The organism is Paenibacillus sp. FSL R5-0636 (genome assembly GCF_037974255.1).
Classification (GTDB): Bacteria; Bacillota; Bacilli; order Paenibacillales; family Paenibacillaceae; genus Paenibacillus_AQ; species Paenibacillus_AQ odorifer.
The window spans coordinates 4,152,343-4,267,685 of sequence record NZ_CP150232.1 but is presented as its reverse complement, the minus strand read 5'-3'; the positions used below and the strand labels follow the sequence as shown (position 1 = coordinate 4,267,685).

Annotated in this window: 99 protein-coding genes and 1 other annotated feature (2 of these 100 only partly in view); of the genes, 78 read left to right on the top strand and 21 right to left on the bottom strand. The window is 43.6% G+C overall.

Annotated elements, in window-relative coordinates; translation table 11 throughout:
• From MKX34_RS19355 to MKX34_RS19230, 26 genes are all read left to right on the top strand, one after another.
• A protein-coding gene (locus tag MKX34_RS19355; protein ID WP_076106343.1) for a 1-deoxy-D-xylulose-5-phosphate reductoisomerase crosses the window boundary here: on the top strand, positions 1 to 265 show its 3' portion. Its footprint begins 875 nt before the window's first position; 265 of the gene's 1,140 nt are visible here — the last part of the coding sequence; its start codon lies off the left edge, out of view; it ends in the stop codon at positions 263 to 265.
• A 247-nt stretch (positions 266 to 512) separates the two neighbouring features.
• Entirely contained in the window at positions 513 to 1,787 is a 1,275-nt protein-coding gene (rseP, locus tag MKX34_RS19350; protein WP_036688480.1) for an RIP metalloprotease RseP, read from the top strand.
• A gap of 25 nt (positions 1,788 to 1,812) precedes the next feature.
• The gene (gene proS, locus MKX34_RS19345; protein ID WP_036688477.1) at positions 1,813 to 3,261 is read left to right on the top strand and encodes a proline--tRNA ligase; all 1,449 of its coding nucleotides are present in this window, start codon (positions 1,813 to 1,815) and stop codon (positions 3,259 to 3,261) included.
• A 269-nt stretch (positions 3,262 to 3,530) separates the two neighbouring features.
• On the top strand, positions 3,531 to 7,859 hold the full coding sequence (locus MKX34_RS19340; protein ID WP_038571931.1) for a PolC-type DNA polymerase III: 4,329 nt from the start codon (positions 3,531 to 3,533) through the stop codon (positions 7,857 to 7,859).
• Positions 7,860 to 8,058: 199 nt separating this feature from the next.
• Positions 8,059 to 8,526 carry a ribosome maturation factor RimP gene (gene rimP, locus MKX34_RS19335; protein WP_036688473.1) on the top strand — a complete coding sequence of 156 codons (468 nt, stop codon included), beginning with the start codon at positions 8,059 to 8,061 and terminating at the stop codon, positions 8,524 to 8,526.
• 26 nt (positions 8,527 to 8,552) lie between these two features.
• A complete protein-coding gene (nusA, locus tag MKX34_RS19330; protein WP_036688470.1) occupies positions 8,553 to 9,650 on the top strand; it encodes a transcription termination factor NusA in 1,098 nt (365 codons plus the stop codon).
• A gap of 28 nt (positions 9,651 to 9,678) precedes the next feature.
• The gene (locus tag MKX34_RS19325) at positions 9,679 to 9,987 is read left to right on the top strand and encodes a YlxR family protein (protein WP_036688467.1); all 309 of its coding nucleotides are present in this window, start codon (positions 9,679 to 9,681) and stop codon (positions 9,985 to 9,987) included.
• Positions 9,980 to 10,303 (top strand): YlxQ family RNA-binding protein, encoded by a 324-nt coding sequence (locus MKX34_RS19320; protein WP_036688466.1) that lies wholly within the window; start codon positions 9,980 to 9,982, stop codon positions 10,301 to 10,303. Before MKX34_RS19325 ends, MKX34_RS19320 begins: the two co-directional genes overlap by 8 nt.
• The gene (gene infB, locus MKX34_RS19315) at positions 10,296 to 12,956 is read left to right on the top strand and encodes a translation initiation factor IF-2 (protein WP_036688463.1); all 2,661 of its coding nucleotides are present in this window, start codon (positions 10,296 to 10,298) and stop codon (positions 12,954 to 12,956) included. The genes MKX34_RS19320 and infB overlap by 8 nt, the downstream gene beginning before the upstream one ends.
• Before the next feature lie 18 nt (positions 12,957 to 12,974).
• The gene (rbfA, locus tag MKX34_RS19310; protein WP_036688461.1) at positions 12,975 to 13,322 is read left to right on the top strand and encodes a 30S ribosome-binding factor RbfA; all 348 of its coding nucleotides are present in this window, start codon (positions 12,975 to 12,977) and stop codon (positions 13,320 to 13,322) included.
• A gap of 72 nt (positions 13,323 to 13,394) precedes the next feature.
• Complete coding sequence (locus MKX34_RS19305; RefSeq protein WP_076106341.1) at positions 13,395 to 14,372, top strand: bifunctional oligoribonuclease/PAP phosphatase NrnA; 978 nt, start codon at positions 13,395 to 13,397, stop codon at positions 14,370 to 14,372.
• Positions 14,369 to 15,283, top strand: a complete 915-nt coding sequence (gene truB, locus MKX34_RS19300) for a tRNA pseudouridine(55) synthase TruB (RefSeq protein ID WP_036688456.1) — start codon at positions 14,369 to 14,371, stop codon at positions 15,281 to 15,283. Before MKX34_RS19305 ends, truB begins: the two co-directional genes overlap by 4 nt.
• Positions 15,284 to 15,320: 37 nt before the next feature.
• Positions 15,321 to 16,268 (top strand): bifunctional riboflavin kinase/FAD synthetase, encoded by a 948-nt coding sequence (locus MKX34_RS19295; RefSeq protein WP_038571921.1) that lies wholly within the window; start codon positions 15,321 to 15,323, stop codon positions 16,266 to 16,268.
• Positions 16,269 to 16,416: 148 nt separating this feature from the next.
• Entirely contained in the window at positions 16,417 to 16,686 is a 270-nt protein-coding gene (rpsO, locus tag MKX34_RS19290; protein ID WP_036656390.1) for a 30S ribosomal protein S15, read from the top strand.
• Between the two features lie 293 nt (positions 16,687 to 16,979).
• Positions 16,980 to 19,082, top strand: a complete 2,103-nt coding sequence (gene pnp / locus MKX34_RS19285; protein WP_036688453.1) for a polyribonucleotide nucleotidyltransferase — start codon at positions 16,980 to 16,982, stop codon at positions 19,080 to 19,082.
• Positions 19,083 to 19,317: 235 nt separating this feature from the next.
• Positions 19,318 to 20,301 (top strand): polysaccharide deacetylase family protein, encoded by a 984-nt coding sequence (locus tag MKX34_RS19280; protein ID WP_076106339.1) that lies wholly within the window; start codon positions 19,318 to 19,320, stop codon positions 20,299 to 20,301.
• Between the two features lie 78 nt (positions 20,302 to 20,379).
• Positions 20,380 to 21,648, top strand: a complete 1,269-nt coding sequence (locus tag MKX34_RS19275) for a pitrilysin family protein (RefSeq protein ID WP_036688449.1) — start codon at positions 20,380 to 20,382, stop codon at positions 21,646 to 21,648.
• The gene (gene dut, locus MKX34_RS19270) at positions 21,623 to 22,069 is read left to right on the top strand and encodes a dUTP diphosphatase (protein ID WP_170914171.1); all 447 of its coding nucleotides are present in this window, start codon (positions 21,623 to 21,625) and stop codon (positions 22,067 to 22,069) included. Before MKX34_RS19275 ends, dut begins: the two co-directional genes overlap by 26 nt.
• A 568-nt stretch (positions 22,070 to 22,637) precedes the next feature.
• Positions 22,638 to 23,534: a dipicolinate synthase subunit DpsA gene (gene dpsA / locus MKX34_RS19265; RefSeq protein WP_036688445.1), complete on the top strand. Its 897-nt coding sequence runs from the start codon at positions 22,638 to 22,640 to the stop codon at positions 23,532 to 23,534.
• Between the two features lies 1 nt (position 23,535).
• Entirely contained in the window at positions 23,536 to 24,132 is a 597-nt protein-coding gene (locus MKX34_RS19260) for a dipicolinate synthase subunit B (RefSeq protein ID WP_036688443.1), read from the top strand.
• Positions 24,133 to 24,392: 260 nt separating this feature from the next.
• The gene (gene dapG / locus MKX34_RS19255; RefSeq protein ID WP_076106337.1) at positions 24,393 to 25,616 is read left to right on the top strand and encodes an aspartate kinase; all 1,224 of its coding nucleotides are present in this window, start codon (positions 24,393 to 24,395) and stop codon (positions 25,614 to 25,616) included.
• A 16-nt stretch (positions 25,617 to 25,632) separates the two neighbouring features.
• On the top strand, positions 25,633 to 26,508 hold the full coding sequence (gene dapA / locus MKX34_RS19250) for a 4-hydroxy-tetrahydrodipicolinate synthase (protein ID WP_036688439.1): 876 nt from the start codon (positions 25,633 to 25,635) through the stop codon (positions 26,506 to 26,508).
• A 508-nt stretch (positions 26,509 to 27,016) separates the two neighbouring features.
• Positions 27,017 to 28,696 carry a ribonuclease J gene (locus MKX34_RS19245; RefSeq protein ID WP_036688436.1) on the top strand — a complete coding sequence of 560 codons (1,680 nt, stop codon included), beginning with the start codon at positions 27,017 to 27,019 and terminating at the stop codon, positions 28,694 to 28,696.
• Between the two features lie 213 nt (positions 28,697 to 28,909).
• The gene (locus tag MKX34_RS19240) at positions 28,910 to 29,677 is read left to right on the top strand and encodes an ATP-dependent Clp protease proteolytic subunit (RefSeq protein WP_038571914.1); all 768 of its coding nucleotides are present in this window, start codon (positions 28,910 to 28,912) and stop codon (positions 29,675 to 29,677) included.
• Positions 29,674 to 29,886 carry a YlzJ-like family protein gene (locus MKX34_RS19235; protein ID WP_038571911.1) on the top strand — a complete coding sequence of 71 codons (213 nt, stop codon included), beginning with the start codon at positions 29,674 to 29,676 and terminating at the stop codon, positions 29,884 to 29,886. The genes MKX34_RS19240 and MKX34_RS19235 overlap by 4 nt, the downstream gene beginning before the upstream one ends.
• Positions 29,887 to 29,964: 78 nt before the next feature.
• Entirely contained in the window at positions 29,965 to 32,625 is a 2,661-nt protein-coding gene (locus MKX34_RS19230; protein ID WP_038571908.1) for a DNA translocase FtsK, read from the top strand.
• A gap of 90 nt (positions 32,626 to 32,715) precedes the next feature.
• Here MKX34_RS19230 and MKX34_RS19225 read toward each other — a convergent pair whose 3' ends face one another.
• Positions 32,716 to 34,680, bottom strand: a complete 1,965-nt coding sequence (locus MKX34_RS19225; RefSeq protein ID WP_076106336.1) for an ABC transporter substrate-binding protein — start codon at positions 34,678 to 34,680, stop codon at positions 32,716 to 32,718.
• A 172-nt stretch (positions 34,681 to 34,852) separates the two neighbouring features.
• Here MKX34_RS19225 and sleB point away from each other — a divergent pair, with 172 nt between their 5' ends.
• From sleB to MKX34_RS19130, 19 genes are all read left to right on the top strand, one after another.
• Positions 34,853 to 35,719, top strand: coding sequence for a spore cortex-lytic enzyme (sleB, locus tag MKX34_RS19220; RefSeq protein WP_036688421.1), 867 nt, complete (start codon positions 34,853 to 34,855; stop codon positions 35,717 to 35,719).
• A 176-nt stretch (positions 35,720 to 35,895) separates the two neighbouring features.
• Entirely contained in the window at positions 35,896 to 37,134 is a 1,239-nt protein-coding gene (locus tag MKX34_RS19215; RefSeq protein WP_244886521.1) for a pitrilysin family protein, read from the top strand.
• A gap of 2 nt (positions 37,135 to 37,136) precedes the next feature.
• Complete coding sequence (locus MKX34_RS19210) at positions 37,137 to 38,417, top strand: pitrilysin family protein (protein WP_038571902.1); 1,281 nt, start codon at positions 37,137 to 37,139, stop codon at positions 38,415 to 38,417.
• Positions 38,418 to 39,185 carry a 3-oxoacyl-ACP reductase FabG gene (gene fabG, locus MKX34_RS19205; RefSeq protein WP_036688412.1) on the top strand — a complete coding sequence of 256 codons (768 nt, stop codon included), beginning with the start codon at positions 38,418 to 38,420 and terminating at the stop codon, positions 39,183 to 39,185. It abuts the gene before it with no gap.
• Positions 39,186 to 39,322: 137 nt separating this feature from the next.
• Positions 39,323 to 39,586 carry a DUF3243 domain-containing protein gene (locus tag MKX34_RS19200; protein WP_036688409.1) on the top strand — a complete coding sequence of 88 codons (264 nt, stop codon included), beginning with the start codon at positions 39,323 to 39,325 and terminating at the stop codon, positions 39,584 to 39,586.
• Positions 39,587 to 39,763: 177 nt separating this feature from the next.
• Positions 39,764 to 40,531 (top strand): DUF3388 domain-containing protein, encoded by a 768-nt coding sequence (locus MKX34_RS19195; protein WP_036688406.1) that lies wholly within the window; start codon positions 39,764 to 39,766, stop codon positions 40,529 to 40,531.
• 94 nt (positions 40,532 to 40,625) lie between these two features.
• The gene (locus tag MKX34_RS19190; protein WP_036688403.1) at positions 40,626 to 41,558 is read left to right on the top strand and encodes a RodZ domain-containing protein; all 933 of its coding nucleotides are present in this window, start codon (positions 40,626 to 40,628) and stop codon (positions 41,556 to 41,558) included.
• 79 nt (positions 41,559 to 41,637) lie between these two features.
• Complete coding sequence (locus MKX34_RS19185; protein ID WP_169744781.1) at positions 41,638 to 41,799, top strand: hypothetical protein; 162 nt, start codon at positions 41,638 to 41,640, stop codon at positions 41,797 to 41,799.
• A gap of 210 nt (positions 41,800 to 42,009) precedes the next feature.
• Positions 42,010 to 42,501: a YajQ family cyclic di-GMP-binding protein gene (locus tag MKX34_RS19180; RefSeq protein ID WP_036688400.1), complete on the top strand. Its 492-nt coding sequence runs from the start codon at positions 42,010 to 42,012 to the stop codon at positions 42,499 to 42,501.
• Between the two features lie 155 nt (positions 42,502 to 42,656).
• Positions 42,657 to 43,244 (top strand): CDP-diacylglycerol--glycerol-3-phosphate 3-phosphatidyltransferase, encoded by a 588-nt coding sequence (gene pgsA / locus MKX34_RS19175; RefSeq protein WP_076106334.1) that lies wholly within the window; start codon positions 42,657 to 42,659, stop codon positions 43,242 to 43,244.
• Positions 43,245 to 43,352: 108 nt separating this feature from the next.
• Complete coding sequence (locus MKX34_RS19170; RefSeq protein ID WP_036688393.1) at positions 43,353 to 44,639, top strand: competence/damage-inducible protein A; 1,287 nt, start codon at positions 43,353 to 43,355, stop codon at positions 44,637 to 44,639.
• A 300-nt stretch (positions 44,640 to 44,939) separates the two neighbouring features.
• Positions 44,940 to 46,004: a recombinase RecA gene (gene recA / locus MKX34_RS19165; protein WP_036688391.1), complete on the top strand. Its 1,065-nt coding sequence runs from the start codon at positions 44,940 to 44,942 to the stop codon at positions 46,002 to 46,004.
• A 110-nt stretch (positions 46,005 to 46,114) separates the two neighbouring features.
• Positions 46,115 to 46,840 (top strand): RecX family transcriptional regulator, encoded by a 726-nt coding sequence (locus MKX34_RS19160; RefSeq protein ID WP_051491576.1) that lies wholly within the window; start codon positions 46,115 to 46,117, stop codon positions 46,838 to 46,840.
• A gap of 319 nt (positions 46,841 to 47,159) precedes the next feature.
• The gene (gene rny / locus MKX34_RS19155) at positions 47,160 to 48,701 is read left to right on the top strand and encodes a ribonuclease Y (RefSeq protein ID WP_036689085.1); all 1,542 of its coding nucleotides are present in this window, start codon (positions 47,160 to 47,162) and stop codon (positions 48,699 to 48,701) included.
• Positions 48,702 to 48,912: 211 nt separating this feature from the next.
• Positions 48,913 to 49,707, top strand: a complete 795-nt coding sequence (locus MKX34_RS19150; protein WP_076100408.1) for a TIGR00282 family metallophosphoesterase — start codon at positions 48,913 to 48,915, stop codon at positions 49,705 to 49,707.
• Between the two features lie 199 nt (positions 49,708 to 49,906).
• Positions 49,907 to 50,167: a stage V sporulation protein S gene (locus tag MKX34_RS19145; protein WP_019910496.1), complete on the top strand. Its 261-nt coding sequence runs from the start codon at positions 49,907 to 49,909 to the stop codon at positions 50,165 to 50,167.
• A 121-nt stretch (positions 50,168 to 50,288) separates the two neighbouring features.
• On the top strand, positions 50,289 to 51,254 hold the full coding sequence (locus MKX34_RS19140) for a dipeptidase (RefSeq protein WP_076106332.1): 966 nt from the start codon (positions 50,289 to 50,291) through the stop codon (positions 51,252 to 51,254).
• Positions 51,255 to 51,392: 138 nt separating this feature from the next.
• Positions 51,393 to 51,965: a phosphate propanoyltransferase gene (locus MKX34_RS19135; RefSeq protein ID WP_036688383.1), complete on the top strand. Its 573-nt coding sequence runs from the start codon at positions 51,393 to 51,395 to the stop codon at positions 51,963 to 51,965.
• A 927-nt stretch (positions 51,966 to 52,892) separates the two neighbouring features.
• Complete coding sequence (locus MKX34_RS19130; RefSeq protein ID WP_036688380.1) at positions 52,893 to 54,281, top strand: DEAD/DEAH box helicase; 1,389 nt, start codon at positions 52,893 to 52,895, stop codon at positions 54,279 to 54,281.
• A 189-nt stretch (positions 54,282 to 54,470) separates the two neighbouring features.
• On the opposite strand, the gene dapA (MKX34_RS19125) is transcribed toward MKX34_RS19130, so the two are convergent.
• Entirely contained in the window at positions 54,471 to 55,367 is an 897-nt protein-coding gene (gene dapA / locus MKX34_RS19125; RefSeq protein WP_076106330.1) for a 4-hydroxy-tetrahydrodipicolinate synthase, read from the bottom strand.
• Between the two features lie 121 nt (positions 55,368 to 55,488).
• Here dapA (MKX34_RS19125) and MKX34_RS19120 point away from each other — a divergent pair, with 121 nt between their 5' ends.
• Positions 55,489 to 56,364, top strand: a complete 876-nt coding sequence (locus MKX34_RS19120) for a LysR family transcriptional regulator (RefSeq protein ID WP_036688377.1) — start codon at positions 55,489 to 55,491, stop codon at positions 56,362 to 56,364.
• On the opposite strand, the gene MKX34_RS19115 is transcribed toward MKX34_RS19120, so the two are convergent.
• Positions 56,335 to 56,757, bottom strand: coding sequence for a VOC family protein (locus MKX34_RS19115; RefSeq protein WP_081384079.1), 423 nt, complete (start codon positions 56,755 to 56,757; stop codon positions 56,335 to 56,337). The two genes, MKX34_RS19120 and MKX34_RS19115, sit on opposite strands and share 30 nt — an antisense overlap.
• Positions 56,758 to 57,010: 253 nt before the next feature.
• Between MKX34_RS19115 and htpG the strand changes: the two genes are divergently transcribed.
• Positions 57,011 to 58,891 (top strand): molecular chaperone HtpG, encoded by a 1,881-nt coding sequence (htpG, locus tag MKX34_RS19110; protein WP_076106327.1) that lies wholly within the window; start codon positions 57,011 to 57,013, stop codon positions 58,889 to 58,891.
• A 48-nt stretch (positions 58,892 to 58,939) separates the two neighbouring features.
• Here the strand turns inward: htpG and MKX34_RS19105 are convergent, their stop codons facing one another.
• Positions 58,940 to 59,416, bottom strand: a complete 477-nt coding sequence (locus tag MKX34_RS19105; protein ID WP_076106325.1) for a DUF4362 domain-containing protein — start codon at positions 59,414 to 59,416, stop codon at positions 58,940 to 58,942.
• Positions 59,417 to 59,541: 125 nt separating this feature from the next.
• Positions 59,542 to 59,803: a binding site (T-box leader), on the top strand.
• A 43-nt stretch (positions 59,804 to 59,846) separates the two neighbouring features.
• On the opposite strand from MKX34_RS19105, the gene metG reads away from it, so the two are divergent.
• The gene (gene metG / locus MKX34_RS19100; RefSeq protein WP_076106323.1) at positions 59,847 to 61,493 is read left to right on the top strand and encodes a methionine--tRNA ligase; all 1,647 of its coding nucleotides are present in this window, start codon (positions 59,847 to 59,849) and stop codon (positions 61,491 to 61,493) included.
• A gap of 8 nt (positions 61,494 to 61,501) precedes the next feature.
• Here the strand turns inward: metG and MKX34_RS19095 are convergent, their stop codons facing one another.
• On the bottom strand, positions 61,502 to 62,371 hold the full coding sequence (locus MKX34_RS19095) for a LysR family transcriptional regulator (RefSeq protein ID WP_036688370.1): 870 nt from the start codon (positions 62,369 to 62,371) through the stop codon (positions 61,502 to 61,504).
• A gap of 150 nt (positions 62,372 to 62,521) precedes the next feature.
• On the opposite strand from MKX34_RS19095, the gene MKX34_RS19090 reads away from it, so the two are divergent.
• The 4 genes from MKX34_RS19090 to MKX34_RS19075 all read left to right on the top strand — a co-directional run bounded on the left by MKX34_RS19090 (position 62,522) and on the right by MKX34_RS19075 (position 69,649).
• A complete protein-coding gene (locus MKX34_RS19090; RefSeq protein WP_076106321.1) occupies positions 62,522 to 64,258 on the top strand; it encodes an ABC transporter ATP-binding protein in 1,737 nt (578 codons plus the stop codon).
• Complete coding sequence (locus MKX34_RS19085; RefSeq protein ID WP_038571881.1) at positions 64,255 to 65,994, top strand: ABC transporter ATP-binding protein; 1,740 nt, start codon at positions 64,255 to 64,257, stop codon at positions 65,992 to 65,994. Before MKX34_RS19090 ends, MKX34_RS19085 begins: the two co-directional genes overlap by 4 nt.
• A gap of 1,347 nt (positions 65,995 to 67,341) precedes the next feature.
• A complete protein-coding gene (locus MKX34_RS19080) occupies positions 67,342 to 68,055 on the top strand; it encodes an ABC transporter ATP-binding protein (RefSeq protein WP_036688363.1) in 714 nt (237 codons plus the stop codon).
• Entirely contained in the window at positions 68,048 to 69,649 is a 1,602-nt protein-coding gene (locus MKX34_RS19075) for a hypothetical protein (protein WP_076225154.1), read from the top strand. Before MKX34_RS19080 ends, MKX34_RS19075 begins: the two co-directional genes overlap by 8 nt.
• Before the next feature lie 86 nt (positions 69,650 to 69,735).
• Here MKX34_RS19075 and MKX34_RS19070 read toward each other — a convergent pair whose 3' ends face one another.
• Positions 69,736 to 70,413, bottom strand: coding sequence for a TetR/AcrR family transcriptional regulator (locus MKX34_RS19070; protein WP_038571872.1), 678 nt, complete (start codon positions 70,411 to 70,413; stop codon positions 69,736 to 69,738).
• Between the two features lie 229 nt (positions 70,414 to 70,642).
• Between MKX34_RS19070 and MKX34_RS19065 the strand changes: the two genes are divergently transcribed.
• Both MKX34_RS19065 and MKX34_RS19060 read left to right on the top strand, forming a co-directional pair.
• Positions 70,643 to 72,076 carry an MDR family MFS transporter gene (locus MKX34_RS19065; protein ID WP_076296267.1) on the top strand — a complete coding sequence of 478 codons (1,434 nt, stop codon included), beginning with the start codon at positions 70,643 to 70,645 and terminating at the stop codon, positions 72,074 to 72,076.
• A 94-nt stretch (positions 72,077 to 72,170) separates the two neighbouring features.
• Complete coding sequence (locus MKX34_RS19060) at positions 72,171 to 73,781, top strand: S-layer homology domain-containing protein (protein ID WP_036688356.1); 1,611 nt, start codon at positions 72,171 to 72,173, stop codon at positions 73,779 to 73,781.
• 99 nt (positions 73,782 to 73,880) lie between these two features.
• On the opposite strand, the gene MKX34_RS19055 is transcribed toward MKX34_RS19060, so the two are convergent.
• The 5 genes from MKX34_RS19055 to MKX34_RS19035 form a co-directional block, all read right to left on the bottom strand.
• Complete coding sequence (locus MKX34_RS19055; protein ID WP_076106311.1) at positions 73,881 to 74,597, bottom strand: glycosyltransferase family A protein; 717 nt, start codon at positions 74,595 to 74,597, stop codon at positions 73,881 to 73,883.
• Complete coding sequence (locus tag MKX34_RS19050) at positions 74,594 to 75,331, bottom strand: glycosyltransferase (RefSeq protein ID WP_076106309.1); 738 nt, start codon at positions 75,329 to 75,331, stop codon at positions 74,594 to 74,596. The genes MKX34_RS19055 and MKX34_RS19050 overlap by 4 nt, the downstream gene beginning before the upstream one ends.
• Before the next feature lie 187 nt (positions 75,332 to 75,518).
• Positions 75,519 to 76,505 (bottom strand): phosphotransferase, encoded by a 987-nt coding sequence (locus MKX34_RS19045; RefSeq protein WP_076106307.1) that lies wholly within the window; start codon positions 76,503 to 76,505, stop codon positions 75,519 to 75,521.
• A gap of 31 nt (positions 76,506 to 76,536) precedes the next feature.
• Complete coding sequence (locus MKX34_RS19040; protein ID WP_081383847.1) at positions 76,537 to 77,328, bottom strand: glycoside hydrolase family 43 protein; 792 nt, start codon at positions 77,326 to 77,328, stop codon at positions 76,537 to 76,539.
• Positions 77,329 to 77,381: 53 nt separating this feature from the next.
• Positions 77,382 to 78,287 (bottom strand): AraC family transcriptional regulator, encoded by a 906-nt coding sequence (locus tag MKX34_RS19035; RefSeq protein WP_235219562.1) that lies wholly within the window; start codon positions 78,285 to 78,287, stop codon positions 77,382 to 77,384.
• Positions 78,288 to 78,442: 155 nt separating this feature from the next.
• On the opposite strand from MKX34_RS19035, the gene MKX34_RS19030 reads away from it, so the two are divergent.
• On the top strand, positions 78,443 to 80,518 hold the full coding sequence (locus MKX34_RS19030) for a beta-galactosidase (RefSeq protein WP_076106303.1): 2,076 nt from the start codon (positions 78,443 to 78,445) through the stop codon (positions 80,516 to 80,518).
• Between the two features lie 49 nt (positions 80,519 to 80,567).
• Here MKX34_RS19030 and MKX34_RS19025 read toward each other — a convergent pair whose 3' ends face one another.
• Positions 80,568 to 81,113, bottom strand: coding sequence for a GNAT family N-acetyltransferase (locus tag MKX34_RS19025; RefSeq protein ID WP_076098930.1), 546 nt, complete (start codon positions 81,111 to 81,113; stop codon positions 80,568 to 80,570).
• Positions 81,110 to 81,760 carry an NUDIX domain-containing protein gene (locus MKX34_RS19020; protein WP_038571849.1) on the bottom strand — a complete coding sequence of 217 codons (651 nt, stop codon included), beginning with the start codon at positions 81,758 to 81,760 and terminating at the stop codon, positions 81,110 to 81,112. Before MKX34_RS19020 ends, MKX34_RS19025 begins: the two co-directional genes overlap by 4 nt.
• Positions 81,761 to 81,902: 142 nt before the next feature.
• Between MKX34_RS19020 and MKX34_RS19015 the strand changes: the two genes are divergently transcribed.
• Positions 81,903 to 82,427: a hypothetical protein gene (locus MKX34_RS19015; protein ID WP_076106301.1), complete on the top strand. Its 525-nt coding sequence runs from the start codon at positions 81,903 to 81,905 to the stop codon at positions 82,425 to 82,427.
• A gap of 2 nt (positions 82,428 to 82,429) precedes the next feature.
• Complete coding sequence (locus tag MKX34_RS19010) at positions 82,430 to 82,870, top strand: hypothetical protein (RefSeq protein WP_036688330.1); 441 nt, start codon at positions 82,430 to 82,432, stop codon at positions 82,868 to 82,870.
• A 476-nt stretch (positions 82,871 to 83,346) separates the two neighbouring features.
• On the opposite strand, the gene kduD is transcribed toward MKX34_RS19010, so the two are convergent.
• Genes kduD through kduI form a run of 3 tightly spaced genes read right to left on the bottom strand, consistent with a single transcriptional unit; the run spans position 83,347 to position 85,769 of the window.
• Positions 83,347 to 84,102 carry a 2-dehydro-3-deoxy-D-gluconate 5-dehydrogenase KduD gene (kduD, locus tag MKX34_RS19005; RefSeq protein WP_036688326.1) on the bottom strand — a complete coding sequence of 252 codons (756 nt, stop codon included), beginning with the start codon at positions 84,100 to 84,102 and terminating at the stop codon, positions 83,347 to 83,349.
• Between the two features lie 43 nt (positions 84,103 to 84,145).
• The gene (locus MKX34_RS19000) at positions 84,146 to 84,901 is read right to left on the bottom strand and encodes a DeoR/GlpR family DNA-binding transcription regulator (protein ID WP_038571843.1); all 756 of its coding nucleotides are present in this window, start codon (positions 84,899 to 84,901) and stop codon (positions 84,146 to 84,148) included.
• A gap of 34 nt (positions 84,902 to 84,935) precedes the next feature.
• A complete protein-coding gene (gene kduI, locus MKX34_RS18995; protein WP_036688322.1) occupies positions 84,936 to 85,769 on the bottom strand; it encodes a 5-dehydro-4-deoxy-D-glucuronate isomerase in 834 nt (277 codons plus the stop codon).
• A gap of 229 nt (positions 85,770 to 85,998) precedes the next feature.
• On the opposite strand from kduI, the gene MKX34_RS18990 reads away from it, so the two are divergent.
• Positions 85,999 to 87,675 (top strand): hypothetical protein, encoded by a 1,677-nt coding sequence (locus MKX34_RS18990; protein ID WP_076296266.1) that lies wholly within the window; start codon positions 85,999 to 86,001, stop codon positions 87,673 to 87,675.
• A gap of 394 nt (positions 87,676 to 88,069) precedes the next feature.
• Positions 88,070 to 89,500 carry an aspartate ammonia-lyase gene (gene aspA, locus MKX34_RS18985; RefSeq protein ID WP_094903409.1) on the top strand — a complete coding sequence of 477 codons (1,431 nt, stop codon included), beginning with the start codon at positions 88,070 to 88,072 and terminating at the stop codon, positions 89,498 to 89,500.
• A gap of 148 nt (positions 89,501 to 89,648) precedes the next feature.
• Here the strand turns inward: aspA and MKX34_RS18980 are convergent, their stop codons facing one another.
• A complete protein-coding gene (locus MKX34_RS18980) occupies positions 89,649 to 90,191 on the bottom strand; it encodes a MerR family transcriptional regulator (protein WP_076296265.1) in 543 nt (180 codons plus the stop codon).
• Positions 90,192 to 90,404: 213 nt separating this feature from the next.
• On the opposite strand from MKX34_RS18980, the gene MKX34_RS18975 reads away from it, so the two are divergent.
• The 5 genes from MKX34_RS18975 (at position 90,405) to ybaK (ending at position 93,274) form a co-directional block, all read left to right on the top strand.
• Positions 90,405 to 91,025, top strand: a complete 621-nt coding sequence (locus MKX34_RS18975; RefSeq protein WP_076296264.1) for a bifunctional transcriptional activator/DNA repair enzyme AdaA — start codon at positions 90,405 to 90,407, stop codon at positions 91,023 to 91,025.
• Positions 91,015 to 91,548 (top strand): methylated-DNA--[protein]-cysteine S-methyltransferase, encoded by a 534-nt coding sequence (locus MKX34_RS18970; RefSeq protein ID WP_076296263.1) that lies wholly within the window; start codon positions 91,015 to 91,017, stop codon positions 91,546 to 91,548. Before MKX34_RS18975 ends, MKX34_RS18970 begins: the two co-directional genes overlap by 11 nt.
• On the top strand, positions 91,545 to 92,363 hold the full coding sequence (locus MKX34_RS18965) for a radical SAM protein (protein WP_076296262.1): 819 nt from the start codon (positions 91,545 to 91,547) through the stop codon (positions 92,361 to 92,363). Before MKX34_RS18970 ends, MKX34_RS18965 begins: the two co-directional genes overlap by 4 nt.
• A gap of 85 nt (positions 92,364 to 92,448) precedes the next feature.
• A complete protein-coding gene (locus MKX34_RS18960; RefSeq protein ID WP_036688306.1) occupies positions 92,449 to 92,700 on the top strand; it encodes a YolD-like family protein in 252 nt (83 codons plus the stop codon).
• 100 nt (positions 92,701 to 92,800) lie between these two features.
• Positions 92,801 to 93,274, top strand: a complete 474-nt coding sequence (gene ybaK / locus MKX34_RS18955; protein ID WP_036688304.1) for a Cys-tRNA(Pro) deacylase — start codon at positions 92,801 to 92,803, stop codon at positions 93,272 to 93,274.
• Here the strand turns inward: ybaK and MKX34_RS18950 are convergent.
• The 3 genes from MKX34_RS18950 to MKX34_RS18940 all read right to left on the bottom strand — a co-directional run bounded on the left by MKX34_RS18950 (position 93,263) and on the right by MKX34_RS18940 (position 95,951).
• Positions 93,263 to 94,015 carry a YdcF family protein gene (locus MKX34_RS18950; RefSeq protein ID WP_076296261.1) on the bottom strand — a complete coding sequence of 251 codons (753 nt, stop codon included), beginning with the start codon at positions 94,013 to 94,015 and terminating at the stop codon, positions 93,263 to 93,265. The genes ybaK and MKX34_RS18950 overlap by 12 nt on opposite strands.
• A 61-nt stretch (positions 94,016 to 94,076) precedes the next feature.
• Positions 94,077 to 95,312 carry an MFS transporter gene (locus tag MKX34_RS18945; protein WP_076296260.1) on the bottom strand — a complete coding sequence of 412 codons (1,236 nt, stop codon included), beginning with the start codon at positions 95,310 to 95,312 and terminating at the stop codon, positions 94,077 to 94,079.
• A 156-nt stretch (positions 95,313 to 95,468) separates the two neighbouring features.
• Positions 95,469 to 95,951, bottom strand: coding sequence for a MarR family transcriptional regulator (locus MKX34_RS18940; protein WP_076296259.1), 483 nt, complete (start codon positions 95,949 to 95,951; stop codon positions 95,469 to 95,471).
• Between the two features lie 324 nt (positions 95,952 to 96,275).
• Here MKX34_RS18940 and MKX34_RS18935 point away from each other — a divergent pair, with 324 nt between their 5' ends.
• From MKX34_RS18935 to MKX34_RS18915, 5 genes are all read left to right on the top strand, one after another.
• On the top strand, positions 96,276 to 97,877 hold the full coding sequence (locus MKX34_RS18935; RefSeq protein WP_076274956.1) for a response regulator: 1,602 nt from the start codon (positions 96,276 to 96,278) through the stop codon (positions 97,875 to 97,877).
• Between the two features lie 32 nt (positions 97,878 to 97,909).
• The gene (locus tag MKX34_RS18930; protein ID WP_076272704.1) at positions 97,910 to 99,691 is read left to right on the top strand and encodes a sensor histidine kinase; all 1,782 of its coding nucleotides are present in this window, start codon (positions 97,910 to 97,912) and stop codon (positions 99,689 to 99,691) included.
• A gap of 202 nt (positions 99,692 to 99,893) precedes the next feature.
• Positions 99,894 to 101,243: an extracellular solute-binding protein gene (locus tag MKX34_RS18925; RefSeq protein ID WP_076296258.1), complete on the top strand. Its 1,350-nt coding sequence runs from the start codon at positions 99,894 to 99,896 to the stop codon at positions 101,241 to 101,243.
• A gap of 83 nt (positions 101,244 to 101,326) precedes the next feature.
• Positions 101,327 to 102,265 (top strand): sugar ABC transporter permease, encoded by a 939-nt coding sequence (locus MKX34_RS18920; protein ID WP_036688288.1) that lies wholly within the window; start codon positions 101,327 to 101,329, stop codon positions 102,263 to 102,265.
• A 1-nt stretch (position 102,266) separates the two neighbouring features.
• On the top strand, positions 102,267 to 103,103 hold the full coding sequence (locus MKX34_RS18915) for a carbohydrate ABC transporter permease (protein ID WP_170914270.1): 837 nt from the start codon (positions 102,267 to 102,269) through the stop codon (positions 103,101 to 103,103).
• A 76-nt stretch (positions 103,104 to 103,179) separates the two neighbouring features.
• Here the strand turns inward: MKX34_RS18915 and MKX34_RS18910 are convergent, their stop codons facing one another.
• Positions 103,180 to 104,094: a helix-turn-helix domain-containing protein gene (locus MKX34_RS18910; protein ID WP_076296257.1), complete on the bottom strand. Its 915-nt coding sequence runs from the start codon at positions 104,092 to 104,094 to the stop codon at positions 103,180 to 103,182.
• Between the two features lie 173 nt (positions 104,095 to 104,267).
• Here MKX34_RS18910 and MKX34_RS18905 point away from each other — a divergent pair, with 173 nt between their 5' ends.
• The 9 genes from MKX34_RS18905 to MKX34_RS18865 all read left to right on the top strand — a co-directional run.
• Entirely contained in the window at positions 104,268 to 106,379 is a 2,112-nt protein-coding gene (locus MKX34_RS18905) for a glycoside hydrolase family 52 protein (RefSeq protein ID WP_076296256.1), read from the top strand.
• A 262-nt stretch (positions 106,380 to 106,641) separates the two neighbouring features.
• The gene (locus MKX34_RS18900; protein WP_339203103.1) at positions 106,642 to 107,646 is read left to right on the top strand and encodes an ROK family protein; all 1,005 of its coding nucleotides are present in this window, start codon (positions 106,642 to 106,644) and stop codon (positions 107,644 to 107,646) included.
• A gap of 10 nt (positions 107,647 to 107,656) precedes the next feature.
• Entirely contained in the window at positions 107,657 to 108,859 is a 1,203-nt protein-coding gene (locus MKX34_RS18895; RefSeq protein ID WP_038571815.1) for an MFS transporter, read from the top strand.
• A gap of 65 nt (positions 108,860 to 108,924) precedes the next feature.
• On the top strand, positions 108,925 to 110,016 hold the full coding sequence (locus MKX34_RS18890) for a glycosyltransferase family 2 protein (RefSeq protein ID WP_076296254.1): 1,092 nt from the start codon (positions 108,925 to 108,927) through the stop codon (positions 110,014 to 110,016).
• On the top strand, positions 110,016 to 110,633 hold the full coding sequence (locus MKX34_RS18885; RefSeq protein ID WP_076296253.1) for a glycerol-3-phosphate acyltransferase: 618 nt from the start codon (positions 110,016 to 110,018) through the stop codon (positions 110,631 to 110,633). Before MKX34_RS18890 ends, MKX34_RS18885 begins: the two co-directional genes overlap by 1 nt.
• Before the next feature lie 255 nt (positions 110,634 to 110,888).
• Positions 110,889 to 113,120: a helix-turn-helix domain-containing protein gene (locus MKX34_RS18880; RefSeq protein WP_076296252.1), complete on the top strand. Its 2,232-nt coding sequence runs from the start codon at positions 110,889 to 110,891 to the stop codon at positions 113,118 to 113,120.
• 195 nt (positions 113,121 to 113,315) lie between these two features.
• Positions 113,316 to 114,290, top strand: coding sequence for an ABC transporter permease subunit (locus MKX34_RS18875; protein WP_036688267.1), 975 nt, complete (start codon positions 113,316 to 113,318; stop codon positions 114,288 to 114,290).
• A 30-nt stretch (positions 114,291 to 114,320) separates the two neighbouring features.
• Positions 114,321 to 115,184: a carbohydrate ABC transporter permease gene (locus tag MKX34_RS18870; RefSeq protein ID WP_036688266.1), complete on the top strand. Its 864-nt coding sequence runs from the start codon at positions 114,321 to 114,323 to the stop codon at positions 115,182 to 115,184.
• A gap of 87 nt (positions 115,185 to 115,271) precedes the next feature.
• Positions 115,272 to 115,343, top strand: partial view of an extracellular solute-binding protein gene (locus MKX34_RS18865; protein WP_036688263.1) — the 5' end (the start) only. 1,515 nt of this gene lie beyond the right edge of the window; only the first 72 of its 1,587 coding nucleotides appear in the window; its start codon is at positions 115,272 to 115,274; the stop codon falls past the right edge of the window.

The following is a 115,343-nucleotide window of genomic DNA, read 5'->3' as shown; positions in this document are numbered from 1 at the left end:
GACCTTCCGTGAAATGGACTTTGAACGTTACCCTGCACTGAAGCTAGCGATAGATTGCGGAAAAGCTGGTGGAACGGCGACTACTGCTTTCAACGCTGCGAACGAAATAGCAGTTGCTCGATTCTTGAGTCATGAGATCTCGTTCCTGCGTATTGAGGAGATTATCGGAGAAGTGCTAGATCGTCATAATAACGAGCATAATCCGAATCTGGAACAAATTGAATCCTGTGATAGACGTGTTCGAGAGCTGGCAGCTACGCTGTAGAACGTAGAAAGATCTCCTTTTAAAAATATAAGAAAGTATAAGTTTCACTTTATACATTATCCTTATATTTCTCGCGTAAACGCGTACCGTCTCCTTAAGGAACACTGATGGCGTTATTGCTTGACTGGAAATACTTACTTTGCCCTAAAAATAGGTTGGGACAGTTGATTCTCTTGTGCCTGATCGGAGAATAATGATAAATTAAGAGGACATACTTCGGTCTTACACCTAAAGGGGGATGATACGTTTGGAAATGGTTCAGGTCGTTTTTTTAACGGTGCTCATGTTTTTTGTACTTGTGACTGTACACGAATGGGGTCACTATTATTTTGCCAAACGCGCCGGTATTCTCGTGAGGGAATTTGCTATCGGTTTCGGTCCGAAACTGTTTTCTTATAAACGGAATGAGACTCAGTTCACTCTTCGCTTACTGCCTTTTGGCGGTTATGCCCGCATGGCTGGTGAAGATCCTGAGATTGTCGAGATTGGTTCTGGACAGACCATTGCGGTAAGGCTCGGACAAGACAATAAAGTTAAAAACATTTATCTGGATGCACTAGACACCCGTAGAAATGTTATCCGTGGTGAGGCGCTGAGTACCGATCTCGAAGATAAATTGCAGATTACCTTAGATGTGGACGGAGAAGTTACTACTTATGATGTTCATCCGCAAGCGATGATGATTAAAGGGACGCAACAGACACAAATTGCACCTAAAGATCGTCAATTCGGCAGCAAGACCGTGGGTCAGCGTGCGTTGGCTATCGTTGCGGGTCCTGTGATGAACTTTCTGTTAGCCTTTGTACTCTTCGCCATTCATTTGCAAATGGTCGGGATTCAAGTTGAAAATCCTACTTTTGTTAAGATTGGCGACGTCTCCGAAGGAATGCCGGCGCAAGAAGCAGGACTCCAAAAGGGCGATATCATTGTCTCCATCAATGGTGAGAAAATCGGTGCTGATTACCAAAAAATGATTAGCTTGACCTCGGAGTCCAAAGGTAAAGAAATGAACTGGACGCTGCAACGGGGAGAAGAAACCCTTAACGTTAAGCTAGTTCCTCGTAGTATGGAAGGACAAGAAGGCGGTAAAATAGGCATCACTCCTGAGCTACCTACTCGTAAAGCTGGTTTTGGCGAGACGATAACAGGTTCAGGAAAAGCTATGGTCGATACGACAGAAGCTATCTTTTTGGGCTTTAAACAATTGATCAATAAATTCAATATGGATGATATTGGAGGTCCGGTTCGTACGTTTGAGGTAACCGGTCAAATTGCTCAACAAGGTATTCAGTATCTTACATACTGGGCCGCTATTTTGAGTCTATATCTGGGGATATTTAACCTCTTGCCGATTCCGGCACTCGATGGAAGCCGTCTGGCATTCCTAGGTGTTGAGGCACTGCGTGGCAAACCTGTGGATCCGGGTCATGAAGGCATGGTTCACTTTGTAGGTTTTGCACTGCTATTTTTATTAATGATTGCTGTTACGTATAATGATATTTTACGTTTGATCAGCGGCTAATTTTCTTCGGGAGGCATTCCATTACATGGCTAAAGATAAACAATTCGTTACGGAAATCACGCCGCAAAGCGAGGATTTCTCACGCTGGTATATTGATGTTATTAAAAAAGGAGACTTGATGGATTACTCTCCTGTTCGTGGCTGTATTGTATTTAAGCCAGAAGGCTATGAAATATGGGAGCATATTCAGGAGGAAATGAACCGTCGCCTCAAGGAAACTGGGCATCGAAACGCTTATTTTCCAGTGTTCATTCCAGAGAGTTTCTTTCAGAAGGAAAAGGATCATATTGAAGGCTTTAATCCAGAGCTGCCATGGGTAACAGAAGCGGGTGGTGACGTACTTGAGGAACGTCTCGCAGTTCGTCCTACTTCAGAGACCATGTTCGGCCACATGTACTCTAAATGGATTCAATCTTATCGTGACCTTCCTGTACTTATCAATCAATGGGCGAACGTGGTTCGTTGGGAGAAACGTACATTACCATTTATCCGCACGACTGAGTTTCTTTGGCAAGAAGGGCATACCGCGCATGAGAATGAAGCGGAAGCTCGTGAAGAAACTATGCGGATGCTGGATAACTACCGTGATTTTGTCGAGACCTATCTTGCCATTCCGGTTATTACTGGACAAAAGACACCTTCCGAGCGTTTTGCCGGTGCGGTAGATACGTATTCTATTGAAGCGATGATGAAGGATGGACGCGCTGTTCAGGCTGCTACTTCACATTACCTCGGCACCAAGTTTGCCACAGCTTTTGAGATTCAATATTTAAGCCGTGACAATAATTTGGAGTATGTACACACTACTTCATGGGGCTCAACCACTCGCTTGATTGGCTCCTTGATTATGGTACATGGAGATGACCGCGGTCTTGTTCTGCCGCCTAAGGTAGCTCCAACGCAAGTTATTATGATTCCTATCGGACCTCCTAAGACCCGCGAAGCTGTGATTGGGCGGACGGACGAGCTGTTCAAGGAATTGAAGAATGCTGGCGTTCGTGTACGTGTGGATGATCGTTCAGATGTTACTCCAGGCTGGAAGTTTAATGAATATGAAATGCGTGGAGTGCCAGTACGTTTGGAGCTTGGACCACGCGACATGGAGAATGGCGTCTGCGTTCTCGTCTCACGTGTCACCGGTGAGAAGAAGGTTATTCAACAGGAAAACCTCGTAGAAGAGGTTCAAACAATGCTTGAACAGGTTCACAACGAAATGTTCGAACGTGCCCTGAAATTCCGCGAGGACCACTTCTATTCTGTGGATTCCTTGGAGGAAATGAAGGCTTCGATGGATGAAAAACGTGGATTTGCTCTAGCTGGATGGTGTGGTTCCGAAGAATGCGAGTCCAAAGTTAAGGAAGAGACAGGTGCGGGTAGCCGCAATATTCCTTTTGATCCAGCGGAGACTAAGCAAGTCTGCATTTGCTGTGGCCAACCAGCCAAGCATACTGTGGTTTTTGCAAAGGCATATTAATCTTTAGGCACCGATCAACAGTCTTGTAGTATTTTAATTTAGCTTCTGGAGAGAGGAGTCGGCGGGCCGTAAGAACCCAATGCTTTTTGAAACCAGAAGCTTTTTAAAATATAAGAATTTATAGGAATTCGCTATAAATTATCCTTATATTTTTACGAGAAACAGTTATCGTCTTTAAAAGGCGACAACATCGTTTCTTCTTATCATATTGTACTTTCACTGTATATCATGGATAGTTTTAACTGGGTTATTAAAGGTGGGAGGAAAGCATGGAACAAAACCAGGAGAGAAGAAAAAGGTTCGAGCTCTTGATGAAGCAGGGTGAAATTCCGCCTGCAATCATGGATCCCTACTTTTTAGACGGGTATATAGAACGTGTTGAGATCAGTCGCGGCAACCGGGACTGGCAAATCGTTATTACGAAAGAAAGTCTGGTTCCAGCACAGGTATATCGGACATTTAGCCTTAGAATGCGGGAGAAGCTACAGCATATAGCTAAAGTAAGCTTTTTGTTCCTATATGATGAGAAGGTTAGTAGAGCGGAGCTTGTCCAAGAATATTGGGGACTGTTTTTGGAGTGGGTGCATCGGGAGATTCCATCGGTTAATGGCTGGCTGACACGTTCTACCCAAGAGCTTAAAGATGACACTTTAATGCTGACGATGAGTGATTCCACTTCTATGGAGTTGGCTCGCAAAAAAGGCATCGATGGAGCAATTATTAAATTTTATGATAAGTATTTCGGTCTCTCCTTAAAAGTTAAATTACTAATGGCGGAGAACGAAAATAATAATGTTGAAGCATTCGAAGAATTTCAGCAAAAGCTTCAGCAAGAACAACGCGAGATTGTTGAGCAGATGATGACTGCTGTGGAAACAGAAGCTCCTGCTGATGATAGCGATCCTAATGAAGTAATTAAGCTTCAAGTGGGGTATGAAATTAAGGAACAGGCTGTGCCGATTCTTGAAATTCAAGATGAAGAGAAGAAAATTACAATTCAGGGTACCATTTTTGGTCTGGATCGTAAGGAGCTTCGCAATGGCAGTACCTTGTTCACTTTCAGTCTGACCGATTTTACGGATTCTCTACAAATGAAGATGTTCGCGAAGACTAAAGATGATCTGAAGGTTATGAGTCAGCTAGCTAATGGCAAATGGGTAAGAGCACGCGGGAAAGTAGAATATGACCGTTTTATGCAGATTCCTGAGCTCGTGATGATCCCTTCGGATTTAACGGAAGTTAAGGCACCGCCTGCACGTAAAGATACTGCTCCTAAGAAACGGGTGGAATTCCACCTTCACACTACGATGAGTACGATGGATGCGGTCACTCCGATCACTACCTATGTCAAAACAGCTGCCCAGTGGGGTCATCCTGCGATTGCTATTTCTGATCATGGTGGCGTTCAGGCTTTTCCTGATGCAAACCATGCAGCTCATAAGCATAAGATAAAAATGATTTATGGTGTGGAAGCTAATGTTGTGAATGACTCTGTGAATATTGTCGAGAATGCTCAGCCTTTGGACTTGAAGACAGCTACCTATGTAGTGTTTGATATAGAAACCACGGGTTTATCGATTACCCGCAATAATATTACGGAGCTGGCGGCCATTAAAATGTGCGAAGGCAAAGAAGTAGACCGTTATTCTACTTTTGTTAATCCGCATGAGAAAATCCCTTATCATATTCAGCAATTGACCAATATTACGGATGAAATGGTTAAGGATGCTCCTGATCTTGAACCAGTACTGCGTAAGTTTGTTGAATTTGTGGGTGACAGTATCCTTGTAGCTCATAACGCCAGATTTGATATGGGTTTTATTCAGGCCTCGTTACGTAAAATAGGTGAACCTGATCTTCCGAATCCATCTCTTGATACGCTTGAGCTCGCTCGCTTACTATATCCAAGCATGAAGAATCACAGGCTGAACACATTAGCCGATAAATATAAAGTTCTTCTGGAGAGCCATCACCGTGCGATTGATGATACCATAGCACTCGGCGGTATATTAACAGGATTGCTCGCAGATGCTGAAAAGATGAAGGGCATGACCCGCCTTGATCGGCTAAACGATTATGTGGGTAATGATCTTTCGAACACAAGACCGTTCCACTGTAATATTTATGCACTTAATCAAATAGGCAAAAAAAATCTCTATAAGCTCATTTCCATGTCACATACGGAATATTTCAAACGTGTACCTTGTATTCCAAAATCCAAGCTGGAAGAGCATAGAGATGGACTGCTAGTCATTTCCGGTTGTGAACGTGGAGAGTTTTTTGAAGCAGTACTCAACAAAACGACTGAGGAAGCCATGGAGGTTGCTCATTTTTATGATGTGCTGGAGATTCAGCCATTGACCATGTACATGCACTTGGTGGACAAGGGTTTTGTAGCAGGCCCTGATGAGCTTCGCGATGTAGTCCGCAAGGTTTGCGAAATAGGGGAACAGTTGAATAAACCTGTTATCGCAACGGGGAATGTGCATTATCTTGAACCCCGGGACAAGCTGTATCGTGATATTACGATTAATGGGATCACAGGCTTTAGTCCGCTTAAAGACCAACGCAAACCGGATGCACACTTCCGCACAACGGATGAAATGCTGTCTGAATTCGAATTTCTCGGTGCTGAAAAAGCGATGGAAGTCGTTGTCACAAATACAGTTGAGCTGGCGGAGCGTTTTGAAGAACTGGAGCTATTTCCAGATAAGCTATTTACACCAATTATTGACGGGGCGGACGAAGAAATTCGCGAGACCTGCTACAATACAGCCAAATCCATTTACGGTGAAGAGCTGCCTGAAGTAGTTATTGCCCGTTTGGAGAAAGAGCTTGCACCGATTATTAAATACGGGTTCTCTGCCAACTATTTGATTTCTGAACGTCTCGTAAAAAAATCAAATCAGGATGGGTATCTCGTAGGCTCGCGGGGTTCCGTAGGTTCTTCTGTAGTCGCTACATTTCTTGGGATTTCAGAAGTTAATCCTTTGCCTGCGCATTATATTTGCCTAGATCCCGAGTGTCGCCATAGTGAATGGTTCCTTGACGGTAGTGTGCGGAGCGGATTCGATTTACCAGATAAAGTCTGCCCGGATTGCGGTCAGAAGCTCAAAGGTGAAGGCCAGGATATTCCGTTCGAGACCTTCCTTGGATTTAAAGGGGATAAAGTCCCCGATATCGACTTGAACTTCTCAGGGGAATATCAGCCGAATGCACATAACTTTACCAAAGAAATGTTTGGTGAGAAAAATGTATTCCGTGCCGGAACGATTGGTACCGTAGCTGAGAAGACAGCCTTCGGATTTGCAAAAAAATACGAAGAACTGCACCAGAAACGTTGGCGTGGAGCTGAAGTTGGCCGTCTGGCGGCTGGCTGTACAGGCGTTAAACGTAGTACGGGACAGCATCCGGGTGGTATAGTCGTTGTTCCAGACTATATGGAGGTAGAAGATATTACGCCAGTACAATTCCCGGCAGATGATGTCAATGCTGAATGGAAGACCACACACTTTGATTATCACGCTTTTGACGCGAATTTGCTGAAGCTTGATATTCTGGGTCATGATGATCCGACGATGATGCGGATGCTTCAGGATTTGACAGGTGTTGATCCAACTTCTATCCCGATGAATGATCCGAAAGTAATGAGCATGTTTAACTCTACAGATGCACTTGGAGTAAGACCTGACGAAATCAGATCACCGGTTGCGACCTATGGTGTGCCCGAAATGGGTACCAAGTTCGTACGTCAAATGCTTATTGAGTCGAAGCCGTCCAGCTTTGCTGACTTACTGCAAATATCAGGTTTGTCTCATGGTACTGGAGTTTGGCTTGGTAACGCTCAAGAGCTTATAAAGAATAACACTTGTAACATTAAGACCGTTATCGGTTGTCGTGATGACATCATGCTCTTTTTAATTTATAAAGCGGGAATGGATGCGAGCTTGGCCTTTAAAATTACCGAGAGTGTTCGTAAAGGTAAAGGTTTGTCTGACGAATGGATCGAGGAAATGAAAAAGTGCAAGGTCCCACAATGGTATATTGATTCTTGTCTAAAGATTCAATACATGTTCCCGAAGGCGCATGCTGCTGCATACGTAATTTCTGCAGTACGTACCGCCTACTTCAAGCTGTATCATCCTATTGAATATTATGCGACTTATTTCTCTGTACGTGCGGCAGATTTTGATATTGAATTGTGCTGTAAGGGGTATGAAGCCATCAGCCGTCAGATCGTAGAAATTGAGCAAAAAGGATTTCAAGCTTTGCCTAAGGAAAAGGCTATGTTGCCTGTCCTTGAGATGGCTTTGGAGATGACGGCACGTGGGTTTACATTCAAAAACATTGATCTTTACCGCTCAGAAGCGAATAAGTTTATTGTTGATGACAAGAGTTTGATTCCTCCGTTTTCCGCATTAGCGGGAATTGGTGAGAATGCTGCTATCAACATAGCTGCTGCGAAAGATGCTGGAGAGTTCCTGTCTATTGAAGATTTCCAGCAGAAATCAAAGGCAAGTAAGACGGTTATTGAGCTGCTGACTGGCATGGGCTGCTTCCGCGGCTTACCGGAAAGCAATCAACTTTCCCTATTTTAAAGGCTTTAACAACACTTATTTCATGGCTAGAAAAGAGTGCTCCAAAGGGGGAGTCAAGGGCTAGCACTTGTCAGTCCAGTTTCCCTATGGTATAATTTCTTTGGTAATAATGAGATAAGTCCGTTGTGTAAAGAGTGGGGAAACCCACTCTTTATCTTTGGTATATAGCAAAAGACAAGTTCGTGGAGGTAATTTTCTTTTGAGCACACCCAAATCTAAAATTAAACAAACGGTAGAGCAGATGCTCGGGCCCTATCTCGACGACAATGGTTTCGAACTGGTGGACGTTGAATACGTGAAGGAAGGCTCCAATTGGTTTCTGCGTATATTCGTAGATAAAGAAGGCGGCATTGATATTGATGACTGCGGGATCATTAGCGAATATTTCAGTCAGAAGTTAGATGAGAATGATCCTATTCCTGAGGCATATTTCCTTGAGGTTTCCTCGCCGGGAGCAGAGCGTCCTCTCAAAAAAGCTGCGGATGTAGCTAAAGCGGTAGGTAAGGACGTGTATGTGACTGTTTATGAGCCGATTCAAGGACTCAAAGAATTTGAAGGTCGTTTGCTCTCGTTCGAGAACGAGGAACTGCTCATCTCCGCGGGCAAAAAAGAACATGCAGTACCGTACGCCAAGGTCGCAAGTGCGAGATTGGCCATTATTTTTTAACGTCTTGAAAGGGGGGCCGGAAATTCATGAGTATGGAGTTTATTGAAGCAATGAATGAGCTGGAGAGGGAGAGAGGCATCAGTAAAGATGTGCTGTTTGAAGCGATTGAAGCGGCGCTGATCTCTAGTTATAAACGTAATTTCAATGCAGCACAGAACGTGCGTGTTGACATGAATCGCAATACAGGTGTCATTAAAGTGTTTGCCCGCAAGTTAATTGTTGAGGAGGTCCTGGATACAAGGACTGAAATCTCATTGCCGGCAGCCAGAGAAATTAACCCGCATTTCCAGCTGGAAGATATCGCTGAGCTTGAAGTGACACCGCGTGATTTTGGACGTATTGCCGCACAGACTGCTAAGCAGGTTGTAACTCAACGGATTCGCGAAGCAGAGCGTGGACTTATCTATAATGCTTTTATCGACAAAGAAGATGATATCGTTACTGGACTAGTTCAACGTCAAGATATGCGGAACATTTACATTGATCTTGGTAAAATCGAAGCGGTTCTTCCGCTTAGCGAATTGATGCCAGGTGAAAAGTTCAAACAAAGCGAACGCATCAAGGCTTATATCACAAAAGTTGAGAATACAACAAAAGGTCCGCAGATTATGCTCTCCCGCAGTCATCCTGGATTACTGAAGCGTCTGTTCGAGCTTGAAGTTCCTGAAATATTTGACGGTGTAGTTGAGATTCGTTCTGTAGCTCGTGAAGCTGGCTTCCGCTCGAAGATTGCTGTGTATTCCCGCAATCCAGAAGTAGATCCCGTTGGTTCTTGCGTAGGTCCAAGAGGCACACGCGTTCAGACCATCGTTACTGAGCTTCGCGGTGAGAAGATCGATATCGTCCGTTATTCTGATCTGGTGCAGGAATATGTTGCGAATGCACTAAGCCCTTCCAAGGTTCTTGAAGTTCAAGTCTTTGAAGCGGAGAAGATGGCGAGAGTTATCGTTCCTGACTATCAATTATCACTGGCTATCGGTATTAAAGGGCAAAATGCACGTCTTGCCGCTAAACTTACCGGCTGGAAAATTGATATCAAGAGTGAAACTCAAGCGGAGCAGGAATACGGCAGACCGAAATCTTCTATTGATGAAATGCATCAGGATTCCGTCTCCATAGATTAATTAACCTGCTTGACGGGAGGCGTTTGGTATGAAACAAAAAAAGGTGCCGCTGCGTAAATGCGTTGCTACCCAAGAGATGATGCCTAAAAAAGAGCTGATTCGTGTGGTAAGAACGCCTGAAGGTGAAGTGCTGATTGATCTGACGGGTAAGAAGTCAGGCCGTGGTGCTTACATATGCGGCAAGCTTGAATGCTTTCAGCTGGCACAAAAGAACAAAGCACTTGACCGTGCATTGAAATGTCAAGTGAGTCCTGAAATCTACGCCCAGCTAGCCCGGGAGTTTACATCCGTGGAAGAGCAGTTCCTAGCAGCAAAGGATAGTGAGGATAATGAGTAAGGCGCTTTCTTATTTAGGGCTTGCCATGAGAGCAGGCAAGATAGTCACCGGTGACGAGGCTGTACTCAAAGCTGTACGGTCTTCAGAGGCGAAGCTGGTCGTTCTGGCAGGTGACGCTTCAGATAATACCCAAAAAAAGTTCCGTGATAAATGCGGAACTTACGATATTCCACTAGTAATCGCATTTCACCGGGATGAACTCGGTGCAAGTATTGGTAAAGACCAGCGTGTAGTACTGGCCATTACGGATAAAGGATTCGCGGAAATGATCTCCAAGCAACTCGGAGATACTGTCGGAGGTGGATTTATTGACTAAAGAAGAGAACAAAGATAAATTGCGCGTGTACGAATACGCAAAGTCACTAAACATGAGCAGTAAAGAAATTATTACTATTCTGAAGCGTTTGAATGTCCCCGTGAATAATCATATGAGTGTCATGGAGAATGGATCCGTGAACAAAGTTGAACAGTTCTTTAAGGATATCAAATCAAACGCTGCAGCCAAGCGGGATACCGGCACCAGCAGCCGGCCGGTAACAACCGGTGCGGTAACAGCCGAACCTCAAAGTGCTCAGAATGCCAACAAAAATCAACAGGAAAAGCAGGTAGGTATGAACAGTAACCAAAACAACAACCAATCGACGACGTCCCCAAGGCCCCAAAGCGGACAAGATTCCCGCAGAACACAAACAGGTTCAACGCAGAATGCACGTCCGCAACAAAGCGGTGCTCCACGTACTAACAGTACTAGCAGTACTAGTAGCAGCCGCCCGCAAAGCAGCACTACCGGCGGCAATCGCCCACAAGGTAGCAATACCGGTGGCAGCCGTCCGCAAGGCAGTAATACTGGCGGCAACCGTCCACAAGGAAGCAACACAAGTGGCAGCCGTCCGCAAGGCAGCAATACTGGTGGTAGCCGCCCACAAGGCAGCAACACTGGTGGAAGCCGTCCACAAGGAAGCAACACAAGTGGCAGCCGTCCGCAAGGACAAAACAGTGCACCACGCACTGACAGCCGTCCACAAGGTCAATCTGGCACAGGCGGAGGTTTCACACGCGGTGATGACAGAGGTCCTAAAAAGAACACAACTGGTGGCAGACCAAATAATAATCAAAGACGTTTTGATGATGGTAAAGGTGGTAACTACCGCGGTCGTGGTGGTAAGAATGGTCGTGGCAAGAACCAACCAATGGTACACCGCGAGAAGATCGATAACACACCTAAGAAAATCATCGTTCGTGGCAGCATGACCGTTGGTGAAACAGCGAAATTGCTTCACAAGGATGCTTCTGAAGTAATCAAAAAGCTGATTTCAATGGGTGTTATGGCTACCATCAACCAAGAACTTGATATCGACACCATTTTGCTACTCGCTGCTGAATTTGGCGTAGAAGTAGAAGTGAAGATTCCTGTTGATGAGGACAGCTTCGAAACAGTGGAAGAGAATGACAATGAAGAGGATCTTCAGACTCGTCCTCCAGTAGTTACTATTATGGGTCACGTTGACCATGGTAAAACTACACTGCTTGATGCTATTCGTTCGACAAATGTGACTCTAGGCGAAGCCGGCGGAATCACTCAGCACATCGGTGCTTATCAAGTAGAAATCAATCAAAAGAAAATCACGTTCCTTGATACGCCTGGTCACGAAGCATTTACTGCTATGCGTGCTCGTGGTGCACAGGTTACGGATATGACAATTATCGTAGTTGCTGCTGATGACGGTGTTATGCCTCAGACCGTTGAAGCTATTGCACACGCTAAGGCTGCTGGACTTCCGATTATTGTCGCTGTTAATAAAATCGACAAGCCGGGCGCAGATCCTGATAAGGTGAAGCAAGAGCTTACAAGTTATGAACTTGTTCCTGAAGAGTGGGGTGGAGATACCATCTTCGTTAACCTCTCTGCGAAACAACGTATTAACTTGGAAGAACTGCTGGAAATGATCCTGCTCGTAGCTGAAGTTAATGAGTACAAAGCGAACCCTGACAAACGGGCACGCGGTACTGTTATAGAAGCTGAGCTTGATAAATCCCGTGGACCAGTTGCTCGTATACTCGTTCAGAACGGTACGTTGAAAGTCGGCGATGCCTTTGTAGCAGGTAACTGCTTCGGACGTGTACGTGCGATGGTCAATGATAAAGGTCGTAAGATTAAAGAAGCTGGACCATCTACTCCAGTAGAAATTACTGGTTTGACTGAGGTGCCACAAGCTGGCGATCCGTTTATGGCATTCGAAGACGAGCGTAAAGCCCGTGCGATTGCTGATAGACGTTCCACTTCCCAACGTCAATCTGAGCTGAATACGAACACCCGTGTAACTTTGGATGATCTGTTCCAGCACATTAAAGATGGCGAGATCAAAGACCTTAACGTGATTATCAAAGCTGACGTACAAGGTTCAGTTGAGGCGCTTAAAGGATCCTTGGCTAAGATCGAAGTGGAAGGCGTACGCGTGAAGATCATTCACAGCGGTGCTGGTGCGATTACTGAATCCGATATTACGCTTGCAGCAGCATCTAATGCTATCGTTATCGGCTTTAACGTTCGTCCAGACGCACAGACCAAAGCAGCTGCTGAGCAAGAAAAAGTAGATGTTCGTCTGCACAACATTATCTACAACGTAATTGAAGAAATCGAAAGTGCCATGAAAGGTATGCTCGATCCTATTTATAAAGAGAATGTTATCGGTCACGCCGAAGTTCGCAGCGTGTTCAAAATCAGCAAAGTGGGTACCATTGCAGGATGTATGGTTACTTCTGGTAAAATTACCCGTAATGCTGAAATGCGCTTGATCCGTAGCGGAATCGTAGTGTTCACTGGTAAGGTTGATACTTTGAAACGTTTCAAAGATGATGCCAAAGAAGTGGCGCAAGGTTATGAATGTGGCATAACTTTGGAACGCTATAATGACGTCCAAGAGGGCGACATTATCGAAGCGTTTCTTATGGAAACTGTAGAGCGCTAAGCGAAGAGGTGAATATAGATGTCTAAAATTAGAGCAGGACGAGTGGGCGAGCAGATCAAGAAAGAGCTTAGTCAACTTATCCAAAGCGGTCTGAAAGACCCTCGAATCGGTTTTGTAACTGTAACTGGCGTAGATGTGACTAACGATCTATCGCAAGCCAAGGTATACTTAAGCGTGTTCGGGGATGAAGAGCAGAAGGCAGACTCGCTTAAAGCGATTGAGAAAGCCAATGGTTTTCTTCGCTCAGAGCTTGGCAAGGCCATTCGCCTTCGGCATACACCGGAGCTGATCTTCAAGATCGACGAATCTGTCGCTTATGGCAGTCATATTGAGAAGCTTCTCGGAGAGCTTCATAAGAACGATTAGAAATAAGTGATTAAAGTGGGGTTCAAAATAGCGTTATGCTATTTTGAACAACCTTTAAAAAGGAGACGGCGAATGCAGAGCTATGAACAAAGTCTCCAGCAGACCCGTGAGTTTCTGCTGGAACACGACGATTACCTTGTAGTGTCGCATGTTCAGCCGGACGGAGATGCAGTCAGCTCCACCCTTGCGGTGGGCTGGCTTCTCTCATGTCTGGGCAAAAAATACACTATGCTGAATGAAGGACCGATCCCGAAGCGAATGGAATACCTATGGCATTCGGATGAAATCATCAATATGGCCTCTAGTGAACCGCCCCGTCAATACAGCAACGTCATCTGTGTGGATTGTGCGGATTTTCAGCGAGTAGGGCTGACAAACCGCTATTTTGCGAATGAGGCTCTTATCCTGAACATTGATCACCATCCAACAAATAACGGTTATGGATTCGTTAATTTAATCAAACCGGATGCAGCTGCGACAGCGGAAATATTGTTCGACCTGCTGAAGACATTCGAGATCGAATGGGATATTGATATCGCCACAGCTATATATACGGGTCTGTTAACAGATACCGGTGGTTTTCGTTATACCAACACATCACCAAAAGTAATGGCAGCTGTATCTGAGCTATTATCCCTTGGAGTTAACGGTCCTGAACTCGCTGAGACATTGCTTGAAGAAATGACGCTGCCACAGGTTAAAATATTAAATAAAGCCTTAAATACGCTGGAATTATCTCCTGAAGGAGATATTGCCTGGCTATATGTTACACCCGAGCATATGATCGAATGTGCTGCTGCTAATGAAGATTTGGAAGGAATCGTAAACTACCCTCGTAATATTCGGGGCGTGGAAGTAGGCATTCTTTTTAAAGTTATTCACGAACATGCGGTCAAGGTTAGTCTACGTTCTGCAGGTAAAGTAGACGTGGCTGCATTGGCGCAAACGTTTGGAGGCGGCGGTCATACCCGTGCTGCAGGTGCGCGTATAGAAGCTACGCTTGAAGAGGCAATAGCTCAGGTGCTTGAGGAGGTAAGACGTCATTTATGAGTGAACTAGAAGGTGTTCTGGCGGTTTATAAACCGGCAGGCTTCACTTCACATGATGTTGTAGCCAAGGCACGTCGTATTCTCGGCATGAAACGGATTGGTCATACGGGGACACTAGATCCCCAAGTGACTGGTGTATTGCCGCTTTGTCTGGGACGTGCGACTCGCGTTGTGGAGTATATTCAGGAGCTGCCCAAAGAATATGTGGCAACACTGAGACTGGGGATGTCCAGTGATACTGAAGACTTAACTGGAACCATTACGGAAACTGTAGATGAGGTTCATGTAACTGAGGAAGAGATTCTTGCAGTGCTTGCCTCTTTCAAAGGTGTAATTTCTCAGGTTCCTCCCATGTACTCTGCGGTGAAAGTGGATGGCAAACGTCTTTATGAATTGGCTAGAGAAGGCAAGACCGTTGAACGAAAAAGTCGTGAAGTAGAGATTTATGAAATCGAAATGACGGATATGACTTGGGAAGGTAATCATCCCGACATCACTTTCCGGGTATTATGCTCCAAAGGCACGTATATTCGAACACTTTGTGTTGATATCGGTCGTGCGCTTGGACTGCCGGGTGTAATGGTGAAGCTGGAGAGAACAATGTCGGCAGGAATTTCTGCCAGCCATTGTTTATCCCTTGAGGATATTGCCGCGCACAAGGAAGCCGGAACATTAGAAGATCATTTAATCGCTGCTGATGAGGCAATTTCGCATTTGCCTAAGCATACCGTTATGGATGAGAAGAAGAAGGCAGCACTGCAGGGTCAACGTTTGTCTTCGCGGTTCATTGCTCCAGAAGTGAAGACAGCAGGTCAAATTCGGCTATACGATCTTCAGGGATTGTTTCTTGGCATTTATGAGCTGGAAGAGACAGGTGCTATTGCCCCAGTAAAAGTGTTTGCACAAGCTTAAATCAATTTTACCAAGTGAATTGTAGGTGAGAAACAGCGTGAGAACCGTAACGTTAACCTATCCGATGTCGCCGGAGACTGCTGCCGAATGGGCACAACCTCAAGTGGCTGCTCTAGGGCAGTTTGACGGCCTGCATCGTGGACATGCCAGTGTCATTACATCCGCTGTGGCCTTAGCCCGTAAACAAGGTGTGCCGGCTGCAGTCCTTACATTTCATCCTCATCCCAAAGATGTTATGGGTAAGGGGGATTATGAAGGGTACTTGACGCCACCCTTTGAAAAGCAAGAGATTCTTGCCAGCATGGGTGTAGATATCCTGTATGTTATTGAATTTAATGAGCAGCTTTCCCGGGTTAGTCCACAGAATTTTGTCTCTGTTATGCTTTTGCCGCTACATATTGTAACTGCAGTTGTTGGCTTTGACTTTCGCTTTGGCTACCAAGGTGAAGGCGATGTTGAGATGCTTCGTAAGCTGGGTGAAGGTGTTATGAATGTGGAAGTTGCTCCTCCTTTTCTGCTTGAAGGCGAAAAGGTTAGCAGCTCCGGCATTCGCAAAAGTCTCCAAAATGGAGATCTGGGACTGGCAAACTCCTGGTTCGGACGTTGCTATCATCTGCGTGGTGAAGTGGGGCATGGTGAGAAGAGAGGCCGCACAATTGGTTTTCCAACTGCCAATTTGAAGCTCAGTGATCATTTTGTCATTCCGACCAAAGGTGTATATGCGGTTCGAGTCTTTTATAAGGATAAAGTTCTGTACGGGGTTATGAATGTGGGCGTTAAACCAACCTTTCATGAGGGTGTGTTGACTCCGAGCTTTGAGGTACATCTGTTTGACTTCGAGGGTGACCTGTATGATCAAGAGCTTAAGGTAGAATTGGTATCTTACATTCGTCCAGAACGGAAGTTTGACTCCATTGGGGCATTGATTACTCAGATTGGCGAGGATGCAGAAACCGCGAAGAAGATTCTGGAGTATAATTTATAGTCATCCCGGACAAGCCGTTTACTTTTGTTAATGGAGATGCTATACTAAGTAACGTTGCTGGCTTACAGCATCATAACCTTAGCTTGGTTGCACGTTCTCACCGACGGTGACGAGGCTAGTGGCGATTATATTGAAGGAGGTGAACAGGATGGCATTAACTCAAGAACGTAAACATCAATTGATCGACGAGCACAAAACTCACGAATCCGATACTGGATCCCCTGAGGTGCAAGTTGCTATCCTAACGGAGAACATCGTTAATTTGACTGACCACTTGCGTACGCACAAGAAAGATCATCACTCCCGTCGCGGATTGTTGAAAATGGTTGGACAACGTCGTAAACTTCTGGCGTATTTGAAAAACAAAGACATCAGACGTTACAGCGCCCTGATCGAAAGACTGGGATTGCGTCGTTAATTTTCCATAAGATTACTCTTAAAGCAGCCTGGTTGTATACCGTATGTCCTTCTCGGAGCGACAGCGGGACAGCTGGGTTGCTTTTTGAAAATTTAGGGAAAACTTAATATTAGGATCGATGAGATTATTCGCAAAAACGGCGGCTTTACTTTTCAGTAAGGCCCAGCCGTTTCTTCTTATATGCATACAGAATAGGTAGCCTCCCTTTGGGACAAGCCTTTCCAATTCATTTAGATCGATATGTGAACCTGCTATTTTAGACTGCGGGTCTACTACTATTCAAGGAGGTATTTATGGAAAAACGTGTAGAAATGCAGCTGGGTGGAAGACGCCTTGTGCTGGAAACGGGCCGCCTGGCTAAACAAGCAAATGCAGCTGTTATGGTGCGTTACGGGGATACTTCGGTATTATGTACCGTTACGGCTTCGAAAGAGCCTAAGGATCTGGATTTTTTCCCGCTTACAGTCAACTATGAGGAAAGATTATATGCGGTAGGTAAAATTCCTGGCGGATTTATTAAACGGGAAGGTAGACCGAGTGAGAAAGCGATTCTGTCAAGCCGTTTGACAGACCGTCCAATCAGACCACTGTTCCCTGAAGGATTTCGTAACGATGTTCAGGTATTGAACATGGTAATGAGTGTGGATCAGGACTGCGCACCAGATATTGCTGCTATGATCGGTACTTCAGCTGCACTTAGTATTTCCGATGTGCCTTTTGATGGACCAATCGGCGGCGTTGCTGTAGGTCGGATTAATGGAGAGTTTGTGATCAATCCGGATATGTCTCAGCAAGCAATCAGTGATGTTTATGTAGTGGTTGCTGGAACGAAGGATGCAATCATGATGGTTGAAGCAGAAGCGAACGAAGTGACGGAAGATGTGATGCTCGAAGCGATTATGTTCGGTCATGATGAAATCCGCAAGATCGTTGCAACCATTGAAGAACTGGTTAAAGTGGCTGGTAAAGAAAAAATGGCTGTGAAGCTGCATACAGTGAATGCTGACGTGAATACTGAGGTCCGTGCATTTGCTGAGGCTCGTCTGGTGGAAGCCGTTAAAATAGCTGAAAAACATGCGCGTCAGGAAGCGATTGATGTCGTTAATGATGAAGCGGTTGCGTATTTCGTAGAGAAGTACATAGAAGCACCGGAGCTTCTGAAAGATGTTAAAGAAGTCCTACATGATATCGTGAAGGATGAAGTAAGACGTCTAATCACACATGATAAGGTTCGTCCAGATGGACGTAAACTTGATGAAATCCGTCCGATTGAATGTGATACAAGTCTGTTACCGCGTACACACGGTTCCGGTCTGTTTACACGTGGACAAACACAAATCCTTAGCGTTTGTACCCTTGGAGCACTAGGTGATGTGCAAATTCTCGACGGAATCGATCCTACTGAAACGAAACGTTTCATGCACCATTACAACTTCCCGCCGTTCAGCGTAGGGGAAGCTCGTCCGCTTAGAGCACCAGGACGCCGTGAAATCGGTCATGGAGCACTTGGAGAACGTGCATTATCCAAGGTTATACCTAGTGAAACTGAATTCCCGTACACGATTCGTCTAGTATCAGAAGCGATTGAATCTAACGGTTCTACTTCCCAGGCAAGTATCTGTGCCAGCATTCTGGCTATGATGGACGCTGGTGTGCCAATCAAAGCACCGGTAGCCGGAGTAGCAATGGGTCTGATCAAAGACGGAGAGCATGTCTCCATCCTGACGGATATTCAAGGTATGGAAGATCACCTCGGAGATATGGACTTCAAGGTAGCTGGTACAGCAGAAGGTGTTACAGCTATTCAAATGGACATTAAGATTGCCGGTATCGACCGCAACATTCTTCAGGATGCACTTCAGCAGGCTAAAGAAGGCCGTCTTTTCATCTTGGACAAAATGAATGAAGCGATCTCTGCGCCAAGACCTAATCTGTCCAAATATGCTCCAAAAATTATTATTATCAACATCAATCCGGACAAAATCCGTGATGTTATCGGTGCTGGTGGTAAGATTATCAATAAAATTATTGAAGAAACCGGCGTAAAAATCGACATCGAACAAGATGGCCGTGTCTTTATCGGTTCTTCAGATGAAGAGATGATCCAAAAGGCACGTTCGATTATCGAAGGACTAGTGCGTGAAGTACAAGTCGGAGAAATCTATGTGGGTACAGTTAGACGTATTGAGAAATTCGGAGCATTTGTTGAACTAATTCCGGGTAAAGACGGATTGGTACACATTTCCCAATTGTCCACTGAGCGCGTAGCTAAGGTTGAAGATGTTGTAGCTGTCGGGGATACAATTACCGTTAAAGTTACCGAAATCGACCAACAAGGCCGGGTTAACCTGTCGCGTAAAGCGGTATTGACTTCGGAAACTGGAGCTAAAGCTTAAGTTTCAATTGTAGAGGTACCTTTTCTAAAGTACCTAATAGCATAATAAAAGGAGACAGAAGCGATTGCGTTCTGGCTCTTTTTTTATATGAAATAAAGTAAAGTGCATCACTATCACGCCTCTTGCCTCTGTTCTTATGACATAAATTCCTCTCTTGTCTCATAGATTGGGACAAAGTGTCTTTGTATTCGTGTGGAACGGACTACAAGTCGTTTCTGCCGGGGAGGAAGTCGTCATGAAGACGGAAAAAGTGGCTTTAGTGGTTGCTTGTATTGCGATCGTGATAGGAATTGGCAGCACTCAGGGACCGGTAAAGGACATGCTTGCGCAATTGAAGCCGCAGGATGACCTAGCTGTGTGGAAGGATATTTCTAAGCCGGAGAACAATGATCTTCGGACACGGATTGAGACCGCCGCAGCCAAACTTAATGCCCCTCCAGTGAATGCCGTGGTTGATCGGGTATGGAAGGCGATTCCGGGTTATAACGGACTTGAGATTGATGTAGAGAGTACATATCGGAATGCTCTTTTGGCGCCAAAAGAACCTATAAAATTTATGTATCGGCAGATTGAACCACAGATATCACTGAATCAACTGGGAGCTGAACCCATATATCGTGGGAATCCGGCCAAACCGATGGTATCGTTGATGATTAATGTGGCGTGGGGAAATGAGTACATTGTGCCAATGTTGGATGTTTTGGATGAAGAGAACGTTAAAGTTACGTTTTTTCTGGATGGGAGCTGGCTGAGTAAAAATCCGGAGCTGGCTAAAGAAATGCTAAAACGTGGTCATGAGATGGAGAATCATGCTTATACCCACCCTAATATGAGTACTTTAAGTCGTGCGCGAGCTACTGTAGAAATTGAGAAGACACAAAAGCTGTTAAAGGAATCGCTTGGAGTCACTAATAAATGGTTCGCACCCCCTTCTGGTGATTTCGATCAGGAGACAGTAGAAATTGCCAGCAGTTTAGGGCTCAAGACCGTACTATGGACCGTGGATACCGTGGATTGGCGTAATCCTTCTCCTGAATCTGTAGTTGCCAAAATCACAAGCAAAGCGGAACCAGGCACTCTAGTCTTAATGCATCCCACAGCCTCATCCTCCAAAGCTCTGAGGGCCATGATACGTGGAATCAAAGCAAAAGGGTTGCAGTTAGGCACAGTTAGTCAAACGCTCTCAGCAGAGCGGCTGATCCCCTCTAATGTTGAGTGAGAGCTGTATTTCTGGTAGGATTATAGGCACGTGTAATTAAATTAGATAGAACATGGCTATTTGCCAGGAGGACTTGAAGTGGAAAAAATAGTGTTATCCAATGGTTTACGAGTGGTAATGGAGAAAATCCCGACTGGCCGGTCCGTTTCTTTCGGAATCTGGGTAAAGACAGGCTCTCGGAATGAACACCCTGGAAACAACGGGATATCCCATTTTGTAGAACATATGCTTTTTAAAGGTACGGATCGGTACAGCGCCAAGGATATTGCTGAGCAGTTTGACGCCATCGGGGGCAATGTAAATGCGTTTACCTCAAAGGAATATACATGTTATTATGCTAAAGTACTGGATGAGCATCTGCCCATCGCTGTAGATGTATTAGCGGATATGTTCTTCCGTTCACGGATGGACGCTGAAGAGCTGGAGAAAGAAAAGAATGTCATCCTTGAGGAAATCTCCATGTGCGAAGACACGCCGGATGATCTTGTACATGATTTGATGTGTGCTGCTGCCTACAAGGACCATCCGCTAGCGTATTCCATCCTTGGCTTGAAGGAACGGCTGATGGAGATGAAGCCGGATGATCTTCGGGCGTATATGAAGGAACAATACACGATTGAGAATACGGTTATAAGTGTAGCCGGCAACATTAGTGATGGATTGATCGAACTGCTGGAACAGCATTTTGGTTCTTTTGATAATCATGGTACAAGTGCGCCGCTGACTCCACCAGATTACTATGGAGAACTCTTATTTCACCGCAAGAAAACAGAGCAGAATCACATCTGTCTTTCCTTGCCTGGCGTACGTTCTGGCGATCCCTTGCAATATGCTATGGTGCTGATCAATAATGCCGTAGGCGGAGGGATGAGCTCTCGTATGTTCCAGGAAATTCGTGAAAAACGCGGATTAGCTTATTCGGTGTATTCCTATCACAGCTCCCAGGCAGATTCTGGTCTGTTTACGGTCTATGCTGGTACAGCGCCCAAGCAAACAAAAGATGTCATGGAGTTAATCAAGGAAATGATGTACGAACTTGCTACCAACGGCCTCAGTGAAGATGAGCTGAGAAAAGGCAAGGAGCAGCTTAAAGGCAGTCTCATTCTTAGTCTCGAAAGCACTAGCAGCCGAATGAACCGTATCGGAAAAAATGAACTTATGCTCGGAAGACATAATACATTGGACGATATGATCGCCAAAATTCAGCTAGTGACGATGGACAATATCAACAGTGTGCTGGACCATATGTTCGCGGAGCCGCTTTCTTTAGCGATGGTAGGCTCATCAGATAAAGCTATTGCAAATGTTAGGAGAGATGATCTTGTCTTATTACGTACAAATCAATAAACTTACTGGAAACGAGGATGTAAATCTTCCTTGTAAAATGTCGGAGCAAGCTTCCGGTTATGATCTTTATGCTGCAGTTGCGGGTGAAATTGTACTTGCACCAGGAGAGCGTGCTTTAATTCCAACGGGGATTTCACTGGCTATGCCAGAGGGGCTTGAAGCGCAGATCCGTCCGCGTAGTGGACTGGCCTTGAAGCACGGGATTACCTGCTTGAATACACCTGGAACTATAGACGCTGATTACCGCGGAGAGATCAAAGTACTCTTGATCAATCTGGGGCAGGAGCCGTTTGCTATCGCTCGCAATGAGCGGATTGCCCAAATGGTATTTCAAGCTGTTCCAGTGGTTAATTTGGTGGAAGTGGAAGAGTTGTCCGAAACACAACGTGGAGCCGGAGGCTTTGGTCATACTGGCAAATAAGACTGTTGATATAATTCATTTAAAAAGCTTACGAATTCATGCCCAAGGCATGATTCGTGAGCTTTTTTTGTTATGCAGAGTTAATTATCATTAAACATTATTTTCTTCGATTGTTATGCAGATAGCATTTTATAAAGTGCTATCTGCTACTCCAACTACATCCGATTTCCCCATCGAATAAACTCAGCATTTTCATTGGCGCTCTGCCACAACTCTAACCCTACCGTCAAATTAAAAACGAAGCCCCTATCGGACCTCAGCGCTCTTATTAACAACAAATCTTCTTAATTTGGCTGTTTTCGGACCCCAGTGTCACTATTGGATAAAAACACCTGATATCGAACCTGTTTATGTCGAATAAGAGCTCTCCAGTCCGAAACTCCTCCTAAAAGACAAAAAATACACAAATAGTTGCATCTCGGTCCGTAACTCATCAGCCGTAAGCCATCTGCTCATCAGCCATCAGCCATGCGTGCCGGGGATTTCATTTCCGCTCTTCACCCATTAACTATGCCCAGCATAAGATGCTTTATAGTCGATAGTGTATGTTGAAAGGAGCGTCATCCCTATGCTTACTGGCGTCAGGATCGTGTTCCTGGGCGGGGACGCGAGACAGCTTGAAGTGATTCGGAAATGTGTGGAATTGGATGCGACGGTAAGCGCTGCCGGGTTCGATAAGTGGGAGACCCCTAGCCCAGGGGTGAGCCTGGAACAATTGACGGTAGAGCTGCTAAGTAATGCAGATGTATTAGTGTTGCCCACGGTAGGCTGTGATGATGAAGGAAATATTAGTGCTCTATTTTCTTCTGAGCGTTTAACGATTCTGGAGGAGCATTTCACTGCGCTGCCATCCGATTGTTTAGTGTATACCGGTATGGCTAAAAGTTACTTGCGCGGGATGTGTACCAAGCACTCACTAAAGTTAATCGAACTGCTTAATCGTGATGATGTGGCTATTTACAACTCTATCCCGACAGCGGAGGGAGCGCTGGTAATGGCCATTCAGAACACGGATTTTACGATTCACAGCTCGAAATCAATGGTGCTTGGTTTAGGTAGAACTGGATTTACAATGGCTCGAAGTCTACAGGGACTGGGGGCTAGTGTAAAGGTTGGTGTCAGAAAACAAGAACATTATGCACGTGCTGAGGAAATGGGCTGGAAGCCTTTTATGACCAGTGAGCTGCTGCTTCACGTACCGGATGTGGATCTTATATTTAATACGATACCAAGTATGATCATCACCGCTCAGGTGCTCTCGCGGCTTGCGCCGCATTGCGTAATTATTGATCTGGCATCTGCACCAGGCGGTTGTGACTTTCGTTATGCTGAAAAACGTGGGATTAAGGCGATGCTGGCTCCAGGACTCCCTGGCATTGTAGCTCCAAAAAGCGCTGGGATTATTATGGCAAATGCGCTGGTACAGTCGATTTCGGACGAGGCTTTAATCAAGGGGGACGAATAAAATGGATTGGCACGGAAAAACAGTAGGGTATGCGATCACTGGATCTCATTGCACTTTTGCTGAGGTAATGCCACAAATTCAGCGCTTCGTAGACGGGGGAGCAAACGTAGTACCTATAGTTTCAGCATCTGTACTAGGAACAGACACCCGCTTTGGGACATCGCAAAATTGGTTAAAACAGTTGAAAGATATAACAGGGAATGATATCATTTCTACAATTGTTGAAGCGGAGCCGCTGGGTCCTTCCAAGCTGCTGGATGTGCTGACAATAGCACCTTGCACAGGAAATACAACGAGTAAACTGGCTAATGCCATGACGGATAGTCCCGTGCTAATGGCAGCTAAATCGCAGATGCGCAACGGACGTCCACTAGTTCTAGCGATATCTACAAATGATGGATTGGGCCTAAATGCCGCAAATATTGCTAAGCTTCTGGTGGCTAAACATATTTATTTTGTACCATTCGGTCAAGATAACCCTGAGGGTAAACCTAACTCGCTCGTGGCACGCATGGATCTTATCCCGGAAGCTTGCTATGCCGCTTTGCAAGGTAAACAACTACAGCCGATGATCATCGAACGGTTTCATTCAGCATAGAAAATTAACAGAACTCGGCTGATTTTGTTGTGGACAATAAAAGGGGAGATGCACCAAATGAGCAATGAGAAGTGCCAAGATAACGTAGTGGAAACAGCTAAGTTCATTGCTATCAAAAAAATATAAGCAATATTGCTACCGTCCTCAGGTTCGAGGGCGGTACAGCCATTTAACAACTTACTTAACGAATAAGCTCACGTACCGTAATCTTTTCACGAATGATTAGTGTGTTTGCTTTGATAATAATGGGGGAATTATACATGGGTATTCTGGTACAAAAATTCGGAGGAACATCGCTATCCACACCGCAAGCTAGAGAACACGTAATCCGCAATGTCAAAAGAGAGCTGGCAAGTGGCTACAGTCTTGTTATTGTTGTATCGGCCATGGGCCGTCGCGGAGAGCCTTACGCAACAGACACTTTGCTGGAATGGGCCGTGCAGAACGGAGATGCACTTCCTGACCGGGAAAAAGATCTCCTGATGTGCTGCGGTGAAATTATTTCAGCTACTACTCTATGTGGGCTGTTGGAGAATGAAGGTATCGCTTCTACAGTATTAACGGGAGCTCAGGCAGGATTTCTGACAGACAGCAACTATGGCAATGCCAGAATTCTGGATGTACGTCCGGAACGCATTCTCCGTGAGCTGCGTGAGGATAAAGTGGTTATTGTTACCGGGTTCCAGGGCCAGACTGAAGCGGGTGATTTAACAACTTTAGGCCGTGGCGGTAGTGATACCTCTGCTACAGCACTGGGTGCTGCTCTTCATGCTGATATGGTGGATATTTATACGGATGTTAACGGGATACTTACAGCTGATCCACGGATCGTTGAAGATGCTAAGCCATTAACTTACGTTAGTTATACTGAAATTTGCAATATGGCTCATCAGGGAGCAAAAGTCATTCATCCACGTGCGGTTGAGATTGCTATGCAGGCACAGATTCCAGTTCGTGTTCGTTCAACCTTTTCAGAAGCTGAAGGTACGCTGGTTACGAATCCAGAAGGATTTAACGATATCCAAGCAGGGGGTATTGTGGATCGATTCGTTACAGGGATTGCTTATGTCAGCAATGTTACACAGATTTCTGTAGAATGCCCGGACGGTAACGGAACCGGAGTGCAATTGCAAATCTTTAAGAGTATGGCAGATAACGGGATAAGCGTTGATTTTATTAATGTAACACCTACGGAAGCTCTTTATACGGTTTTTGATGACAAATCAGAGAAGGCTATTTCTGCTCTGCAACAGCTGGGTTTGCGACCTAAGAGTTTATCGGGTTGTGCCAAAGTTTCTGTTATCGGGGGCGGAATTAACGGTGTGCCTGGTATTATGGCGCGCATCGTTGAGGCGCTTAGCTCGCAAAACATTCAAATTCTACAATCCGCGGATTCGAATACAACGATATGGGTGCTTGTGAAAAAAGAAGATATGGTGCAGTCCTTGCGTTCGCTGCATGCTATGTTTGAATTGCACCGCTGACAGGGAGGAATTCAAAGTGGATTTCGGAAGATTAATAACAGCCATGGTAACCCCTTTTGATGGGGATGGAGAAATCAACTGGGATGTAACTTCACAGCTTGTCGATTATTTAATTGAGGTACAGAAATCAGAGGCTTTGGTTGTCTGCGGAACGACAGGGGAATCGCCTACGTTAAGCGATGAGGAAAAGCTGCAGCTGTTTTCTTTTGTGCTGGAAAAGGCGAATGGACGTTGTAAAGTTATTGCTGGAACTGGCAGCAATAACACGAAACATTCCATTCATCTGACGAAGGAAGCAGAGAAAATAGGTGTAGATGGAGTGCTTTTGGTCGTTCCTTATTATAATAAACCGAATCAGGAAGGTCTTTATCAGCATTTTTCCACGATTGCTTCAGAGACTTCATTACCAGTGATTCTATATAATGTTCCAGGTCGAACAGGTGTAAGTATGAGCGTGGCCACTACCCTGCGACTTGCTGAGATTCCGAACATCATTGCTACGAAAGAATGCGCGTCTGTGGATCAGGTAACACTTATTGCCTCTGCTTGTTCAGATGATTTCCGTGTATATACAGGTGATGATGCCTCGGGTCTTGCCAGTCTGGCTGTTGGTGGATACGGAATTATAAGTGTATCTAGCCATGTGGTTGGTGCGCAGATGTCAGAAATGATTTACGCTTATACCTCCGGCAATGTTCAGCTTGCTGGAGAGATTCATCGCCAGCTGTTCCCGATTTTTAAAGGAATGTTTGAATGCCCACAACCGCTGCCCAATCCATCAGCAGTAAAATATGCTTTAGGACTCAAGGGGATCCCTGTGGGCGGAGTCAGATTGCCACTTATTTCGCCAACGGAAGCGGAAGCGGCTTTTATTGAAGGACTATTTCACTAAGAATTAATCATTGATGATGAACGTTCTAAACCGGCTACTCTATTGGGGGAGCCGGTTTTTGCATTTATATTTTTTTTCTGAAATATTGAGACGAATTTAAGGAAAGAATTTGGATACGAGGCGGATGACTTGTCTTTTGCCAAAAAAATCATGTATAATGATCTTAAGTGACTGGGTGCGGTTAAAATTAAATATGCGGTAATCTTCCGTCAATGTAATACATTGTGAGACAGGATAGGTCCCAAGATGAGTCTGTTTAAATAAATGACATGTCTTCGCGCGAGGGGCGCGACGGTGAATTTTGACGGCGTTTGTCCGCTTCAATATGAACTTTACTGCCCGGAATCGGGAGCTTTCGCATTGCGCATTTTACAGATTTCAGGAATTTCCTTGTTGATTGGAAGTTATTAGCTGTTTGAAGAATGTGTTCAGCGCCGCTGAAATAATCGAAGTTCGATATTTACCAATAAAAGTATGACGTCCAACATCATAGGAGGGTTAGATTCATTTGTCCAAAAAAAACAACAACGATAAATTGACGATTTTCGCATTGGGCGGAGTCGGAGAAATCGGGAAAAACATGTATGTTATTCAATACGGAGCTGACATTGTAGTCGTGGATTCGGGACTCAAGTTTCCTGAAGAGGATATGCTCGGTATTGACATCGTAATTCCTGATATCTCGTATTTGACAGAGAACCGTGACAAGGTAAGAGGTATTGTGCTTACTCACGGACACGAGGATCACATCGGTGGTCTGCCTTATGTCCTGAAGAATTTGAATGTTCCAGTCTATGGAACAAGATTAACTTTAGGCCTTGTAGAGAACAAATTGAAGGAAGCGAACCTGCTGGGTGACACCAAACGGATTCTGATCAACGAAGATTCAGAAATTCAATTGGGGAACTCACTTAAGGTAACTTTCTTTAGAACCAATCACAGCATTCCTGATTCCGTGGGTGTATGCATTGAGACTCCGGAAGGAAATGTTGTTCATACGGGCGATTTCAAATTTGACCACACCCCAGTCAACGGTCAATTTGCAAATCTGCATCGGATGGCAGAGATTGGCCAAAAGGGCGTGCTTGCTCTTTTGTCGGATAGTACGAATGCTGAGAAACCAGGCTTTACCCCTTCTGAGAAGAATGTCGGTATTGTGCTGGAAGATATTTTCCGCAAAGCTGAGCAACGTGTCGTTGTAGCAACTTTTGCTTCCAATGTGCACCGTATTCAGCAAGTGGTTAATGCAGCAGAATCCACGGGTCGTAAGATTACAGTAATTGGCCGTAGTATGGTTAACGTTGTATCCATCGCTTCTGAGCTTGGGTATCTGAACGTACCTGACGGTATGCTGATCGAACCAGAAGAAATGAATAGAATGGCAGCTAATCGTGTCGTTGTTCTTTGCACAGGCAGCCAAGGCGAGCCAATGTCTGCATTGACACGTATGGCGCGTTCCAGTCATCGTAAAGTAGATATCCTGCCAGGTGATACCGTTATTATTGCGGCAACACCTGTACCAGGTAATGAGAAATATGTAGGCCGTACCATCGATGAATTGTTCCGTCTTGGCGCTGATGTGATTTACAGCGGTTCCAACTCCGGCGTTCACGTATCCGGTCACGGTAGCCAAGAAGAACTTAAGCTTATGCTCAACCTCATGAAGCCGAAATTCTTCATTCCGATCCACGGTGAATTCCGCATGCAACGCAAACATGCTTTGCTGGCAGAATCCGTTGGCGTAGATCCACAGAACATTTTCATCACTGAAATCGGTGAAATTGTTGAGATCCAAGGCGGTGCCGCTCGTAAAGCTGGTAAAGTAACGGCTGGTAACGTATTGATTGACGGACTAGGTGTAGGCGATGTGGGTAACATTGTATTGCGTGACCGTAAGCTGCTGTCTCAAGACGGTATCTTGGTTGTCGTGGTTACACTTAGCAAACAGAATGGTGCCATTGTTTCTGGACCTGACATCATTTCACGTGGTTTCGTTTATGTTCGGGAGTCCGAAGGACTGCTCGACGAAGCTAACCGAATTGTATCCAGTACATTGCAACGCCTGATGAGTGAAAAAGTAAATGAGTGGGCTTCCCTTAAAACAAGCGTAAAAGATTCGCTGGGCCGTTTCTTATATGAACAAACGCGCCGCAGACCGATGATTTTGCCAATTATCATGGAAGTGTAAGGAGAGTTTCTCCTTCAATGAATATATAGCTAGGGCTGAGCCCCTTTTCCCCGGAAATATTGGACGGTTTCCTTGGGAGAAGGGGTTTTTGCATGTCATAATTACTTCATAAGCTGAAAATTGCATAAGGCAGCACCCTGAAATGTCATACTAAGGATTGTTAGTAAGGCAACAGCAGACTAGAGCTGCATATGACAAGGGAGAGCTGCGAAGATGAACTACATCGAAGGATCAAATGGAGCAAAAAATGAGGAAGTTATCCCAGGAGAAACTAATCCGAATCCTAATGAAAATATGCCGCCCACTGCAATGGGAGCGATTAAGGAGCTTGGACAAACGGTAATCCCAAGTGGAGAGCCTGATATTTTTTGCTTAACGATTATTGGTCAGATTGAAGGACATATTGTAATGCCTCCACAGAACAAAACAACAAAGTATGAGCATATCATTCCACAGCTGGTGGCTGCTGAGCAGAATAAAAACATCAAAGGTCTGCTTATCATTTTAAATACGGTAGGTGGAGATGTAGAAGCGGGATTAGCAATTGCGGAAATGATTGCATCCCTCTCCAAGCCAACGGTAACCGTGGTCATTGGAGGCGGGCATAGTATCGGGGTGCCGATTGCAGTTTCCTCCACTTATTCGATCATTGCCGAAAGTGCAACGATGACGATTCATCCGATTCGTATGAATGGTTTAGTGATCGGAGTGCCGCAAACGTTCGAGTATATGGAGAAAATGCAGGAACGTGTCGTTAAATTTGTGACTTCCCATTCGCGTATTTCTGAAGAACAGTTCCGTGATCTCATGTTTAAGACAGGTGAGCTCAATCGTGATATCGGGACGGCTGTGGGGGGCTTGGATGCCGTTAAATATGGCCTTATGGATGAGGTCGGCGGGATCGGAGCGGCTCTAGCGCATCTCAACCGAATGATTGGCGGGGATTTCTCTGCATCGACTCCAGGAGGGATTACGCAATGACACTGTACACAGTAGTTGCAATGGAACAGGTGTGGGAGGGGGCATTTAACAATTATGCAACAACCCGAGAAGTGAGTGTGCAGGGCATGCTGATGCAGGTTGAACCGATGGAGGAAGGGCGTGCGCGGATCGTGAGATTATTGGATTGTCCACTGAACCGTTATCTAGATCCGGCGTTCTCTCCAGGTTCGATAATTACAATAACATAAAGATTCAATTTCTGACAAAAGAGAACATAGGTACGCCACGCCATTATATGGTATAATGTTGTTCCGGGGGTGGCTGGCGTGGCTAAACGAAAAAAGAAGAAGAAAAAAGCGCTGCTCGGCAGCGTTTTAAAATATGAAATATATGGAATTTTATTAATAACTATTTCCGTCATTGCACTGTCTGGTGAAGCAGCCGTAGGGCGCTCACTTTCAAGTATGGCGGGTTACTTATTAGGGAGATTTTATTTTGTGTTGCCGCTTGTCGGCATTTTTTATGGACTTATGGTTATGATCCATCGAAGATGGCCTTCCTCGTGGAACAGCAGGCATACTGGCGTGCTTCTGCTTCTGTTGTCTATGTGCCTTATGAGCACAATATCTGCAATGGAGCAGAAGCTTGGCCCGTTGTCTTTGTTACATCCTGGCAATGTAATGACACAAATACATAATGATCTTTCGGGATCACTTTCACCTGGCTCGAACGACAGCAATGTCTATATGCTGGGTAAGGATATAAGCGGAGGTTACATCGGCGGGTTGGAGTATGCAGCGCTGTTATGGCTTTTTGGCAGTCTGGGCGCTAAGCTGCTTATGATCGTCATGCTGGCGATCAGCTTTATGCTAATTACCAACTTGTCATATGTGGAGATTTTTACGCTTTTGCGAGTGCGCTCGGTTAAGTTTGTGGAGGGGATTCGTCTCCATGCTGCAAATCGCCCGAAGGCGGTCCCAGTAGCGGCGAGACCATCTAGAGCCGCTGCTCCAGCTAAAGCTCGGCAGGTGAAGCAGCCTGTCTATGATGACGAGGATGAAGAAGACGAAGACGATCGGTATCTGCCTAATCGCAAACAACCTGTCCTTTTGAAAAAAATATCTGGCTGGTTCTCAGGTTCCACGCGTTCACAGGTGGAAGCAGATCCTGAGGATGACGATCAGGGTCCAATTGTGACAAGTGCTTCGAGCGGTCCGATTATTTCGGGATTAACACCAGATAGCCGTGTAATTCCATTAGAGGATATCGATCATGATTTTGACGATGCGGATCTGGATATTGAACCTGTGACGCCTATTATTCGAGATTTCTTTGAACATATCCGTTCAGAAGGTTTAAACGAAGAAGATCGGGAAGAGTGGAGTGAATTCTCACCCGCAGCTCGTGGTGAAGCAGCTAAACCTGCTGTAGCCGGAGCTAATGCCGTTAAGCAGCAGCCTACGGATGAGTCTGAGGAGAATGTAAGTATTGACTTGGAAGGCCTGCTAGGTGCTTCTCCAGATGGAGAGATTATTCCCGCTCCTCCAGCACCACCGCCACCGAAGCCATATAAGCTGCCATCGTTCCGTCTTTTAGCCAAACCTAACAATGGTGGCAAAGCTGGAGATCAGAATGATTATATGCAGACAGCCCGTAAATTAGAAGCAACACTTGAAAGCTTTGGGGTACGAGCTAAAGTGCTGGAGGTAGTAAGAGGCCCAGCTGTTACAAGATATGAGATACAACCGGATATTGGGGTTAAGGTTAGCCGTATTGTAAATCTGACGGATGACATTGCCCTTGCACTTGCAGCCAAAGACATTCGGATGGAAGCACCGATTCCGGGTAAATCTGCGATCGGGATAGAAGTTCCGAACTCTGAAGTGTCTATTGTTACCATGCGCGAAGTTATGGAAACACAGATTTTTCAGGAGGCTGAATCCAGATTATCGATTGCTTTTGGCCGTGATATTTCCGGCCAGACCATTATCGGCAATCTGGCTAAGATGCCCCATTTATTGGTGGCCGGTGCAACTGGCTCCGGTAAATCAGTCTGTATCAACGGGATTATAACAAGCATCTTATACAAAGCTAAACCTGATGAGGTCAAATTCCTCATGGTCGATCCTAAGATGGTCGAGCTGAATGTGTATAACGGAATTCCCCATCTTTTGGCTCCGGTTGTCACAGATCCAAAGCGGGCAAGCCTAGCCTTGAAGAAGATCGTAGTCGAAATGGAGAAGCGTTATGAGCTATTCTCCAAATCGGGAACACGGAATATGGAAGGTTATAATAAGCTAATGGCTGAGAATCCAGCGGCTATTCTACCGTATATCGTTGTTATTGTGGACGAGCTTGCGGATTTGATGATGGTTGCAGCCAATGATGTTGAGGATGCGATTTGCCGACTTGCACAAATGGCGCGGGCGGCAGGGATTCATCTAATTATCGCTACACAACGTCCTTCAGTAGATGTCATCACAGGTTTAATTAAAGCTAATATTCCATCCCGGATCGCTTTTGGCGTATCGTCCAATGTGGATTCACGTACCATTCTGGATATGCCCGGTGCAGAGAAGTTGTTAGGCCGAGGTGATATGTTGTTCTTACCAATGGGCGCATCTAAGCCTATTCGTGTACAGGGAGCTTTTATGAGTGACCAAGAAGTAGAGACTATTGTTCAATATGTCAGCAGTCAAGGTGAAGCCGAATACGATGAGTCCATCGTTCCTGAAGTGGATGATACAATCACTGAGGATCAGGAGCCACAGGATGAATTATACGAGCAAGCCGTACAAATTGTACTAGAGGCTAAGCAGGCTTCAGTGTCGCTGCTGCAGCGTCGTATGCGGGTCGGTTATACCCGTGCAGCCCGGTTGATTGACTCTATGGAGGCTCGTGGGGTCATCGGTCCTTATGAGGGCAGTAAGCCGCGTGAGGTGCTGATGTCACTTGAGCAATATCAGCATAACAAGATCAGCTCCTAAGCTGGAGAAGCCCGTCGAAACCTTCAATAGACAGTAAAAGAGATGGCCACTTTATGAAGTGGACCATCTCTTTTTTTGTATCTTGAGTACTTATTTGACTCTTGGCGCAGCAAGCAAAGCTTCAACAATATAATCCAGTTGCACATTTAGAGAATAGATATCACTGTAATAACCTAAGCCAAAATCGATCTCCATCAAACGGCCTTCTTTCACGGCAGGGATATTGTTCCAAATTGGGTTTTGGGTCAGATCAGCCATACCATCATAAGAGGAGCGGAAGATATAGTCACCACTGTATTTGCCAAGGACTTCAAAGGATACGGATTCCCCATCCGCACCAGTCGCCGTATCTATTTTCTGTTGAATGATGTCCGGCGCCTTCATGCCTAAATATTCATAAATGATTTGTGAACCACGTCCGAATTGTTTGCTCGCCACAACAGCCATGCTGTTGTCTTTTCCACCTTCCATGATGGATATTGTGTGATCAAGAATACCAGCTTCTTGCAGCTTTTGTTTGCTGACCTCAACTTTTTTATGGAAATCAGTAAATAATTCTTTTGCTTGATCTTCTTTGCCTACGACTTGTCCAATAAAGGACACCCGTTCTTCTGTTGACATTTTTTCATACGGAACTAAGACTGTTGGCGCAATTTGGTGAAGGGCTTCATAAGTTTCCTCTGACGGCACAATGATAAGATCGGGATTAAGAGCAAGGATTGCTTCAGGGCTAGCCTCAAACCAGGTGCCAAGCTTTTGCACATCTTTTAGCTCATCTTCAAATGCTGCACCCTCGGATACATCGGATACACCTATAGGTTTAATGCCGAGAGCCAGTACATCACCGAGCAAATAAAGAACTACAACTCTTTGTGGACTAGTGGGAACGGCAATGTCTCCTTTAACTGTGGAAATTATCCGGGTTTGTGCTTCGACAGCAGCTTTGTCTGTATTTGCCCCTGTACTTGTTTCTGCTGAGGGGGTGGGTTTCCCATTGCTTGATGCATTTGAATTTGTGGTTCCCGTGGAACAAGCGCTTAACACTATGGTAAAGCATAATAACAGGGTGAGCAGTAATGATGGTTTGGCATTTCTAAACATTGGTAATTCCCCTTCTCCGTTATATTGATAATGATTATCATAATCAATATAACGGAGAGGTTGTGTTCGGGCAATGTCAATTTGTGCACCTTGAGATGGCATATCACGCCAACTGGAGTGGGTGATAACTTTATTTTTGTATCGGACAGGGGAGATTCCGTAATATTTTTTAAACATTTTTCCTAGATAATAGCCATCAGGATAACCTACTGCAATTGCGATGTCATGCAAGCTAGCCTCTGTGTTCAGGAGCAATATTTTCGATTTTTCCATGCGGATGTTGATTAAGTACTGAGCAGGGCTAGTCTGCAGCTGTGTTCTGAATAATCTGGATAATGTTCTAGGGCTGCTGTTTACCGCTTTAGCTAATTTTTCAAGAGAGAAGGTTTCCTTATAATAAGTCTGCATATAGCGAATTGCTTGATCTAGCGGATCAGGTTGAATTAACTGTGTTTCCAGCGTATGCAGCTGCCTAAGCATCTCATAAATCCATTGATAAAAAAGTGTTTTGACATACAGCCGATCCAAAATCCCTGTTTTGCTCCAATCAATAAACATGTTCTCCATCTTATCAAATAAGGGCAGTGGACTAGTAGGCGTAAATCCATATTGGAGATTAAAGGGATTATTGTGTTCCATGATTGCTTTTAGATTGTTGCGTGAGGCGAGTGAAAGGTTTGCTTTATATAAAATTAAGTAATACTCCAGTAGTTCATCCATGCGTAAAAATTGAATGTTCATTCCTTTTCCACCATGAAGGATATGAAAGTTGCTGATCTCGTGCGGGACCTCGTCAATTAGTATTTCGGCCTTGCCGTTTATGATCAACAAGAATGCACTTGAGGGCAGCTGATAATGTGAATTCAGATCACCTGATCGTTGAAAAGTATGGCGTATATCAATAATTTCTATTAATGCGTGGTTCCACAATAACATGTGGTCCTTTAAATTCATGATTAATATCAACTCCAACGTTTTCTTATTTCGATTATAGTTGATAATCATTCTCAATTACAATGAAATGCTATTACTTCTTTTTTAGTAATGCATAGGATGTCCTGACAGTCGTCATAATAACTTTAGCCATTCATGCAGAACTCACAAAAGAAAGGTAGAGCGAACCCCTATGAAGAAACATAAGTTGTGGATCTTTGCTTCTTTAACCCTTGCACTTGCTGCCGCACCGTTTGCAGGAATGTTGCTCCAGGGTAATGGCATAGTACAGACCAAGCAAAGTGCTGCTGCGTCATTTGTCCATGAACTAAATCATCCTGAAGAAGAGGCCTTGCCTGCCTTCAGCACGACTCCGATTAAACTAGGTTCTTCTGGTCAGGATGTTTATGAGTTGCAAGGACGTTTAAAACATCTGGGCTTTTATGAAGGGAAAATAGACAGTCAGTTTGGTCCGAAAACGAAAAATTCAGTAACGTGGTTTCAATGGAAGTTTGGAATGAAGTCTGATGGCATCGTAGGCGCTAAGACTAAGTTGAAATTGTATAACGCAACTAAGAACTGGAAGCCGACAGAGTCGGCTTCAGCAACCGGAAATAATACAGCAAACAACAACACCGGTAACAAAACAAATACAACCAATAATTCGGATTCAGCGTCTCTGTCTTCAGGGAATACGATGGGATTATCAGAAAATGATCTCAAAATTATGGCTAATGCCGTCTATGGTGAATCAAGAGGTGAACCTTTCGAAGGTCAAGTTGCTGTTGCTGCAGTAATCTTGAACCGGGTAAAATCTCCGAGCTTTCCTAATACACCGTCTGGCGTTATTTTTCAGCCGGGAGCTTTTACAGCTGTAGCTGACGGGCAGATTTATTTGGAGCCAAATGAGCAGGCACGAAAAGCAGTGCAGCAAGCGCTGAATGGCTGGGACCCTTCGGGTGGATGTTTGTATTATTTCAACCCTAAAACGGCGACCTCCAAATGGATTTGGACTCGTCCACAGGTCAAGACTATCGGCCAGCATATTTTCTGTATGTAGATAAGTAAAGAAGTAAATCCAGAGAGCAACCGGGAAGAGGCATCCGGTTGCTTCCTTACTTTGGAATGGTTTAGAATGGTTATTAATTCATAAACATGTTAATGAGCAACTATCCACGCGGTAAAGGAGTTTTGGACTTGACTAATAATGTATTTCAGCATGGCAACGTTGCAGGTATGCGTATTCACGTGATGCCTACCAAGGCGTTCAAGACCTACGCCATCTCACTTTATGCCGGCGTCCCACTTAATGAGGATATGGTCACCCCTACAGCACTTGCTCCATTTGTGCTCCGCAGAGGTACCGCTTCTTATCCAGAGACTACTCAATTCCGCGAGCGTTTGGAGGAGCTGTATGGCGCTGGATTTGGTTTTGATATTTATAAAAGAGGCGATTATCAGATTGTTCAGTTTCGCATGGACACCATTAATGACTCCTTCGTGCAGAGTCAGGAGAGCTTGCTTGAACAATCCTTTGCTTTTCTAGGAGAAGTCCTGACCCGTCCATTGGTGGAGGATGGAAGCTTCCGTCCTTCCTATGTTGCAACAGAGCGTGAAACAGTGCGCAAGAAGCTGGAATCTATCGTAAATGATAAGATTCGTTATGCAGCGGAGCGCTGTATCGAAGAAATGTGCCGTAACGAGCCCTATCGTCTTCATCCACTGGGTCAAAGAGCGGATTTGGACCGGATTACCCCAAAAAGTTTGTACGAATCCTATAATTCATGGCTGGATGGAGCTATTTTGGATCTCTATGTAGTGGGAGATACGACTACTGAGGAAGTTGAAAAGCTTGTAAAGCATCACTTCGGACGCATTCAGTCGGAGGTGGGCTTATATAGTTCCAAGTTTGTCCCAGTATCCGTCAGCGAGGTAAGGACGGTAGAGGAGAAGCTGGATGTCAGTCAGGGCAAGTTGAACATGGGTCTGCGCACATCAATTACGTATAAGGACGATACATATGCGTCCGCACTTATGTACAACGGAATATTAGGAGGGTATCCACACTCCAAACTCTTCGTCAATGTACGGGAGAAGGCCAGTCTTGCATATTATGCTTCTTCACGCTATGACGGTCACAAGGGGATTGGAACGATACAATCAGGCATCGAAACGCAAAATTACAACAAAGCTGTTGAAATTATAGAGAAACAACTGGAAGAGATGAAAGCTGGCAACATCAGTGATCTGGAGTTAAGCCAGACCAAAGCCATGATCCGCAATCAGCTTTCCGAGATTCCGGATTCTGCTTTTGAGATGATCTCTTACGACTTCAACCGCCAGTTGTCAGGAAAAGAACGGACAGCGGATCAGCTGCTAGAAGAGGTGGAACAAATCGGTGCAGGGGAAGTAAAAGCCGCAGCGGAGACCTTTCAGCTGGATACGATTTATTTCTTGACAGGGAAGGAGGAATAGAGATGGAACAGATTCAATACGACAGACTTCAAGAGACCCTTTATCATGAGGTGATGGATAATGGGCTTCAGGTTTATGTATTGCCAAAACCAACATTCAAAAAAACTTACGCCACATTTGCAACTAAATACGGTTCTGTAGATAACCATTTTCATGTCGCAGGTGGAGAAGAGACCACTGTTCCTGATGGTATAGCTCACTTTTTGGAGCACAAAATGTTTGAAGAGCCAGAAGGCGATATTTTTGCCACTTTTGCCTCAAATGGAGCTTCAGCTAACGCTTTTACAAGTTTCGATCAGACGGTTTATCTTTTCTCGGCAACAGAAAACATAGAGACCAACCTTAGTACACTCGTTGATTTTGTGCAACGACCTTATTTTACGGATGAGAATGTAGAAAAGGAAAAAGGGATCATTGGTCAAGAAATCAATATGTATGCAGATAATCCAGACTGGCGTGTGTACTTTGGCCTTATTGAGGCGATGTATTCGAAACATCCGGTTCGGATTGATATTGCCGGAACTATAGAGTCGATTAGTACGATTACGAAAGAAACACTGTACACTTGTTACAATTCTTTTTATCATCCCAGCAATATGCTGTTGTTCGTAGTGGGTGGTGTGGATCCGGAGAAGGTATTCTCCTTGATTCGCAGCAATCAGCAGGGGAAATCTTATGGTAAACAAGGTGAGATTAAGCGTATTTTTGAAGAGGAGCCGGAACAAGTCGCTACGAAGCGCTTGGAAAGTAAACTCGCCGTTTCGATGCCTAAGATTATGTTTGGATTTAAGGAAAAAGTTGATGGTCTTACAGGTGAAGCTGCGCTTAAGCGTGATCTGGCCACTAAGCTTATGCTTGATTTGCTGGTTGGCAGCAGCACAGCGTTGTACCAAAAGCTCTATGATGAAGAACTGATCTCAGACAGCTTTGGCCATGAATTTAATAGTTCAGAACAATATGCTTTTTCAGCTATGGGTGGAGATACCAAGGACCCTGATTTGCTTCTAAAACGAATAAAAGAAGAAGTGGATCAGATCTTAAAGTCTGGCTTTGCTGAGAAGGATTTCGAGCGGGCACGGAAAAAGAAAATAGGCGGATATTTGCGCATGCTGAACTCCCCTGAAAGTATCGCACATGAATTTACACGTTACCAATTCCGCGGTGGTGACCTGTTTGAAGTTCTGCCTATTTACGAATCGATTACTTTAGCTGAAGTGAATGAGCGTTTACATGCCCATGTAAATTGGGAGCAGCTCGCTGTTTCACTAGTGGTGAGTCCTTAAATGGCGCTTTTGGGAGAGAGCAACAAACCATTAGGAGAAATGACAGTTCTGGTGACAGGGGGCAGCGGGGGAATCGGTGGCGCCATTGCAGAACGGTTTGCCTCTGTGGGCATGAATATTGTTATACACTACAAGCACTCACATGAAGCTGCTAATGATGTCGCTCGGCGTTGTATGGCCCTTGGAGCAAAGGTAATGACTGTAAATGCGGATATGAAGGATCGCAGTCAGATTGTACGAATGGCGGAGAAGCTTGAAAGCAATGGAATGCAGCCGGATATCCTTGTTAACAATGCCGGTAAATCTCATTACGGGATGCTCGCTGATGTGAGCGAAGAGGAATGGGACGATATTATGGCCATTAACTTGAAAGGTACCTTTATGTGCAGCCAGATTTTTATGCCGTACATGGTATCCCAGCGTTATGGCCGAATCATCAACGTTTCTTCCGTGTGGGGAATATCGGGAGCCTCTTGTGAGGTCGCTTATTCAGCCAGTAAAGGCGGAGTAAATGCTTTTACTAAGGCGTTAGCCAAAGAATTAGCACCTTCTGGCGTAACTGTGAACGCGGTAGCTCCAGGAGCGGTTAATACGAATATGTTGTCTAACCTACAGGAGGATGAGGTCCGGATGCTGGAGGATGAGATTCCGGCGGGACGTTTGGCTACTCCGAACGAAATCTCCTCATTGATTTACTTTTTGGCACTGCCAGAATCCGGGTATATTACTGGGCAGATCATTAGCCCTAACGGTGGCTGGATTACGTAATGCTTAACTTGGAGAAAAGCTCCAGCATAAGAAGCTATCGTCTGAGACATATTATAAGTGTTGTTTTTTAATCTCTCGTAAGGCGGCTTACAGCCTGTATGCAGGTGTTCGACCGTAAACATGAAGGAGGATTTAAGATGACACAAGACGATAGCGTAATCAAAAATTTTGACACCTGGAAGAAATTCCTAGGTAAACGGGTTGTACAGGCAGAGAAACTTGGGATGAGTCAAGACACAATCTCAAAGCTGGCTTTTGAAATCGGGGAATTCCTTGATGAAAAAGTGGATCCAGCAAACACTCAAAACCGTGCGATCAAAGAGCTATGGGATGTCGGCAACGATGAAGAAAAGCAAACGATTGCTAAACTCATGGTCAAGTTGGCGAAAGACAACGCCTAAGCTTGCGGAAAAGCTCCCCCTGTGGGAGCTTTTCTGCAATTATTACAGGACTGACCTTGCCTTTCATTTTTATTTTATATATCATTAACATGACCCGTGTAAAAGACCGCTTTGCCGGGGCAGCTTTTTTTGCTGTATTGGCAAAGGGTAGGGAAAAGGAATCTATGAGGTGTACAAGTGGAATATAAACAGTGGTATATGGAATACAAGATTCACAAGAACAGACCCGGTCTGCTTGGTGATATCGCTTCAATGTTAGGGATGCTGGAAGTTAACATTCTGACGATTAATGGAGTTGAAGGAAAAACTCGCGGAATGTTGCTGGAGACCAATGATGATGAGAAAATTATGCTGATGGGCGAAATGCTCAAAAAAGTTGATAATATTACAGTTTCAGCTCTGCGGTCTCCTAGGCTCGTGGACAAGCTGGCTGTGCGCCATGGGCGATATATTGAACGGGATTCAGATGATCGGAAGACGTTTCGATTCACCCGCGATGAGTTAGGTCTATTGGTTGATTTTCTCGGTGAGCTGTTTAAAAAAGATGGGAATCAGGTTATAGGACTGCGTGGTATGCCCCGTGTAGGAAAGACGGAATCCATTATAGCTGGCAGTGTCTGTGCTATGAAACGATGGACATTTGTCTCGTCCACACTGTTGCGGCAGACGGTGCGGAGTCAATTGGCTGAAGATGAGATGAACCCACATAATGTATTTATTATTGATGGTATAGTTAGTACGATCCGCTCTAATGAGAAACATTATAATTTATTACAAAATGTTATGAGCATGCCAAGCACAAAGGTTATAGAGCATCCAGATATTTTCGTACGCGAATCTGAGTACAGTTATGATGACTTTGATATTATTATTGAGCTGCGGAATAATCCAACTGAAGAAATCTTGTACGAGTCCTTTACGACGAGCTACAGTGATGATTTATAGAACACAAACAATGAAGAATACACTTCCGAGCATGTTTTTTTTATAAAGCTGGTTAAGGAAGTTTACATTCATAGAACTTACAGGAGGTGATGGTATGTCGGAACTGGGCCGGCAATTGAAAGAGGCACGTCTGCAAAAAGGGATGAGTCTTGACGATGTCCAGGAAGTAACAAAAATTCGCAAAAAGTATTTGGAAGCCATCGAGTCTGGAGACTACAAGGTGCTTCCAGGAAGTTTTTATGTGAGGGCGTTTATCAAAACGTATGCAGAAGCAGTAGGCATGAGTCCTGACGAACTGCTCGAGGAGCATGGGAACGTACCTGCACCACCCGCAGACACGACCATGGAGACGGTGATTCAAAAGCGCAGCCGTAGACCCGAAACCGAACGGAATGCAAAATGGCTGCCAACGGTGCTAATGTGGACATTCCCTATATTGATTATTGTAGTGATTTACATTTATGCTTCTAGTTTAAACAAAGCAGACCCTGATCAAGTTGATCAAACAAATATCACCAATAATGTGCAGGATCCTAATACAGCACAAACTTCTCCACCCGCATCAGGAGGCGGTGTTGTAGCGCCTACTTCCTCGGCAGGTGCTGAAGCAACTACAGAGCCAACTACGGAGCCTACGCCAACACCGACGCCAACGCCGACTCCTCAATCTATCACGGTTACACCAGATGGGAAGTCAGGCAAAACAACGAAATTTAAGGTCACAGCTCCTGCCGGAAGCGAAGTTAAGGTTGAGATTGTTGCATCCGGAGTAAGCTGGCTTGAAGTTTACAAAGGCGAGAACTCTAAAGGTGAAAAACTCTCCTTCGGAAATACAGCTGCAGGAGAAACTATGAGCTTCGTTCTTGGTAGTGAGGGCATGTATATTAAGTCTGGGTATTCCCCAGCAACTGAGATTACCGTAAATGGTCAAGTAATCACGGATGAGAAGACTTCTTCACGTCTCCTGCTTAATCTTGACGACGGTTCTGGAAGTGAAGGTACCCAAAGTGAAGGGACAGGCGAATAACAAATAGGATGTATAGACTTTGGCTTTAGGGAGAACATAAGACTGTTTTCAGTTTTAGCCAAAGTGAGGTGTACATCTTATGACAGTTAGCTGGATTGTAGCTGGCCTTGGGGTTGTTGTCAGTCTCATCGGATACTATTTGACACCAGGTGCTTGGGGATACGGAATTCTCGGATTCGGTATTGCACATATTGTGCTAGGAATTCTGGATATGTTTCGTAATCCGGTCCGAAGCAGATAGAAGCTGTAGAAATGAACGTCTCCAACGGCGTACTTCCGGTGGAGACGTGTTTCTACCCTTTGAACCAAACTCACTCGAAGGAAAAGCTCCACTTAGTGGGGCTGTTTTCTATGTCGGGTGAGCTACATAATGATTTATCCAAAATTAGACTTAATAGTACCATTCTCTTATAATAGTAGCAGACTAATTGTATAAAGGACGTGGAGTTTAATGAGTTCAGAATGTTCATTTGATATTGTATCCAAAATGGATATGCAGGAGTTAACGAATGCTATTCACCAAACAGAGAAAGAGATCGACAACCGCTTTGATTTTAAGAACAGCAAAAGCAGTCTGAAGATGGAGAAAGACGCACTTATAATCGCCTCTGAAGACGAATATAAGCTAAACGCTGTTATTGATATTTTACAATCAAAGATGGTGAAAAGAGGCATTACCCTAAAGAATCTGGACTTCGGTAAAGTAGAACCGGCTTCCCTGGGATCTGTGCGTCAACGTTTAGGGCTTAAGCAAGGCATTGATCAGGAGAATGCGAAAAAGATTAATATTCTGATCCGTGATTCAAAATTAAAGGTGAAGAGCCAGATCCAAGGGGATCAAATTCGTGTGACTGGTAAGAGCCGCGACGATTTGCAGCAGATTATTCAGATCTTGCGTAAAGCTGATTTACCACTGGATTTACAATTCATGAACATGAAATAGAATTTTGTGCCCCGCAGTGCTTATTAGCACTAACAACGCGGGGTGCTTTCTGTTTTTTTGACACCTATTTATTGCTATAATATACTTGCTTAAGTAGAAATGGATTAGCCTGATTTAGGCAATTTGTATGAACGATTTAGGGGAGGAAAACTTCAGTGAATTTGCCCAACCGCATCACGCTAGCTCGTATTTGCCTGATCCCGATTATGATGTTTTTTTTACTGGTGGATTTCAGTTTTTATCCAGAACCGATACATTGGGGCTCGTTTCAGCTATCTGTTAATCATTTGGTATCAGCTGTAATCTTTTTGCTTGCGGCCAGCACAGATGGAATAGACGGCTACATTGCTAGGAAATATAATATGGTCACCAATCTCGGTAAACTCCTTGATCCACTTGCGGACAAACTGCTGGTATCTGCAGTTCTGATTTCACTTGTGGAGCTGGGCAGATGCGATTCATGGATTGCTATTGTAATCATCAGTCGTGAGTTTGCAGTCACCGGACTTCGCCAGATTGCATTGCTAGAGGGAAAAGTGGTTGCCGCCAGCAAATGGGGCAAGATAAAGACGGTTGTACAAATTGTTGCGATCTCACTGCTGTTGTTGAATAATTTCCCATTTCAATTTGTCAGTATTCCTGTAGACGATATTGCTATTTGGGCCGCAGCGCTGATCACTATTTATTCTGGAATTGATTATTTTGTGAAGAATAAGGATCTGCTACAGCTGCATAATGCGTAAGAATGTAAGCTGGACATACAAGGAAGGGTAATAGGTGAAGCACCTATTACCTTTTTTGAAATCTAAAAGCAGTGTACCTACATTATAACTAGGAGGCGAAAGCCAGGTATGAAAGCGGAGATTATTGCAGTAGGGACAGAGCTTTTGCTCGGTCAAATCGTGAATAGTAATGCCCAGTTTTTGTCTATAGAGCTAGCTGCCATAGGGATCGATGTATACTTTCAAACTGTTGTCGGTGATAACAGCAGCCGCCTGCAGCAAGCCATCGAGATCGCTCAGAGTCGGGCCGACGTTATTATCTTTACAGGCGGAATTGGCCCCACTGAGGATGATCTGACTAAAGACGCACTGGCTGCATCGCTAGGTAGAACGCTCCATATTGATCGTTTGGCGATGGATCATGTACAACGTTTCTTTGATGATCGTAAGATCGTTATGACCGAAAATAACCGCAAACAGGCACTTATAATTGAAGGAACTACACCGTTGCCGAATGAAATCGGTCTTGCGGTTGGGATTGCTTTTGAGCATGAGAAGAAATATTATATTGTGCTTCCAGGTCCACCTCGTGAGATGAAACCGATGTTCGTAGATAAAGCAGTACCGTGGCTACAGCAGCACGCCTTGACGAACGAAACACCGCTTTATTCAAAAATGCTCAAATTTGCCGGCATCGGAGAATCACTGCTGGAGGACAAGCTCATTGAGCTGATTCGCAGTCAGACTGATCCAACGATTGCTCCGTATGCCAAAGAGGGAGAGGTAACTGTTCGTATTTCGACAAAGGCCCCTTCTGAGCATGAAGCTACAAAAAAGCTGGAGATACTGGAACAACAAATCAAGGAGATTTTGCCGGAACATTTGTATGCGAACATTGATGTGCCGCTAGAGCAATTGATAGTGGATTGGATGGCGGATGCCGGCCTGACCTTAAGTGCGGCAGAGAGCTGCACCGGAGGTTTGCTGATGGAGAGTATAACAAATATTCCAGGCAGTGCTTCGATGTTTGCCGGCGGAATCGTCTGCTATTCAAATGACTTAAAGAAAAAGCTGCTGAATGTGCCAAGTGCTTATTTGGAGGGACCCAATGCCCCTGGAGCCGTAAGCCGAGAAGTTGCCGAGGTGTTGGCTGACCAAGTGAGAATGATTGCAGACAGCGATTTCGGCTTATCTGTTACAGGTGTAGCTGGACCGGGTTATTCTGAACGAAAGCCTGTTGGACTTGTATTTATCGGCTTGGCTGAACGGGGACGTAAGACAGAGGTTTATGAGCTTAATCTTAAAGGTACGCGGGAAAATATCCGCTTACGAACAGTTAAGGCTTTGCTGTATCGTCTCTGGCGGAGACTTGAGGAACGCAAGGTGGAGACACCTCTTGAGGGTTCAGACTTGTAATGGGAGATTAGCCCAGTTATAATAAACACATACGGAAGAACCGTGGCACTGAGATTTCTTTGCTGCGGTTTTTTGTATATTTGCAGAGATTTTGATCACGATGCTTTCTCATGATCATAAGTCGTTGATGTCCGGTGAAGTGGAGAATTTAATTAACTTCTATCTCCGGAGGGAGGCTTACAATAAAAGGGATAAATAACGCCCAAGACAAAAAAAACGAATGTATGTTCGAAAAAAAGCTTGGCAAGACCTTAAAAACACGTTATTATATTACTATAAACAGTGAAGGAAGTGGTCTGATTGTCAGATCGTCGTGCAGCGCTTGATATGGCGCTTCGTCAAATAGAAAAACAATTTGGTAAAGGTTCGGTAATGAAACTGGGAGAATCCACGCATATGCAAGTGGAAGTTGTACCTAGCGGATCTTTGGCACTTGATATTGCATTAGGTATAGGCGGACTTCCAAAGGGACGTATTATTGAAGTATACGGACCGGAATCTTCAGGTAAAACAACAGTTGCTCTTCATGCTATTGCAGAAGTGCAAAGACAAGGCGGACAAGCTGCTTTTATCGATGCCGAGCATGCGCTTGATCCGAAATATGCACGTAACTTGGGCGTAAATATCGATGAATTGCTGCTTTCTCAGCCAGATACGGGTGAACAAGCGCTGGAAATCGCCGAAGCACTTGTTCGTAGTGGAGCCGTTGACATTATTGTCGTTGACTCCGTTGCTGCTTTGGTACCTAAGGCTGAAATTGAAGGCGATATGGGTGATTCCCACGTCGGACTGCAAGCTCGCTTGATGTCTCAAGCACTTCGTAAGCTTTCTGGTGCCATTAGCAAATCGAATACGATTGCTATCTTTATCAACCAGCTTCGTGAGAAGATCGGTGTTATGTTCGGTAACCCTGAGACAACTCCGGGTGGTCGTGCATTGAAATTCTACTCCTCTGTACGTTTAGATGTACGTCGCGTAGAGAGCATCAAGATGGGGAACGATGTGGTTGGTAACCGTACTAAGATCAAGATTGTGAAGAATAAAGTAGCCCCTCCATTTAAACAGGCTGATGTTGATATCATGTATGGTGAAGGGATTTCCAAAGAGGGAAGTCTTGTAGATATCGGTACTGAAATGGATATCGTGAATAAGAGTGGTGCATGGTATTCCTACGAAGGCGAGCGTCTCGGCCAAGGTCGTGAGAATGCTAAGCAGTTTTTGAAGGAACATCAGGATATTGCCCTTATTATTGAGAATAAGATCCGTGAAGCAAGTAATTTATCCACTATTGTTGCTGCGCCGAATAATGATGAGATTGTTGCAGAGCAAGAGGAAGAAGAAAAATTGCTCCTCGAAATCGAATAGTATATTAAACAATAGGACGCCCTGTGATTGATTGTTGCAGGGTGTCTTTTCTTAACAAGTATTGAAAGTAAGACGATAACTGATCTATTGCTATGAGGTGACAAACAACTATGGTAATACAACTGGATTTTGAAGCAGAAGAACAAGATGAGCAGGTGTTATCTGATTTTCCTGAAGGAGAACTCTTAGAGATCACTAAAGTAGAACGTCAAAAGAAATCTGACCACCGTTATATCATACATTTCGGAGCATATAACATGACTGTGCACGAGGACGTCATGATTAAATATCGAATGATTACTGGTAATTCTTTTATGAAGGCTGATTTGGAAGAAATTGTTGTAGCTGATGAGCGTCAACGAGCTTATGTGGAAGGCCTCCGTTATCTTGAACGTAAACCACGCACCGCTATGGAAATGACTCGCCGTTTACGCCAGAAGGAAATAGGAGAGACTATTATTGCGGAAGTGGTGCAGCGGCTGCAGCAGGAAAGATTTCTTGATGACCCTTTATATGCTAAGCAATGGGCGGAGCAACGAATAGCGAACCAGCGGAAAGGGAAGATGTGGATTCGACAAGAGCTACGTGAGAAGGGGATTGACAAAACCCTTATATCGGAAGCTTTGGAGAATATTACTCCTGAACAAGAGCTGGAGAGTGCACTCGAAACAGGGCGCAAGAAATGGAATCTCATCCGTGGAGACGCTTCAGATAAGCGAAGAAAGACTGGAGCCTTCCTTATGCGCCGTGGATTCTCGGGCGATATGGTTCGCCAAGTGATCAATACTTTACTTGCGGAAGACAATTATGAAGGTGAAGATGAGGAGTTTTACTAGAATCACTGATTCTCTTGACATTAATGCGTATATCGACTCTCTTGACAATGTCTTTTTATAAATAATAAAATATAACATGAATCGGCATAAAATTAGAATCCTTTTTCCTTCCCAAAAAGGAGACTGTTTTAAACGGTTCACGTACAACTCATATGAAATGTAATCGCCGGATAAGGCGGGCAGTGTGCATGTGCAGCATGTGCAGTATGGCAATCGGTTGTTTACCGGTTTTTTGTATGGTGATGAACGGATAGTTAAACAACTGCACAATTCCCAGGGATATACCTTGGAGAGGAACCAACGAGGAGGTGAACAGATGCTGGAATCATGGATCTGGGTCATTATCGTTCTCGTTGTAGCTGCAATATTCTTTGGGTTCGGTTATTTTATTCGTAAATCCCTTGCAGAAGCTAAAATCCAAAGCGCAGAAAGAGAAGCCGTTGTCATCGTTGAGAATGCGAAGAAGGACGCTGAGGCGCTGAAGAAAGAAACAGTATTGGAAGCTAAGGACGAAGTCCATAGAATCCGTACTGAAGCTGAGAAAGAAACTCGTGAACGTCGGAATGAAATCCAACGGCAAGAGAGACGTTTGCTGCAAAAGGAAGAATCTCTGGATAAAAAAATGGAATCGCTTGAAAGAAAAGAAGAACAAGTAGCTAACAAAGAGAAACGAATTGATGAAACCCAACAGCAAATTGATGTTATTTACAAAAACCAAGTCACTGAATTGGAACGTATCTCCAATTTAAGCATCGAAGATGCAAGAAGTATCATTCTTAGCAATGTTGAGCAAGAAGTTCGCCATGAAACGGCACAAATGATCAAAGAAATTGAACAGCAGGCGAAAGAAGAAGCGGATAAGAAATCCCGTGAAATCATTACACTCGCTATCCAACGCTGTGCAGCTGATCACGTGGCGGAAACAACGGTTTCAGTTGTTACGTTGCCGAATGAAGAGATGAAGGGTCGGATTATCGGTCGTGAAGGCCGTAATATTCGTGCGTTGGAAACTCTTACAGGTATCGACCTCATTATTGATGATACGCCGGAAGCAGTTATTTTGTCGGGATTTGATCCAATCCGCCGTGAAGTGGCCCGTACGGCACTTGAGAAATTGGTGGCTGATGGACGTATTCACCCCGCTCGTATTGAAGAGATGGTGGAGAAATCCCGCAAAGAAGTGGACGAACGGATTCGGGAATATGGTGAGCAAGCTACTTTCGAAGTGGGCGTTCACGGTTTGCATCCAGATTTGATCAAGATTCTGGGGCGTCTGAAATTCCGTACAAGCTATGGTCAAAATGTATTGAAGCACTCCATGGAGGTTGCTTATTTAACAGGACTGATGGCCGGTGAGCTTGGGGAAGACATCGTGCTTGCAAAACGTGCAGGATTACTTCATGATATCGGCAAAGCGCTGGATCATGAAGTGGAAGGTTCGCACGTTGAGATCGGCGTTGAACTAGCGAAGAAATATAAGGAACATCCGGTTGTTATCAACAGTATCGCATCTCATCATGGAGACTGCGAAGCTACCTCGGTTATTGCTATGTTGGTTGGCGCCGCTGACGCATTGTCGGCTGCTAGACCTGGTGCTCGCCGTGAAACACTGGAAACGTATATTAAACGTCTAGAGAAACTGGAAGAAATCTCAGAGTCATTCGAAGGCGTTGAGAAATCATTTGCTATTCAAGCGGGCCGTGAAGTGCGCGTGATGGTACAGCCAGAGAAGATTGACGATGCAGAGGCATTCCGTCTTGCTCGCGATATTACGAAGATGATTGAAAGTGAACTGGATTATCCAGGACATATCAAGGTTACCGTTATTCGTGAGACACGGGCTGTTGAATACGCTAAATAGGCAATAAGTAGATAACATACGCTTCGGAAATAACGATATTTATGATCGTTTCCTGGTACATGTTTCTGCTAGGAATATAAGGTTAAAGGATAAGATATAACTTATACTTTCTTATATTTGATGAAAATTGGCCCCTAAGCGGGGCCTTTTTTCTTTTAAATATGAAGACTTATCCGTTAGATGAAGAGGTTAAGATTAGGAGGAGAGAAACATTAAAGTACTATTCATTGGAGATATCGTAGGTAGTGTAGGTAGGAAGGCACTTCGGGAGATGTTGCCCTCATTAAAAAGCAAATATCAACCACATATAATCATAGTTAACGGTGAAAATTCTGCTGCCGGTAGAGGGATTACTAAAGCGATCGCAAATGAATTTTTTAACTGGGGCGTTCACGGAATCACCATGGGTAATCACACATGGGACAACAAGGATATCTTCGAGTTTATCGACGATGAGGCCCGGATTATCCGTCCTGCTAATTTTCCTCCAGGAACACCAGGAAGAGGATATACGGTTGTTAAAGGTAACGGGAAAGAGCTGGCTATAGTTAACCTGCAAGGCCGTACATTTTTGCCTGCGATTGATTGCCCTTTCCGTGTGGGTGAAGAAATTGTGGAAGAGCTACGTAGAGATCATAAATGCATTCTCGTTGATTTCCATGCAGAGGTTACCTCTGAAAAAATCGCAATGGGCTATTTCATGGATGGTCGCGCATCAATTGTAGTTGGGACCCACACTCACGTGCAGACGAATGATGATGTGATTTTGCCAGGTGGAACGGCTTACTTGACCGATGCGGGTATGGTTGGTTCAAGTGAAGGGATTCTGGGTATGGAAAGAGATGCAGTACTTTATAAGTTCACTACACAGCTTCCAGCACGATTTGTTGTTGATGAAGGCAAATGGCAGCTTCACGGTTTATTTGCAGAATTAGACGAGAATACTGGCGCGGCTACCCGTCTGGAGAAAATACGGCTACGTGAAGATGAATGGGTAATGAGCTAGTAGTAGGATAAGATAAGTGATTTTCTGGGTAATTTCGCCGAATAAGGGTAAAGTGTGATATTTATTATATCGAAAAAGAGTATCTATTGTACCATTTTCTCCAGAGTAGTCCGCAAAAAGAAGGAATTATTTCTTCTCTCGCGAATAACATCTAAAGTAGTGGAAGAACACCATTATTTTCCCAGGGGAGGTACTTACTATGGATGTATTAAAAGTATCAGCTAAATCCAATCCAAATTCCGTCGCCGGCGCTTTAGCAGGTGTTCTTCGTGAACGTGGATCGGCCGAATTACAAGCTATTGGAGCTGGAGCACTGAATCAAGCAGTCAAAGCAGTTGCCATTGCCCGGGGATTTGTTGCACCAAGCGGAGTAGATTTGATCTGCATTCCGGCATTTACAGACATTGTGATTGATGGAGAGGATCGAACCGCGATTAAATTGATTGTAGAACCCAGATAATAGAAGCATAGAACGGATGAACCTGTTTACTTATGTAAACAGGTTTTTTGCTTTTGGTATATAGTCTGGCGTTTTTAAGCATAGAATCTGGAATAGGGCTGCATGAAAGCGAGGGCTTGGGATGAGAACCGATAAGCTACAGGTTGCGGATTTTCATTGTGATGTGCTGAGTAAAATGCAAGCATCACCGGATATGGATTTTAAAAATGATCCCCGGTTGGATGTTACCGGAGAGCGGTTGGTAGCGGGCGGTGTAGAATTGCAGATTTTTGCGATATACCTTTCGGCAAGTAGAGGTAGACCTAGCTTTGAGAATGTTTTAGGACAAATTGATTTGTTCCGGAAAAAAATATTAGGCGCAGAGAGCCTTCAGTGGCTGCGTTGGAAGGAGGAGGTAGGTAAACGAGCAGTTGGAGCACCTCCATGGGGAATGCTCTCTCTGGAGGGTGTAGACGGTCTAGAAGGGAACCTATTTTATGCACAGCTCTGCTTTGAGCTTGGCGTGCGGTTTTTGGGGATCACTTGGAATTATGCCAATTGGGCAGCGGACGGAGTATTGGAGCAGCGCAACGGCGGATTTACGGAAAAAGGGCGAAAGCTGATCGAATGGTGCAACGACAGTGGAATGTTGCTTGATGTGTCACATTTGTCTCAAGCAGGTTTTTGGGAGCTAGCCGACTTAAGCACACGTCCGTTTATAGCTTCCCATTCGAACGCCGCAAAGATCTGCGGGCATGTTAGAAATTTAAATGATGAACAGATTAAAGCATTAATTGCAATGGACGGAAGAATGGGCCTGACCTTTTATCCGTGGTTTGTATGTGATGATGGAAAAGCTCGTATGGATGATTTATTAAAGCATATTGATCATGTATGTAGTCTGGGTGGCGAGAAACATATGATGTTTGGTTCGGATTTTGACGGCATTGACACTTGGGTAGAGAACATGGAGCATCCGGGAAAATACCCTGAGCTTGCGGAGCACCTGCTTCGTTACTATCCAGAAGCTTCCGTTAAAGGTTGGTTATATGAGAATGCGGTCTCCTACTTGCGTACAAACTTACCTTCACAGGTGTCTAAATCATGACAATCCTGTTCTAAAAGTATGAATTGTCGAAAAAAAGGCCCTCGTTATGATGTGGGGCTTTTTATTTTTGGTTAAGAAGATGTATAATGGTTAATGGCTTGTACAGATACTAGAGAAAATACAAGGAGTGACTTTACTATGAGTAAGACTGTACCCGTAGGTGTGTCGGCTAGACATATTCACCTTACGCAAGAGCATGTGGAGGCTTTGTTTGGCCCAGGATATCAACTAACGGAGTTCAAACCCCTCTCTCAACCAGGACAGTTTGCAGCAAATGAGCAAGTAGCAGTTATCGGCAGCAAAGGTAAATTTGACAAAGTAAGAATTTTGGGACCTGCTCGTCCGGCTTCCCAATTAGAAATTTCCCGTACTGACTCCTTCGCACTTGGCGTGAAAGCTCCAGTTCGCGAATCTGGAAATATTGATGGAACACCTGGCATTACGCTTAAAGGACCTGCTGGCGAAGTAGAATTGGAACAAGGCGTTATCATCGCCGCTCGTCACATTCACTTCCATACTTCTGAAGCTGAAGCTTGGGGCATTGCTGATAAGCAATTGCTTAAAGTTCGTCTCGGAGGCGATCGTGGTCTCGTATTGGAGAACGTAATTGCACGCGTATCAGACAGCTTTAAACTGGATATGCATATTGACACTGACGAAGCTAACGCTGCAGGTGCCAACAACGGCGATACTGCTGAAATCGTAGAATAGTCATCATAGTTATAGCAAAGATAAGAAGCGGGGGAGAAATCCTCCGCTTTTTTGTGCGTGTCTGATCCGCGTGCTGTAAGGATTGCGTGTCTGATCCGCGTGCTGTAAGGATTGCGTGTCTGATCCGCGTGCTGTAAGGATTGCGTGTCTGATCCGCGTGCTGTAAAGATTGCGTGTCTGATCCGCGTGCTGTAAAGTTTGTGTGTCTGATCCGCGTGCTGTAAAGATTGTGTGTCTGATCTGAGTGCTGTAAAGTTTGTGTGTCTGATCCGCGTGCTGTAAAGATTGTGTGTCTGATCTGAGTGCTGTAAGGATTGTGTGGCTGATCCGCGTGCTGTAAGGATTGCGTGTCTGATCCGCGTGCTGTAAGGATTGCGTGTCTGATCTGCGTGCTGTAAGGATTGTGTGTCTGATCTGCGTGCTGTAAGGATTGTGTGTCTGATCCGCGTGCTGTAAAGTTTGCGTGGTTTACCCGACCGCTTGTACATATCGGACTGTATCGCAGCTATTTCAGCATTTTGATCTATTTTGCCAAGGTATCGGACCGCATAGCTCTTATTGCCTTATATTTGTATTGAACTGGGCTTCGAAGGTGTGAATAACTGCATCTGAGTCCGATAGCATCGCCAAAAACCATGAATCCTCAAAATAAGGGCGTCTGAGTCCGATTGCTCAACAGGATCAACAGGATCAACAGGATCAACAAAAGATACGCCCAGGATAAATTGAGGAGGAGTATTTTACGGTTAGCAAAATATTTCTGTAAGAGCAGTACGAATAGTATCCTGAAATGGATTTTTAATGAAAATTGGTGTGATGATAAAGAAAATCTATTATTATGTAACTTATTGTGTTATGATTATGGTTTATGACGTGACAAAAGGATTTATTGTTAAGAATATATGTATTAGAAATTAAGGAGACCCAATGACATTTAATGAACTGAATATTGTGCCTGCAATTTTGAAGGCTTTAAGCAAAGAAAACTATACATCACCTACACCAATACAGGAGCAGTCGATTCCAGCTGTATTAGCGGGTAGAGATTTACTTGGATGCGCACAAACGGGAACAGGAAAAACAGCTGCATTTTCCGTGCCTATTATTCAATTGTTAAGCGAACAATCCAACCCAAACAAATCCAATAATGTGCGACGCATTCGCTCGTTGATTTTAACACCGACAAGAGAACTAGCGATTCAAATTGCTGATAACATAAAAGCGTATAGCCAATATACAGATATCCGCTCTGCTGCCATTGTTGGCGGTGTGTCACAGAAAGTGCAAGAACGCGCACTGAATCAAGGTGCCGATATTCTTATTGCTACCCCTGGTAGACTTATCGACCTAATCAATCAGAAACGTGTAGATCTGCAATATGTACAAATTTTAGTTCTGGATGAAGCTGACCGGATGCTGGATATGGGCTTTATCCATGATGTGAAACGAATCATCGCCAAAATGCCTACGAAGAAGCAAACTCTGTTTTTCTCGGCAACGATGCCAACTGAAATTTCTAAATTGATCAAAACATTGCTTGTGAATCCAGTGAAGGTAGAGATCACACCCGTGTCATCTACTGCGGATAGAATCAATCAATCGATCTATTTATTAGAGAACGGAAATAAGCAAAACCAATTGAACCTGCTGTTACAGGATAAATCCATCGTCTCAGCTTTGGTGTTTACTCGTACCAAACGTGGTGCGGACCGTGTTACCCGCGATCTGGCTAAAGTGAACATTTCTGCTCAAGCCATACACGGCAATAAATCACAAAATGATCGCCAGAACGCCTTGCGGAATTTTAAAAGCGGTGCGACTCGTGTTCTCGTAGCTACGGATATAGCTGCCCGGGGAATTGATATTGATGAGCTGTCTCACGTAATCAACTTCAATCTACCGAACATTCCGGAAACCTATGTGCACCGGATCGGTCGTACAGGCAGAGCGGGATTGAGCGGAACGGCAATTTCTTTTTGCGAAGCTGAAGAGCTTCCTTTCCTTAAAGATATTGAAAAATTGATTGGAAAATCGATTCCGGAAGTTAAGGATCATCCTTATCCGATGTCTCGTAAAACGCAAATGAAGACAGATCGTTCTGCGAAACCGTCAGGTTCGAAAGCAGCAGCTTCGAGACCATCGTCTTCCAGACCGTCGAACTCTAAACCAGCAACTGCTAAACCTGCGGCAACAAAACCGGCAGCAACAAAATCAGCGGCATCCAAACCAGCTAAAGCAAAACCTAAGTCTAACCCTCCATTGAAGCCAAAGTCCGAGTGGTTCACAAAAGGAAGACAAAAAACGAGCAGCAGATAAGTAAGTTTGAATGCGTATCGTTTTCTATAGCATTATAAAAAACCGTCAGAGTAAATTGAACTGCACCCCAATTGTTAGACACAACTAACATTTGGAGGTGCAGTTTTTTATGTTTTATGTCCTGATGATTTACAACAAAAAACAGCCGCTAAACAGTTCCTCACTGTACAACGGCTGTTGTTATTTCATTTATGCGGTTGCTTCAATTGTATTGTCCTGAACATAGGGGCTCAGTTCTTGCTGAAGTCCTGTGCTGATGGAAGTCATAGGGAGGCGAAGCGTATCCGAGGATAGTAGGCCGTTTTGGTTAAGCATCCATTTAATTGGAGCGGGATTCGATTCCTTGAACAATAGGCGGATGATCGGCAGTAGTTGTTCAAAGCTTTCTTTAGCGAATTCCACTTGACCAGATGTAAAGGCTTCAAAGATACGAAGGCATTCTGCCGGATAAACGTTGGCAGTAGCGAGCATACCCCCAGCTGCTCCGCAGCTAAGCATTTCATAAAAGAGGGAATCATCGCCGCCAAGCACAGGTTTGGCACCTGTACGGACTAACTCCGTAACCATTTTTGTACTGCCTGAGCAGTCTTTTAAACCGACAACATTATTCATTTCTAGGATTGTACGTGCAGTATCTACCGTCATGGCGGTACCTGTACGACTTGGAATATCATAAGCCATGATAGGTATGCCTACTTCTGCTGCTTTGCGGAAATGGGCAATGATACCCTCTTGTGAAGGACGACTATAATAAGGTACGACTACTAGTGCACAATCAGCACCAAGGTTTGCAGCAATTTCCGTGCGTGCAACCGTAGAGGCTGTATCATTGGTACCTGTACCAACTACTAAGGGGATTGATGTGGATTGTAGAAGCTCACGGGAAGTGTTTACTAGAAGCTGCATTTCATTTACGGTTACAGTGGGCGATTCTCCGGTGGTTCCATTAACGACCAGACCTTGTATGCTGTTGTTAATAATGTTCTTTACATAACGCTGATACGAATCCAAATCAACTTCACCAGCAGCATTGAACGGGGTGACCACGGGGACATAAACTCCATAAATCTGTTGTTCTGTAAGCATAAATTATCGGCCTCCAAAATATTTTAATTCCTCTACATACACTTTACCATGGAAAGTAGCATCGTCGTTAGCTATAATAAATGATATGGATCATCAAAAATATTGATGTTAGGGTGAGGTAATGGATTTAACCTATTTACGAACCTTCCGCGAGGTGGCTAAACGTCAGAGCTTTACGCGAGCTGCTGAAGAATTGGGATATGCACAATCAAGTGTGACGATGCAGATACAGAAGATAGAGAAGGAATATGGAGTACCTTTAATAGAGAGGCATGGCCGTCAGCTGCGGCTTACCCCGCCAGGAGAAGAGTTATTGAAGCTGTTCGTGGAGATTTTGGATTTGTATGATCGTTCAAAAGAAACCATCGCCCAGCAAATCGGAGGAACGATAACTATTGGGACGATAGATTCTTTAGCGGCCTTTTATTTACCTCCTTACCTGCAGCAGCTAAGGACTAAATTTCCGAAGCTGGATATTCATCTGCAAACGATGCAGGAAGCTAATCTTCTTGCCAAAATAAAAGATGGCGAAGTAGATCTAGGCTTAATGTTGGATCGCACCACTGCGGATTCCATCCTTGAGCGTACGATCGTCAGAGATGAGCCGCTTGTATTGATAGCCCCCATTCATCATCCGCTTGCCCAGATGGATACGGTAACCCTAAACGATCTGAATAACTGTGAGCTAATAGTCTCGGAGGAAAGCTGTATTTACCGCAGTCTGTTCGAGAATTTGTTAAAAGAGCACGGGATCATATTCCGCATTGGTTTTGAGCTTTCGAATCTGGAGGCCATCAAACGTTGTGTAATGAATGGCCTTGGAATTGCTTTGTTACCAAAAATCGTGGCAGAGGAAGAAATTGAACGAGGAAGCTTGGCGGAGCTGTCCTTTATTCATCCCGAAATTCACTTTGATCTGCAGCTTTTGATGCACCCTAAGAAGTGGAAATCACAACCGCTGCAATTTTTAATCCAAATGTTGCTTGCAAATCATTAATTTATTCCCATCAGGATCTTTCACAACAAACCAATGCTCATCTTGAATTTCAGTTACTAGCTCTACACCGAGAGCCTTCACATAATTGAAAGAGGCTTGCAAATCATCGGTCAGTAACAAAAAAGCTGGTGTTGTAATGGGCGGTGTTCCTTCAGGTTCTAAGCCGCCCCACAACGGCATGGTATCCAGTATGATTCCAGTGTTTCCCTGCATAGGCAGCGGGCATAAATGACCGTTCATGATCTTACAATCTGTCTCTGGAAGCCCCAGGACTTGGCAATACCAGCGACGGGATTTTTCAATATCATGTACGGGAATGAATACACTGCCAATTAAGTTCTTTACGGGGCTTATTATTGTGGAATTTAAAGCGGACATTGCTTGTTCATTCATTTAAAGACCTCCCAAATCCGAAATGGATAAACCTTTATTTGGAAATTATGTATCTAATCTATTTAAATCATACAATCAATAGGATTGCAAGGGAATTGTAAATGGTTATATTTTCATATGAAAGTAGCCAAAAAATTTGACATTGAAAATGAGTTTATGTTATATAAAAAGAAGAATTAGCACTCATCTAAGAAGAGTGCTAATCACGGAATGATGAATAATAAGGTTATTTTGAAAGGAGATTTATTTATTCATGGCCAAAAAAGAGTTTAAAGCCGAATCGAAAAGATTGCTGGAAATGATGATTAACTCCATTTATACTCAACGGGAAATTTTCCTGCGTGAACTGATTTCCAATGCAAGTGATGCGATTGATAAGATCTATTACAAAGCCTTAGCTGATGAAGGCCTGGTCTTCAATAAAGAGGATTATTATATTAAAGTGACCGCCGATAAGGCGAACAGAACCTTGACGATTTCCGATACAGGTATCGGGATGACACAAGAGGAGCTGGAGAATAACTTAGGTACAATCGCGAAGAGTGGATCTCTTGCTTTTAAGAAAGAGAACGAAGCTAAAGATGGCCACAACATCATCGGACAGTTCGGGGTGGGCTTCTACGCTGCGTTTATGGTGGCTGATGACGTTATAGTGATCAGTAAGGCATTAGGCAGCGACGAGGCCTTTAAATGGGAGTCTAAGGGCGCTGACGGCTATACCATCGAGACTGTTGAGAAGGATTCTGTCGGCACTGATGTGATTTTGAAGATTAAAGAGAATACTGAAGAAGATCAATATGATGAATATTTGGAAGAATATCGCCTGAAATCCATCATTAAAAAATACTCCGACTTCATCCGTTTCCCAATCAAAATGGACGTGAAGGAACAAAAGCCAAAAGAAGGCACGGAGAACGAGTTCGAAGAAGTTGTTCAAGAACAAACCGTAAACAGCATGGTGCCAATCTGGCGCAAGAATAAAAGCGAGCTGACTACAGAAGATTACGATAACTTCTATGCAGAGAAACGTTACGGCTTCGATAAGCCGCTTAAACATATTCATATCAGTGCTGATGGTGCTGTAGTGTACAATGCGATTTTGTTCATCCCAGAAAATACACCGTTTGACTATTACACAAAGGAATATGAAAAAGGTCTTGAGCTCTATTCCAACGGTGTGTTGATCATGAACAAATGTGCGGATCTGCTGCCTGATTACTTCAGTTTTGTAAAAGGTATGGTGGACTCAGAGGATCTTTCCTTGAACATTTCCAGAGAGATGCTCCAGCATGACCGTCAGCTGACTCTGATCGCTAAGAACATTAAGAATAAAGTGAAAAGCCAACTGCAAAGCCTGCTGAAGGATGAAAGAGAGAAATATGAGCAGTTCTATAATGCTTTTGGCAGACAGCTTAAGTTTGGTGTTTATAACGATTATGGGATGCACAAAGACACCCTTCAAGATTTACTAATGTTCTACTCCTCCAAGGAGAAGAAGCTGGTTACGCTGGACGAATACGTCTCAAGAATGCCAGAAGATCAGAAGTATATCTACTATGCTTCCGGAGAGTCGATCGACAGAATCGAGAAGCTCCCGCAAACCGAGCTTGTATCGGATAAAGGGTATGAAATTCTCTACTTCACTGATGATATTGATGAATTTGCGATCAAGATGATTCAGTCTTATAAGGAAAAAGAATTTAAATCCGTATCCAGCGGAGATCTGGGGATCGAAGCCGACGAAGCGGACAAGCCAACAGAAGCGGAAGAGAACGAAAACAAGGAGCTTTTTGAAGCGATGAAGGACATCCTGTCCGGCAAAGTGAAAAATGTTAAAGCTTCCAAACGTTTAAAGACTCATCCGGTATGTCTCTCTGCAGAAGGTGAGCTGACGATCGAGATGGAGAAAATTCTGAAATCGATGCCGAATGGCCAAGAGGTGCAAGCGGATAAGGTACTTGAAATCAACATCCATCACGAAGTATTCCAGTCCTTGAAGGCGGCAGCAGAGAACGACAAAGAAAAGCTCGGTTTATACACGAACCTGCTGTACAACCAAGCGCTGTTGATCGAAGGTCTACAGGTTAGTGATCCTGTTCAATTCACCAATGATATTTGCAAAATCATGAAATAATATGAAGTACAGAGACCATCCAATTGTATTATGATTGGGTGGTCTTTTTTATTTCAGCATTTCATTTTGTTGTGCGAAAAAGTAGTAATCAATTTCAGAGTCATTATTTGTGCAACCGCTGATCGAATAGATAATTTCACCTTGTGTGCTTTTTTTACTCGTCACTTCGGAGCAGGTATCGGTTCTGACTCCTGTGTTGCTTCCACCGAATGCATCATTAGAGGTATCATAGCTATAATTAATCACGTTACCGTCAAATTTCAAATCCTTAAATATAGGATCGCCTTCATCTGTGTAACTTGTAACGCGTATATTGTCTGCTTTTTTGCTGGAGAGATTAGTTATAAATTTCTCGAATTTATCTAGGTTGTACACTTTTTCCCAAGAAACAATATCCCCTCTACTGATGGCTTCTTTGGAAGTATAGGGTTCACTTTTGGGAAGAGAATTAACTTTATTATCGGAACAACCCCATACTCCTCCTAGTAAAAGAAAAGAGAGTGTAAGCAAATTTACCTTTTTCACTGAGGAACCTCCTTGTAACGTATTTATATAAAAGACGGAGATTAACTGGAAAAGTTACAGTGAGCTTGATTTTTCACATTGACAATAAACAACAAATTGAGTATTATTTTCTCTAACTTGAATATGTAAAAGCAAAGAAGAGAAAGAGTACCACGGCAATTCTTTCAACAGAGAGCTCCGGTCGCTGAAAAGGAGTAAAGAAAACCCTTGGGAATATGGTCTCAGAGCTGCGCATCGAAACCTTATGGGTTGTAGGCTGCGCCGGAACCTGCATCCGTTACAGTGCTAGGGTATAAACGTTAATTAACGTCGTACCTGAAGAGGTAAATGTCATGAGGCATTTATAAAATTAGGTGGTAACACGTGAGTAGAACTCTCGTCCTTTGTGGATGGGAGTTTTTTTGTTGTCTAAAAAAGGAGGAAAAGGTTAATGAGTAATGTGTTTATAGGTGGCGCTTGGCCGTATGCGAATGGATCTTTACATCTTGGGAGATTATCAAGTGTGTTGCCTGGGGATGTGCTGGCACGATATTTTCGCTCCAAAGGGGATAACGTATTATATGTATCAGGCAGTGATTGCCATGGAACACCCGTAGCGGTTCAGGCTGCGAATGAAGGGATTACGCCCGGAGCTTTTGCAAGCAGATATCATGAAGAGTTTCTGAAGTGTTTTGAACAGCTGGGATTTAGTTATGATCTATATACTCGAACGGATCAACAGCAGCATCATAAGGTCGTGCAAGAGTTGTTTACAAAGCTACTAGAGAATGGTCATTTATATAAAAAAACCATTGCGCAATGTTACTGCGAGGTGGATCAGCGCTTTTTGCCAGACAGATATGTGGAAGGGACTTGTCCGGTATGTGGCCAGCGGGCGCGAGGGGATCAATGTGATTATTGTTCTACGATTCTAGATCCTGCCGATTTGTTAGACAGAGTATGCAAATTATGTGGTAATACACCATCAGAAAGGCCGACAGAACATTATTATCTTAGCTTATCTAATTTTCAGTCTGAATTAACGGAATATGTAAAGGAAGCACAATTTTGGAGAGATAACGCTATAAAACTGACCAAACGTTATTTACAAGAAGAGCTGCAGGACCGCGCGGTAACAAGAGACTTGTCTTGGGGTGTAGATGTTCCTGTGGCTGGATTTGAAGATAAAAAGATTTATGTTTGGATTGAGGCGGTAAGTGGTTATTTATCAGCCAGTAAGCAGTGGGTTGCACAGTCCGGAGGAAGCTGGGAGGATTTTTGGTTAGAGGAAAAAGGGGAGATTACTGCTTATTATGTGCATGGTAAAGACAATATTCCTTTTCACACTTTAATATGGCCGGCTGTGTTATTAGGAGCTGGAGGTCTGCATTTACCGGACAGGATTATATCTAGCGAATATTTAACCCTTGAAGGGCAGAAGTTCTCCACTAGCCGAAACTGGGCGGTCTGGGTACCTGATATTTTAGAGCGGTATCAGCCAGATTCTATTCGTTATTTCTTAATTGCTAATGGACCCGAGAAGCGGGACACGGATTTTTCCTGGAGAGAGTTTATTTATAGCCATAATGGAGAGCTGCTTGGAGCATTTGGTAACTTTGTGAATCGTTCATTGGCTTTTGTAGATAAGTTTTATGAAGGGAAAGTGCCGAATGGGCAATTGGATAAGGGGTGGAATGACAACATTGACCTCTTGTATCTCGAATCAGGGCGGCTTATTGAGGCTGGGAATCTAAAAGATGCGCTGGAGTATATTTTTTCTTATGTGCGCAAGGCAAACCAGTATTTCGACCTGCAAAAACCATGGATACAGATAAAAGAGGATCAGGTTTCTTGTGATTCTGCAATATACACATGTGTGCAGATTATTGCGAACCTAGCGAATTTGTTACATCCGTTTCTGCCGTTCTCTTGTGACAAGATCAGGGGGTTCCTGTCGTTAGAACTACCGAATTGGCAGCCTTGCTCGGTACCCCCTTACCAACAGGTTACTGATTTACAATTATTGTTTGAACGAATTAATATTAACCGTATTAAAGAAGAAGAGGATAGGCTCGTTCAACAACAAGTGAATAAATAGAGCTGGTATTATCCATTCTTGAAACTCTCAATAAACTTTGAAGCCAATGATGACAAGTATTTATCCTTAATCCAGACGGCGGCGACCCGCGTGCGTAGTGATTCACTACTGATTTCTTTATAGATCAAATTACTGTTACTCGTTAATTCGAAAGCGGATTTGGGAATGATTCCGATGCCAAGACCAGCGTTTGCCCAGAGCAGTGTTGTTCTAGCATCATCATTCATGCAGAAAATCAGCGGATCAAAGCCGTTCTCAAGACATGTTTCCCGGATAAGCTGCTCAAAACGGCGGTAGATAATAAGCGGCTTATCCTTTAGCTCACCGATCTCAATAAAGTTTTCATCCGTTTTCCAGTCATACTCAGGTGTCATTACGGCAATCATAGGTTCAGCTTGTGTGTAAAGACACTCTAAATTTGTACCATTAAAGGGTGTCCTTACAATTCCGACTTCGACAATGCCTTTATTCAAGAGGTCAATGATTCTAAAGGTATTTCCTTCATGAATCTCAAACTTCACACCTTTATAGGTTTTGTGAAATTCACATAGCCGATCTTGAAGCAACGTAGCTCCAGAGGAAGAAACTGTACCAATGGCTAGGGTTCCTTTTAAACCTTTGACAAAATCAGTGAGCTCACGGGCAGTGGAATCTGCCAGCTCCAGAATTTGTTGGGCACGGTCCCGCAAAATGGCTCCAGCTTCAGTGAGCTGCACGCTGCGTGGACCTCGTTCCACTAGCTTTACACCGAGTTCTTCCTCCAGGAGCTTTAGCTGCTGGCTCAGCGGAGGCTGGGCCATTTGCAGTTTTTTGGCTGCAGATGTGATCTGTCCTTCCTCAGCTATCGCCATAAAATATTTAAGCTGTCTAATATCCATATAAAAATCCTCCGAACTTGAGATATGCTAATCGTATGGGAGCGATACGAATCCAATATTATTAATATGTGAGTAGATATGCCATAATCATAACTGTTCTTATACATATTTCAAGTGGTTAAATACTTCTTATGTTGGGTGTGGATAAATTTGTTCAAAATTGCAGTATATTTAAAGCCGTACAAAAAAGAAGCGATCATTGGACCGATCTTCAAACTGATGGAAGCGATTCTGGAGCTGATTTTGCCTACCATTGTCGCATTGATCATCAACAACGGGGTTGGCAATCATGACAGCGCCTATGTTTACCGCATGGGTGGCCTAATGGTGCTGATGTCACTGCTTGGCTTCGGCTGCTCCATGGTATGCCAATATTATGCAGCCCGGGCTTCACAGGGATTCGGTACGACACTACGCAATAAGATGTTTAGACATATTACATCCTTGTCGTATGCTGAACTGGATACCTTAGGTACGCCTACACTGATTAATCGGATTACCAATGACGTAAACCAGCTGCAAATTGCTGTGGCCATGCTGATTCGTCTAGTTATTCGTGCACCGTTTATCTGCATCGGGGCTATCCTAATGTCCATGATTTTGGATTTTAGATTATCGCTGATTCTAATAGCGGCAACACCGGTTTTTGGCATTATTTTATATTTTATTATCACCCGCAGTGCTCCTTTGTACCGAAAATACCAGCAGAAGCTGGATGCCCTTGCGCTCGTACTGAGTGAGAATTTATCGGGGATTCGAGTGATTCGTGCTTTTGCCAAAAGACGTACAGAAAAAGAACGTTTTGATGCCTCATCTGATGATTTGACTACTACGGCGATCCGGGTTTCGCGGATTTCTGCTTTGCTTGGGCCGATGACTACACTTGTAGTAAATGCGGCGATCATAGCTATTTTGTGGGTAGGCGGAATTCATATCGATGGGGGCCGATTGTCTCAAGGGGAGATCATTGCCTTCATCAATTACATCACTCAGATCTTGCTGGCGCTGATAGTGGTCTCCAACTTGGTTATTATTTTTACAAAAGCCTCATCCTCAGCGAATCGTGTGAATGAAGTGCTTGGTGTTAAGGTATCCGTGTCCGAGGAAGGAAATGCATTGATTGCAGAACCTGCCCCTGCTGCCCCTGCTATACAATTCGATCACGTATCCTTTGGGTATAATACGACAGGTGAATCGGCATTAGAGGATATATCTTTAGTAATTAATCGCGGAGAGACTGTGGGCCTGATTGGCAGTACGGGTTCAGGTAAGTCTACTTTTGTGAATTTGATCCCTCGTTTTTATGATGTGGTGCAAGGTGAAGTGAAAGTGGATGGTGTGGATGTCAGAGATTACAAGCTGCACCAGCTTCGTGAGAAAATAGGGATTGTACCGCAAAAAGCTGTGTTGTTTACAGGAACAATCGCTGAGAATATACGTTGGGGTAAGGAAGATGCAACTGAGGAAGAAATCATGCAGGCAGCCTCTATCGCTCAAGCGGAGGAGTTTATACGTAAATTACCCGAAGGCTTGAATACGCAAGTATCTCGTGGTGGATTAAATTTATCCGGTGGACAAAAGCAGCGCTTAACCATAGCTCGTGCAGTAGTAGGTAAGCCATCGATTCTTATTTTGGATGACTCCTCCAGTGCGCTGGATTTCTCCACAGATGCGGCACTTCGTAAGGCTCTCAAAGAGAGCAGCCAGGAAATGACCGTGCTCCTTGTCTCGCAGAGGGTAAGCACTGTAAGACAAGCGGATAAAATAATGGTATTTGAGGAAGGGCGGATCGCCGGTGTCGGAACCCATGAGGAGCTGATGCGGGGTTGTGAAGAGTATAAAGAAATCTGCCTGTCCCAGCTATCAAGTGAGGAGTCGGGCCAATGAACAAAAACAACATTTGGAAAAGACTTATTGTATACACAGGGCATTATAAAAAAATAGCTATAGGTGCAGTAATCTGCGCAATACTCAGTGTGATTGCCAGTCTAATTGGCCCGTTGCTTATCGGCAGCGCCATCGATTTTATGATCGGGCCGGGAGAGGTTGATTTTGACGCCGTACTTAGACTGCTTTTGATTCTGGCAGGGGTGTATATTGTCGGCAGCTTTTTCGGATGGCTTCTTACCTACCTGACTAATCGAATTGCCTACCGGACTGTATATGACTTACGGCGGGAGCTTTTTGATAAATTAAATGTTTTGCCGTTAAAATTTCATGATAACCACCCGCAAGGGGACAGCATCAGCCGGTTTGTTAATGACATGGATGCGGTCTCTGATGGACTGCTGCAAGGCTTCTCAACACTGCTCACGGGGATCATCACCATCGTGGGGGCAATTGCACTCATGTTGTACATTAGTCCTTTAATGACCTTAGTTGTTCTTCTGTCAGCACCCGTTACATTTTTTGTGGCAAGATTCATTACGATGCGCTCCCAGAAGATGTTTAAGGAGCAGGCTAAAATTCTGGGCGGTCTCAACGGATACGTGGAGGAAATGATCGGCGGACAAAAAGTGGTCACTGCTTATCATTATGAAGACCGTGCACTGACCCAGTTTGAAGAACGAAACGAGACTTTGTACCAGACTGGCGTGAAATCACAATTTTACGGTTCCTTGTCCAATCCGACAACACGGTTAGTAAATAATATTACCTTCTCTGTTATCGCGATGATCGGAAGTGTTATGGTGATTCGCGGGCTTGTGACGGTAGGGGATTTGTCCAGCTTTTTGATCTTCTCCAACTTGTTCGCTAAGCCGTTTAATGAAATTACAGGTGTGATTACGCAGCTTCAATCGGCAACAGCATCAGCGCAGCGGATTTTCGCCATTCTAGACCTATCGCCAGAACCAGCTGATGCAACAGACGCCAAAATTATGAATACAAGTCAAGGAACAATTACCTTTGAAAAAGTATCCTTTGCTTATAATCCTGAACGTCCTCTGATTAATGATTTCAGTCTGGAAGTGAAACCAGGTACCCGGGTTGCAATTGTAGGGCAGACGGGAGCGGGGAAGACGACACTGGTTAATCTGCTTATGCGTTTTTATGATGTGGATAGGGGTTCCATCAAGATTGACGGCGTGGATATCAAGACGATTACCCGGGACAGTCTGCGGCGTAATTTCGGGATGGTGTTGCAGGACACTTGGCTGTTTGGCGGCACAATTAGAGAAAATATTGCCTACGGCAAACCTGAGGCTACCGAAGAAGAGGTCATCGCTGCTGCTAAGGCTGCTAATGCTCATAGCTTCATTAAACGCCTGCCTGAGGGATATGATACGAAGATCAGTGGCTCAGGAGATAATTTGTCGCAAGGACAAAAGCAGCTGCTAACCATAGCACGAGTGATGCTCGTAGATCCACCTATGCTCATTTTGGATGAAGCCACCAGCAGTATTGATACGCTGACTGAGGTACGGATTCAGAAGGCTTTTCTAAAAATGATCGCAGGCCGGACCAGCTTTGTAATTGCCCACCGTTTGTCAACGATTCGAGAATCGGATCTCATTCTTTTCATGAAGGACGGAGACATTGTGGAGAGTGGTACGCATGACCAACTCCTAGCCAGCGGTGGATATTACGCCAGATTATATAACAGTCAGTTCGCATCAGCGTAGACTTTGCATTTAGAAAAAAGAGCATTCAATCCCGAATTTGGGGGTGAATGCTCTTTTTGTCGGGTGGATAGTTAGTTTGGCTAAGCTTGGCTAAGCTTGGCTTGGCTTGGCTTACCTTACCTTACCTTACCTTACCTTACCTTACCTTACCTTACCTTACCTTACCTTACCTTACTGTTGCGGACCGTATTGCAGCTAAATAGTGTTTTTGGCGCCGTTCCCCAAAGTAACGGACTGCATAGCACTTATTCGGCTGATTTTGCAGCAAAAAGGAGCGGATATGGCACAATAGCTGCATCTGAGTCCGAACGGAGTGGAAAAGGGTGGGATTTTGCGAAATTAGGGCGCCTCGGTCCAATACGTAGGAATGGCAGCCATCGCCAAAGGTAAATTGCTTCTGTTCCGGAGTAGAATGCTTAGAAATTCGATTGCTTAGCGTTCCAAAGTAGTTAGCTTAGCGTCCCCAAAGTAATTTGCTTAACGTTCCAAAGGAGCTAACTCAGCGTCCCCAAAGTAGTTTGGATAGCGTTCCAAAGTTAGTTATCTCACCGTCCCCAAAGTAATTTGCTTAGCGTTCCAAAGTAGCTATCACATCGTCAGCAAAGTAGTTTGTTTACCCTTGCGGACCGTATTGCAGCTAAATAGTGTTTTTGGCGCCTTATTTCAAAGTAACGGACTGCATAGCACTTATTCGGCTGATTTTGCAGCAAAAAGGAGCAGAAATGGCACAATAGCTGCATCTGAGTCCGAACGGAGTGGAAAAAGGCATGATTTTGTGAAATAAGGGCGCCTCGGTCCGATACGTAGGAATGGCAGCCATCGCCAAAGGTAGATTGCTTCTGTTCCAGTGTAGAATGCTTAGAAATTCGTTTGCTTAGCGTTCCAAAGTAGCTATCACATCGTCAGCAAAGTAGTTTGTTTACCCTTGCGGATCGTATTGCAGCTAAATAGTGTTTTTGGCGCCTTATTTCAAAGTAACGGACTGCATAGCACTTATTCGGCTGATTTTGCAGCAAAATGCAGTGGATATGGCACAATAGCTACATCTGAGTCCGAACGGAGTGGAAAAAGGCATGATTTTGTGAAATAAGGGCGCCTCGGTCCTATACACCGTGGCACCAACGAAGTCGATTGTTTAGCGTTCAAAAGTAAATTGCTTACCCTTACGGACCCGGTTACTATTCACCTCGCGCGCTATAGGGTGGGAATTTCCGATAAAAATATTTGTGAACGAATGAACTATCTGGACGGGCTAAACGTATTATAAGAAACGTATATTGAAGACGACGAAACTATAGTAAATATGGCTTGTCGAGAGTGTTATGAGATTGGAAGGGGAGTGGCAAGATGTTGACAATCAAACATTTTACCAAGAGCTACAAGGGTGGCAAGAAGGCGGTAAATGATCTGAATTTGGTGGTCGAAAAAGGTGACATCTATGGCTTTATCGGTCATAACGGTGCGGGGAAAACAACAACTATCCGAGCAGTGGTCGGAGTTTTAGATTTTGAGGAGGGAGATATCGAGATTGGTGGGTACTCCATTAAAAAAGATCCCTTAGCCTGCAAAGCGATTACTGCGTATATTCCAGATAATCCGGATCTATACGATCATCTGACGGGCATTCAGTACTTGAATTTTATTGGTGATCTTTTTAGTGTATCGAAAGCGGATCGGGAGTTATTGATAAAGAAGTATAGCGATGAATTTGAGATTACCTCTAATCTGGGGGATTTAATCTCCGCATATTCTCATGGTATGAAACAGAAACTCGCGATTATCTCCGCGCTTATTCATAAACCGAAGCTACTCGTTCTGGATGAACCCTTTGTGGGACTTGATCCAAAAGCGGCACACACGCTCAAGAGAATCATGGCGGAGATTTGCAGCCAGGGCAGTGCGATCTTTTTTTCGACGCATGTACTGGATGTGGCCGAGAAGCTCTGCAATAAGATTGCCATTATCAAAGCGGGTGAATTGATCACTCATGGGAAAACAGAAGAGGTGAAGGGTGACAGCAGCCTTGAAGATGTGTTTTTGGAGTTGATTAAACATGATTAATATCTGGCGATTGACGAAAATTCAGCTGATCTCATCGTTTGGGTTAAATAAAGCTTTGCATACAAGGGATATGAAAGAAAGACGAAAAATGCTTTTGCTGAGCATCGGTATCTTAATAGGGATTGTCATGATGGCAGTAGTTTCATTTGGATATAGCTTCATGATAGCAGAGACCCTTGAACAGATAGGCCGGCCAGAGCTGCTGCTTGCGATTATGATGGCTGTTACTTGCTTGATTGGATTTTTTACAACGATCTATAAGGCGAGTGGGGTATTATTTGGCTCCAAAGATTACGATCTCGTAATGTCGTTGCCTATCAAAACGAGCCATATCGTAGCAAGCCGTGTAGTTCAGCTCTATGTGCTGAATATACTGTTCTCATTGATGGTGATGGTGCCAGCAGGTGTAGTTTATGCTATAAAGGTAAATCCGGCAGTAGTATATTATTTATTTTTCATGATAACGCTGCTATTTATCCCATTAGTGCCGATCATTGCTGCAACAATTATAGGGGCATTGATTAGTTGGATTTCCTCACGTTTTAAAGGAAGTCGTTTAATAAGTCTCATTCTGACTTTTGCCGTAATCATTGTTATTATTTTGGGTTCAGGCCAAATGAATGGGAATGACCCGCAGTTACTTGCGGATATGAGCACACAAATTGCCGATCAAATCTTCAACTTATATCCTTTGACGGTTATGTATGTAGATGCTGTCTGCTCGTATCAGGTAGCTCCTTTACTATTATTTATAGGGATTTCGTTACTTTCTTTTATGTTGTTTACCCTTATTCTTGGCAGCAAATATAAAGCAATACACACAGGCCTTACGACTTCTTACTCAAAGAATAAGTATCAAATGAGGTCACTTGAAGTCTCTTCACCGCTTTACACATTGTATAAAAAAGAGCTGCGCCGCTATTTCAGTTCTTCTATATATGTGCTAAATACGAGTATCGGTATGGTTATGTTACTTGTCATGGCGATTACCTTACTGTTTGTTAGCTCAGAGCAATTAGGACAAATTATGGAAATACCAGAACTCTCTAACTATCTAAGCAGATTGGCGCCACTATTTGTTTCCCTCTTTGTTGCATTAAGCTGTACGACATCGAGTTCGATTTCGCTTGAAGGTAACCATATTTGGATTTTAAAAAGCGCCCCCGTTCCGACAAAAACCATATTATTAAGTAAAATCGTAGTGAATCTCACCATTACAGTACCGATTGTGATTGTTAGTAGTGTGCTTCTAATGATTTCTCTGGGCACAGGCTGGATGGAGAGCTTGTTATTGCTAATAATCCCCGTCCTATACGCTTGTCTTACTGCAATGGTAGGTGTGATCGTTAACTTGAAGCTTCCTAAACTGGAGTGGACTAACGAAGTCTCAGTAATTAAACAAAGTGCTTCGGTCCTTGTAGCGATGATTATAGGATTTATCAGCTTGCTGATTCCATTTGGTTTGAGTTTTCTTTTATCCGATCTAAATGGTAATCTCGTTATGTTAGGTATTGGTGTGGTGATATTTGTGGCATGTGGAGTGATGTATAGATACATTCAGTCCAAAGGAGAACTTTTATTTCGGGCTCTTTAAAAAAGGGCATTCCAAAAGCCGAAATCGGCTGCTGGGATGCCCTTTATTTGTGCCAAGATTTATTGTCGTGAAAAATCCCCTAAGCTCTACTGTCGCTCATTAGCTAACTGTTCAATTCCACTCACCATTATTTTTAGACCTGTATAGAACATCTTATCGGAGCCAATTTCATTAAAGATATTGTTTTCGTACATTCGTTTTATAACATTAGGTCCATCCCCTGATAAGTGCTCAAGCGATTGTTTAAATACCTCTCTAGCATCTCCATTAGGTTCATTTTTCATGGCTAAGTCAATTCGATCCTGCTCATATTTGTCCAATTCGAAAGAGATTACATAGTTTAACACGCAAGCAATTAAGGAGAATTTGTCACTATCGCTTAAAGGAAGATGATCCACGATCTGAAGCAAAGTATTCAGTAAAGATAGATAATTAGGTTCAGAAGGCAAGGTTCTCATCATCAGCTGAGCCGAGCAAGGATACTTATGTAAAACCCCGCGGATTCGATCTGCAAAATGAAAAAGCTGTTCTTGCCAATCACCTTCGAGATTCGCAGTTTCGAGGGCTTCTTTGGCGATCTCATTAGCCAGTGTCTGGAAAATACTCTGTTTACTCTTAAAATGCCAATAGAGAGAGGCGGCTTGTATATTTAATAGTTCTGCTAATTTACGCATACTAAATGCCTCTATGCCGATATCATCCAGCAGCTCCCAAGAAGCTTTTATTATATCTTGTTCAGTGATTTGCAGATTTTTGATTCTCATCGAAACGACCTCCTGTTACTGTCTTCTTTTATCATAAGCGAAGATGGATGGCTGGTCTACCATCGTTAGATTACCGGTTTATCTTACACTGTTAGATATTTTTATTTACAAGCAAATAAACGGGTGTTATATTAATCTTACACCGTTAGTTTAACGGTGCGATTTTTTAAAAAGGAGGCAGCGGTTAGCTATTTTATTAGTAAAAATTAAAAAGGATGTGTATAGACCCATGAGTAATCTACAAGTGGAACAATCCCAACCAGTCACCAAAGAATTTTCTATAAAAGCAATACTTCCCGTAATACTGGCACTTATAACAGGAATGTTGCTGGTTATGCTCGACAGTACAATTATGAATGTAGCGATCCCGCAGCTTGAAAAAACCTTTGATGCTAGCCTAAAAACAATACAGTGGGCCATCACGGGTTATACGCTGGCTTTATCCGTAATTATCCCATTGGCCGGTTGGTTCTCGGATAAGTTTACTGCCAAACGTGTTTTTTTAGCTTCGATCGTATTGTTTACCATAGGTTCTTTATTATGCTCAATGGCACAATCCACAACAGAGCTGATAATCTTTCGTATTTTGCAGGGATTAGGCGGAGGGATGATTGCTCCAATTGGTATGGCTATGTCATTCAAAATCGCACCTCCCGATAAAAGAGGTTCAATCATGGGATTGCTTGGACTACCGATGTTAATTGCGCCTGTTCTTGGTCCTGTACTGTCAGGATGGCTGTTGGAATATGCAAGCTGGCACTGGATTTTTCTGATTAATGTCCCCATTGGTATTATTGCAATGATTGTTGGAGTGAAATTTCTTCCGGTAATAGAGAAGGGGAATAAAGCTAAATTGGATATTTGGGGTGTGATTTTATCACCACTCGCTTTCTCCAGCTTGGTATTTGGGGTGCATAGAGGGGGAGTGGACGGCTGGGGGGATCGTATAACGATTATATCTCTTGCGTTCAGCTTCATTGCTTTAGCCTTGTTTATTTTCGTGGAATTGCGCCAAAAAGAACCGTTATTGGAACTTCGCTCTTTTCGATCTCTAGAATTTAGTAAAGGTATGATTTTGACCTGGATTAATCAGTTCGCCTTATTTGGTTCGATTCTGTTAATTCCAATTTTTTTGCAGCAGGTCAGAGGTTTTTCTTCCTTTGAATCGGGACTTTTAGTTATTCCTCAAGCTTTAATATCCTTTGCTGGCATGATTATTGGAGGAAAATTATTTGATAAGTATGGAGCTCGGCCCGTTGTGTTCTCTGGACTTGTGCTGCTGTCCACCGGACTCTTTCTTTTGTCACGTTTACAAAATGATACAAGTGTATACGTTATGATCAGTTATTTTGCCATTATGGGACTTGGCCAAGTATTAACTACTATGCAGCTCGGTACACATGTGCTTAAGGCCGCTCCGAAGGATTTGATCAGCCGTGTGACCCCACTTACTGCCTCTGCACAACAAATTGTGGGTTCCTTTGCTGTCGCTATAATGTCGGGCTTATTGACTTCGAATATAGCTACTCAAATGAGTCAAGGAAATCAGAAGCTACCTTTAGAGGCTATGGTTGCAGGATTCCACGACACGTTCCTAGTTTCATTGGGCTTGGTGCTGTGTGGTGTGGTTCTTAGTCTCTTTTTGCATAATCCGAAGAGCTGATCCTATCGTACTCTACCAATATTTTAGCGATGTTTATGGATTGTATCCTTGGTATAATTCAAAGATTGATAACCAAGGGGGAATCTCTTAACCCGTGAAGAATATATTTGCTAGATTTACTATAATGACCCTCGCTGTCGTGCTATACGCCGGAGTATTTATTCAGCATATATCGGCCGATAACGGGGTTCCTTTTGAGGATATAAACACTAGTTATGCAAAAAAAGAAATCATAGATTTATATAACCGGAATATATTAACTGGCACCTCGAATACTAAATTTTCACCTACTCAATCGATTACTAGAGCTGAATTTATTACAGTTCTTGATCGTCTGTTGAAGCTTGATCCAGCGTTGAGTCCGGTATCTCCTTATACCGACGTAGCCAAAAGCGCTTGGTATTACGGCTGGATACAGGCAGCAATTCAGCTTGAACTGGCGAACGGCACTTCGGCAACTACTTTTGCACCCGCAAAAGCAGTTACTCGGCAGGAAGCGGCTGTGTGGATAGCCAAAGCGCTAAAGCAAACAAACACTGCAACTACCGCACAAACCAATTTTAAAGATCGGCAACAAATTGCTAGCTGGGCAAGTGCTGCTGTAGCCAAGGTTAATGATCGCGGATTAATGAAGGGCGATAATAGCGGAAATTTTCGACCCACGGACCCGATAACCAGGCAAGAGACGGCAGTGCTGATGGATCGGGTGCTGCAACATACAAGCTGGGCGGCAGAGCTGGAAAGTGATCCGGACAAACGTATTGTTATAGGCTGGCAGTATGGTCTCACGACGTCACAATTTGAGAATCATGTTTTGCAATCGAACGTCAACACACTCTCACCACGTTGGTATTATGTTGGAAAAACAGGGACAGTAACGGATTCGACAGATGTCTCGCTGGTAACTTGGGCAAAAAAGAATAAAAGGCAAGTCTGGGCGATGGTTGGCAATCGATCGGATCAAGAAGCGACGCATCAAATGCTGTTGAGTACAACCGCAAGGAATACGGCAGTCAAACAATTAGCTGCTTTAGTGAGTAAATATGGATTAGATGGACTAAATATAGATTTTGAAAATGTAGCGGCCGAAGATCGTGTGTATTTGACTTCGTTTATTACTTTATTGGCCGAGAAAATGCATTCGCTCAATGTTATTCTGTCGATGGATGTATCCCCTGATCTTGGAACGGATTGGACAGAAGCTTTTGACTATGCTGCCCTAGGCAAGCAAGTGAATTACATGGTGATGATGGGGTATGATGAGCATTATGACGGGAGTCAAGTTCCGGGGTCCAATGCTTCGCTTTCTTATGATCAAAAGGCTGTGAATACAATCCTAAAAGTTGTACCTAGTCAAAAAGTTATATTGGCATTGCCCTTATATAATCGGGATTGGACACTGAACCAGAAGGGAACGGTTTTATCCTCTGAATATATTACGCTTCCGGAGCAAAATCAGATCATCAGCAGCTATGCATCGAAACCTGTGTGGAATTCTACTCTGGGACAATATGTCGCGAGCTACTCGAAACAAGCTATAAAACATACGATTTGGATTGAGGATGGGCGTTCATTAATAACTAAATACAACTTAGCGGTTACTAAAAAACTAGCTGGAGTAGCTTATTGGTATATAGGCGGAGAAAGCTCTGATATATGGGCTAGTTTAAGGAATGCAGAGAAATTTTTCGATTACACTTTTTAAAAATATGAAAGACTGGATGCGAATAGCCGCTTAGCTAATTGCTGTCCAGTCTTTTTATTGGGTTACTAAGTCGCAACTGCTAGAATGAGTTTGATTAAATCAGCCTCGAGTTACGTATTTTTTGAAGTTTTTTACCTTTAGAACTTTAACATTTTGAGCTAGAAGTTTCTTGTCACTAACGATCCATGTGTGATCTTTGGAGTTTTTTCTACGAACCGCAGCGAAGTTATACTTATTTCCTGCATAAATCTTAAAGCCCTGTGCAGCGCAATCCGCACAAAACTTAACACATTCACCTTTATTCCAATCTGGAAAAGAAATCTGCTGGAAGACATTTCGTTTTACGAGTAGGGTGGCACCCTGAACATTGGTTACATATTTATTTTCCATATGAAGATAACGAAGCAAGAGTAGCTTCTTATCATTTAAATACATATAGTGAGCTCGTTTTCCAACGATATCAGCTTTAGTTTTATGGAGGATTTTCATACTATCCGTTAAATAGTTGGCAGAGTAATAATCGTCGTCATCAAATTTAGCGATACAACTATAATTCGCTAAGTGCACACCAAAATTCAGACAAAACCCGAGTGAACGATATTCTGGTAGTTTATAGATCCGTACGTTTTTATGTTTTTTTGCAGCTTGTATATAATCTTCTATTCTCAAGCTATCATTATTTATGATCACGATAAGTTCTTTAGATTTGAAATTCTGTCGTTGATAGTTATCAAACATGGTTTTAATACAATCAATTCGTTTCGTACAAGTTAGAATAGACACAGCAGATGAAGTAGATTCAGCAGTTAACTTCATAACGGAATCTTTGGACTGCGTCCAACAAAATTCCTGTAGTTTTTAATATTCCGGATGATCTTATGGTTAGCTATTAACGTACTATCACTGATAATCCATGTATGTTTTGAAGAGTTTTTTCTACGTATGGCAACGAAGTTATTTTTACTCGCAGAATAAACCTTATAACCTTTCTTTCTGCTTCTGCTGCAAAAGAGATCATCCTCACCTACGTTTTTATTAGGAAATTTCACATGATCGAATACTTTTCGTTTGAAGACGAGCGTAGCGCCAGGGAGATGGGTAACCGTCCGGTGTTCATCATTTGCAAAACGAAGAATCAAAGTCTTTGAACCTAGTAAATACATATAGTGAGCCCGTTTTCCAAGGATATCAGCTTTAGTTCTTTGTAAGGTCAGATTACCTTCCGTCAAATAATGAGGGGCATAATAATCGTCGTCATCAAATTTGGCGATGGTATGATATTTGCATTTTGTTACGGCATAGTTTAAGCATGAACCGAGAGATTGATGTTCAGGTTTACGAAATATCTTAATATTTTTGTGTTTTTTAGCTAAGGTTAGGTAGGGGGATAGTGGAATTTTATTATTATTGATAATAATGATAAGTTCTTTATTTGCATATCTTTGTCTGCTGTAATTTTGAAATAGGTTGTTTAAATAATTATGGCGATTGGTACAGGTAATAATAGAAATACCTTGTTGGTTCGCCTTGTAGTGAGGTACAGCACTCATTTAACCAACCCCTCATATGCATTTTTGGGAAAAGTCTCATTTATACGATATGTCCAAGTTAGGATAGAGTCACGGCATATCAACCTCTTAAAAGCAAAATGGACTTGTTTAGAGAACACAAAACCCACAGTGATAGCTGTGGGTTTTGTAAGAGAGACACATCATATGAAACGCTTTGGATGTTTGTTCAGAAATAAGACTCAATGATGGAAATACTATTCTCAATTCTCGCCTTACTCTGCGTTAAATAATCTTTGGTCCAATCATCTAGGTTAGACATATCAAAACTCCGGTACATCCCTGTATAAACAATAATCTCTCTTAATCGAAGAAAAAGAGGAATTAGCTTCAGCTCATTTTCTGAAATACTGTTCTCTTTAACGTAGCCTTTAAGAAAATGCTCCATAAAACGCTGACATTGAAGCTGCCTGTCCTCCATACTATCATCCCCGTAAACGTAGACTAGATAATACAGTTGAATGGCGATATCTTCTACAAACCAGCTGTACTGAGCTTCATCAAAATCAAACAAGGTCAGCTTACCATTGTGGACCAAAAAGTTGCCTACATTGATATCCCCATGGATGAGACCATAGGTATTTATATCAGCGTCGAGATGCTTTAGCCGATCCATAAGCGCCTTACAGCTTTCTAAAACGCCACTTTGGGATGAAGGAATAAACCTGGTTACATTCTGCAGGTAGTAGTTCTGATGCCACGCATGTCTTTTGGTGTGTGGTTTATAAGATTTTGCTAATCTGTGCATTTGTCCAGTGATCATGCCACACTGCTCATAGAGCTCTACATCTTTCAGGCAGTCTGGGTAACCTATTCGTTTCCCTTGTGCTTTTTCAAAGGAAGATACCCTAAAGCACGAATCACCGATCTCTATTTGCTCAACTAAATTACCCTGAAGAGAACATACGGGTCTTGATACTGAAACGCCATGATCTGCTATGTATAGAATCCATTCAAGTTCAGCCGCCAACAAATCCTTACTACGTAGCGAGCTATGAGTAAATCTTAGAATATATTGATGGTTACTAAGTTGGTATTCATAAACAAAATTTTGAAATCCGCCAATGAACGTTAGCTCATCTATGGGGATACCATATTTTGTACAGGCGGCACTTACAATCTGGTCATTAAATAAGGACTTAATCTTTTGTTCCAAGGGTTCTACTCCGTTCTACATTACAATGATTTTATCGAATCGTTCTGGAGCTTTCCTGGATCTCAATAAGCAGCGGCCGTTCTTGTGGGTTGAGATTTGGGGCATGAATAGCCAGCATAAGTCTGCCCGTCAAATCACGAAACAACATCCCATGTCCGCCATCTTTGGCATAAAGAGGCTCAGGATCATGTTGCCAAGGTCCACTAATGTCACCGCTGATGGATCGGGCTAAACCCATGGCATAACCACCGGCTCCACTGCTAGACCACAACATAAGCAGCTCACCACTGCTAGTCTGATGCATAAAAGGACCGTCAGTTACGTACTGCCCTTCTTTGCCACCTACCGTCCAAGGAGCTTGTGAAGCCTGGAAAAGCAGCACGGGTTCACCAATACTAGCGCTTAAATCCTCCTTCAGCCGAACGGCATACATTTCTCCATCCGTCACTTCAATCCATTCACGGCAAAAGATCATCCAAGGTTTGTCTTCTTTATCTACATATAACGTTCCGTCAAGGCACTCCCAAGAAGCAGGGGTAATCGGATGATTGCTGATAGGGAGATAAGGACCCTCAGGTGTTTCCGCGCTTAATATTTGTGTCCCCCGTGGAACCCCATGTCTTTTAAAAGAAGCGAACATATAATATTTTCCGTTGTAGCGGTGAACCTCTGGTGCCCAGAAATGATGATCAGCCCAAAAATTAGGATCTGGACGAAAGGCAGCAATGGGTCCGGACCATTCCTGAAGATCTGAGCTGATATATACATCGAAGCCGTGAGGTGTGCCACTCCAAGCTGTTAGGCCATCTGTGGTGTCCCCAATTTACAAGCTATCATCTGCTTAATTTTACAATATCTTCATTAGGCTTGGAAGCGTTACTTCATTTGCTCGCCTTGTAGCAAACGTATTTTCATTACGCCTGGTGTACAGCCGTAGTTTTTTCGGAAAACACGTATAAAATAATTAGTCTCCATGCCCAGCTGAAGCGCAATATCTTGAACGGGGATCTCCACATCCTCCGTCATTAATTGCAGCGCCCGCTCCAGCCGCAGATTCTGCAAATACTTATGCGGAGTGACCCCGTATTCCTGCACGAATAAACGCTGGAAATGCTGCACGGAGTAGCCGACTGCTGCTGCAAGATTGGAGATCAGAAGCGGTTCTGTGTAATGCTCGTTGATCAGCCCGACGGCTGTAGTTAGGGCTTCATTTCGGACAGACTCGAAGGCTAGACGATTAGCGGAGCTTTGTGAACTCTTGGCAGGGCGCAGCATTAAGAGCAGTCTATAGAGCGTGATAGACAACTCCTGCATCCACATCTCGTCTTGCCGATTGGAGGCAGGAGAATTCACCGTATGCCAAATTTGGCCGATTTCTTCCCAGCATTGTTCAAAACGCTCCGGTCGATAAGGAGCAGAAGGGAGCAGTTCAAGCGCTTCCAGCAATCCTTGAGCTTGACTGCCTTGAAAACCGATAAAGCCAACATGCCACGGTTCATGAGAGGTAGGATAATATTCATGACCTCGATCTGGTGGGAAGGCAAAAGCCATCCCCGGTTCCAGTATGATTTCTGTGCCATTTTCCAGATCACGAAATAAACCGGTTCCGGTCCGGATCAAAAAGATTTGATACACAGGAAATCCTGCTGGGCGCACATGATGGAATTGGATATGACGACCTACAGAGTAGGGGGATAGGGGTAACGTTCCAGAGTCGCGTGGTAATTCAATCAGAGAAAAAGGCAGCAGGTTTATCACCTCATCTTCATTTTGTGCTATCACTTCGAGACTATATTCCTACTGATTGAAATGACTTTTCTTATATTATGAATAGTATAAATGATGATTCCTGAATTAGATAGCTTACGCTTCTAGCCTGTCATCAGAGAATAGTCCCATTCCATAAATGGGCAGAATTGAGAGGATGATCGTACACAATGAATAAAAAACATTCCCCGATAAGCAGTAAAGCTGGAGTTATGCTGCACGGTGCTGATTATAATCCTGAACAATGGCTTAAATATCCGGAAGTATTGCGTGAGGATATCCGATTAATGAAGCTGGCGGGCTGCAATGTCATGTCCGTAGGCATTTTCTCGTGGGTATCTCTTGAACCAGAAGAGGGTGTGTTCACTTTCGAATGGTTGGATGGTGTACTTGATTCTTTTGCAGAGAATGGGATTTACGCTATCTTGGCAACGCCAAGTGGTGCCCGCCCAGCATGGATGTCGCAAAAATATCCAGAAGTCTTAAGAGTGGAGCGTAACCGTGTTCACAATTTGCATGGCTTCCGTCATAACCATTGCTTTACCTCACCAGTGTACCGTGAGAAAACTGCAATTCTGAATGCAAAGCTAGCGGAACGGTACAGCCAGCATCCAGCCATTATCGGGTGGCATATTTCGAATGAGTTCGGTGGGGAGTGTCACTGTGAGCTCTGCCAGGATGCTTTTAGAGAATGGCTGAAGGTGAAATATAATAACAGTTTGGATGAGGTGAATCATGCTTGGTGGGCTACTTTTTGGAGCCATACCTATACTTCATGGTCACAGATTGAATCCCCAGCTCCACATGGTGAGACACAAGTACACGGCTTGAATCTTGACTGGCGGCGTTTTGTTAGTGAACGGACGATTGACTTCTGCCAGCACGAGATCAATACGGTTCGTCCGTACAATCTAGAGCTGCCTATTACGACGAATATGCATATGATCGATGGTATTGATTACCGCGAGCTGGCCAAAATCTTGGATGTGGTCTCATGGGACGCTTATCCAGACTGGCATTATACCGAAGACGGTGACGATACTAGATTGGCAGCATGGACGGCGATGCACTACGACTTAATGCGCTCTTTTAAAAAGAAACCGTTCTTGCTGATGGAAAGCACGCCATCCCTTACGAACTGGCAATCGGTCAGTAAGCTAAAACGTCCCGGAATGCACAAGCTGTCTTCCTTGCAAGCGGTAGCGCATGGTTCGGATTCTGTGCAGTATTTCCAATGGCGCAAAAGCCGCGGATCAAGTGAGAAGTTCCACGGTGCAGTTGTAGACCACAGTGGCCACTCCGAGACTCGAGTATTCCAAGATGTAGCGGAAGTAGGAAAGACGCTGGCGGGAATGACGGAAGTAGTGGGTACGTCCACTCCGGCGCAGACGGCGATTATTTTCGATTGGGACAACCGCTGGGCGATAAAGGATGCGCAAGGCATCCGTAATTCCGGATTACGTTATGAGGAGACGGTGCTGCAGCATTATCGTGCACTTTGGGAGCTGGGCATTTCAGTTGATATTATAGGCTCTGGAGATGATTTGTCTGCCTACAAGCTGGTTGTTGCACCTATGTTATATCTGATTAGTGAAGAGAATGGAAAGCGAATTGAGAAATATGTGGAGCAAGGCGGCACATTCCTCGCAACCTATTGGTCAGGAGTAGTTAACGAAACGGATTTATGTCATCTGGGAGGATTCCCTGGTCCACTGCGCAGAACACTGGGGATTTGGGCAGAGGAGACAGAAGGGCTGCACAGCCGTGATCTGAACGGGATAGTAATGGAGGCAGGTAATAAACTTAAGCTAAGCGGTGACTACGATGCGCATGAGATTGCCGAGCTGATTCATTTGGAAGGTGCAGAGGCTTTGGGGCATTATCGCAACGATTTCTACACAGGCCGTCCAGCGCTTACAGTCAATCGTTTCGGTGAAGGAAATGCGTACCATCTTGCTACCCGGGTGAAAGAGACTTCATTCTATGTTGAGCTATACGCAGCGATCACATCTAAGGCAGGAATTACCCGTGCGATGGATAGTGAGCTTCCAGCAGGTGTGACTGCACAACTTCGCACAGATGGCGAAAGTGATTATGTTTTTGTGCAAAATTTCAGCGGCAGTCCGCAAACGGTAGAGCTGGATGGAGCGGAATACACAGACTTGGAAACAGGTCTTTCAGCTCCGGCCCTATTGAATCTAGCGGTGAATGGACTTGCGATGTTGAAGCGTAAAGCATTAGTATAATAAAGAGGCAGGACCTGAGTTTCAGGTTCTGCCTTTTTTTTGAATAGAATCAGTTCTTAACTCTTCCCATCATAATGGTGTTATACAATTTGCCGTCCGATAGAAGTTTATCTTTCTTTAAAATCCCTTCGATTTCAAAGCCAAGCTTTTGATATAGCTTAATAGCATTGGTGTTCGTTTCCAGCACATTTAGGGTGATCTTTTGAATACCGTTAGTGTCAGCCCAGGCAATCGATTCGCCGAGAAGATTTTTTCCAATACCATATCCCCAATACTCCTGCAGCACACATACTCCGAATTCTACTTTATGAGCGAATCTTTTTAAGGGATAACCTTCGCATCTGGAGAACGCAACGATTTGATCATCCACTACTGCGACTAGAAAGAGGTTATTATTTTTCTCTGAATCGGCTTGAATAAGCTGTTCAAATCCTTCTTCGTCAATAAAGGCTTCGCCTGGTTCCCGATCTAAATTCTCAGTCTCTCCATCGATACGTACTCTTAATTCAGACAACACCTTAGCGTCTTTTGAGGCAGCAGATCTAATGCTGTATTGGATTCCATTCACTGTAGATGTTTGAGGATTAATGATCATATGTCCTCCGTGACGATGGTTGATGTTAGAATTATTGCTTCGATGCCCTCAATGATCCGAGTGAAATAAGCTGCTTCATGAGGCACAAAATGAGTCCGATCCACACTCTGTTGAATGTTGATTTTCTGCCCGTTTGAATCGACTTTGAAACCATTGATTTGTAGACTATGTATTTCTCCCTGCCAAAAGCTTCGGAAGTCCGCAAACTTTGTGATAACAATTCCTGCGACCTCTTCTTCTTGCAGCTTAAAATCGTCCAGTGGATAAGGATTGTTATAAACAAAAACATGCGCTCGTTCTTTATCGATTAGATTTTCTTTGATCATACAGTAAGGAATTGTACCTAAGGGAATCAGCTCATCAAAAGCTAGCTCCAAACCGAGTTCTTCTTGAACCTCGCGAATCCCGTCCTCTACCGTTTCGTGTGTCAGCAAATGTCCAGCGGCCGTGATGTCCAGCAATCCTGCATAATCTTGTTTCTGCTCACTACGAAGCTGTAAATAAATATAGGGGATTTCTTGGGTTTTGTTTATAAACCAGCAGTGGAAGGTCTCGTGCCAATGTCCTAACCGGTGTACTTCTTCCCGTGGAGCTGTACCGATTCGGTGACCGCCTTCATCAAATATAGTAAGTATCTCATTATGCATAGAAAAGCTCCTTTGTGAAAAAATCTACTGCCTAAAGCCTATCATAAAAACGATCGAATTGCTTCATGTGCCCAAGCGATTTTTATTGACATCGTTAAGAAAGATATGTATATTTTTGGATGTTAATCAAAGGAGGAGTTAAATGAATTTAGTAGCCATGAAGCAGGAAGACTTGGACACTTTAAGTGATGAAAGGTTAGGATGGGCCTGTATGGAGCCTACCTTTCAGCTGATTCGCGGAAAATCGCCATCGACCAAATCAGAAGTGATCTCGAAGCTCACAGAGGGGCAACAAGCATTATGTATGTTCAGAGTGCTATATGGTCACAGCTGTAATTCCGAAGGGGAGTATTATGCTTGGATTTCCTACATGCAAGACCTGCCAGGGTATTGGACAGGGGTGATAGGAGGCATACGATTTTTTGACGAATCACCCATGATTCTTTTGCTTCAGGAAACAAAGACATTTCTCGAGGAAAGAAATCATCGACTGGGTAAAGAGTGGGCGGATGCTGCCATCACGGATTTGGATCGAGACCCTCAGCTGTTAGAAGTAATTACTGGGTTATTCGAACGATATAAGAACCTGACACCAAATACGCATAGAATAATTGGCGAATATATTCGCACTCATCCAGAGGAGTTTGTAGAACTAGGGAGTTCATAATTATGAATATGAAGAAACGTTATGTATTTCTCGTACTTATTTTTTTATTGATCGAAATCCCAGTAATCATTAATCTCTACCATAGTTATAATTCATTTGAGAACTTAGTGTTGGATCAAATCGACGAAACAGAAATCACCTCTATCGAGATTGAGAAATCTTTAGTGGATGAAAAGGTAGTGATTGAAGATCCGAAGGAAATTGAAAAGATCATTTATGCTTTTTCAGATGTAAAATTGAGAAGAAGTAGTGCTTTGGACAAATCTACGGAGACCTACTGGATAAGTATTATTGTGAATAACAGCTTGAGGTTTGGCATGAATCTTACGGATACTAACTTCCTGTATGTGACGGATCTTGATAAGAAGGACAAATACAGTTCGGGAAACTTTAGAATGACTAGTGATTTTGATGTGAATTCCATTGCAAGCTTATTTAAATGACGCAGAAGGATCAACCACCACTGGTACTGAGATTTTCGGCCCCAGATGCCCCTATTTGCGAATTTAACGCCTATTAAGCAGGTTTTCGGACTCCAGCGTCGCTATTGCTCAGGAAGGAGCTTCTAATTAGCTTTTTTTGCACCAATAGCGGCTATGAGGTCCGGTAGCTATCCAAATAGCGGATAAAACGGTGTATAAGGTCAGCTGTGTCCTTTAGCTGCTGCATGTGCAGATCGCTCAGTTGAGTCTTTAGCTGCTGCATGTGCAGATCGGTCAGCTGAGTCCTTTAGCTGCTGCGTATGGAGATCGGTCAGCTGAGTCCTTTAGGTGCTGCATGTGCAGATCGGTCAGCTGAGTCCTTTAGCTGCTGCGTGTGCAGATCGGTTAGTTGAATCCTTTAAGCTACTGCGTATGTAGATGGGTCAGCTGAGTCAAAAAAAATGGGTGCCCCTATGGGACACCCATTTTTGTATGGATTATCTAGCCATCCATCCGCCATCCACATTAAGAACGTGACCGTTCAGGTAGTCAGATGCTGCGGAAGCCAAGAATACGGCAGGACCTTTAACATCATCAGGCGTTCCCCAACGTGCTGCAGGGATACGGTCTAAGATAGAGTCCGAACGACTTTGGTCGGCACGGATTGGAGCGGTATTTTCAGTAGCCATATAACCTGGTGCAATTGCATTGATGTTCAGACCGGAGCCTGCCCATTCATTGGCAAAAGCTTTAGTAAGACCAGCAACCCCGTGTTTACTCGCAGTGTAACCAGGGACATTGATTCCGCCTTGATAGGAGAGCATGGAGGCGATGTTAATGATTTTGCCGGATCCTCTTTCCAGGAAGTGGCGGCCTGCAATTTGCGACAGAAGGAACACTGTGTTCAGGTTCAAATTGATTACATCAAACCAGTCTTTTTCACTATGATCTTTTGCCGGTGCACGGCGGATCATTCCGGCGCAGTTTACGAGAATGTCAACATGTCCGGTCAGCTCTAGCGCTTGGTCAAAAGTGCTTTGCAGCTTGCTATGATCACTTAAGTCAGATTCGATACTAACTGCTTTTACTCCAAAAGCTTTTGCTGCATTTACAGTTTCTTCACTCGAATTAAGGGAGACTGATGCAACATCTGCACCGGCTTCTGCAAATGCAAGCGCGATTCCTTGTCCAAGACCTTGAGCTGCGCCTGTTACAATAGCTGTTTTACCTGCCAAGCTGAATAATGATGACATATAAATTACGCCCCTTTATTGTAGATGGATTGTTATTCCGGGTTTACCCGCATTCAATTGTAACGCCTGCACTGCGGAACTGTTCTGCCGTTTCGGGGGAGAGCCCTTTGTCCGTCAGGATCACGTCAACTTCTTGTAGGGAAGCGAAGGTACGCAGTGCAGTATGGCCGAATTTATGATGATCTACAACCGCGAATACCTTACGGGCTGTAGATACAAGGGCTTGCTTGAACTCAATTAAATCTCCTGTATAAATGGAGAGTCCATGCTCTATATGAATAGCAGTCGAAGAAAGGAATGCTTTTTGAATATTAAGCTTTTGTACATAGGAGACGGCTTCAGGACCAGCCAACATATTACGGACACGATAACCACCGGGAACGACCAGACGGATGTTATCTTTGGGAACCAGTTCGCTGATGATGTATACATCATTGGTGACTACCGTTAGTGGCATATTGTCCAGACGCCGAGCAATTTCAAGCGTGGTGCTACCGCCGTCAAGAGCGATAATATCGTCCGGTTCAATATGAGCAAGCGCACGCAAGGCAATCTCCGTCTTCTCGTCAGAGTATTTATCCAGCGGGTCCTTGGAGGGCAAAATACCAAACTGGTCGCTTTGTGCCAGCACAGCTCCGCCATGTACACGTACGATCAGTCCTTGTTCCTCCAGCCTACTTAAATCCTCGCGTATTGTTTTTCCAGTAACCTGAAGCTTATCGCTCAGTTCATTCACCGTTACATCTTTTTGGTTCAGCATAACTTCCATAATCATCTCGTGTCGTCGTATCGGGTTCATCCGCCTGCCTCATCTTTCCGTAATTGATTTATCTCTATTGTAATTCTTTCATGGATACGGGGTCCATATCATCATATCTTTTATTATCGCCAGCCATACTCCAGATAAAAGTATAGTTATGAGTGCCGACACCACTGTGGATGGACCAGCTTGGAGAAATAACCGCTTGTTCGTTATGCATTACGATATGGCGGGTTTCGTCAGGTTCTCCCATCAAGTGGAATACAACGGAATCGTCCGGAAGATCAAAATAGAAATAGGCTTCCATCCGGCGTGGATGGGTATGTGCTGGCATTGTGTTCCACATGCTGCCTGGTTTCAGTTGGGTCATACCCATAACCAGTTGGGCACTTTGCACACCATTTGTGTGAATGAAGCGGTGGATTGTCCGCTCGTTAGAGTTCTCCAGACCACCCATCGCACCGGATTCAGAATCGGCCAGTGTGGTTTTGGTAGTAGGGTAGGACTGATGGGCAGGAGCAGAATTCAAATAGAATTTAGCAGGTTTGGAAGCGTCTGCACTTTTGAAGACTACATCTTTAGAGCCTTGACCTACATAAAGACATTCTTTGAAATCTACTTCATATTCTGTGCCATCTACAACCACGGAGCCTTTACCACCGACATTGATGATGCCCAGTTCACGGCGTTCCAAGAAATAAGTAACCCCAAGTTCTTTAAGGTCAGTAGTAAGCGCAACCTCTTCTTTTACAGGATTAGCTCCACCAACGATCATACGATCTTCATGGGTTAGGACAAGCTTTAGCTCATCTGGTGCAAAAATAACGGGAATGTGGAATTCCTTACGGAGGCGCTCAGTGTCAAATTGTTTTACTTCATTAGGATGGGATGCGAAACGTCTTTCCATTGAATGTTCAATCTCCTTTGTGTACATATTATCGTTCGTATAGGTACACTTTAGTCCATTTATGTTCATTTTACAAGTACTAATCTTTTCTCTTTCGTTTATTTATGTTTATTTATTGGTTTTTCCAATTGCAAAATGAACGGAAAGTGTGCACAATAGAGCTATTATGCTCGATTTTCATGAATGCCGGAAGATGATATAAAACTGAAATGATGGAGGTTGAAAAGTAATGCCGGGGTTGAAAAATATCCAGAGTACTTATAAGGAACGTCAGCAAGAAATTATTTTTAATATAGCACTGGAAGCGGAGCAACGCTCTTTATTGGAAAGTGGACTCTGGTTCCATGATGATGTGCGAAATAACTTTTATTATGCTTCGTATCTTTTTGCAGCGGCTGTTGATGATTCATTTGAGCTGCCTTTTGATCGTGAGCAAGCGAAACAGAAAGCACAGGATGTGCTGCTGGAGATCTTAATGCTTCAGAACCGGCAGCCTGGCACGGAGTTATACGGCCATTGGCCACTCGGATTAAATCCAGTGCCGCGAGATGCGTCACCGCATGAGTTACCAGTGGAGCTTATGGGCAACCTGCTGGCGTATTTTTGCAAAAGATACGGAGGAGCATTAAACGCTCAACTTCGCATAGTTCTGAATACAGCGTTTGGACATATTTATCGCAGTGATTTCTACCGTAAGCCGGTGGTTACTATTGGGCACCATGAAGCTAAATATACAGCTGCTAAGCTGATTTTTGGCACCATGTTTGCGGATGAAATATTGCTTGAGGATGGCCGGCAGAGTCTGAAGGATACGCTGGCTTATATTCGTACTAAAGGGATGCCGGAATACGGCAGTCTTCCGTGGTTTTGGCATTGGGTGCAGGCATTCACCTGTGCGTTGGAACTTGTCCCGCCTGAGGATACGGAGCTTACTACAAGCCTTAAAGAAATGCTTGACCATTTATGGAATGTACGAGCTGAATTCTATCTGCGTGGCGCTTGGGTTGGTGCGCATTCTAGAGGCTGGCCGCATGATGTTCCCGGCGATGCTAATGTGCTTCATGATTATGTTCAGTTTGGAGATTTCCAGCTGCCTGAGATGATGCCGCGCACGGAGTATGCCGGTTTATTATTCTATCAAGCATCCGATGAAATATTAGCCGCAGCCATGAATCACCAGTCACCAGTGGAAGTAAGGAAGATTACTCAGAAGGTTGTCCCAACGGATCCACAGCCGCAGCCTTTGCTTCATTCCTATGCTTATATTACAGAAGAGTTTGCAGCAGGCGGGATGTGGGAGCGGGTTGAGGAATTCGATAATGAGCAGCTTCGCTGGGCTTTTTCGTTACCTGTGAGTGGAGAGGGAGGCGCAAATCAGCTGTATTTCTTCCACCCGGGACAAGGCTACAATGAGGGAGATCCCCGCCATCAAAGCCGTTATATGGAGGTTCTCTATCACAAGAATGTCATCATTTCTCTATTCCCAATCCCCCAGGGTGAAAAGAATACGATCATCGGTGTACTTCCCCAAGGGGAATGGAAACAAGAGCCTAACACATTGTACGGGCAGGTTGGTGAGACGTATGTTGTTATTTATTTATCTCACTCTTATCAGCTGCAGGAACGGTCTAGATTCATAGAGGTATCAGTCGCAGGGATGCCGGGTGGTGTGATCGTTGAAGCATTGGGCATTAAGAAAGCGGCTGAATGTGGTATTATTGGTTTAGAGGCTTTTGCCGCAGCTATGGCTCATAAAGAAAGGAATTTCGAAGTGGGAGAGGTATTAGCAGCGAATTATATCAACATGGATGGTGAAAGCTTAGTTCTGAGTATTAGTAGGGAGTCAGAGTTACCGCAAGCTCAGCTTAATGGAATTCAGATCTCATTAGATCATTATTCAGTATAAAAAATACACAATTGCTGTGATAAATAGTAATCCGAGTCGGCCTTTTTGGCCGGCTTCTTTAATAAGGAGGTACATGAAAGGATGTGATGCCCCATTGCACAGCCCGCAATAGATACCTAAGTATCCGTAAACGTGATTTTGTCCAAAATACTTATAATTGGGGTGAGCGACAATTTATCTGGATAAACTAGACCTAACGATTTGGTAATTCAATCCTCCCTAAGCACATTTCCCTTTAGAATAGCGGTGTTAGGTTACTAAATAGTAATTAATTACATTAAACCCTATTTTTCTGAGAGACATTTGTCACAATAAAGGTTAATATCTAAGTGAGATAGAAATGATTGCGCTTACTTATTTTCTAATAAACCTAATCATAATGAATGCGAGGGATATAACAGTGATTGAAACTGAATTTCGTGTAGAAAATGACTTTCTAGGCAGTAAACAGGTAGATAAGAACGCTTATTATGGGATTCAGACACTACGCGCAGTCGAGAACTTTCCTATTACGGGCTATCGGGTTCACAAAGAGTTAATCAAAGCGATGGGGATTGTAAAAAAAGCCGCTGCGCTTGCAAATATGGAAGTTGGCCGTCTCTATCGAGGGCTTGGAGAGGTTGTAGTGAAAGCAGCAGAAGAAATCATCGAGGGTCAATGGCATGAGCAATTTATTGTAGATCCTATTCAGGGTGGTGCGGGTACCTCGTTAAATATGAATGCGAATGAGGTTATTGCTAACCGTGCTTTAGAACTGCTTGGCCATGAAAAAGGAGACTATCGTCACTTAAGCCCCAATTCACATGTAAATATGGCGCAGTCTACAAATGATGCGTTCCCGACGGCAATTCATATTGCCACACTTTCACTGCTGGAGCAGCTGCTTGTAACGATGCACAGAATGCATGATGTGTTTGCGGTAAAAGCGGATGAATTCGATCCTGTGATAAAAATGGGCCGGACACATCTTCAAGATGCAGTGCCGATTCGTCTGGGTCAAGAATTCGAGGCTTATCGCAGAGTGCTGGAAAGAGATATCAAACGTATTGAACATACACGCCATCATCTGTATGAAGTCAATATGGGGGCAACAGCAGTAGGTACAGGATTAAATGCTGATCCTCGTTATATTGAATTGGTTGTAGAGCACTTAGCTGAGATCAGTGAATTGCCGCTCGTAACGGCAGATCATCTCGTCGATGCCACCCAAAATACAGATGCATATACAGAAGTGTCTGCTGCCCTAAAAGTATGCATGATGAACATGTCCAAGATCGCTAATGATCTGCGATTGATGGCCTCCGGTCCGCGTACTGGGTTTAATGAGATTTCATTGCCTGCACGCCAGCCTGGATCTTCAATTATGCCGGGTAAAGTTAACCCGGTTATGGCAGAGGTCATCAATCAGGTGGCTTTTCAAGTCATAGGGAACGATCATACGATCTGTCTGGCTTCCCAAGCGGGTCAACTGGAGCTGAATGTTATGGAGCCTGTGCTTGTGTTCAATCTCATTCAGTCCATCAGCATCATGAACAATTCCTTCCAAGTCTTCACAGACTTCTGTCTGGCTGGGATTGAAGCCAATAAGGAAAAGCTTGAGCGGGATGTGGAGCGGAGTGTCGGAATCATTACGGCTGTGAACCCGCATCTGGGGTATGAAGTGGTATCGCGGATCGCTAGAGAGGCGATTTTGACTGGGGAATCTGTACGGGAATTGTGCATTAAATATAATGTGCTAACCGAAGAAGAGCTTAATCTGATTCTGGATCCTTACGAAATGACACATCCGGGAATTGCAGGAGCAGCTTTATTGCATAAAGAGTAGAATGTTCCGGAGGATCGAGCTTTTTGCTAGGAAAAAGCAAACCCCCGCCACCGTTTAGGGTGACAGGGGGAGATCCTAAATATGTTTATACTTATATGAATCTACTTCGCGATTGTCTGAAGTAGGTTCTTTTTTTTACATTTCAGGCTTAAAAGAAAAATAAAGAACGTAATAGGCCGCGTTTTCTTGGCGGAGCCGTTAGCCTGGTAGTGGCAGTGGACTGGGAATTTTCATAAGAGGTGAGCGGTTTGCCGTTAGACACTTGCAACGGTTCTATGGATGCCGCTATTTGCTTGATTATTATTCGTAGATCCTCAAGCTCCTCACGCTGCTGTAGCAGTTGGATCAATACTACTTCATCGGCTTTTTGATCGAGTGCACGTTCAACATTGTTGATGCGAGACAAGATATCCTTCATAGGCTCAGCATCTGTGTGCTGTAGTGGGTTTTCCTGGTGTGATGTGGAGATTTGCTGCTCATTCGTGAGTGTGAGTTGTATACATTCCAAGGCTTCTCCGTGATTAATACGGTCTTTAATATGATTGAGCAGGCCGATTTGCTGCTCTGAGAACACATAATGGCCAAATCGGTCTTTTGGAAAAAAATCAGGGAACATGGCAGCCCAACGTTTAATTGTTGTTATACTAACTGACATCAGCTCTGCGGCATCTTTTGTTTTTAGAATATCCATTTCGATTCCTCCAGTTCACGTAGTCATGTTATGAGTAATATTCGTTGTCCAGCAGCGGCTCCCTGCACGGTTGACAAAGGTAGTGCGTATTCGCTAAACAAAGTGTAATTACGAGCAATCTCACTCTTTTGAATTTCACTATCTTGCTTTTCCATTCCAAATTGAGTACAGATGAGCCTGCTCAGGGGTATAATTGCATTAGAGGTGAAGGCGATGAACAGGATTGAAGATGAGGAACAAGTGACTGAGGAACAATGGCAGGCTATTTTGCAAAACGATGTTGCTTATAACGACATATTTTTTTATGCGGTGAAGACTACAGGGATTTTTTGTCGACCCTCCTGCAAATCCAAAGCACCCAATCGGGAGAATGCGTGTGTTTTTCAGAATGCTGAACAAGCGCTGGCTGCCGGATTTCGTCCTTGCAAAAGATGTAAACCGACAGGTGAGCGTCTTCCTGATAAGGAATGGGTAGCTGTGATGACGGAATACATTGATCATAATTATATGGCCCCCCTCACCCTTGAAACGTTAGCTGAGGTATGTCATGGCAGTCCTTATCATTTACATCGAACCTTTAAGAAAGTATCAGGAATCACTCCTGTGGATTATATACAGCAAAAGAGAATCGCTAAGGCCTCTGAGTATTTGCTTACTACAGAGCAGGCAGTTGCTGAGATTGCATTACGCGTGGGTTTGCCCAATACATCATATTTTATTACTTTATATAAGAAAAAAACGGGGTATACGCCCACACAGTTTCGTCAGCTTAACAAACAGAAAGTAACGTTGGCTTCTGATTTTATTTTGGAGGGACCGAATCATGGAGAATAAAACAAATGCTATTCTATACTGGACATTATTAACCGATAAGGACTGGAGTTTTTATATTGCAGCCACAGAAAAGGGGTTAAGTTATGTGGGTTCACAGCAGCAACCCTTTGAGGAATTAAGCGAATGGGTTAGACGTCGTTTTCCGGGGAGTGAACTGGTGCAGAACGATGAGAAGATGGCGCCTTATGTAAAGGAGCTTAGTGAATATTTGCAAGGGAACCGGCAGAGCTTCGGCATTCCTTTTGATTATCAGGGTACTCCTTTTCAGCTTGCGGTATGGAAGGCGTTATGTGAAATTCCATATGGGCAAACCTGGTCCTATTCGGATATTGCTACACATATTCAAAAACCAGCTGCGGTGCGTGCGGTAGGGACTGCCATTGGTGCGAATCCGATTCTGATTACGGTGCCCTGCCACCGGGTTATTGGTAAGAATGGGACATTAAAAGGATACCGGGGTGGTTTGGATATGAAGACCAAACTACTTCAGTTGGAGAGAGGAGAGTATACAGCAGATATATGAAAATAGAGTCCAATTACACCTCCCCAAAAACCTTGCTGAATAAAGGAACAGGTTATCTGTCAGGCTACAGTCATTCCTTAAATCCATATACGGGCTGCACTTATGGCTGTTCCTATTGTTATGTACGCCAAATGCCTGTCTCGCTGTTCCGCAAAGAGGAGTGGGGGACGTGGGTAGATGTTAAACAAGAAGCGGCTGTGATTTTACAAAAAGAACTGCACAAAGCGAAGGCGAAAGGCCCCGTCACTATTTTTATGTCGTCAAGTACAGATCCCTATCAACCGGTAGAGCACAAGGAACAGGTGACGAGATCTTTACTGGAGGTTATGGTACAAGTCCCGCCCGATTTCCTCTTCGTGCAGACCCGTAGTCCGCTGGTTCGCAGAGATATAGATTTATTATTACGTTTAGAGGATAAGGTTCGAGTAAGTATAACTGTAGAAACAGACCGTGAAGATATTCGGCAAAAATTCACACCAAGCGCTCCACCCATTGCGGCAAGACTGAAGACGTTACAGCTTCTACGTGAAGCTGGCATCTCTGTTCAAGCTACTATAGCGCCAGTACTGCCAAGCAGTCCAGCTTTTCCAGCGACCTTAAGGGCTTTGGTGGATAGAGTCTGTGTGGATGACTATTTTATGGGCGACGGCAGCGGCGGCAAACGCACACGGAGATTAGGGATTTATTCCCTATATGAAGAGCTGCAACTGGAAGATTGGTATGATCCTGCAGCATATCGCAGAGTGTATGAAGGACTTCAGCAAGTTTTTTCCGAAGAGGAGCTATTCTTGAGCCAGAAGGGGTTCGAGCCTTAATCTGAAACATGGTATAATAAATGAGAGCATTCATACTTAGTATTTAATATACTTAATATCCGTAATAGCTTATTGGAGGATTAGTGTGGCAAAAGCAAAGGTGGCCAAGCGGCCCACAAGAGATGAATTTGTGCTTGAGGAGTTAGGTAATCAGTTAGTTGAAGCTAAGCAAGAAGGTTCTGAGATTTTATTGACCGTATGGGGAAAAGAAGAAGAGGTACGCGGCATGATCGTGGAAATGGATTCGCGAACCGGGAAAGTACACCTCAGTAACCATGAAGAAATCATAAAAGTTCCTTTTATGGATATCATGCAGGTTAATTATCCCAGAGATTAATGGGCACGGCAGCAACAGGAGGTCCTGAAAGCTATATTAGCTTTGGGGCCTCTTTGATCATAAAGTTAAGGAATAGAGGATATTGAAAGGTAGGTCAACAATGCAAGTAACCAAAACCAACGCAATGCGAATGCTGGATGCCAAAAAAATCGGCTATAAAGTGTTCGCTTATGACAATGAAGATGGACTCATCCATGGCACGGCTGTGGCTGAGAAGATTGGAAAGGCGGCAGAGACGGTTTTTAAAACGTTGGTCGCTCATAGCGGTGCGAATCTTTATGTATTTGTTATCCCGGTTGCCGAAGAGCTGGATCTCAAAAAGGCGGCCAAAGCCGCCGGAGAGAAAAAAATTGAGATGCTGCCAGTGAAGGATCTGCAGAAATGGACAGGCTATATCCGCGGTGGTTGTTCACCTGTTGGAATGAAAAAGCTGTACCCCACGTTCATTGACAGCAGTGCAGAAGGGCTGGACACGATGGCTGTCAGCGCTGGGAAGATTGGCCAGCAAATGGACGTAGCCCCACAGTTACTCGCTGAGGTTGTGCATGCGAAGTTTACAGAACTAATCAAATAGCCGAGCAGCAAGCTGGCCTAAATATTCCTTCAATGCTAACCCTGTTGTGGAGATCGCTCCTGGGGAGGGACTGAACTTGGCGGGCTGCAGTGCAATATCAGCGCTGGCGATATAATCCGTAGGATAGGCTTGCGCTGTTAGCCCCGCATTCTTAAAGTGCAACATCGCTCGGGACATATGAAAACCTGAAGTAACTATTATAGGTTTTTTAAGTCCGGTTTGTTGCAGGATGGCTGCGGTATTTACAGCGTTTTGCTCCGTGTTGAGGGATTGATTCTCGATCAGGATATCCTCTTCGGGTATGCCGAGACCCAGTAGTTGTCTTTGCGCGATATCCGCTTCATTACCACTGTCGGAGAATACTTGTCCGCCAGAAAATAAGATTGGCAGACCTGTCTGCCGATGGAGGCGAACAGCAGTAAGCAGGCGATTTGCTGCTGATCCGTATAAATTGCCCTCGCCATCTATATCCGGTGTGCCAGAGCTGGCGCCCCCGCCGAGTACGACGATGATATCTCCTTGCAAAGTATTCGGCTGCGGATATTTCCGTTCTAGACTGCCGATCAGCGCATCGCTGACTAAGGGTGTCATGGAGAAATACATTAATAGTGTAACCCCGAGTAGAACTAGTGCTGGCCGGCGGTTTTTTTTCCATAACCAAATGACTAGACCTAGCAGAAGCACGATAAACAGGCCGGGAGGAAGCACAAAGCTGTATACAAATTTGATGATGTAAATCAACAGTATCAACCGCCTTCTAAAAATATAAGTTCAGGTTGTATTGTAACATGAGATTGCAAGATTACATATTTACACGCGTATCCTTATACAAAACGGATATTGCCGCAGCTATCAGGATCATCCCCATAAAAGCGGGTGCGGCATGACCAAGTGATACATAAATTTGACCTCCAATGACAGGTCCAATCATTCTGGCTAAAGCCTGAATAGATTGGCTACCTCCTTGAATCCTTCCTTGTTCACTAGAATCGACAGACTTGGAGAGCATCCCATTGAATGAAGGCCCAAAAATCGAATCCCCAAAACCAAATATAAACATTCCAGCGATAAAAAGCGGATAGTATGAGAACAAAGCAGATAGCGCAATGAGACTGTAGCCTATAATCTCCGAAACCATTCCAAGAATTGCTATCTGTTTATCACTAAGTTTCAGCAAAAGCTTAGGCATGATGAAACCCTGTGAAAGGATGTCTTGGAAGCCCATAATTGAAAACATCAGTCCGATTAGTGCAGGCTTCCAGCTGAAAGTATCCATTGTGAATTGTGAAAAAACAGCCTGTAAAGATCCGTTGGGTATCCAAAGTAAGAATGCTGAGACCAGTAGCCTTTTTAAGTTTTTTATGGACAATATGCTTGCAAGCTGTGTAAATGGATTCAGTCTTACCAAGGTAATTTCTTTCAGTCTATTGTTCTTGTCAAGGCTCTCAGGCATAAAAAAGAATCCGTAAAGAACATTCAATAAGGTTATTATTGCTCCAAAATACATGGGTACAGAATAACCAAACTTGGCAAGTAATCCGCCTAGCGTTGGACCAATGATGGTGCCTACACCTACTACCGCACTCACCCAGCCAAAGTATTTAGTTCTCTGTTCTGGAGGAATGATATCAGCAAAATAGGCGAAGATAGTACCTATGCTTCCGCCTGTTATACCTTCTATTATGCGTCCAACAAAAAGTACCCATAACGCTCCTCCTATTCCAAAAACAAAGTACCCAATTGCGGAACCTAAAAGGCATACCAAAAGTAATGGACGACGCCCGTATTTGTCACTCAAAGCTCCAAGTGCAGGGGCTGCAAAAAATACGCAGACTGCATAAACAGAGGTCAGCAGTGTGACAACTATAGCCTGTTCTCCCGGATTGCTTATATAAGGCTGCACTAAAAAGGGGACAACGGGCATGATGATACTGAAGCCTATTCCGCACAGAAACACAGAGATCAAACCGAAGATTAGAGCGTGTTTATCTACGGATTGATCTATGTTCTGTTTATTATGTGATCTGAATTTGAACATTAAATTCTCTCCTCAAAAGTTGATGTTTTGATTCCTTGGAAACAAATTTGATACATCACCATTTTTATCACGTCTTTGTTTCCGTGTCAACAAAATAATGACCATAAAAATGCAGCCTTACTCATAAGAGCCCGGCTGCATGGAGTTTCATTTTCATTATTCGAATTTATTCGGATTAAAATCTATACCCTGTTTCTTTATTTCTGCATCCAAATGTCTACTATACTTTTCTACGAAGCTAAGCATACTTTCAAATTGCTCCTCAGTTACCTGCTCAAATACGGCTTTATCCCGCTCTTGGAACTCTTTGTGCAAGTCCTCATGGACGTTATAAATTACTTTCCCTTGCTCAGTAAGCTTAAAATAGATTTCTTTTTTGTTATCCGATTTTTGGTAGCTTTCGATGAGGCCCTTTTGGATGAGCTTCTTAGTTAATTTACTTATGGCACCGCGAGTCATATAAAAGGACTCTGCAAGTTTTGTGACGTTGGAATCTGCATTTTTTTCAATGTATTCGATGCAATGTACTTCAGAAGGTTTATAACCCTTAAGACTGTCTTCCATCTTATCCTTATTAAGCCAAACCATCTTGTTATATACGTCCCTGAAACCCATCATGACCTGATCTTCTTTGTTCATGGCCTGTCCTCCCAGCGCTCTTACATTAACAAATTATATTGATTTTTTGTTTCTATTTCAACAATATTAAAGTAGAGGATAGTTTGTTTTATAGAACTTTAGATAAAAATAACAGGTGAGCAGTAACGGCGGAAGTCCAAACATTCTCCGCAGTTACGCCCGCCACCTTTTTAAGCTTAGATAAATTAATCTTAAGAAACTGCGGTTTCTTCTTAAGAAAGTTCATCCGCTTGAAGCTGCACCAAAGATTGTTTGTCTGTTATCATAAGATTAAGATGATTGGACAGCTGTGGGATGATTTCTCGAAGGTAGGAGGACTGCATAATGAAGAGTATCCGGGTACTGCTCGCAGATGATGAACCGGTGATTTTGCGAGGCCTAAAAAAACTGATTTCATGGGAGAAGCTTGGACTGACCATTGTTGGAGAGGCCAGTGATGGAATAGAGCTGAAACAACAAATCGAGGATTGTGATCCTGATCTGATTATTAGTGATATAAGCATGCCAGGATATACAGGGATTGATATTATCCGTGAAATTCATGAAGCTGGCAGAGCAGTGAAGGTTATTTTTATAAGCGCTTATCAAGAGTTTACGTATGCCCGTCAAGCACTGCAATATGGTGCGCTGGATTATTTGGTGAAGCCCGTGAACAAAAACCAGCTGGAACAGGTTGTGAGCAAAGCCGTTTCCCTTATTCGTCAAGAAACAGAAGGCGAGCGCAACAAAGAGAAGCTAAACCATTATGAACAGAGAAACCGCAGATTAACGATCGAAGAATTGCTCGACAAGCTGACGGACGGCAATAAGGGGACAGCAGACACCTTGCTTGATATGGGGATTATTGCGCTAAGTCGCTACGTCAGTATCTGTTTGGTAGAGACGGACGAATCGTCGGGGCAGCCTTCCAGATGGGAAGAACGCGAACGTAAGCTGATTGATTTTGCACTGTCTAACATTATTAAAGAAACCGTGGAGCAAAGCGATAATAGTTATATGTTCCGTAAAGGGGAACGTTTTTGTATCCTGCTCCAGCATGAGCATGCTGAGGAACCAGCGGGAATTGCCATAGATCTCCATGACAAAATCACAAGTTTTCTGAAATTAAAGGTGACCCTTGGAGTAGGCAATCCTGTTGACGGTATGGATGATGCTGATGAATCTTATCGTCAAGCTTTGAAAGCGCTAAATTATAAATATTTTACAGGGCCTAATCGTGTGATTTCTGTTAAAGAGAGCAGGTATGAGAGTGAATCATTGATTCAAACTCCGCTGCATGAAATCCAGTCCGCCCTTGGGATTGCCATGAAATCACAACATAAAGAACAAATTGAGCAGGAGTGCCTGCGATTATTTCAGACGATCCGGCAGATGGCAGACGGAAATAGAAACCAAGCCGTTTCTACCGTATACAATACATTTTTGCAGCTTGAACAGGAGCTTATTCAATTTGGTGTGGAGGCAGGTCCATCACTTCAGGATACAAATCCGATTCTTGAACGATTGGCTAATTATTCTACCTTTCAAGAGGTGGAGGAAGATTTCCGTGTGCTTTTGAGCAAAATGTCTGGACAAATTGCCAGTCGCATGGGCAATAAGGAACTGAAGCAGCTTTCCCAGGTGAAGGCTTATATTGAGGAGCATTATCCAGAAAATATTACACTGGAATCTATGGCAGGGATGATGTTTATGAATTCCTATTATTTCAGCAGCTTTTTCAAAAAACATACCGGACAGAACTTTAAGAATTATGTCACTGAGGTGAGGATGAATCATGCCCTTCGTTTATTGCTGCAAAGCGATATGATGGTTTATGAGATTGCCGATAGTGTAGGCTACAACAATGCCCGGCATTTTAGCGATATGTTTAAGAAGAAATATGGCAAGCTGCCACAAGAATATAAGCAATCCTTCAAAAGCCAATAGTCAGATGGATAGCAAAGGGGATGCCTTCATTCATGTTTATCTGGGGCCGAAGATCCAAAAGTATATTTGTTAAATTCTCCGCTTCCTTTTTATTAGTCGGCTTAATTCCGCTTTTTGCACTTAGTTACATTTCTGTGCAGACTTTTTCCGGATATGTCGAGCGTTACACAACAAGTAATTTGCAGCAAATGGTACTATATATGAGCTATAATCTGAATTCTGCCTTCAATCAGTACAATGAGGTCTCTAAGCTGATGTATACGGGACGATATGAAGGTTTTATCGAGAGTTATTCACAGAATCAAACCTATAATGTAAATGAGCTGGAGCAGATCAATACGATTCCTATTGAAACCTTTCTAAAAACAGTTCTCTACAGTGATTCCTACATCACCAGTGTTTATTTTCATAGGGAGTCAGACGATAAGCTCTACTATCAGGAAAAAGAAAACAGAGGGGTCAACTTTGATCTGCTGCCTTATCAAGAGTGGTTAACTAAAATGGCTCCAAATCCTTCACAAGTGGCAATTTTCCCTACCCATTCCGAAGAATATTACACAGGTTCAAAGCGCAGTGTGTTCACTATCGGCCGTACTTTAATTGATATTTCTGGGCGTGTCACCAAAGATCCCAAGATAGTAGGGACCTTGTTTATGGACGTGGATGTTTCGTTATTTAATCAGTTCTTCAGAGAATTAAATCTGGGGGGACAGGATGAATTATTTCTGCTGGATGGCGACGGAAATGTATATTTCACGAATGAGACAAGGTCAGCGAATGGAGAATCTTTTCGGGCTAAAAAGGACGAGGAGATGATCGTTCTCAGTGAAGAGATTCCTTTTCTTAAAGGCACGGTGACTGCCAGAATTCATCGGGCGAATTTATTCGATCAGCTTTTTTCAGCCCGTACGACGGTGTTTATAGCGATGTTTATTTGTGCGATTGCAATGATCATCATGGGCGTCTGGTTCTCAAGGCGGCTGGCTGCTCCGATTCGGAACTTAATTAAGCAAATGGCTATCGTAGAATCCGGTAATTTGGATACCCAGATGGTCGTGAACAGCAATGATGAAATGGGTAGACTTAGCCATGGTTTTAACCGAATGGTCGAGCGTTTACAAGCCTATATCGATGAAGCTTACGTTGCCCAGATCAAGCAGAAGCAAACGGAGTTAAATGCTCTGAAAAGCCAGATTCGTCCGCATTATTTATACAACACCCTGGAAGTCATTCGAATGAATGCGGTGGATAAAGATAATGATGAGGTCGCAGATATGATTTTATCGCTCTCTAACCAGTTGAAATATGTAATCGACTATGGAGAGGATAGGGTAAGCATACGACAGGAGCTGGAGCATCTACGGGATTATTTCTATATTATCTCTGTGCGGTATGAGAATAAATTTGAGCTTGTAGTCGATCTCTCACCCGAAGTGGATCTGAACTGGTACATTCTGAAATTGTCACTTCAGCCGATAGTTGAAAATGCTATCCAGCATGGCTTGCGCAGTCAAGGCAGAGGGACAGTTGGATTGACGATCGAAAAGAAAGATGAAATGTTGTTGGTTACGATCTATGATGATGGAATCGGTATGAGCAAGGAAAAGGTACAGCAGTTGACTGAAACCTTGGAAGAGCCTAGTTCGCCTAGCAAAAATGTTGGACTAAAAAATGTACATGAACGAATTCGTACAGTGTACGGTGCAGAATACGGATTATCCATCAGCAGTCGGGAGCATATTGGGACATCGATTCTATTGTTGCTTCCGATTGTAGAGGATCCGTATAAAATCTCGGATTCGGAGAATGCGTAAAGGATGGACGATGAACGGAAGACTGCGGTCTTTCGTTCTTTTTTTACTTATTCTTAAATTCACCGCATATCCCGCTTAAAAAAGTTCATTCTAACTATTTATAAGGAATGCTATTCTATTAGCAACGGAAACGCTTTCGAGAGATGATGCGCACATCTTGCTTCAGTTTCCACGGTTTACAAAAAGGGGAGGCTATTATGATATGTACAAAAAAACAATGATGAAACTATCCGTATTGTTACTCGCCACTACAACAGTTTTGACTGCTTGCGGTGGAAATAATAATAATGTAGGGAGTAAGGCAACCGATACGCCAGCATCCGAAACGCCTTCAAATACACCGCAAGAGACCAAAAAAGAGGTTAGCTTTACGATAGGTTACGCCTCCGGAGATCCGGCCACCAAAAAAGCAATCTCAGATACGGTCAAAAAGTTTACTGAAGCTAATCCGAATGTCACTATTAAAGATTTGAGCGAAACTTCATCCGCTGCCTATCTTGATTGGCTTAAAACAAAGGATGCTGTGGGTGAATTCCCGGACCTGGTGGAAATGCGTGATACAGAAGTTTTTGCCGATGCGGGTAAGATTGTAGAGCTGCCTTCCGATCTGCTAGATTTGTTCGAAGCCCCACCACAAGTGGATGGTAAGGTGTGGAACGCACCGCTGCAAGTGAACGCTCCCCAAGGGATTATCTACAGCAAAAAAGCATATGCGGATGCAGGGATCACCGAGCTTCCAAAAACCTATGACGAATTCATCGCCATCCAAGAAAAATTGAAAACATCGGGCATTACTCCGATTGTAGTAGGCGGAAAAGATATTTTCCATATGGGTTTCTGGGTTAACAAATTCCTGATTGATGAGGTCTACTCGAAAGATGCAGATTGGAATTCCAAACGTACCGCTAAAACGGTCAGCTTCACAGATGCTAATGTAGTTCAAGGCATAACGGACTTCAAAGAATTGTTCAAGAATTATGTAGATAAAGGTTGGCTCAGCACGGGCGACAATCAGACCGCTTCGATTCTTGTTTCTGGCAAAGCAGCACAATTGTACTCCGGTACGTGGATGTTTACACAAATCGCTGAAGCGGACCCGAACTTTGAATTTGGCTTCTATGCTCTTCCTGACCGTGAAGGGAAAATTAATGTCATTGGTCTTCCGTCACCAGCAGGCTGGTCTTTATCGGCTGAAGCCGCTAAGGATGCAGACAAAACAGAAGCCATTAAAGACTTTATCCGTTTCTTCTTCGCCCCAGAACAGTATTCGAACTATTTAGCAACCATAAATGCGATTCCTTCAACAAAAGAGAAAGTAACCTATGACACAAGTGAACAAATGCAAGTGGCTTTGGATCTTATTGCTGACCCGAATGTAGTGAAATCCTTGGCGATCAATAACTGGTGGGGAGACAATCTAATCCCTCCACAGTTCCGTAACTGGTACTACAAACTGTTGCAGGATCTCGTGGTAAAAGATGGAGATGTAGCGAAGTACATGAAAGATGCGGATACAGAGTATGACAACCAAGTGAAAGCTAATCAGATGTAAGAGCAGCGCCTGATCGAGCAACCTCTGCTGCTGCAGAGGTTCTCTTTTTAACAAGCGCGGTCTTTAAGGGAGGGAGAGTAGCCATGGCTACATCCGCAGTAAATGCTGACAAGTCATTGATAGGCACTGTGCAGCAGAAAAAGAAAAAGAAAAAATGGCAGTCCTACGCTCTGCTGTTCATATTACCATCATTTATTTTGTACACCTTGTTCGTTATCGTCCCAACGGTTGGGAGTGTCTATTTAAGCTTCACCTCATGGGATGGCATTAGCGACAACGTAAGGTATATCGGCTTCGCTAACTTTGTGGAAATTTGGAATAGTCCAAGGGTGCATAACGCACTGAAAAATACGATGATCATGACCATTTCACTTGTTGTTCTAGAGAATATTGCAGCAATTGCAATGGCTATGATGGTCGATAAGGTACGCTGGTTCCGGAATTTATTCAGAAGTGTATTTTATTTCCCTACGTTGCTTAGTGGGATCGTAATGGGTTTCGTTTGGGCGATGATCCTGAATTACAACTTTGGTGTATTTAATCAGATCCTGGAGTCTGTTGGACTCGGAAGCTGGATTGTGGATTGGTTGGGCAATCCTAAATATGCGATGCTGTCGATTATTTTGTCTACCGTTTGGAAAGGCGCGGGTTATTATATGATCATTTACCTCGCTGGATTGCAAGGCATTCCGCAGGAATTAAATGAGGCGGCCAGTATTGATGGGGCAGGGGGCTGGCAACAGTTCCGGCATATTACCTTTCCGCTGCTTGCGGGGTCAATGACTGTATGTATGGTATTATCCATGATCAGCGCCTTGAAGATTTTTGATCAGATTGCCGTCATGACCGATGGTGGTCCGGGCTTTGAGACGGAGACATTAACTTATATTATTTATAAAGTCGGGTTTGGTGAATTAAGACAAGGTTTTGGTACTGCACTGGCGATGGTCTTGTTCTTAATCATACTCATCATTACAGTCTTCCAAGTGAAGGTTCTCCAGAAGCGGGAGGTGCAGCTCTAAGATGACGATGCAGACACGCAAAAGAGTTGGGCAAATCGCACTTTTCATTGTTACATTATTAGTGGCTATTATCTTTTTCTTTCCTATTTTCTTTAATTTAATGTCAGCCTTCAAGAGTAATGCAGAGATTATGAAGGATGCCATTGCTTTTCCGAAAACCCTTTATCTGGACAGCTTTAAATATCTGTTAACCGAAACAGAGTTTCCACGGGCTATTCTGAATAGTCTGATTTTGACAGCAGTTTCTATTGCGGCACAGGTCTTGATTATTCCGATGGCGGGCTACGCAATTGAACGCAGAAATGCCAGATGGACTCGGTTCATGTTCGTTTACTTTTTAGCAGGAATGATGATCCCTTTTCAGGCGTATATGATTCCTCTGTTTAAAGAGCTTAGAATGCTGGGGTTATACGGCAGCCTTGCCGGTCCAATTCTAATTTATGTAGCCGGTGCGGTGGGCTTTGGATGCCTGCTGTATACAAGCTTTGTCAAAGGCATTCCTAGAGAAATTGAAGAAGCGGCGGAGATCGACGGATGTTCTCGTTATGCGATATTCTGGAAAATTGTTTTCCCGCTGCTAGGACCCGTCACAGCCAGTATGGTGGTCTTAAACGGACTTGGAATCTGGAATGATTTCCTGATGCCGATGCTGGTATTGCCTTCAGGACAGGCTAAAACTATGGTCGTGGAAATTTACCGTTATATCGGAGAATTCTCCTCACGTTGGGATATGATTTTTGCAGGAACAGCAATGTCGGTTGTACCTGTGCTGATTGTGTTTATCGCCTTGCAGAAGTATTTTGTTAAGGGGATTGCGTCTGGTGCAACGAAGGGTTAATTCATAAAAGGGATATATCCTGTAATCACTTAGTGGGCTGCGGGGTACATCCCTTTTTTTGTAAGCGAAACAATCACTAAAGCGTATTTGGATTCGCGGTTAAACGGCGGTAGCCCATTGGCGGGAGACCTGTCCAGCGTTTGAATTGCTTGCTGAAATGGGACACATCCCGGTACCCCAGCCGGTGGGCGACCGATTCGACAGATAGGTTATTATCCATTAGCAGCAGTTTGGCGTGACGAATGATCAAGCGGGATAAATATTGTCTTGGCGACATGCCATAAATTTGGTGGAAAACACGATTGCAGTGAGTTGTACTGTATCCAAGCTTTGCCGCAATGTGCTCAATACCGCCGCCTCTCTCGCCTGTGCTTGCAGCGGTGGAGACAGATTCTTGCAGCAGTCCTTCGATCGCGTTAGCTAGAGCGACGGTATTTTCCGTAGCCTCTGTATCTGTCAGAAGGGGCATTTCCGAAAGTACCCAGCCGCTGAGCGCGGTTAGAAGTTGCAGCGAAGCATGCAATGTAATCAGACGATTTCTGTGTGTGTCCTTTGACTTTGACAGAATGGAAGAATTAATGATCACATCTAGAGCGGAACGAATGGCTCGCAGCTCCGGGGTATTCCCACTTAGACTAACAGCGTCTGCTGTTAATAATGCTCGCCGTAAAATCAGATCATCAATATCAAAATGCAGGCAGTAATAAGTCATGTCACGACTAGCATTCGAACCGAGGCTGCTATGTTCTACACCGGGACGAATGAATAAAATATCACCGCTTTGCTGGATAAAAGATTTATTGCCGACCGTCATATGTTGCTCACCCTGCAGTACAACGTTAATCTCAAACATGGGATGAGTGTGTACGGGATATTGCCAATCCGGATTTACTTTTCTCCAATGCGCGGCGAAGATATGGAAAGCTGCTTGAATGTCTGGAGCCATCTGGCCATCAATAGAATTATGAAAAGCGGGATCATTCGAGATCATTTCAATCCTCTTTTACTGTAAAGTTTGGCTTCATTATAACATAGGTTTTTGTTGATGTTTGATTTGCCCAAATAATAGAAGGCTTTAACCCTGTTGCACTTCCGGAAAGATCGATAACATGGAGATATAGCCCGGTAGTATCCGGGACCATGCTGGAAGGAGTGTTATTATTAATGTCGCATAATCAATTTTTTAATGCCCATCATTCACCGATCGGTGCATTTGCGAGTTTCACTTTAGGATTCAAAGGAGCTAGTGGAGGTTTCGATCTGGAGATTGGAAAACCACCTAGACAAAATATATTCATAGGATTAGAACGTGCTGATGGGAAGGGATATGACACACTGCCATTTCATGAGATCGGAGGAGAGGACGAGAGCAAACGCTATGATATCGAGAATCCGGATCCTAATCCTGACAAGGAGAATATTCTGTTCCCTTTTCAAGAGCGTGAGATTTCTAGAGATTTTCATGTAGCCACAGACAGCTGGAGTGCGGGTGATTTGACCTTCCGGATTCTGTCCCCCGTTCGTTCTGTACCCGATCCAGAAACTGCCTCTATAGAAGAAATGAAGGATGTACTGCTGCCTGCAGTGCTAATTGAACTCGAAGTGGACAACACCTCATCCGCAACCTCGCGCCGTGCATTCTTTGGTTTTCAGGGAACAGATGTGTATAGCGGAATGAGAAGACTGGATGATGTATCATCGGAGATTACTGGCGTTGGCCAAGGAAGATTTATTGCAATTGCTGCGGAAAAAGGAACTGCAAAGTCCGCACTGCACTTCACAATGGAGGATATTCTAACGGAGGAGCTGCAGGAGAATTGGACCTTTGGGCTGGGACGAGTCGGTGCTTTGATCATGGATGTTCCAGCCAGAGTAAAAGAAACTTACCGCTTTGCTATCTGTTTTCACCGTTCAGGTTATGTCACCTCAGGAATTGATGCTTCTTATTACTACAATCATTATTTCAACAATATAGAGGCAGTGGCTGAATATGCATTATCCAGATTTGATATCCTTAAGCAAGAAGCGGAGCAAGCTAACGATAGATTTACTCATGATGACCTATCCGCAGATCAAACCTTTATGTTAGCGCATGCGATTCGTAGTTATTATGGCTCCACACAATTGCTGGACTACAAGAATGAGCCATTTTGGATCGTCAACGAAGGCGAATACCGGATGATGAATACCTTTGATCTTACCGTCGATCAGTTATTTTATGAGCTGCGTTTGAATCCTTGGACTGTACGTAATGAACTAGATATGTTCGTGGAAAGATTCAGCTACGAAGATACGGTGCGTTTCCCGGGTGAGGATACAGAGTATCCAGGTGGAATTAGCTTCACACATGATATGGGTGTAGCCAACGTAGTTTCACGTCCGGGATATTCTGCTTATGAGGTCTATGGCATTGATGGTTGTTTCTCACATATGACACATGAACAATTGGTTAACTGGGTGCTGAGTGCAGCAACTTATGTAGAGCATACAGGCGACCGGAGCTGGATGGAACGTAATCTCAGTATTATGGAGAAATGCCTGGATAGCATGGTAAATCGCGATCATCCAGATCCTGAACAAAGAAATGGTGTCATGGGGCTTGATAGCTCACGTACGATGGGCGGAGCAGAAATTACTACGTATGACAGTCTGGATGTGTCTTTAGGTCAGGCTCGTAACAATATTTATCTGGCAGGAAAATGCTGGGCTGCTTACTTGGCTATGGAGAAAATATTTGCAGAGCATGGGCGTGCGGAACAGTCCAAAACAGCAGGTGATCAGGCTGAAAAATGCGCCGCAACAATGGTGGCAAGTGTTACAGCAGACGGGTATATTCCGGCTGTCATTGGAGAAGGCAATGACTCTAAGATCATTCCGGCTATCGAAGGCCTTGTGTTCCCTTACTTTACAGGCTGCAAAGAAGCTCTTGATCGTAATGGACGGTTCGCCGCCTATATTGGCGCACTCGACAAGCATCTGCATGCGGTGTTACAGCCGGGAGTATGCTTATTCGAAGACGGAGGTTGGAAAATCTCCTCAACTAGCAACAATAGCTGGCTCAGCAAAATCTATCTCTCCCAGTTCATCGCCCGCAGCATTCTGGGATTGGAATGGGAGGAACGGGGAGCGGCAGCGGATCGTGCTCACGTAGCTTGGCTTACCCATCCGGAGTTGTCGATTTGGAGCTGGAGCGATCAGATTATTTCCGGTGAGATCACGGGCAGTAAATATTATCCGCGTGGCGTTACAGCGATTTTGTGGTTAGATGAGAAATAAGAGTAGATAGTTTCAATAAGTAGAAACGGGATATGCAAAAATACTAAGAGGGGGCTACCCCTCTTTTTTACTGTGTCGACGCCCCCTCCTTGATTCAATCTACCCCCTACTGAAGGGTCTTCATTCAAGAATTAACTTGTCGTTAGATCTAATTGCTGCTATAGTCATACTGACTTATTAAACGCGTTTAATAAGTCAGTATGACTATAGGTGGGAGGGTGGGAGAGCCATGGCGAGTGAGAAACGACTTCCTTCACTGCAAATGAAATCTGAAATTATCCGAAATATTCGAACAGCATTATTAGAACTAGGAAAAGCAACGAAGGCAGAGTTAAGCCATAAATTACAATATAGTTTCCCGACGATAAGTAAATTTCTAATGCAGATGGAAGAGGCAGGGGAAATAACGGTCAGCGGTCTGGATGAGTCAAGTGGTGGAAGAAGGGCAATAAGATATGCCTACAATCCTAATTATCGGTTAGGTATGGCTATTTTTTTGGAAAAAAATGAAACGAATTATACCATCTATAATTGCATTGGTGAGGTAATCAAAGAAGGGAGTTTGCCCAGTATTCTTGAGGAAGATGTTAGTAAACTGGTCACGCTTATTGAAGATGAAAAAAAGGACAATCCTAAAATCCATTCTGTGGCTATTGGAGTTCCAGGTGCGGTGAATCATGGGCAGATTTTTCTGATTCCGGGTTATGAGAAATATCAGAATTTAGATTTGAGAAAACACATAGAAGATCAACTATCCATTCCGACAATCGTGGAAAATGATATGAATGCGGCTGTAATCGGCTATATGACGCAACGAAATTTGAAAGAGAATACTTCTCTAATGTATCTGTATTTAGGGAAAAATGGTCCGGGAGCTGGGATCGCGGTCAATGGTGAAATTGTGCGAGGAAAGACGTTTTTTTCAGGGGAAGTTCAATTCTTGCCCCAGTATGACAATAGAAATTTCATAGAGGCATTAACTGGAGATCCTGGTGGATCAAATATGCAATCGAATCAAAGCGTGGATGCGATTAGTCGATTAGTGGCTACTATGACTTCTATTTTGAATCCGCATTATATTATTTTTTGTGAGGATGAATTAGCTCCAGCTATGCTTAATCAAATCGCTGAGCGAAGTGCCACATACGTTCCGAAGGAGCATCTTCCAGCGTTAGCGGTGAGTAACTTGAAGCGTGATTATCTGAATGGATTAGAAAGTCTTGGATTAGGCTTATTAGTTTCACAACAAATAGATGAGAACAATTAAGGAGATAACTATGGCAACTTTTTTTCTTATTATTATTTATTTAGCCTTTATTAGTTTAGGCTTGCCAGATTCATTGCTTGGATCCGCTTGGCCAGTGATGAGAATGGACTTAAATGCTTCATTAGGTACGGCTGGAATTCTTTCGATGGTCATTGCAGTAGGCACAATAGTGTCCAGTTTGATGAGTGGCATTATCCTTAAACGTTTTGGTACGGGGAAAGTGACTCTTGTTAGCTGCATCATGACTGCTGTAGCGTTGCTTGGTTTTGCATGGTCACCTTCGTTAGTGTGGTTAATTGTTGCTGCGATTCCACTCGGTTTAGGTGCGGGATCTGTAGATGCCGGATTAAATAGTTATGTGGCTACGCACTATAAAGCCCATCATATGAGTTGGTTACATTGTTTCTGGGGAGTGGGCGCCACGCTTGGTCCTATTATTATGGGCTCTTTTATCTCTGGTGAAGGTCTATGGCGGCAAGGTTATCTTACGGTTGCTTACATACAATTGAGCTTAGTCATTATTCTATTCGTTACACTGCCTTTATGGGATAGAGTGGCTGGGAGTAATAACCACCCGAATGCTGAAAGTGATCCCGAGTTCAATCATCCGGAGCTAGAGCATGCCGGAGAGAACACAAAACCTTGGAAATTAAGAGGGGTAAAGCTAGCGATGTTAACCTTTTTATTTTATTCTGCCATAGAAACGAGTATGGGGTTATGGGGGAGCAGCTTTCTTGTAAACATTAAAGATATTCCTGCATCAACTGCAGCGACATGGGTATCGTTTTTTTATCTAGGGATTACCTTTGGTAGAATGGTGACGGGTTTCATTACTTTTAAAATGAGTAATAAACAGCTAATTCGATATGGTCAACTCATTGCTTTAATCGGTACGGTGCTGTTAGTATTGCCGCTTCCAACTATAGTTTCACTTGTAGGATTTATGATTATAGGTTTAGGGTTAGCCCCCATTTTTCCGTGTATGCTACATGAAACCCCTGTACGATTCGGGAAGAGACATGCTCAGTCAATTATGGGCTTTCAGATGGCAACAGCTTATACCGGCACCACGCTGATGCCGCCTTTTATCGGCTTATTAGCTTCGAAATTCACGCTGGGTATTTTTCCTGCGATGATCGTTTTTTTTGCCATCGTTATGCTCTTGTGTACAGAAAAGCTTAATCATTACTCAGCAAAAGTAAATGTCGGTTAAATTTGAATTGAATATATTACGGACTAACCCTTCATATATATAGCTATAGGAGGGGGGAGCTGTACATGTGGTTGTTAATTATTATAGGTGTTGGATGTCTCTCCGGTTTTATATTGTTTAGAAAGAATATATTGGCCGCTGATCAAGAATATTTTCAAGGACCGGAGAAATTGTCCATCATCATCCCCGCAAGGAATGAAGAATATAATTTGCGTTTTCTGCTCGACTCACTCCAGCTCCAAACCATTACCCCCTATGAAATTATTGTTGTGGATGACTTCTCAGAGGATCGGACCAAGGAAATTGCCGAAAGCTGTGGAGTTAAGGTTATTGCAAATAGCAGTCTTCCTGAGGGATGGACGGGCAAGAGCTGGGCAGTATGGAATGGATATTTGCAAGCCTCGGGCGATATTTTTGCTTTTTTGGATGCAGATATCCGGTTAAAGCCTAACGCTCTGGCCTCATTATTAAAAGCAAGGGAGCTATCGAAAGGTGTTATTTCGGTAGTTCCTTTTCATCATACAGAAAAGCTGTTTGAGAAACTCGCTTTAATCATGAATATGCTGGGGATCTTCACATTCACCTCCGTTTTTGAAAAGAATAACACCAAAAAAGGATTATACGGTTCGTGTATTCTAGCTTTAAGGCAGGATTATGAAAAGGTTAATGGCCATCAAAGCATTAGATCTGAAGTGCTGGATGATTTGTCTTTAGGAGAGAAGTTTATCGCGGCAGGTGTTCCCATTAGAAATTTTATCGGGTATGGCTTAGTATCTTTTCGTATGTATCCGAAGGGGATAAAAAGTGAAATTGAAGGCTTCAGTAAAGGGGCTGTCTTAAGCACCTCAACGTTAAGCCCGCGGACGATTATTCCAATTGCACTTTGGGTGGTCGGGCTCATCATCTCAGAAACTGTGTTTATTTTTGCGAATACTTCTTGGGGATTGCCGTTACTTTTTGGTTATCTCCTTTATATGTTCCAGCTCTTTTATTTTATTAAATATGTAGGGGTTTTTGGCATCGTCATTCCAGTATTTCACGTGGTTGCTACTCTTTTCTTTATCTTGATTATGCTTTATTCGATATATCAGGTCGTTTTTCTGAGGCATGTAAGCTGGAAAGGAAGGCATATCCAGGTGGGAGGCCATAGGGACTAATGATCATATTGTGGGTCGCGGGTTTATTTTTGTCGGGATCTCTTATGTTTTCCTATTGGCTTGGGCTGGCGCGTAAAAAGAATTTAAAGGTCATAGGCGACGGTAATCCGGGGGCTTTGAATCTCTGGAAGTCATCTGGGTATAAATTCGGAATTTTTGGGGTGTTGTTGGATTTTTTAAAAGGATATCTGCCTCTTTTATGGGTAATGGGAAGCCATTATAGTCAGGGTTATTTCATTATTCCGCTTGCCTTAGCTCCTATTGCCGGTCATGCCTTCTCTCCATTTCTTAAAGGAAAAGGAGGGAAGGCGATTGCCGTAACCTTTGGGGTATGGAGTGCATTGACAGGATTCAAAGCCTCTTTAGCGTTAGCGGTCATCCTTGCAGTGTTGAAAGTGCTCGGCAGCGGGTACAAAAGCAGAGGAAATTCACCTGTCTCGGATGGTGTGCAAGTGGTTAGTGGAATGCTGCTCCTATTTGTCTATTTGTGCATCAGTAAGTGGTCTGCTTCTATCCTGTGGGTATGGCTTGGCAGCTTTGTGATCCTTGTGTATACGCACAGGTTAGAATGGATTACATGGGTGAGTAAAAGAAGTATAAGGGAGCGGAAGCACTAGAGTTATTTGCTTCTTATGATAACCGCACATCGGTTAATAAACTTTGTCACGATAGTTGCTTTATATATGTCAATAAACAGGTTTCCAGCGATTAATTTCGGGGAAGCCTGTTTTTTTCGGTTTTATAAGATGCGTTATCTTTAAACAGAAGATTTTATAATGGCTAAAGTTGGTGCATTTTAGTATCTTTAATTATAAATGCTTTCAATTTAGAAAGTTACAGAGATAGGGTTATGAACTAAAGGGGGGCTTGTGATGAAGATCGGCGGCAGACTAAGAAATGGAGGCACATTGTTTACCCATCTGATTTTTTCATTCACATTGTTAGCCGTTGTTTTAATCGGACTTGTGGGCAGTTATCTGTATGTTCAGGCTAATCGCTTAATGGTGGATGAGATTGCCAGAGACAGCAAGCAACGACTGATGACTTCAAGTGATTTTGTGGAAAATACGCTGCTGCAAAAATACGAAAACAGTATCCGCAACCGAGCAGTGTCTACCTTGTCGTTAGAGAATCAATCTATGCTGAATTATTTACTGGACAGTGAATGGGAAGGTAATACGAGCAGAATATTAGCTTTTCGCAAGGATCTCGAAATTTTCAAGCTTACTAATGAAGGCGTTTACAAAATATCCACATACTTCGAGAAAGGTAATTATATCATCGATAACAGCCAGTTTTATTCGAAGCTGGACAATTCTCCAGATGCTTCCTTCTTAAAAACATCAGTTACACCAGCCTTAAACCGCTGGACTTATAGAACGTTATCGGATAAAGAAGAGGTGTTGACTTACGCAATCGCCCTTCCCTATGGCGCTTTATCAAAAACATCAACCGGAACCATGTATATTGACGTTAGCTTAGAATACATCAATAAAATGATTTCCAGCACGATGAGCTCGCCGATGGAAAAGCTATATGCTTTTGATGAAAAGGGCAGCCCTATTATCCATACGGGCTCGAACGTCGAAGAGGGGCTTAAGACTGCTAAGCAATGGATGGAGTCAGCGGGGAATAATAAGGAAATTCATTATAATAAACGCGACAAATATGTGTTGTCTTTTAAAAATGACCAAACCTCGAATAATCAATGGAAATACGTATTAATACGGCCTATGAATTCATTTGTATCCTCATCAAAGCAGCTGAAGAGTCAAATATTTATCAGCTGTATCCTGGTATTGTTAATTGGGCTTCTATTCGCTTATTTGATCTCCAAACGTGTATATGTTCCTATGAAGAAGCTTGTAAATAATGTTCGCAGCTTTTATCATCCAGGCACCGTAAACTATTCGCAAAATGAGTTTGCTATTATTGGTAGTACAATCTCAAAGCTAGGTCAAAAAATCGAAACCTTAGAATCTAAAGCTAAAGTGAATGAACTAAAAAATCTGGTATTAGGTGCAGGTGTTGGCTCGGATTACTACGATTATTTACCTTTGCAATGTTATTACATGACTAGCTATATTCGTATAACCAAGGGAGATTGCGAGGAATTCAGGGCTTTTTATGAACAGCATGCTGCCTATAGCTTTTATAAATTCGTCAGCTTGAATACGCAGGAAGCGGCGATTATCTATTTCAGTGAGTTGAACAAGGATCCCGAAGAGCTGGAGCTTTTATTATTGAAGGAGCTGGAGCTTATAAAAAATGGGTTACCCGAGCAACTACACTTTGGAGCAGCGCTTGGATCGAAGGTTCAGGCACCTGAAGAAATCCCCTTTTCGTATCAAAATGCCTTACATGCCTATCGTTATCGGTTTATCTATGGTTCGGAAGCTATTGTGCGGTTTTCACATATCCCGCTCAACGATGTTACGCCACACTTATTCTCTTTTGATCTTTATAAAAATGCATTAAAGGCAGGCAATGACGTTACGATGAACAGGTTTATGGACGATTTCCAGAGGGTCCTGGAGAAAGGTGATGTCCAATTGGAGACGGTTGAGTTAGGCTTGCTTCAGTTGGTTACGGTTCTGTATCAGACCATTATTGAGCTTGATCTGCAACAAATCGTTTCGCCTTCCAGTCTGTTCGATGAGTTCAAAAAGGAAACGTTGGCCGAAACACTTGATTCCATTCGTGATTTATCAGCACAAATTACAGCTTATATTCAAGAGTCAGGTAATCACGCACATACGGAGATCATTCATAAATTAAAAATCTTTATCGATGATAATATTCAAGAGGATTTATCGCTAAATAAATTATCTGAGGTTGCTTCGTTGGCGCCATCGTATATTTCTACCTTGTTCGGAACCGTTATGAATGAATCATTCACTGAATATGTAACCCGAGTGCGGTTGGAGAAGGCGGCTGATTTATTAAGAGAAAATAAGCAGCTGTCCGTGGCTGAGATTTCTGCTCAGGTGGGTTATCGTAACCCGCAATATTTTCACAACAAATTCAAAACACGTTACGGAGTTACACCGGTCCAGTATAGGAATGCAGGCAATGCAAACCATTCGAGCCATTCAAGTGCATAATTCTCCAATCCATGTGGAAAAGGCAATCGTCTCGCGATTGTCTTTTCTTTTGTTTGAAAAATTATAGCCCCAATACGAAGATAATCTACTGATTTTAATGAATTTACAATAGAAAAAGCGCTTACAATGCCCTAACGTAAGGGGTGTTCAGACACAGTCTTAACGCAAAATCGTATTCGGAAGGAGAAAACAACTATGAACCCGGCAAGCACTGCTGGCATTCAAAAACAGGGAGAGAATCTTAAGCCGAAAGTCTCGAGGTGGACACATACTTGGCGCCAATACAAAAAAAACAAATATTTATTCTTATTACTAGCTCCCGTGATCATCTGGTATACCGTATTTGCTTATGGCCCGATGTATGGCATTCAACTGGCTTTTAAAGATTATTTTATTCGTGATGGAATTTGGGGAAGTCCTTGGGTCGGCTTTAAGCATTTCGAATATTTGTTCACAGCTTCACCTGACTTTTGGAAAATTATTAAGAACACGCTTATTATCAGTTTTTACCATATCATTTTTGGTTTTCCTGCACCGATTATATTGGCTCTGTTATTTAACGAACTTAGGTTTTCCTTCTTCAAGAAGGTTGCACAGACGATATCCTATTTACCCCATTTCTTATCCTGGATCGTTATTGGAGGGATATTGATCACTTTGTTATCTCCGAATTCGGGTGTGGTCAATTATATTATTCAGTGGCTCGGCTTTGATCCCATTTACTTTTTAGGCAGCGAGAAATATTTCCGCTTTACGCTCGTTATGTCAGGAATATGGAAGGAAATCGGCTGGGGAACGATTATATACTTAGCTGCATTAGCAAGCATTGATTCCCAAATGTACGAAGCTGCAGTTCTGGACGGAGCCAATCGCTGGAAACAAACGTTATTTATCACCATTCCTTCGATCCTGCCGGTGATTGCAATTCTGCTTATTCTTCGGGTAGGGAGTGTGCTGGATGCTGGCTTCGATCAAGTCTTAACACTTTATTCACCAGCAGTATATGGAGTGGCGGATACGTTAGATACTTATGTGTACCGGATAGGTCTGCAAAACTTTCAGTTCAGTCTAACGACGGCTGTTGGATTATTTAAAAATGTGGTGGGTCTTATCCTGGTGTTATTTGCAAACTTCATAACGAAAAAAATGGGTCAGGAAGGTCTTTATTAATGAATGAATGTAAGGAAGGAGTAACTACAATTGAAGCTATCCACTGGTGAAAAAGTATTCCAAGTCTTTCTAATCCTATTTGTAATCATTCTTTGTATTACGATGATTTATCCCTTCTTGCATGTGCTCTCTATATCATTTAGCACACCTGCGGAAGCCCTTCGGCCGGGAATTCATTTCTATCCTAAAGAAGTTTCCTTCTTTGCTTGGAAGCGTGTACTGACAACTGATACGGTCTGGCAAACGATGGGGAATACGGTTTTTCGCACAGTTGTAGGAACGGCTCTGACACTGGTGTTTCTGTCACTGGGAGCATATCCGCTGTCTCGCAAATATTTGCCGCACCGGGGATTTTATACAATGTTCATTGTTGTAACGATGTTTTTTGGCGGCGGGCTTATCCCTACCTATCTGCTAATCAAAAGTCTGGGGCTTATAAATTCGTTATGGGTTTATATTGTCCCCGGCCTGCTCAGCACGTTTAATCTTCTGCTCCTGCGAAATTTCTTTATGGGTATACCGGAGGAACTGGAGGATTCAGCTAAAATAGATGGGGCTAATGATATGCGGATCTTATTTACGATTGTTATTCCGCTGTCGAAGCCTGTTCTAGCAACATTAGCCCTATGGACTGCAGTAGGGCACTGGAACGCTTGGTTTGATGCAATGTTATATATGCAGGATCAATCAAAGATTGTACTGCAGCTCTTCTTAAGACGGCTTGTTATTTCAGCCGAAGGAGATCCGATGTTACCACTTCCTACTAATGAGCAGGCTCCTGAAATGGTCAAAGCAGCTATTATTATGTTTACAGCGCTGCCTATATTAATGATCTATCCATTCCTGCAACGTTTCTTCGTCAAAGGAATTATGGTTGGATCACTTAAGGGTTAGAAGACTCAGAATGGTTTAAACAGTCCGCTATATCCGCGAGCTGTCTAAATATATAGATGAACAAGAAAAGGGAGGAAATAAAAGAATATGAGGCATACATCCAAGAAATGGTTGGAAATTGCTGCGATAGCCCTATCGGCTTCACTTGTCATGAGTGGT

Bases quoted from the DNA above. Each gene is read 5' to 3' on its own strand.
- MKX34_RS19235 (WP_038571911.1), top strand. From the start codon at position 29,674: ATGACACTGTACACAGTAGTTGCAATGGAACAGGTGTGGGAGGGGGCA.
- MKX34_RS18900 (WP_339203103.1), top strand. From the start codon at position 106,642: ATGAAATCTGAAATTATCCGAAATATTCGAACAGCATTATTAGAACTA.
- dapG (WP_076106337.1), top strand. From the start codon at position 24,393: ATGGGTATTCTGGTACAAAAATTCGGAGGAACATCGCTATCCACACCG.
- MKX34_RS18990 (WP_076296266.1), top strand. From the start codon at position 85,999: ATGCCGGGGTTGAAAAATATCCAGAGTACTTATAAGGAACGTCAGCAA.
- MKX34_RS19170 (WP_036688393.1), top strand. From the start codon at position 43,353: ATGAAAGCGGAGATTATTGCAGTAGGGACAGAGCTTTTGCTCGGTCAA.
- MKX34_RS18915 (WP_170914270.1), top strand. From the start codon at position 102,267: ATGACGATGCAGACACGCAAAAGAGTTGGGCAAATCGCACTTTTCATT.
- MKX34_RS19055 (WP_076106311.1), bottom strand. From the start codon at position 74,597: ATGAAGTTAACTGCTGAATCTACTTCATCTGCTGTGTCTATTCTAACT.
- MKX34_RS19280 (WP_076106339.1), top strand. From the start codon at position 19,318: ATGAAGACGGAAAAAGTGGCTTTAGTGGTTGCTTGTATTGCGATCGTG.
- MKX34_RS18890 (WP_076296254.1), top strand. From the start codon at position 108,925: ATGTGGTTGTTAATTATTATAGGTGTTGGATGTCTCTCCGGTTTTATA.
- MKX34_RS19320 (WP_036688466.1), top strand. From the start codon at position 9,980: ATGAGTAAGGCGCTTTCTTATTTAGGGCTTGCCATGAGAGCAGGCAAG.
- MKX34_RS19095 (WP_036688370.1), bottom strand. From the start codon at position 62,371: ATGGATATTAGACAGCTTAAATATTTTATGGCGATAGCTGAGGAAGGA.
- MKX34_RS19085 (WP_038571881.1), top strand. From the start codon at position 64,255: ATGAACAAAAACAACATTTGGAAAAGACTTATTGTATACACAGGGCAT.
- pnp (WP_036688453.1), top strand. From the start codon at position 16,980: ATGGAAAAACGTGTAGAAATGCAGCTGGGTGGAAGACGCCTTGTGCTG.
- MKX34_RS19185 (WP_169744781.1), top strand. From the start codon at position 41,638: ATGACAGTTAGCTGGATTGTAGCTGGCCTTGGGGTTGTTGTCAGTCTC.
- MKX34_RS19050 (WP_076106309.1), bottom strand. From the start codon at position 75,331: ATGAGTGCTGTACCTCACTACAAGGCGAACCAACAAGGTATTTCTATT.
- MKX34_RS18885 (WP_076296253.1), top strand. From the start codon at position 110,016: ATGATCATATTGTGGGTCGCGGGTTTATTTTTGTCGGGATCTCTTATG.
- MKX34_RS19120 (WP_036688377.1), top strand. From the start codon at position 55,489: ATGGATTTAACCTATTTACGAACCTTCCGCGAGGTGGCTAAACGTCAG.
- MKX34_RS19080 (WP_036688363.1), top strand. From the start codon at position 67,342: ATGTTGACAATCAAACATTTTACCAAGAGCTACAAGGGTGGCAAGAAG.
- MKX34_RS19135 (WP_036688383.1), top strand. From the start codon at position 51,393: ATGAGTAAGACTGTACCCGTAGGTGTGTCGGCTAGACATATTCACCTT.
- MKX34_RS19130 (WP_036688380.1), top strand. From the start codon at position 52,893: ATGACATTTAATGAACTGAATATTGTGCCTGCAATTTTGAAGGCTTTA.
- rbfA (WP_036688461.1), top strand. From the start codon at position 12,975: ATGTCTAAAATTAGAGCAGGACGAGTGGGCGAGCAGATCAAGAAAGAG.
- MKX34_RS18880 (WP_076296252.1), top strand. From the start codon at position 110,889: ATGAAGATCGGCGGCAGACTAAGAAATGGAGGCACATTGTTTACCCAT.
- sleB (WP_036688421.1), top strand. From the start codon at position 34,853: ATGAAGAAACATAAGTTGTGGATCTTTGCTTCTTTAACCCTTGCACTT.
- MKX34_RS18895 (WP_038571815.1), top strand. From the start codon at position 107,657: ATGGCAACTTTTTTTCTTATTATTATTTATTTAGCCTTTATTAGTTTA.
- MKX34_RS19145 (WP_019910496.1), top strand. From the start codon at position 49,907: ATGGATGTATTAAAAGTATCAGCTAAATCCAATCCAAATTCCGTCGCC.
- rpsO (WP_036656390.1), top strand. From the start codon at position 16,417: ATGGCATTAACTCAAGAACGTAAACATCAATTGATCGACGAGCACAAA.
- MKX34_RS18970 (WP_076296263.1), top strand. From the start codon at position 91,015: ATGGAGAATAAAACAAATGCTATTCTATACTGGACATTATTAACCGAT.
- MKX34_RS19325 (WP_036688467.1), top strand. From the start codon at position 9,679: ATGAAACAAAAAAAGGTGCCGCTGCGTAAATGCGTTGCTACCCAAGAG.
- MKX34_RS19215 (WP_244886521.1), top strand. From the start codon at position 35,896: ATGCGTATTCACGTGATGCCTACCAAGGCGTTCAAGACCTACGCCATC.
- dpsA (WP_036688445.1), top strand. From the start codon at position 22,638: ATGCTTACTGGCGTCAGGATCGTGTTCCTGGGCGGGGACGCGAGACAG.
- dapA (WP_076106330.1), bottom strand. From the start codon at position 55,367: ATGCTTACAGAACAACAGATTTATGGAGTTTATGTCCCCGTGGTCACC.
- MKX34_RS18965 (WP_076296262.1), top strand. From the start codon at position 91,545: ATGAAAATAGAGTCCAATTACACCTCCCCAAAAACCTTGCTGAATAAA.
- MKX34_RS18940 (WP_076296259.1), bottom strand. From the start codon at position 95,951: ATGAACAAAGAAGATCAGGTCATGATGGGTTTCAGGGACGTATATAAC.
- MKX34_RS19015 (WP_076106301.1), top strand. From the start codon at position 81,903: ATGAATTTAGTAGCCATGAAGCAGGAAGACTTGGACACTTTAAGTGAT.
- MKX34_RS19030 (WP_076106303.1), top strand. From the start codon at position 78,443: ATGAATAAAAAACATTCCCCGATAAGCAGTAAAGCTGGAGTTATGCTG.
- MKX34_RS18910 (WP_076296257.1), bottom strand. From the start codon at position 104,094: ATGATCTCGAATGATCCCGCTTTTCATAATTCTATTGATGGCCAGATG.
- MKX34_RS19305 (WP_076106341.1), top strand. From the start codon at position 13,395: ATGCAGAGCTATGAACAAAGTCTCCAGCAGACCCGTGAGTTTCTGCTG.
- fabG (WP_036688412.1), top strand. From the start codon at position 38,418: ATGGCGCTTTTGGGAGAGAGCAACAAACCATTAGGAGAAATGACAGTT.
- proS (WP_036688477.1), top strand. From the start codon at position 1,813: ATGGCTAAAGATAAACAATTCGTTACGGAAATCACGCCGCAAAGCGAG.
- kduD (WP_036688326.1), bottom strand. From the start codon at position 84,102: ATGTCATCATTATTCAGCTTGGCAGGTAAAACAGCTATTGTAACAGGC.
- MKX34_RS18875 (WP_036688267.1), top strand. From the start codon at position 113,316: ATGAACCCGGCAAGCACTGCTGGCATTCAAAAACAGGGAGAGAATCTT.
- MKX34_RS19070 (WP_038571872.1), bottom strand. From the start codon at position 70,413: ATGAGAATCAAAAATCTGCAAATCACTGAACAAGATATAATAAAAGCT.
- nusA (WP_036688470.1), top strand. From the start codon at position 8,553: ATGAGTATGGAGTTTATTGAAGCAATGAATGAGCTGGAGAGGGAGAGA.
- MKX34_RS19115 (WP_081384079.1), bottom strand. From the start codon at position 56,757: ATGAATGAACAAGCAATGTCCGCTTTAAATTCCACAATAATAAGCCCC.
- MKX34_RS19210 (WP_038571902.1), top strand. From the start codon at position 37,137: ATGGAACAGATTCAATACGACAGACTTCAAGAGACCCTTTATCATGAG.
- MKX34_RS18945 (WP_076296260.1), bottom strand. From the start codon at position 95,312: ATGTTCAAATTCAGATCACATAATAAACAGAACATAGATCAATCCGTA.
- MKX34_RS18925 (WP_076296258.1), top strand. From the start codon at position 99,894: ATGTACAAAAAAACAATGATGAAACTATCCGTATTGTTACTCGCCACT.
- MKX34_RS19240 (WP_038571914.1), top strand. From the start codon at position 28,910: ATGAACTACATCGAAGGATCAAATGGAGCAAAAAATGAGGAAGTTATC.
- MKX34_RS19065 (WP_076296267.1), top strand. From the start codon at position 70,643: ATGAGTAATCTACAAGTGGAACAATCCCAACCAGTCACCAAAGAATTT.
- htpG (WP_076106327.1), top strand. From the start codon at position 57,011: ATGGCCAAAAAAGAGTTTAAAGCCGAATCGAAAAGATTGCTGGAAATG.
- MKX34_RS19000 (WP_038571843.1), bottom strand. From the start codon at position 84,901: ATGAACCCGATACGACGACACGAGATGATTATGGAAGTTATGCTGAAC.
- MKX34_RS19140 (WP_076106332.1), top strand. From the start codon at position 50,289: ATGAGAACCGATAAGCTACAGGTTGCGGATTTTCATTGTGATGTGCTG.
- truB (WP_036688456.1), top strand. From the start codon at position 14,369: ATGAGTGAACTAGAAGGTGTTCTGGCGGTTTATAAACCGGCAGGCTTC.
- MKX34_RS18935 (WP_076274956.1), top strand. From the start codon at position 96,276: ATGAAGAGTATCCGGGTACTGCTCGCAGATGATGAACCGGTGATTTTG.
- MKX34_RS19200 (WP_036688409.1), top strand. From the start codon at position 39,323: ATGACACAAGACGATAGCGTAATCAAAAATTTTGACACCTGGAAGAAA.
- MKX34_RS19340 (WP_038571931.1), top strand. From the start codon at position 3,531: ATGGAACAAAACCAGGAGAGAAGAAAAAGGTTCGAGCTCTTGATGAAG.
- MKX34_RS19020 (WP_038571849.1), bottom strand. From the start codon at position 81,760: ATGCATAATGAGATACTTACTATATTTGATGAAGGCGGTCACCGAATC.
- metG (WP_076106323.1), top strand. From the start codon at position 59,847: ATGAGTAATGTGTTTATAGGTGGCGCTTGGCCGTATGCGAATGGATCT.
- MKX34_RS19075 (WP_076225154.1), top strand. From the start codon at position 68,048: ATGATTAATATCTGGCGATTGACGAAAATTCAGCTGATCTCATCGTTT.
- MKX34_RS19225 (WP_076106336.1), bottom strand. From the start codon at position 34,680: ATGAATTTAAAGGACCACATGTTATTGTGGAACCACGCATTAATAGAA.
- MKX34_RS19025 (WP_076098930.1), bottom strand. From the start codon at position 81,113: ATGATCATTAATCCTCAAACATCTACAGTGAATGGAATCCAATACAGC.
- MKX34_RS18975 (WP_076296264.1), top strand. From the start codon at position 90,405: ATGAACAGGATTGAAGATGAGGAACAAGTGACTGAGGAACAATGGCAG.
- MKX34_RS19260 (WP_036688443.1), top strand. From the start codon at position 23,536: ATGGATTGGCACGGAAAAACAGTAGGGTATGCGATCACTGGATCTCAT.
- MKX34_RS18980 (WP_076296265.1), bottom strand. From the start codon at position 90,191: ATGGATATTCTAAAAACAAAAGATGCCGCAGAGCTGATGTCAGTTAGT.
- MKX34_RS18930 (WP_076272704.1), top strand. From the start codon at position 97,910: ATGTTTATCTGGGGCCGAAGATCCAAAAGTATATTTGTTAAATTCTCC.
- MKX34_RS19010 (WP_036688330.1), top strand. From the start codon at position 82,430: ATGAATATGAAGAAACGTTATGTATTTCTCGTACTTATTTTTTTATTG.
- MKX34_RS18905 (WP_076296256.1), top strand. From the start codon at position 104,268: ATGTCGCATAATCAATTTTTTAATGCCCATCATTCACCGATCGGTGCA.
- MKX34_RS19190 (WP_036688403.1), top strand. From the start codon at position 40,626: ATGTCGGAACTGGGCCGGCAATTGAAAGAGGCACGTCTGCAAAAAGGG.
- MKX34_RS19180 (WP_036688400.1), top strand. From the start codon at position 42,010: ATGAGTTCAGAATGTTCATTTGATATTGTATCCAAAATGGATATGCAG.
- MKX34_RS19160 (WP_051491576.1), top strand. From the start codon at position 46,115: ATGGTAATACAACTGGATTTTGAAGCAGAAGAACAAGATGAGCAGGTG.
- kduI (WP_036688322.1), bottom strand. From the start codon at position 85,769: ATGGAAAGACGTTTCGCATCCCATCCTAATGAAGTAAAACAATTTGAC.
- ybaK (WP_036688304.1), top strand. From the start codon at position 92,801: ATGCAAGTAACCAAAACCAACGCAATGCGAATGCTGGATGCCAAAAAA.
- MKX34_RS18920 (WP_036688288.1), top strand. From the start codon at position 101,327: ATGGCTACATCCGCAGTAAATGCTGACAAGTCATTGATAGGCACTGTG.